Origin of the sequence: Dendrosporobacter quercicolus (assembly GCF_900104455.1) — a bacterium.
Classification (GTDB): domain Bacteria; phylum Bacillota; class Negativicutes; order DSM-1736; family Dendrosporobacteraceae; genus Dendrosporobacter; species Dendrosporobacter quercicolus.
On sequence record NZ_FNHB01000005.1, the window covers coordinates 57,672 to 173,014 of the forward strand.

112 protein-coding genes, 2 pseudogenes, 1 riboswitch and 1 other annotated feature (1 of these 116 only partly in view) are annotated in these 115,343 nt (G+C 50.1%); of the genes and pseudogenes, 61 read left to right on the top strand and 53 right to left on the bottom strand.

Features of this window, described 5'->3' with window-relative positions:
- Positions 1-698: 698 nt before the first annotated feature.
- The 6 genes from BLR06_RS10830 to BLR06_RS10855 all read right to left on the bottom strand — a co-directional run bounded on the left by BLR06_RS10830 (position 699) and on the right by BLR06_RS10855 (position 6,732).
- Positions 699-2,420: an ABC transporter ATP-binding protein/permease gene (locus BLR06_RS10830; RefSeq protein ID WP_092072793.1), complete on the bottom strand. Its 1,722-nt coding sequence runs from the start codon at positions 2,418-2,420 to the stop codon at positions 699-701.
- A gap of 28 nt (positions 2,421-2,448) precedes the next feature.
- Entirely contained in the window at positions 2,449-2,850 is a 402-nt protein-coding gene (locus tag BLR06_RS10835; RefSeq protein WP_092072796.1) for an ExbD/TolR family protein, read from the bottom strand.
- Complete coding sequence (locus BLR06_RS10840; RefSeq protein ID WP_092072799.1) at positions 2,825-3,451, bottom strand: MotA/TolQ/ExbB proton channel family protein; 627 nt, start codon at positions 3,449-3,451, stop codon at positions 2,825-2,827. Before BLR06_RS10840 ends, BLR06_RS10835 begins: the two co-directional genes overlap by 26 nt.
- A 33-nt stretch (positions 3,452-3,484) precedes the next feature.
- Positions 3,485-4,183 (bottom strand): energy transducer TonB, encoded by a 699-nt coding sequence (locus tag BLR06_RS10845; protein WP_173812893.1) that lies wholly within the window; start codon positions 4,181-4,183, stop codon positions 3,485-3,487.
- Positions 4,184-4,287: 104 nt separating this feature from the next.
- The gene (locus BLR06_RS10850) at positions 4,288-6,492 is read right to left on the bottom strand and encodes a TonB-dependent siderophore receptor (RefSeq protein WP_092072805.1); all 2,205 of its coding nucleotides are present in this window, start codon (positions 6,490-6,492) and stop codon (positions 4,288-4,290) included.
- A gap of 33 nt (positions 6,493-6,525) precedes the next feature.
- Positions 6,526-6,732, bottom strand: a complete 207-nt coding sequence (locus BLR06_RS10855) for a heavy-metal-associated domain-containing protein (RefSeq protein WP_092072808.1) — start codon at positions 6,730-6,732, stop codon at positions 6,526-6,528.
- A gap of 326 nt (positions 6,733-7,058) precedes the next feature.
- On the opposite strand from BLR06_RS10855, the gene BLR06_RS10860 reads away from it, so the two are divergent.
- Positions 7,059-7,412, top strand: coding sequence for a winged helix-turn-helix transcriptional regulator (locus BLR06_RS10860; RefSeq protein WP_245698119.1), 354 nt, complete (start codon positions 7,059-7,061; stop codon positions 7,410-7,412).
- 205 nt (positions 7,413-7,617) lie between these two features.
- Here BLR06_RS10860 and murI read toward each other — a convergent pair whose 3' ends face one another.
- Positions 7,618-8,391 (bottom strand): glutamate racemase, encoded by a 774-nt coding sequence (murI, locus tag BLR06_RS10865; RefSeq protein WP_092072810.1) that lies wholly within the window; start codon positions 8,389-8,391, stop codon positions 7,618-7,620.
- A gap of 169 nt (positions 8,392-8,560) precedes the next feature.
- Between murI and BLR06_RS10870 the strand changes: the two genes are divergently transcribed.
- Both BLR06_RS10870 and BLR06_RS10875 read left to right on the top strand, forming a co-directional pair.
- On the top strand, positions 8,561-8,842 hold the full coding sequence (locus tag BLR06_RS10870) for an iron-containing alcohol dehydrogenase (protein WP_217636885.1): 282 nt from the start codon (positions 8,561-8,563) through the stop codon (positions 8,840-8,842).
- A 194-nt stretch (positions 8,843-9,036) separates the two neighbouring features.
- On the top strand, positions 9,037-9,570 hold the full coding sequence (locus tag BLR06_RS10875; protein ID WP_092072816.1) for an ECF transporter S component: 534 nt from the start codon (positions 9,037-9,039) through the stop codon (positions 9,568-9,570).
- Positions 9,571-9,665: 95 nt separating this feature from the next.
- Here the strand turns inward: BLR06_RS10875 and BLR06_RS10880 are convergent, their stop codons facing one another.
- The 4 genes from BLR06_RS10880 to BLR06_RS10895 form a co-directional block, all read right to left on the bottom strand.
- Positions 9,666-10,682: a DUF3231 family protein gene (locus BLR06_RS10880; RefSeq protein ID WP_092072819.1), complete on the bottom strand. Its 1,017-nt coding sequence runs from the start codon at positions 10,680-10,682 to the stop codon at positions 9,666-9,668.
- Between the two features lie 242 nt (positions 10,683-10,924).
- Entirely contained in the window at positions 10,925-12,331 is a 1,407-nt protein-coding gene (locus tag BLR06_RS10885) for a vWA domain-containing protein (protein ID WP_092072822.1), read from the bottom strand.
- 5 nt (positions 12,332-12,336) lie between these two features.
- Positions 12,337-13,464 (bottom strand): ATP-binding protein, encoded by a 1,128-nt coding sequence (locus BLR06_RS10890; RefSeq protein ID WP_092072825.1) that lies wholly within the window; start codon positions 13,462-13,464, stop codon positions 12,337-12,339.
- Between the two features lie 12 nt (positions 13,465-13,476).
- A complete protein-coding gene (locus tag BLR06_RS10895) occupies positions 13,477-14,286 on the bottom strand; it encodes a hypothetical protein (RefSeq protein ID WP_092072828.1) in 810 nt (269 codons plus the stop codon).
- A gap of 273 nt (positions 14,287-14,559) precedes the next feature.
- Between BLR06_RS10895 and BLR06_RS10900 the strand changes: the two genes are divergently transcribed.
- The 10 genes from BLR06_RS10900 to BLR06_RS10955 all read left to right on the top strand — a co-directional run bounded on the left by BLR06_RS10900 (position 14,560) and on the right by BLR06_RS10955 (position 26,216).
- A complete protein-coding gene (locus tag BLR06_RS10900) occupies positions 14,560-14,817 on the top strand; it encodes a 4Fe-4S double cluster binding domain-containing protein (protein WP_092072831.1) in 258 nt (85 codons plus the stop codon).
- 76 nt (positions 14,818-14,893) lie between these two features.
- Positions 14,894-16,147: a trans-sulfuration enzyme family protein gene (locus tag BLR06_RS10905; RefSeq protein ID WP_218039580.1), complete on the top strand. Its 1,254-nt coding sequence runs from the start codon at positions 14,894-14,896 to the stop codon at positions 16,145-16,147.
- A 299-nt stretch (positions 16,148-16,446) separates the two neighbouring features.
- Positions 16,447-17,640, top strand: coding sequence for a methyl-accepting chemotaxis protein (locus BLR06_RS10910; protein ID WP_092072837.1), 1,194 nt, complete (start codon positions 16,447-16,449; stop codon positions 17,638-17,640).
- 154 nt (positions 17,641-17,794) lie between these two features.
- Positions 17,795-18,006: a binding site (T-box leader), on the top strand.
- Positions 18,007-18,113: 107 nt separating this feature from the next.
- On the top strand, positions 18,114-19,106 hold the full coding sequence (locus BLR06_RS10915; protein WP_092072840.1) for an ABC transporter substrate-binding protein: 993 nt from the start codon (positions 18,114-18,116) through the stop codon (positions 19,104-19,106).
- Positions 19,107-19,291: 185 nt separating this feature from the next.
- Positions 19,292-20,170, top strand: a complete 879-nt coding sequence (locus BLR06_RS10920; protein WP_092072843.1) for an ABC transporter permease — start codon at positions 19,292-19,294, stop codon at positions 20,168-20,170.
- A complete protein-coding gene (locus BLR06_RS10925) occupies positions 20,171-20,962 on the top strand; it encodes an ABC transporter ATP-binding protein (protein WP_092072846.1) in 792 nt (263 codons plus the stop codon).
- A 148-nt stretch (positions 20,963-21,110) separates the two neighbouring features.
- Positions 21,111-22,784 carry a subtype B tannase gene (locus tag BLR06_RS10930; RefSeq protein WP_092072849.1) on the top strand — a complete coding sequence of 558 codons (1,674 nt, stop codon included), beginning with the start codon at positions 21,111-21,113 and terminating at the stop codon, positions 22,782-22,784.
- A gap of 495 nt (positions 22,785-23,279) precedes the next feature.
- Positions 23,280-23,843, top strand: a complete 564-nt coding sequence (gene ahpC, locus BLR06_RS10940; protein WP_092072855.1) for an alkyl hydroperoxide reductase subunit C — start codon at positions 23,280-23,282, stop codon at positions 23,841-23,843.
- A gap of 12 nt (positions 23,844-23,855) precedes the next feature.
- Positions 23,856-25,385 carry an alkyl hydroperoxide reductase subunit F gene (ahpF, locus tag BLR06_RS10945; RefSeq protein ID WP_092072858.1) on the top strand — a complete coding sequence of 510 codons (1,530 nt, stop codon included), beginning with the start codon at positions 23,856-23,858 and terminating at the stop codon, positions 25,383-25,385.
- A gap of 270 nt (positions 25,386-25,655) precedes the next feature.
- On the top strand, positions 25,656-26,216 hold the full coding sequence (locus BLR06_RS10955) for a hypothetical protein (RefSeq protein WP_092072864.1): 561 nt from the start codon (positions 25,656-25,658) through the stop codon (positions 26,214-26,216).
- Here BLR06_RS10955 and BLR06_RS10960 read toward each other — a convergent pair.
- The 9 genes from BLR06_RS10960 to BLR06_RS11000 all read right to left on the bottom strand — a co-directional run bounded on the left by BLR06_RS10960 (position 26,209) and on the right by BLR06_RS11000 (position 36,580).
- A complete protein-coding gene (locus BLR06_RS10960; RefSeq protein ID WP_217636886.1) occupies positions 26,209-26,583 on the bottom strand; it encodes a YbaN family protein in 375 nt (124 codons plus the stop codon). The genes BLR06_RS10955 and BLR06_RS10960 overlap by 8 nt on opposite strands.
- 330 nt (positions 26,584-26,913) lie before the next feature.
- Positions 26,914-28,143 carry a nitrogenase component 1 gene (locus BLR06_RS10965; RefSeq protein ID WP_092072870.1) on the bottom strand — a complete coding sequence of 410 codons (1,230 nt, stop codon included), beginning with the start codon at positions 28,141-28,143 and terminating at the stop codon, positions 26,914-26,916.
- Positions 28,124-29,461 (bottom strand): nitrogenase component 1, encoded by a 1,338-nt coding sequence (locus BLR06_RS10970; protein ID WP_340148022.1) that lies wholly within the window; start codon positions 29,459-29,461, stop codon positions 28,124-28,126. Before BLR06_RS10970 ends, BLR06_RS10965 begins: the two co-directional genes overlap by 20 nt.
- A complete protein-coding gene (locus BLR06_RS10975; RefSeq protein WP_092072876.1) occupies positions 29,401-30,174 on the bottom strand; it encodes a nucleotide-binding protein in 774 nt (257 codons plus the stop codon). The genes BLR06_RS10970 and BLR06_RS10975 overlap by 61 nt, the downstream gene beginning before the upstream one ends.
- Before the next feature lie 18 nt (positions 30,175-30,192).
- Positions 30,193-30,930, bottom strand: coding sequence for an ABC transporter ATP-binding protein (locus BLR06_RS10980; protein WP_479690925.1), 738 nt, complete (start codon positions 30,928-30,930; stop codon positions 30,193-30,195).
- 71 nt (positions 30,931-31,001) lie between these two features.
- Entirely contained in the window at positions 31,002-32,042 is a 1,041-nt protein-coding gene (locus BLR06_RS10985) for a FecCD family ABC transporter permease (RefSeq protein WP_245698121.1), read from the bottom strand.
- On the bottom strand, positions 32,039-33,151 hold the full coding sequence (locus BLR06_RS10990; protein WP_245698122.1) for a FecCD family ABC transporter permease: 1,113 nt from the start codon (positions 33,149-33,151) through the stop codon (positions 32,039-32,041). The genes BLR06_RS10985 and BLR06_RS10990 overlap by 4 nt, the downstream gene beginning before the upstream one ends.
- Positions 33,152-33,170: 19 nt before the next feature.
- Complete coding sequence (locus tag BLR06_RS10995; protein ID WP_092072882.1) at positions 33,171-34,145, bottom strand: ABC transporter substrate-binding protein; 975 nt, start codon at positions 34,143-34,145, stop codon at positions 33,171-33,173.
- Positions 34,146-34,315: 170 nt separating this feature from the next.
- A complete protein-coding gene (locus BLR06_RS11000) occupies positions 34,316-36,580 on the bottom strand; it encodes a TonB-dependent receptor (protein WP_092072885.1) in 2,265 nt (754 codons plus the stop codon).
- A 535-nt stretch (positions 36,581-37,115) separates the two neighbouring features.
- Here BLR06_RS11000 and BLR06_RS11005 point away from each other — a divergent pair.
- Positions 37,116-37,952, top strand: a complete 837-nt coding sequence (locus BLR06_RS11005) for a helix-turn-helix domain-containing protein (protein ID WP_092072888.1) — start codon at positions 37,116-37,118, stop codon at positions 37,950-37,952.
- Positions 37,953-38,153: 201 nt separating this feature from the next.
- Here the strand turns inward: BLR06_RS11005 and BLR06_RS11010 are convergent, their stop codons facing one another.
- Positions 38,154-38,738 carry a helix-turn-helix domain-containing protein gene (locus BLR06_RS11010; protein WP_092072891.1) on the bottom strand — a complete coding sequence of 195 codons (585 nt, stop codon included), beginning with the start codon at positions 38,736-38,738 and terminating at the stop codon, positions 38,154-38,156.
- A gap of 139 nt (positions 38,739-38,877) precedes the next feature.
- On the opposite strand from BLR06_RS11010, the gene BLR06_RS11015 reads away from it, so the two are divergent.
- From BLR06_RS11015 to BLR06_RS11055, 9 genes are all read left to right on the top strand, one after another.
- Positions 38,878-39,489: a GyrI-like domain-containing protein gene (locus tag BLR06_RS11015; RefSeq protein ID WP_092072894.1), complete on the top strand. Its 612-nt coding sequence runs from the start codon at positions 38,878-38,880 to the stop codon at positions 39,487-39,489.
- A gap of 174 nt (positions 39,490-39,663) precedes the next feature.
- On the top strand, positions 39,664-40,497 hold the full coding sequence (locus tag BLR06_RS11020; protein ID WP_092072897.1) for a helix-turn-helix domain-containing protein: 834 nt from the start codon (positions 39,664-39,666) through the stop codon (positions 40,495-40,497).
- A 133-nt stretch (positions 40,498-40,630) separates the two neighbouring features.
- On the top strand, positions 40,631-41,473 hold the full coding sequence (locus tag BLR06_RS11025) for an arginase family protein (protein WP_245698123.1): 843 nt from the start codon (positions 40,631-40,633) through the stop codon (positions 41,471-41,473).
- 340 nt (positions 41,474-41,813) lie between these two features.
- Positions 41,814-43,052 carry a capsular polysaccharide export protein, LipB/KpsS family gene (locus BLR06_RS11030; RefSeq protein ID WP_092072903.1) on the top strand — a complete coding sequence of 413 codons (1,239 nt, stop codon included), beginning with the start codon at positions 41,814-41,816 and terminating at the stop codon, positions 43,050-43,052.
- A 176-nt stretch (positions 43,053-43,228) separates the two neighbouring features.
- Complete coding sequence (locus BLR06_RS11035; RefSeq protein ID WP_304413701.1) at positions 43,229-43,573, top strand: zinc ribbon domain-containing protein YjdM; 345 nt, start codon at positions 43,229-43,231, stop codon at positions 43,571-43,573.
- Between the two features lie 297 nt (positions 43,574-43,870).
- Positions 43,871-45,304 (top strand): nicotinate phosphoribosyltransferase, encoded by a 1,434-nt coding sequence (locus BLR06_RS11040; RefSeq protein WP_173812909.1) that lies wholly within the window; start codon positions 43,871-43,873, stop codon positions 45,302-45,304.
- 22 nt (positions 45,305-45,326) lie between these two features.
- Positions 45,327-45,695 (top strand): arsenate reductase family protein, encoded by a 369-nt coding sequence (locus BLR06_RS11045; RefSeq protein WP_092072913.1) that lies wholly within the window; start codon positions 45,327-45,329, stop codon positions 45,693-45,695.
- Positions 45,696-45,874: 179 nt separating this feature from the next.
- Complete coding sequence (locus tag BLR06_RS11050; protein WP_245698130.1) at positions 45,875-46,069, top strand: hypothetical protein; 195 nt, start codon at positions 45,875-45,877, stop codon at positions 46,067-46,069.
- Positions 46,070-46,080: 11 nt separating this feature from the next.
- Positions 46,081-46,338 carry a spore coat protein gene (locus BLR06_RS11055; protein ID WP_092072919.1) on the top strand — a complete coding sequence of 86 codons (258 nt, stop codon included), beginning with the start codon at positions 46,081-46,083 and terminating at the stop codon, positions 46,336-46,338.
- A gap of 77 nt (positions 46,339-46,415) precedes the next feature.
- Here the strand turns inward: BLR06_RS11055 and BLR06_RS20370 are convergent, their stop codons facing one another.
- The gene (locus BLR06_RS20370; protein ID WP_092072922.1) at positions 46,416-47,039 is read right to left on the bottom strand and encodes a M23 family metallopeptidase; all 624 of its coding nucleotides are present in this window, start codon (positions 47,037-47,039) and stop codon (positions 46,416-46,418) included.
- 190 nt (positions 47,040-47,229) lie between these two features.
- On the opposite strand from BLR06_RS20370, the gene BLR06_RS11065 reads away from it, so the two are divergent.
- From BLR06_RS11065 to dapA, 4 genes are all read left to right on the top strand, one after another.
- Positions 47,230-48,351 (top strand): efflux RND transporter periplasmic adaptor subunit, encoded by a 1,122-nt coding sequence (locus BLR06_RS11065; RefSeq protein ID WP_245698124.1) that lies wholly within the window; start codon positions 47,230-47,232, stop codon positions 48,349-48,351.
- A gap of 102 nt (positions 48,352-48,453) precedes the next feature.
- A complete protein-coding gene (locus BLR06_RS11070; RefSeq protein WP_173812891.1) occupies positions 48,454-49,275 on the top strand; it encodes a ZIP family metal transporter in 822 nt (273 codons plus the stop codon).
- A gap of 67 nt (positions 49,276-49,342) precedes the next feature.
- A complete protein-coding gene (locus BLR06_RS11075; RefSeq protein WP_092072925.1) occupies positions 49,343-49,819 on the top strand; it encodes a YbaK/EbsC family protein in 477 nt (158 codons plus the stop codon).
- Positions 49,820-50,133: 314 nt separating this feature from the next.
- A complete protein-coding gene (gene dapA / locus BLR06_RS11080) occupies positions 50,134-51,012 on the top strand; it encodes a 4-hydroxy-tetrahydrodipicolinate synthase (protein ID WP_092072928.1) in 879 nt (292 codons plus the stop codon).
- Between the two features lie 20 nt (positions 51,013-51,032).
- Here the strand turns inward: dapA and BLR06_RS11085 are convergent, their stop codons facing one another.
- Entirely contained in the window at positions 51,033-51,896 is an 864-nt protein-coding gene (locus tag BLR06_RS11085) for a LysR family transcriptional regulator (RefSeq protein ID WP_092072931.1), read from the bottom strand.
- Positions 51,897-52,085: 189 nt separating this feature from the next.
- Between BLR06_RS11085 and BLR06_RS11090 the strand changes: the two genes are divergently transcribed.
- The 7 genes from BLR06_RS11090 (at position 52,086) to nirJ2 (ending at position 57,613) form a co-directional block, all read left to right on the top strand.
- Positions 52,086-52,538 carry an acyl-CoA thioesterase gene (locus BLR06_RS11090; RefSeq protein ID WP_092072934.1) on the top strand — a complete coding sequence of 151 codons (453 nt, stop codon included), beginning with the start codon at positions 52,086-52,088 and terminating at the stop codon, positions 52,536-52,538.
- Positions 52,539-52,935: 397 nt separating this feature from the next.
- Positions 52,936-53,466 carry a GNAT family N-acetyltransferase gene (locus BLR06_RS11095; protein WP_092072938.1) on the top strand — a complete coding sequence of 177 codons (531 nt, stop codon included), beginning with the start codon at positions 52,936-52,938 and terminating at the stop codon, positions 53,464-53,466.
- A gap of 114 nt (positions 53,467-53,580) precedes the next feature.
- Complete coding sequence (locus tag BLR06_RS11100) at positions 53,581-53,865, top strand: hypothetical protein (RefSeq protein ID WP_092072941.1); 285 nt, start codon at positions 53,581-53,583, stop codon at positions 53,863-53,865.
- Positions 53,866-53,903: 38 nt separating this feature from the next.
- Positions 53,904-54,362 carry a 2-thiouracil desulfurase family protein gene (locus BLR06_RS11105; RefSeq protein WP_092072944.1) on the top strand — a complete coding sequence of 153 codons (459 nt, stop codon included), beginning with the start codon at positions 53,904-53,906 and terminating at the stop codon, positions 54,360-54,362.
- A gap of 209 nt (positions 54,363-54,571) precedes the next feature.
- A complete protein-coding gene (locus tag BLR06_RS11110; RefSeq protein ID WP_092072947.1) occupies positions 54,572-55,180 on the top strand; it encodes a TetR/AcrR family transcriptional regulator in 609 nt (202 codons plus the stop codon).
- Positions 55,181-55,410: 230 nt separating this feature from the next.
- Positions 55,411-56,592, top strand: a complete 1,182-nt coding sequence (gene nirJ1 / locus BLR06_RS11115; protein ID WP_092072950.1) for a putative heme d1 biosynthesis radical SAM protein NirJ1 — start codon at positions 55,411-55,413, stop codon at positions 56,590-56,592.
- 25 nt (positions 56,593-56,617) lie between these two features.
- A complete protein-coding gene (gene nirJ2 / locus BLR06_RS11120; RefSeq protein WP_092072953.1) occupies positions 56,618-57,613 on the top strand; it encodes a putative heme d1 biosynthesis radical SAM protein NirJ2 in 996 nt (331 codons plus the stop codon).
- Positions 57,614-57,679: 66 nt separating this feature from the next.
- Here nirJ2 and BLR06_RS11125 read toward each other — a convergent pair whose 3' ends face one another.
- From BLR06_RS11125 to BLR06_RS11135, 3 genes are all read right to left on the bottom strand, one after another.
- A complete protein-coding gene (locus BLR06_RS11125) occupies positions 57,680-59,248 on the bottom strand; it encodes an FMN-binding glutamate synthase family protein (RefSeq protein WP_245698125.1) in 1,569 nt (522 codons plus the stop codon).
- 255 nt (positions 59,249-59,503) lie between these two features.
- Positions 59,504-61,189, bottom strand: a complete 1,686-nt coding sequence (locus tag BLR06_RS11130) for a methyl-accepting chemotaxis protein (RefSeq protein ID WP_092072959.1) — start codon at positions 61,187-61,189, stop codon at positions 59,504-59,506.
- 310 nt (positions 61,190-61,499) lie between these two features.
- Positions 61,500-61,727 (bottom strand): helix-turn-helix domain-containing protein, encoded by a 228-nt coding sequence (locus tag BLR06_RS11135; RefSeq protein ID WP_092072962.1) that lies wholly within the window; start codon positions 61,725-61,727, stop codon positions 61,500-61,502.
- Positions 61,728-61,876: 149 nt separating this feature from the next.
- Between BLR06_RS11135 and BLR06_RS11140 the strand changes: the two genes are divergently transcribed.
- Positions 61,877-62,179 (top strand): helix-turn-helix domain-containing protein, encoded by a 303-nt coding sequence (locus BLR06_RS11140; protein ID WP_092072965.1) that lies wholly within the window; start codon positions 61,877-61,879, stop codon positions 62,177-62,179.
- 242 nt (positions 62,180-62,421) lie between these two features.
- Complete coding sequence (locus BLR06_RS11145) at positions 62,422-63,504, top strand: HD-GYP domain-containing protein (RefSeq protein WP_092072968.1); 1,083 nt, start codon at positions 62,422-62,424, stop codon at positions 63,502-63,504.
- Here the strand turns inward: BLR06_RS11145 and BLR06_RS11150 are convergent.
- Positions 63,488-64,648, bottom strand: coding sequence for a metallophosphoesterase (locus BLR06_RS11150; protein WP_092072970.1), 1,161 nt, complete (start codon positions 64,646-64,648; stop codon positions 63,488-63,490). The genes BLR06_RS11145 and BLR06_RS11150 overlap by 17 nt on opposite strands.
- A gap of 120 nt (positions 64,649-64,768) precedes the next feature.
- Complete coding sequence (locus tag BLR06_RS11155; RefSeq protein WP_092072973.1) at positions 64,769-65,566, bottom strand: hypothetical protein; 798 nt, start codon at positions 65,564-65,566, stop codon at positions 64,769-64,771.
- Positions 65,567-65,861: 295 nt separating this feature from the next.
- A riboswitch (glycine riboswitch) is annotated at positions 65,862-65,964 on the top strand.
- A gap of 159 nt (positions 65,965-66,123) precedes the next feature.
- Here BLR06_RS11155 and BLR06_RS11160 point away from each other — a divergent pair.
- The gene (locus tag BLR06_RS11160; protein ID WP_092072976.1) at positions 66,124-67,290 is read left to right on the top strand and encodes an ABC transporter substrate-binding protein; all 1,167 of its coding nucleotides are present in this window, start codon (positions 66,124-66,126) and stop codon (positions 67,288-67,290) included.
- 125 nt (positions 67,291-67,415) lie between these two features.
- On the opposite strand, the pseudogene BLR06_RS11165 reads toward BLR06_RS11160, so the two are convergent.
- Positions 67,416-68,095: pseudogene (locus BLR06_RS11165) on the bottom strand (DUF2461 domain-containing protein).
- Positions 68,096-68,097: 2 nt separating this feature from the next.
- Positions 68,098-68,559, bottom strand: coding sequence for a pyridoxamine 5'-phosphate oxidase family protein (locus BLR06_RS11170; protein WP_092072979.1), 462 nt, complete (start codon positions 68,557-68,559; stop codon positions 68,098-68,100).
- 103 nt (positions 68,560-68,662) lie between these two features.
- Here BLR06_RS11170 and BLR06_RS20375 point away from each other — a divergent pair.
- Positions 68,663-69,562, top strand: a pseudogene (locus BLR06_RS20375) (helix-turn-helix transcriptional regulator); the annotation flags it as partial.
- Positions 69,563-69,620: 58 nt separating this feature from the next.
- Here the strand turns inward: BLR06_RS20375 and BLR06_RS20025 are convergent.
- The 13 genes from BLR06_RS20025 to BLR06_RS11240 form a co-directional block, all read right to left on the bottom strand.
- Complete coding sequence (locus BLR06_RS20025; protein ID WP_092072985.1) at positions 69,621-70,172, bottom strand: GDYXXLXY domain-containing protein; 552 nt, start codon at positions 70,170-70,172, stop codon at positions 69,621-69,623.
- On the bottom strand, positions 70,169-71,464 hold the full coding sequence (locus BLR06_RS11185; protein WP_173812885.1) for a DUF2157 domain-containing protein: 1,296 nt from the start codon (positions 71,462-71,464) through the stop codon (positions 70,169-70,171). Before BLR06_RS11185 ends, BLR06_RS20025 begins: the two co-directional genes overlap by 4 nt.
- Before the next feature lie 156 nt (positions 71,465-71,620).
- Positions 71,621-72,298, bottom strand: a complete 678-nt coding sequence (locus BLR06_RS11190; RefSeq protein WP_092072991.1) for an energy-coupling factor transporter transmembrane component T family protein — start codon at positions 72,296-72,298, stop codon at positions 71,621-71,623.
- A gap of 2 nt (positions 72,299-72,300) precedes the next feature.
- Positions 72,301-73,113 carry an energy-coupling factor ABC transporter ATP-binding protein gene (locus tag BLR06_RS11195; RefSeq protein WP_092072994.1) on the bottom strand — a complete coding sequence of 271 codons (813 nt, stop codon included), beginning with the start codon at positions 73,111-73,113 and terminating at the stop codon, positions 72,301-72,303.
- Positions 73,106-73,969: an energy-coupling factor ABC transporter ATP-binding protein gene (locus tag BLR06_RS11200; protein ID WP_092072997.1), complete on the bottom strand. Its 864-nt coding sequence runs from the start codon at positions 73,967-73,969 to the stop codon at positions 73,106-73,108. The genes BLR06_RS11195 and BLR06_RS11200 overlap by 8 nt, the downstream gene beginning before the upstream one ends.
- Positions 73,941-74,537 (bottom strand): tryptophan transporter, encoded by a 597-nt coding sequence (locus tag BLR06_RS11205; RefSeq protein WP_092073000.1) that lies wholly within the window; start codon positions 74,535-74,537, stop codon positions 73,941-73,943. Before BLR06_RS11205 ends, BLR06_RS11200 begins: the two co-directional genes overlap by 29 nt.
- A 415-nt stretch (positions 74,538-74,952) precedes the next feature.
- Positions 74,953-75,639 (bottom strand): LrgB family protein, encoded by a 687-nt coding sequence (locus BLR06_RS11210; RefSeq protein ID WP_092073003.1) that lies wholly within the window; start codon positions 75,637-75,639, stop codon positions 74,953-74,955.
- The gene (locus tag BLR06_RS11215) at positions 75,627-75,986 is read right to left on the bottom strand and encodes a CidA/LrgA family protein (protein ID WP_092073006.1); all 360 of its coding nucleotides are present in this window, start codon (positions 75,984-75,986) and stop codon (positions 75,627-75,629) included. Before BLR06_RS11215 ends, BLR06_RS11210 begins: the two co-directional genes overlap by 13 nt.
- Positions 75,987-76,087: 101 nt before the next feature.
- The gene (locus BLR06_RS11220) at positions 76,088-76,891 is read right to left on the bottom strand and encodes an energy-coupling factor ABC transporter ATP-binding protein (protein WP_092073009.1); all 804 of its coding nucleotides are present in this window, start codon (positions 76,889-76,891) and stop codon (positions 76,088-76,090) included.
- A complete protein-coding gene (gene cbiQ / locus BLR06_RS11225; RefSeq protein ID WP_092073012.1) occupies positions 76,888-77,700 on the bottom strand; it encodes a cobalt ECF transporter T component CbiQ in 813 nt (270 codons plus the stop codon). Before cbiQ ends, BLR06_RS11220 begins: the two co-directional genes overlap by 4 nt.
- Positions 77,701-77,799: 99 nt before the next feature.
- The gene (locus BLR06_RS11230) at positions 77,800-78,831 is read right to left on the bottom strand and encodes an energy-coupling factor ABC transporter permease (RefSeq protein WP_092073015.1); all 1,032 of its coding nucleotides are present in this window, start codon (positions 78,829-78,831) and stop codon (positions 77,800-77,802) included.
- Between the two features lie 357 nt (positions 78,832-79,188).
- Positions 79,189-79,671, bottom strand: coding sequence for a CarD family transcriptional regulator (locus BLR06_RS11235; protein ID WP_092073017.1), 483 nt, complete (start codon positions 79,669-79,671; stop codon positions 79,189-79,191).
- A gap of 454 nt (positions 79,672-80,125) precedes the next feature.
- The gene (locus tag BLR06_RS11240) at positions 80,126-81,277 is read right to left on the bottom strand and encodes a mechanosensitive ion channel family protein (protein ID WP_092073020.1); all 1,152 of its coding nucleotides are present in this window, start codon (positions 81,275-81,277) and stop codon (positions 80,126-80,128) included.
- A 232-nt stretch (positions 81,278-81,509) separates the two neighbouring features.
- Between BLR06_RS11240 and BLR06_RS11245 the strand changes: the two genes are divergently transcribed.
- Entirely contained in the window at positions 81,510-82,877 is a 1,368-nt protein-coding gene (locus BLR06_RS11245; RefSeq protein ID WP_218039574.1) for an N-acyl-D-amino-acid deacylase family protein, read from the top strand.
- Between the two features lie 267 nt (positions 82,878-83,144).
- Here the strand turns inward: BLR06_RS11245 and BLR06_RS11250 are convergent, their stop codons facing one another.
- A complete protein-coding gene (locus tag BLR06_RS11250; RefSeq protein WP_092073023.1) occupies positions 83,145-83,591 on the bottom strand; it encodes an energy transducer TonB in 447 nt (148 codons plus the stop codon).
- 693 nt (positions 83,592-84,284) lie between these two features.
- On the opposite strand from BLR06_RS11250, the gene BLR06_RS11255 reads away from it, so the two are divergent.
- The 4 genes from BLR06_RS11255 to BLR06_RS11270 all read left to right on the top strand — a co-directional run bounded on the left by BLR06_RS11255 (position 84,285) and on the right by BLR06_RS11270 (position 86,552).
- Positions 84,285-84,470 carry a hypothetical protein gene (locus BLR06_RS11255; RefSeq protein ID WP_092073026.1) on the top strand — a complete coding sequence of 62 codons (186 nt, stop codon included), beginning with the start codon at positions 84,285-84,287 and terminating at the stop codon, positions 84,468-84,470.
- A 319-nt stretch (positions 84,471-84,789) separates the two neighbouring features.
- On the top strand, positions 84,790-85,437 hold the full coding sequence (locus tag BLR06_RS11260) for a MotA/TolQ/ExbB proton channel family protein (protein WP_092073029.1): 648 nt from the start codon (positions 84,790-84,792) through the stop codon (positions 85,435-85,437).
- A complete protein-coding gene (locus BLR06_RS11265) occupies positions 85,424-85,831 on the top strand; it encodes an ExbD/TolR family protein (protein WP_092073032.1) in 408 nt (135 codons plus the stop codon). Before BLR06_RS11260 ends, BLR06_RS11265 begins: the two co-directional genes overlap by 14 nt.
- A gap of 4 nt (positions 85,832-85,835) precedes the next feature.
- Entirely contained in the window at positions 85,836-86,552 is a 717-nt protein-coding gene (locus tag BLR06_RS11270; RefSeq protein WP_092073035.1) for an energy transducer TonB, read from the top strand.
- A 216-nt stretch (positions 86,553-86,768) separates the two neighbouring features.
- Here BLR06_RS11270 and BLR06_RS11275 read toward each other — a convergent pair whose 3' ends face one another.
- The 4 genes from BLR06_RS11275 to BLR06_RS11290 are packed head-to-tail and all read right to left on the bottom strand — an operon-like array spanning position 86,769 to position 90,149.
- The gene (locus tag BLR06_RS11275; protein WP_092073038.1) at positions 86,769-86,981 is read right to left on the bottom strand and encodes a 50S ribosomal protein L9; all 213 of its coding nucleotides are present in this window, start codon (positions 86,979-86,981) and stop codon (positions 86,769-86,771) included.
- A 35-nt stretch (positions 86,982-87,016) separates the two neighbouring features.
- Positions 87,017-89,131, bottom strand: a complete 2,115-nt coding sequence (locus BLR06_RS11280) for a heavy metal translocating P-type ATPase (protein WP_092073041.1) — start codon at positions 89,129-89,131, stop codon at positions 87,017-87,019.
- Entirely contained in the window at positions 89,131-89,655 is a 525-nt protein-coding gene (locus BLR06_RS11285; protein WP_092073044.1) for an HMA2 domain-containing protein, read from the bottom strand. Before BLR06_RS11285 ends, BLR06_RS11280 begins: the two co-directional genes overlap by 1 nt.
- A 5-nt stretch (positions 89,656-89,660) precedes the next feature.
- Positions 89,661-90,149 (bottom strand): HMA2 domain-containing protein, encoded by a 489-nt coding sequence (locus tag BLR06_RS11290; RefSeq protein WP_092073047.1) that lies wholly within the window; start codon positions 90,147-90,149, stop codon positions 89,661-89,663.
- A gap of 260 nt (positions 90,150-90,409) precedes the next feature.
- Between BLR06_RS11290 and BLR06_RS11295 the strand changes: the two genes are divergently transcribed.
- From BLR06_RS11295 to BLR06_RS11380, 18 genes are all read left to right on the top strand, one after another.
- Positions 90,410-91,102, top strand: coding sequence for a response regulator transcription factor (locus tag BLR06_RS11295; protein ID WP_092073050.1), 693 nt, complete (start codon positions 90,410-90,412; stop codon positions 91,100-91,102).
- The gene (locus BLR06_RS11300; protein WP_092073053.1) at positions 91,083-92,372 is read left to right on the top strand and encodes a sensor histidine kinase; all 1,290 of its coding nucleotides are present in this window, start codon (positions 91,083-91,085) and stop codon (positions 92,370-92,372) included. The genes BLR06_RS11295 and BLR06_RS11300 overlap by 20 nt, the downstream gene beginning before the upstream one ends.
- A 283-nt stretch (positions 92,373-92,655) precedes the next feature.
- Positions 92,656-93,981 carry a hemolysin family protein gene (locus BLR06_RS11305; protein ID WP_092073056.1) on the top strand — a complete coding sequence of 442 codons (1,326 nt, stop codon included), beginning with the start codon at positions 92,656-92,658 and terminating at the stop codon, positions 93,979-93,981.
- Between the two features lie 173 nt (positions 93,982-94,154).
- Complete coding sequence (locus tag BLR06_RS11310; RefSeq protein WP_092073059.1) at positions 94,155-95,354, top strand: trans-sulfuration enzyme family protein; 1,200 nt, start codon at positions 94,155-94,157, stop codon at positions 95,352-95,354.
- 283 nt (positions 95,355-95,637) lie between these two features.
- Positions 95,638-96,417, top strand: coding sequence for an ABC transporter permease (locus BLR06_RS11315; RefSeq protein WP_092073062.1), 780 nt, complete (start codon positions 95,638-95,640; stop codon positions 96,415-96,417).
- Between the two features lie 10 nt (positions 96,418-96,427).
- Positions 96,428-97,219 (top strand): ABC transporter ATP-binding protein, encoded by a 792-nt coding sequence (locus tag BLR06_RS11320; protein WP_092073065.1) that lies wholly within the window; start codon positions 96,428-96,430, stop codon positions 97,217-97,219.
- Between the two features lie 70 nt (positions 97,220-97,289).
- Positions 97,290-98,282: an ABC transporter substrate-binding protein gene (locus BLR06_RS11325; protein ID WP_092073068.1), complete on the top strand. Its 993-nt coding sequence runs from the start codon at positions 97,290-97,292 to the stop codon at positions 98,280-98,282.
- A gap of 70 nt (positions 98,283-98,352) precedes the next feature.
- Complete coding sequence (locus BLR06_RS11330) at positions 98,353-100,161, top strand: AMP-binding protein (RefSeq protein WP_092073070.1); 1,809 nt, start codon at positions 98,353-98,355, stop codon at positions 100,159-100,161.
- Positions 100,158-101,330 (top strand): 2-oxoglutarate ferredoxin oxidoreductase subunit alpha, encoded by a 1,173-nt coding sequence (locus BLR06_RS11335; protein WP_092073073.1) that lies wholly within the window; start codon positions 100,158-100,160, stop codon positions 101,328-101,330. Before BLR06_RS11330 ends, BLR06_RS11335 begins: the two co-directional genes overlap by 4 nt.
- Position 101,331: 1 nt before the next feature.
- On the top strand, positions 101,332-102,171 hold the full coding sequence (locus BLR06_RS11340; protein ID WP_092073076.1) for a thiamine pyrophosphate-dependent enzyme: 840 nt from the start codon (positions 101,332-101,334) through the stop codon (positions 102,169-102,171).
- A complete protein-coding gene (locus tag BLR06_RS11345) occupies positions 102,168-102,734 on the top strand; it encodes a 2-oxoacid:acceptor oxidoreductase family protein (RefSeq protein WP_092073080.1) in 567 nt (188 codons plus the stop codon). The genes BLR06_RS11340 and BLR06_RS11345 overlap by 4 nt, the downstream gene beginning before the upstream one ends.
- Before the next feature lie 33 nt (positions 102,735-102,767).
- A complete protein-coding gene (gene hpsG, locus BLR06_RS11350) occupies positions 102,768-105,245 on the top strand; it encodes a (2S)-3-sulfopropanediol dehydratase (RefSeq protein WP_092073083.1) in 2,478 nt (825 codons plus the stop codon).
- A gap of 45 nt (positions 105,246-105,290) precedes the next feature.
- Positions 105,291-106,202 (top strand): (2S)-3-sulfopropanediol dehydratase activating enzyme, encoded by a 912-nt coding sequence (gene hpsH, locus BLR06_RS20030; protein WP_092073086.1) that lies wholly within the window; start codon positions 105,291-105,293, stop codon positions 106,200-106,202.
- A gap of 218 nt (positions 106,203-106,420) precedes the next feature.
- Positions 106,421-106,975 carry a gamma-glutamylcyclotransferase family protein gene (locus BLR06_RS11360; RefSeq protein WP_092073089.1) on the top strand — a complete coding sequence of 185 codons (555 nt, stop codon included), beginning with the start codon at positions 106,421-106,423 and terminating at the stop codon, positions 106,973-106,975.
- A gap of 225 nt (positions 106,976-107,200) precedes the next feature.
- On the top strand, positions 107,201-107,866 hold the full coding sequence (locus BLR06_RS11365) for an amino acid ABC transporter permease (protein WP_092073092.1): 666 nt from the start codon (positions 107,201-107,203) through the stop codon (positions 107,864-107,866).
- On the top strand, positions 107,847-108,524 hold the full coding sequence (locus tag BLR06_RS11370) for an amino acid ABC transporter permease (protein ID WP_092073096.1): 678 nt from the start codon (positions 107,847-107,849) through the stop codon (positions 108,522-108,524). The genes BLR06_RS11365 and BLR06_RS11370 overlap by 20 nt, the downstream gene beginning before the upstream one ends.
- Before the next feature lie 36 nt (positions 108,525-108,560).
- Entirely contained in the window at positions 108,561-109,286 is a 726-nt protein-coding gene (locus BLR06_RS11375) for an amino acid ABC transporter ATP-binding protein (RefSeq protein ID WP_173812883.1), read from the top strand.
- A 22-nt stretch (positions 109,287-109,308) separates the two neighbouring features.
- The gene (locus tag BLR06_RS11380; protein WP_092073098.1) at positions 109,309-110,175 is read left to right on the top strand and encodes a cysteine ABC transporter substrate-binding protein; all 867 of its coding nucleotides are present in this window, start codon (positions 109,309-109,311) and stop codon (positions 110,173-110,175) included.
- A 75-nt stretch (positions 110,176-110,250) separates the two neighbouring features.
- Here the strand turns inward: BLR06_RS11380 and BLR06_RS11385 are convergent, their stop codons facing one another.
- The 5 genes from BLR06_RS11385 to BLR06_RS11405 form a co-directional block, all read right to left on the bottom strand.
- On the bottom strand, positions 110,251-111,369 hold the full coding sequence (locus BLR06_RS11385; protein ID WP_092073101.1) for an amidohydrolase: 1,119 nt from the start codon (positions 111,367-111,369) through the stop codon (positions 110,251-110,253).
- Between the two features lie 22 nt (positions 111,370-111,391).
- On the bottom strand, positions 111,392-112,336 hold the full coding sequence (locus BLR06_RS11390; protein ID WP_245698126.1) for a S66 peptidase family protein: 945 nt from the start codon (positions 112,334-112,336) through the stop codon (positions 111,392-111,394).
- Positions 112,337-112,424: 88 nt separating this feature from the next.
- A complete protein-coding gene (locus BLR06_RS11395) occupies positions 112,425-114,014 on the bottom strand; it encodes a peptide ABC transporter substrate-binding protein (RefSeq protein ID WP_092073107.1) in 1,590 nt (529 codons plus the stop codon).
- A 1-nt stretch (position 114,015) separates the two neighbouring features.
- Positions 114,016-114,816, bottom strand: coding sequence for a serine hydrolase (locus tag BLR06_RS11400; RefSeq protein WP_092073110.1), 801 nt, complete (start codon positions 114,814-114,816; stop codon positions 114,016-114,018).
- Positions 114,817-114,862: 46 nt separating this feature from the next.
- Positions 114,863-115,343, bottom strand: the end of a protein-coding gene (locus BLR06_RS11405) for an ABC transporter ATP-binding protein (protein ID WP_092073113.1). The gene runs 488 nt beyond the window's last position; 481 of the gene's 969 nt are visible here — the last part of the coding sequence; its start codon lies beyond the right edge, outside the window; its stop codon occupies positions 114,863-114,865.

Genomic DNA, 115,343 nt, shown 5'->3' on the forward strand with positions numbered 1-115,343 from the left:
CGCTGATAGTGAGTCGTTATAAAAAAGAGTAGCGGTAGAAGTGGACGAATATTTTATTCCGTTGCAGCGCTATATACTTCAGAATCCGGTGAAAGCGAGGCTAGTGAATAAACCTGGAAGAATACTCATTTAGTAGTTATAGGATATCTATTTGGCGGAACTTTAAACTGATACTGAATTTGCGCTAGAGCTAACCGGCGTAATGAATGGATTCGTCTACTTCGATAGAGACTTTGACAGATTTGAACTTTTAGGAAAAAGTATAGATGACAGAGAGATTCATCGCAGAATTATGCAATATACGAATGGGAGCGAACCGCACGAGAGCGGTTCATGGAAAAGCCAAGCGCGATACCATGCTAAGAAAATAAAAGAGGCGGGATTAGTGATTCGCCAGATTGAAAGAGTGACTGGCATCTTTCGGGCATTGTGGCAAAATGTTGACAAAAAAGGAACGTCCCTAAATGTCCCCTAAATGTCCCTCTCTAAATGTCCCTCTAAATGTCCCTAAACGTCTAACGGTGCAGAATAATAGTGTCAGTAATAAAACAAGAGTAAGCGAGACCAAGAATAGGTTAAGCCGGCGCTTGGTCTATTCTTGGCATACTTTTCACAGCAGAAGCCTAACCGAAAGAGTTTTGGAAATACAAAAGCGGACAAAGCAGCAAAAACCCATAATCTATATACTCCCCGAAGCATCAGGCCGAAAGCTTCCAACTGCCGGCTTCCGTAATATTGAGGATTCTGTCGTGATATTCCAGCAGTGTGCTGCGATGGCCGACACTAATAATTGTCGAGCCGGACAGTTGCTCATGCAATAAACGGTGCATCGCCATTTCGGTCTGTTCATCCAATGCGGATGTAGCCTCATCAAGAAACAGCCATTGCGGGCGATGTAAGATTGCCCTGCCAAATGCGATCCGCTGCTGTTCGCCCAGTGAAAGAATCTGTGACCAATTTCCGTTTTCATCCAGACGATCCATGAATTCCCCCAGTTTGCACATTGCCATAATTTCCCGGAGCTTTTGCTCTGTAAAAAAACCGGACGCTGCTGGATAAGCAAGTATTTCACGAATAGTGCCTAACGGCAGATAAGGCTTTTGCGGCAAAAACAGCATGCTTTCCCCTTCAGGTATACGAATTTGGCCTTGACCAAAGGGCCAGATCCCGGCAAGCGTTTTCATCAATGTGCTTTTGCCGCTTCCCGATGCACCGGTAATCAGCAAGCTGTCCCCGGCCCGCACTTCTAGCTCCAGGTTTTTTAACAGCACTTCGCCCGTGGGCAGCTCAACACTTAGGCCAGCAATACCCAGCAGCCCGCCGGGTGTGTGACTGATTGTAATAGAATTGCGAATTGCCGTTTCGTGCATACTGCCGATATTCTCGGCAAAACTGCTCAGTCGTTGTGTCACTGCCTGCAGCTCAGCCAGTGACGCTTCGTTCATCGAATAAAATTTGTCGATAAAAAACGATAAGGATTGCTCTACCTGGGTAAAAGCCGTAGCCGTCTGAAACAAGCCTCCCAATTGCATTTTTCCCTCAAAGATGCGCGGTACGGATATGAGATAAGGCAGTAAAAAAGAAAGCCGCCAGTGTAATAAAGTCACATAAGAAAGTTTTCGCTGACCAGACATGAGATCACGAAAATTTTCAATAATGAACTGAAAGCGTTTTGTAAAACTGGCCCGCTCCCTGTGCTCACCGTTGTAAAAGGCTATACCTTCGCCATTTTCGCGCAACCGGATTAAGCTAAAGCGAAAATCGGCCTCATAGCGCTGCTGAACAAAATTTAGCCTGATCAGCGAATTGCCAACCACCGCTGTTAGCCAGGAGCCGGCTACGGCATAGAGAATTGCCACCCAGACCATATAGCCATGAATACTGATCTCATATGGACCGACGGTCAAATCAACGACTCCGGACAAATTCCATAGAACAACGATAAATGAAGCTAAGGTAAGGGTGGACCTGAATAAGCCAAACGACAATTCCAGCAGATAAGAAACAAATAAACGCACATCTTCACTGATTCGCTGATCGGGATTATCTGTACCATAATCCAAAATTTGCATCAGGTAATAAGTCCGTTTGCTCAGCCATTCCTGGAGATAATAATTCGTCAGCCAAGTTCGCCACCTGACCTCCAGCATTTGCTGCAAATAGAGCTTATTGACATCGACAACAAGAAAAATCAGCGTAAATACCGGCCAATAGAGAAAAAGATGAAAAAACCTGGCGCTATTCATTTCCTGGATCGTGCTATAAAACTGATTTTGCCACATATTGTATTGTACCATTACATATACGTTCAGCATCTGCAGCGCAATAACAGTTACCGCCAGAAGACGGGCGTACCATTTTCCCTCCGACTTCCAGAAGCCGCGGGAAATCTTCCAGGCCAGCCGAAAAAAATTCAACATAAGTGATCCACCTTTGCCATGCTTTTCTTTAAGAGGGATTGACGGCAACAGCTATTTTGGTTATGCCGCTTTGACGGATAGCAGCCATTAACTCAATGACACGTCCATGCTCGACGCTGCGGTCTGCATTCACAATGACCGATACCGGCTGGTCTTTGCTTTGCTGCGCAAGGCGAAGGGCGGCAGCGGCCGGTGAAGCGATCGGCTCTTTCTCATAAAAAAGCTTGTTATCCTTAGTCAGTGTAAGGGTAAATACCTGCGGGCTGTCGGTTTTAATCCCGCTGGCCTGCGGAAGATTGACCGGCAGACCGCTTTGATCGGTCATCGACAGCGTGGCAATCATAAAAAAAACCAACAGGAAAAACATGGTGTCAATCATTGGAATAATCTCAATCCGGGCTTTTTTAGGAGGATTTCTTGCTATTTTCATGTTTTTCACTCCTGACTTGCACTATGCCCAGCGTTACTTCCAACTGAGTTGCATAGTACTCAATAACCGCAGTCTCCGCCTCGACCTTGGACAAAAAATAGTTATAGGGAATTAAACTAACGATGGCAACACCAATGCCTGTTGCAGTGGCAATTAAAGCCTCAGCCACCCCGCCGGTAACCGCATGGGGCTGTCCCATGCCGCCTATTGCCATCACCTGGAATGAACTGATCATACCGATAATCGTCCCCAGTAATCCCAGCAGGGGAGAAAGGGTAATAATCGTGTCAAGGACAGGAAAGCCCCGTTTCATTTTGGCGATCTCAACAATTGCCGCCGCCTCCATCGCAGCAACTGCTTGCAGACGGTGCTCGATTCCTGCCGCCAAAACTTTTAACAGCGGGATTTTTCCTCCTCGGACCAGGAGCTTTGCATCATCCGTGTTCCCCTTGCCAATTAGTTTAATCACTTCTTCAGCCTGATTGGCCGCTTTAATTTTTCTAAAATAAAAAAATCTCTCAACTATGACCGCACCGGCCACAATCGAGCAAAGTCCCAGCGGCGCCATTACCCAGCCGCCTTTGATCAGTATCTCTAACATTACGCTTCATCCTCCTGTATGATTGCCACCGGCTTATTTGCCGTCGGCAAGCCTGAATTTTACTTTTACATCATAAAAACTTTCCACAGCAGCAGCCCCGCTGCGCGCCGGGGAAAATCGCCATTGTCCTACCGCCTGGGCAGCAGCCGCGTCGAGGGAAGCATAGCCGCTGCTGTGCTGGACTGAAATGCTTAAGGCGGAACCGTCCGTGCCGACCAGTACCCGCACAATCACTACGCCCTCCCAGCCGGCCTTCCAGGCATCGCGCGGGTATGCAGGGCGCGAACCGGAAACTAGTCCGGCCTGGGTCCGGATAGCCGGCTTATTGCCCTCGCCATCAGCCGCAACGGCTGTGCTTCCCCCGCCGCCATCAGGCCGATCAGGCAGGGCCGCGGCAGCGTTAGCGACAACAGCGGACGCGCTTGACGTCTCGCTGAGCTGCTCCTGCCGCTGACGGTCCTGTACCAGCTTGGATTGCTGTTTCTTTTCAGCCGGTTCCGCCAGCATTTGCTGTTCCTGCTGCCGTGAGACTTCCTGCACCGCAGCGGCGGAACTTAATTGATTCAAAGTATCACCGGTATCTGCCACAGTCGCCGGCGCAAAGTCAATCGCAATAGGAGCGGCGACCGAAGCTGGAGTAAACTGTTTTAGCACGATTGTAAAGCAGGCCAATAATGCTATATGCAAAACGAAAGAGATCCCGGTTGCCTTCATATACGGATGCTTTTCCATGTATTTACCGCTCCATCCCATAGATTTTCCGATTTATAAAGCGCCCGCTGCGAATGCGGCATCACAGGGAGCGGAGTATCGCCCCTGCAGCCGCCGGGTTAAGATCAAAGTTCCCGTTCCGCTCTTAAAGTAAAGCTGCGGGGAATTCCTGCATACACCGATACGCCGGTTTGCGCCGCATAGTACTTTTTATTGGCCAAGTTGTAGACATTCAATGAATATTTCCAGGCATTGGCCTTATAATACACAACCGCGTCCATAACGTTATACCCGGGAACCCAGGTTGTGTTAAGCGTGTCAAAAGGTCGTTTGCTCACATGGGTTATCCCGCCGCCGAAACCGAAGCCTTGCCAGGCACCACCCTGAATTTCGTAAGTCGACCATAATCTAAATGTCTGTTTAGGTACTGCTACAGTTTGTTTGCCAACCCATGCAGGATACTGGGGGTTTTTGACCACAGTTGAATCATTATTTGAATAGGCCGCCAGCAGATTCCACCCTGGCTTAATCTGGTAACTAAGATCCAGTTCGTAGCCCCGGCTTGCCTGTTCCCCAATTAACCGGTAATCAGTATCGGCGGTAGTTCCCAGATTGGTAATAATGTTTGTTTGATGAATGTTGTAACGCGATAATGTCAGGCTGGCTTTGTCACTAATGTTAAATTTGACGCCACCCTCAAGCTGGCGGCCCCTTTTGGGTTTAAATGTTTGAATTCCGACAGGTTGTCCGCCAACCCGGATGTTTTGCGACGAATTATAATTAAAAGATGTACCATAGCCAATAAACCAGGTAAGCCCAGGCGATGACTCATAAGTCGAACCGACCCGGTAGGTTGTGTCAGATACGCTCCCTCCGGTATCATCGACAGTCTGAGCGTAGGAGGCATGGCTGAGCCCTCCCGAAACCCTTAGTTTATCCGAAACAGCCACTGTATCGGCTAAATAAGTACTATGCCGGTACTTGGACGTCGATCTCCAAGGGCTTACCTCCGCAGCAGGCTTGGGATCAAATACCGGCTTGAGATAATCCACAGGGGTGAGCGTTTCGCCTGCCGATATGGGCCAGGTCTGTTTATACCTGGACCATTCATAACCCAGAGTCACATGATGAGCCAGTCCGCCCGCCGTAAATTTGGCATTAGCGGTTGTATCCCAGGCATAGGTGTCGGTATTATAGATATCCCAGCTATAATAAGATAATATTTTCCCTGTTGTATAATCCCCGTCAACCCAGCGTTCATCACCGATATACCTCCGGTCATTGTGGGTTCCGCTGTAACGAACAGCCGAAGTGACTGTCCAGATATCGTTAATCTGATGGTCCACTCTGGCGCTGAGCGCGCGGCCAATAAAATAATGCCGTTGACCGGGGTCATAATAATTGGCGTCATAAGGAACAAGCCTGTATGGTGCAACAATTGTGCCAATGGCCGGTAATCCGCCGACATAGCCGCCGGCAAGATTATAATGATTATACATTGCCTGAAATGTGTAGGTAGTATCATTGCGCGGTTGTCCCTGTACAATCAAGCTGCCGTTAAAATGATTATTATGAACATTTTTTTGAAATTGCGCCAGGTGATCTGTAGACACAATGGTTCTAGACAGCCATTTACCATCTTGCGTTAGGGGAACCGATGCGTCGAAACTGACACTTCTGCTGCCCCAGGAACCATACTCCAGCCCGATGGAATAAGCTTCTTCCGTCAGCGGTTTTTTTGTGATATAGTTGATAATCCCCCCGGGCTGCATCTGGCCAAAAAACAGCGAACTAGGCCCTTTAAGCACTTCAATGCGATCTAGATTTCCGGTCCATCCCGCCACACCTGAGGGATCATATAAACCATCAAAAAAATAATTATTTGCTGCAAAACCGCGAATATAAAAAGACGGATTTAAATTGGCATTGGGATTCCATACACCAGTGTCGGTATTAACCCCGGCAACATTGGCCAGTACTTTGGCCACCGTATCGGCATGTTGCTCTTCAATGACTTTCTGACCGATTGCAGTGACCGTCTGCGGAATATCTTTCGTCTCCGCCTCTGTTTTACTGCCGGTGGAACTGCGGGTAACCACGTAATTGGTTACCCCTTCCGCAGTGGGAGTCTGTCCGATGACGAGTTCCTGTTTTCTTCTTTCTTGAACTTCTATTTCCGTCATCGGAATTTGATCAGACGGTTCTAGCTGCTGTTCCTCCTGCGCCGTCTTGGCCGCGGAATCCTCGGCCAAGGTTATCCCCTGCGTCCCCAACGACAAGGCAATGGTCAACGTACCATAAAGCAACAGTTTCGCTTGTTTGCGGCTCACTCTTTCTAACCCCCTTCAATAAACAGTAAGGCTCTAGTCAATTACGGTAAAGCCGAGATCTTCTATTGCCTCGACCAATACGTCCGTCTTCGCCGAACCAATAATGGTTGCCTGTCTCGCTTCCAGCTCAACAGTGACATGCGTTACTCCGGGAATTGCAGCAAGTCTTTTTTCTACTTTTCCCCTGCAGCCATTGCAGGACATGCCTTCAATTTTTAATACACTTTTTTGCTCACTCATCAAACCACCTCCCTTCACTACCGTTGGAAAACCCGGCTAGCACCGAGCCTAGGCAAGGGCGACAGCCGTTCGTTGCACTTATGCAACAGAAAGTACTTATACTTTCTGTAAAAAAAAACTAAAGACTAACTCTATCGTATGTCGATAAACTTAGCCTTTAGTTCTTGCTAATCAGCTGATTCTTCACGCATGAAGCATTTCTGTATGAAATTGGTATATCCGGATATTTAAGCGTTAATAGAATAATATAGTATAATCTGTTATTCCACAAGTACGAATAATTATATGATATACTAATATGAAAAGTACTAAGGAGGATTTCTCGTATGCCCAAAACATCGATCAGGGGCATGTGTCCGGTGACGGTCAATCAAATGCTGTTGGCTCAGAAATTAATTGCAGGCAAATGGAAATTTGTCATTCTATTGTTTTTAAGTGATGGCACGAAAAGATTTAACGAGCTTAATAAATTGTTGCCCGATATCTCCCAGGGCATACTCACCCAACAGTTAAGAGAACTCGAACGTGATGGAATCGTACATAGAGAAATATATAAGGAAATACCGCCAAAAGTAGAATATTCATTAACTGATATCGGGAGAAATTTCATACCGGTTTTAGGTCATGTATTAAAATGGATACAATTTTATAATGAACGCCAACATCAGTTGAGGGAGTAACCGGAATTTAACGGTCCCGGCAGCGTGGCATATTTCTATTCCGCACCGTGTGACCCGGAGTGCCATAAACACTGGTAACAGCGAAAAAAACACCTTCCGGATTTTTACGGTAATCTGGAAGGTGTTTTTGTATGGCAAACAAATATACTATTAAAGATTTAGCATAATCCAGCAGGGACATTTATTACGACAGTATACCAGTGGTTTATATGCTATGCAAATAAGTTTGTAATAGTTTTTTATAATCAACGTCATTTGGCGGGAGTTTGCCGTTTGTAATTACAAATTTAATTTTATCATCAACACTGGGAGATATTCCTTTCTGTTTTACGATATCGGCCAAATAATTTATGGTTCCGACACTTCCGTCGAAAAAAACAGTTTCCCTGGTAAACGATTGTTGCAAAATCGGGGTAAATAATGGAAAATGCGTACAACCAAGCACAACGGCGCCGTAATCAGATGGCTTTAAAGCTGCGAATTCCTTTTGCAAATACTGATTTACACTTAAAGTGCCAAATTCAAACTGCTCGGCAAATTTTACCAGGCCGCCTAACGCCAGCGTATCAACCATTTCTGCCGCATCAAGCCTGTGCACCAATTGGTTGAATTTTTTCTCCCGTAAAGTAAGGCTGGTTGCCAATACCAATACCTTTTTGCCTCTTTCTTTACAATAAGCAACTGCCGGTTTTACAGCAGGTTCCATGCCAATGATCGGGAAACTATAATTCTTTCGCAATTTCATGTCAGCGACACTTGTTGCTGTATTACAAGCAATTACCACAGCATCTACTTTAATCCCGGCCAAATAATCCATAGCATTTTGAACATATTGCCTTACTTCAATTTTTGTCTTTTCCCCATAAGGCATATGCTCAATATCAGCATAGTAAATGTAGTCAGCAAATGGCAGTATTTTTAAGGCATGACCAAGAACCGTTAAGCCGCCAATACCAGAGTCAAAAAAGCCGATCTTCATCCTAATCCCTTCCCAGTTCTAAGTATTGTATTTATATTATCATGAATCACTCCGTCCAACCATAGAACTCCGATTAAAAAGTCCTGCCTATATCATACCATAAACTAACAGCCGTTGGAATTTTGTAGGGGACGGCTGTGAATATATTGGATTGAGGGTTTGGCGTGATTTGGTACAAGCATTGCCGGGGCTTCCGGCGTTTGACATTTGTCTAGTAAAGCAAGTAGGCCGGTGCTTTGTTGTCCCAACAAGCGCCATTTGCAGAGAGTACAAAGAATATGACAGCGCGCTGCCCTATGAGGTGTTCGGAGGCGAATGCTCATGTACCGAGATTAACCGTCTTATCAAGGCTTATGAGGCAACAGGCAGTGATAGGATCATCGGCATCGGCGGCGGCAAAATTTACGACACCGCCAAGGCGGTTGCCTATTATGCCAGTACTGAACAATAAAATTTGATAAGGGTAGGAAAAATTCCTGAGCCAGTACTTGGGGATTTTTATCTGTTCCTATCTAAAATATAAATTCTGTATATTTTAATAGTGTCAAAATTAATTTATAATACAGACATGTTTTGCAAACAGTCTGAGTTTAGCGGCGATGCTAAGCTTAGATTCAATAAGGCGGGAAAGGGGGGGAAGCCGGTATGGAACAACGGTTTTTAAGTCAAACCAAACAACTGGCTTATGCAGCATTGGGCATTGCTCTAGTGTTTATTTGTACGGTTTTTGTCAATGTTCGTCTGCCGATTGCCGCCCATGGCGGTTTAATTCATTTGGGGAATGTGCCTTTATTTATGATTGCCATTCTTTACGGGCGTCGCTTAGGCGCTTTGGCGGGAGGAATTGGCATGGCTCTTTTTGATGTGGTGGGCGGCTGGTTTTTGTGGGCCCCCTTTACACTGGTTGTTGCCGGTCTCATGGGGTATACGGTCGGCGCTATAGGCGAAAAGCACCAGACTATCAACGCATATGTTCTGGCTTTGATAGCGGCTTGTATCATTAAGGTAGTTGGTTATTATTGCGCTGAGGGGATTATTTATGGAAATTGGCTGGCACCGATGACATCGGTACCCGGCAACCTCGTTCAGATCGGCGTGGCATCAGTCATTGTGCTGCCTGTCGTGCTAAAGCTGAGAAGGCATAGAGCCGTTTTTACCTGGGCGGGAAGCCGCAAATGAGGGATCCAAACAGTAAACCAGCAACCTTTGCGGAATGCTGGTTTACTGTTTGCTCTAGCTGCAGCTGTCGGAAGACATTGTACGTTTCCTTTGGTCTACGGGCTTTTGCCGCTCAAAGCCAGTTCCTTATGGCTCAGCACTTGCGGGGGCGCTTCCAGCCATCCGTTCTTAATTGCAATATTTATCCCATCTTCTCCATATTGAATAACTTCCGCTGCCATACGCATGTAATCAGTAGCGACATCGGCCCTGCTGCTCTGCCCTACGGCAGCCCCAATGTCAGCTAGGTTAAACTGGTTTATCAGGATGATATGATTCATCATAAGTTTATCTGAAAAAGGTGGTATGGTAGAGCTGGTGAGCATAGAGTCCGGGCTTGAGGGTATCGGAATAGCCTCATCCCTCAGCCTGGAGCTTAGCCCCTTGGTCTGTTTTATTCCGATTTCCGCTCCCCGGAGGAAGTACTTCTTTAATTCCGGATCACGGGCGACTTGGCCAAACCCAGTAATTAATGCTGTACCTAAGAGATTCTCTTGGATAGAAAGAAAAATATGCATGAGACTGACGACATGGATTGGGCGCTGCTTACCAATGATGTGGCCGATATAACTAGACTTTTCCACAAAATGGGGCGTTTGCGGTATGCTGACAATAGGTGATCGGATTAGTATTCCTTTGGTTAGTGCAACCTGTGTTGCGTCTTCGAGTATTTTTGCAGAAGAAGCGACCGCTTCTTGAAACAGGTTCCTTACGTCCGGGCGAGCGGCTAGAAAAAGAAAAGGCGCCGTCATTTGCAAGGCATATTTAGCTCTTGATAAAACATGATAGAGCGCAAAAGTATCCGAGTACAGCCGGGGGGCTTCTATGGTTACGTCTTTGTCGCTGAAGCCAACTGGAATGGGCACATTATCACTACGAAAAATGGCGGCTATGTCGCGGGACCGTTTCTCCGAGACGGTTAGCGCTTGCTGCAGGATCGTCCGTATTTGCTGGTCTTCAGCTTTTGCAATCAGATATTTTTTAACACACACGATCAAGGTATCGCTCATATACATATTCCATAGATTGCCAATTTCGGCAGAAGTCAGTGGATATTTATTTGCGGTCGGCATTGTATAATGACCTCCTAAGATTTCCGAATAGTTATATCATGCCCACAGCAAGATAAAAAAACTCTGACGCAGTTTCATTAGCTGAATGAGCCGCTCATTTCATTGACAGACTGTGTTGTGGTGACGACAGGCCAATATCATTTTAAAAGGAACCTTACACAAAAGGTTCCTTTGCTGCAAAAAAGATAAAATTTTACTATCGATAATCCCTTGAAAGGCAACTGATACCGGTTTGGTGAATTCTAAAGATGAATTTTTTCTTGATTATTCATGGAATATCCACCTTTTTCAACATTACTCGTATCTAATGTATTGTCTTTAACTGCAATTTTAGTAAGCTTTTTAACTACCCCATAAGGTTTTTTTAATGAAAGCTTATCTCCCTTTCCGGTAATAACCCATAAAGTTTTATAGCCCCTGGGTGTTGAGCGAAGTTGATCTTCACCTTTGCCATCCGTAAAAAACACTAATAAATTTATCTTCTTAGTGTTCGCATATTCAAAAACCGGAGTAAACCTGGTGCCGCCTCTGATATTGCTTCTAGCTTTAATATCCTTTACAGATTTGACTTTATACACCCGTCTGATTGCACTATCACATTCGATGATCGTAATTTCGTGATTGTAATTTTTCACGATACTGAGTACTTCTTGTATAGCCTGGTTAAATTCTTCATCACTAATGCTGCCGCTGATGTCAAGGGCAACAGCAATTTTTGCTTTGTGACTCCTCAGTTGGCCCCGTAAATCCAACCGATCAGGCTGTCTCCGGTTTCTTCTGGTTATCGTTTTCTTTGGATTGCTTTCAACAGCGCCCAGCAACCTTCTAAGATACAAATTCCAAGGCAGCTCAGCCCTGCTGTTGTTAAGTGATGACAGCATGTTTTCCAAATAGTTTGGCATAGTGCCTTTTTGCGAAGCATCAATAAACTTGCCGGTGAATTCTTTGAGCGTTTGTTCATCCAGCTCACTGGAATCTGCCCAAATGTCATGGGTTTTTTCAGGATTATACGCAATTGCTATTTTTTCATCTTTTTGGCTGTCATCCTCTGTTTCATCTTCAGCTATTTCGAGTAAGTCCAGGGCAGCTTGAAGCTTTTCCACATAATATTCAAAAGGCTCGAAGGGCAGGAGCTTTAAAGAATATTTTAGATTTACCCATTCCAGGGTAGCCGCATATGGCGGCAGATGCTCCAGATGGGTGTTTACTACGATATCCATGGCGATATTTGTTGCCAAGGTGCTATAACTATCCTTTACTTGTTTGGCCCTGAGTAAATGCATAGATACTATATGGAGAATTTCATGCTTTATCGTACTTTCCATTTGTTTGATATTCAGAGTCAAAAAAATTACGGGATTAAAATAGATAACATATTTCGCCCCTTTAAAATTCACAGCAGTAGGGCTGCTTATATCAAGTCGTATTTCTCTTGCCATTTGAAACAAAAAATACCCATAGAAATTATCTTTGTCTTCCAAAAGGCTTAGATTTACTTTGTCTACAAGGCTGAAAAAATCCTTTTTAAAATCCTCCGGAATAGCTGGCTGAATATTATCCGCGTCATGTTTTGCTGTTATAAAATGGTGAATGATTTCCGATGCTTTTTCGTAAAGCCTTTCTGCCTGGCTATCAAAGTAAGTTTTCATCCATATCACCTGACTGAACGATAAGATTCAAAATAGGCTTCTACAAAAGCCTCATTTTCTATGGCATATTTGTATACTTCAGTATAACTCATTTTGATATCCTTCATGATTCCAATCATTAAATCCACAGGATAGATTTTCAAAAACTCAATCAGTCTGTCAATTGTATAATTTGTGTCATGGCCACCGTTTTTAAAAGTTGCTTCCAAGTGTATTAGAATATTTTTGGCAGCCAGATATAGCCTTGTATGACTTTCGTTTTTAATTTTCTCTTTGACAGATTCATGCAGGGAATTTCCGGAAAACACATCTTCATAAGAGATTAATGCGTTATAATCGGCTTCAACAAAGTTAACAAACTCTTCTGCAATGAGTTTCCCGACATTTCCTCTTATGACATTTAAAAATACAGACCTGGATAGGGAATCTTTTTTCTGCTTATAAAGTTTATAAATACCGGAAATTCTTTCATAGCTTCTCGGAGTCGCTCTTATATCATCTTCGTTGATTTTATGCAAATATTCCGGGAAGGCGGCAATAAACTCGATCACCTTTTGCTCAATGTCTGCAGCTATTGCCCAATCTAACCACTGCCGATAATCAGGCTCCATGTGTAGCCACACAAACCGGTTTTCCTGCGCTACATCCATATCTACCACTTGATAATCAAAGTCCGCACCATATTTACCGGAAGGATTCATCGCTGCTACAATTTTTACACTTTCAGGCAATTGATAGCCATTAATTTCTCTATTTAATATCAAATTCATCAGTTCCTGCTGCACGGTATGTTCACAACGATTTATTTCGTCTACCAATAAAAGAACGGTTTTCCCTTTTGCTATTTCCTCATCAATCTCCCTTAGCTTATGATGAACGGCATAGACGGTGGTTTTCTTTTCAGCCTTAGCTTCTTGCTGATTTGGTCTTGTATAAGATTCTATCGTTGGCAGGCCGCCTATTTCACCTTCTTTCAGGAGATTGCCATCAATAACGACCAAACGCCAATTGTTTTCATGCGCGATTTGCTTGGCTAAAGCTGTTTTTCCAATTCCGGTTTCCCCAACGATTAAAGGTACTTCCCCGGTAGCCAGTACTAAATCAACACTTTTTAATGTATCAATAAAATTCATAATATCTCCCGCCTATTTTATCTTTAGCTTTTCATCTACAGCTATTTTTTTGGCCTTTTTACTGCCATATTGATAAATAAACATGATCTTGTCCATTGGTATCAGGTCACTGTTTTTATCTATAGTACTACAATTTAGATAATCCCTCACATATTTTTCTTCAACAGCTTCATTTGATAATGCTTCCTTTAACACTTGTGCTAATTCATCTTTGGTGATTTCTATTTCTTTCGTAATATATTGAATCGCTAAAATATTTGCTTTCAAAAATCTCAACATTTTATTTTTATCTAAATCATTGATAAACCTGATAGCCCGCTCATTATTCTTGATCGCGATAAGCTCGGCCTGATGTGTCGGTGAATTGATATATCTTAAGGCATCATAACTTATTTTTACAGCCTCTTCCTGAACATTTTCACTAGGTTCTTTGATAAACCTTATTGCATCGTAATTTTTCCTTACAGCTAATAATTGCAATTCCTCACTGGGCTGATTTACATATTTAATCGCCCATCCAGCTTGATTTATAGCTAATTTAACTAATGTATCAGTTGGATTTTTAATATACTGTAAGTTATTCCAGCCAGCATTTACAGCTTGTATCATCATAGCTTCCGTAGGATTTTTGATAAATTGAATCGCCCGCGCATTATTGTCTACAGCTGCTGCCTGCATTTCTCTGGTTGGCTGCTCTATATATTGCAGCGCCAGTCCGTTTTTTTTAACAGCCAATAGCTTCATCTCAGCGGTAGGATTATCGATATAAGCCAAAGCATAAGGATTATTTTTTAACATTTCAATCAGCTTTGATTTTTCCATAATGTTACTTTCCTTTTGTCATTGTTTTTAGGTTGCTTATAAATACAAAATAATTATACCATTGTATAAAGGATCAATAAATGATATCGAAATATTAGTTATTGACAGGCAAAATCAAAAAGTCTGGCTTTTAATAAAGTGATTCGGATAATGAAAATTTAACCTATTTGGTATTCTGCACAGCCTGACGTCCCTAAGCTGCAGCAAAAGAAGTTTCCAGCTGAGACGGATTTTCATAGCTTCCTTTCAAGGATTTATTGCGATGATTGTATAATGATTATAGAGTATATTTTTATTCCGAGGCAGCTATGGTTATATTGTCGCAACTGTGTTGACACCTGCCCGTCTCAAGCCATTCATGGCAAGGCCTGCTCTGAAATCCTGCCGTGGGAGGAGCTTGTTGATGTACGCAAGCGTGATCAATGGAAAATCAAGAACTTTCCTGAATTTCACGGCCAGGTCTGCGGTATCTGTGTGGCGGTCTGCCCGCATGGGCAGCGGGCGAGAAGGCTTGGGTTTTCGCACACCTGAGTCTTAACTGTTCATGAATCTATAAGATGAAATTGGGAGGAGAATTCCTGTGGAAGATAACATACCGGAAGCTTCAATGAAATGCGAAACACGACGGGCGTTTCTCGCGCTCTGTTCACCTAAAACACGACTTTTACATGATCCTGTTTTCAATCCCGATATGGTTTGCGGACATCCAAATCCGGCTGGCCTTGGCGATGCAGGCCGCTTTTCGCAAATGGGCTCCTGGGGGCAGAGTTCAGTCTTGTTTCCTTTGCTTGAGACCTATCGTACAGCAGACAAATGCGGCAAAGCGCCGTATGGCGGGGCGGAATATGGCATTCCGCAGACACCTGAAGCCGACGCTGTGTGCAGAAAAATTACGGCATTGCATCAAGGGTACGGCGCTGTCATCTGCCCATCGGGATTATCCGCGATTGCAACAACTTTAGACGCGTTTTCACCGAAAGCGGTTCTTATTCCTGATAATGTATATGGGCCAATGCTCCGGTTTCTGAACCGGCGGCGCATAAAGCAAATCCGTTATCCGGCAGGCGCTTCGGCGGATGAATTCCGCTCGGTTCTGTTAAAAGCGCGCAGCCTGTATACTCAATGCGCAGACTTGCTTGTCTATATCGAGGCTCCCGGCAGCGGTACATTCGAAATCCCCGACCTCGATGGAATAATAGCTATAGCGCAAAATGCCAGGTTGCGTACGGTTATGGACAACACCTGGGCAAGTCATGTCCGTTTTCAACCACTTGAACATGGCATTGATATTGTTGTACAGGCGACGACAAAATACGAAGGCGGATATGGCGATACGCCGTCGGGCGTGGTTATTGCCAGGCGCCCGCAAGATCTGCAGAGCATCGCCGATGAATTGCGCGCAACCGGTAACGGCGCGGTTGCACCAACGACTTGCTTACGACTTTATCATAGAATTGATTCGACCGAAGAGCGTCTCAATCAACATGCCGATACCGCCCAACGGTTGATCGGCTGGTTTTTGAAACAGCCTTTCGTCACTGACATACTTTCGCCGACGTTGGAAACCTCCCCTTATCACGAACGTTTCCAGCGTTATTTCGGCAAAGCAAATGGCCTTTTCAGCGCCGTTTTTCGTCCGGACCTGCCGGCAAAGCGTGTCGAAACTTTTGTCGATGCACTGAATCTGTTCTGGGTTGCTGAAAGCTGGGGCGGGCACCTGTCGCTTGTATTGCCGGTACATGCCAACCGCGAAGTTACACCCCTGCCGGATGGCTATATTTTGCGCTTCCACGCCGGACTCGAAGACTGCCAGGACCTTTTGCGTGATCTTAACCAAGCGGCAGCGTGTTTATTAAAGTAATTAAGCCGGCCGGTGGGCGTCGGAGGACCAGATAGCATATCCTTCCGTCCTTGATCCTCTAGTCCAAATTCTAGAAACAGTACGACAGTAGGCGTGGCTTGCTCTTAATAAACAGCCGGTTTGCAGCGGGGGACAGCCTTCTGGCTGAATCTTCATTGGCCGCCGGTTAAAATAATGTAAAAATATTGACACTACCGAAGGTTTTTGCCTGTTGACATAGTATTATAGTAATAGCTATTCCATGAGATCACGCATTCTACATACACCTATCATACTCGCAAAAGCAGGAGGTTTTTACAATGTTTTTTAAGAGGAGAAATCAACCGGAGCCGGCAGCGGGGGATTTAGCTGCATTGCTGTCGGAGGCTAAAAGTGCGCTGGCCGCCGTAAAGCAGGGGAACGGCCAATATCGTATTCAGGCCGGCGGTATTACGGATGAAGGCCGGCAACTGGCAATGGCGATTAACGCTATATTAGAGTTTCGCCTAGCGGATGGCGCGGCTGCAGCGGTGCATGACGCCCCGCCGGCCGGCTCAGCAGCTGATGCCGCAACGGAGTACCAAAAACTAAAAGATGAACTTCAGAATATTACAACGCGGCTGGAACTGGTCAATAGAGCTTCCAAGGTCGGTTTATGGGACCTGACGGTGATCGATGGCAACGCGTCTCATCCGGATAATTCGTACTGGTGGTCTGACGAATTCCGTCATTTGCTGGGGTACAGCAGTATTGCTGATTTCCCCAATGTTCTTGAGAGTTGGAGCGATAAGCTGCATTCTGACGATAAAGAGCGAATTCTTAGGGATTTGTCCGATCATATGAACAATTTATCCGGCAAAAGTCCTTATCCGATGGAATACAGGCTGAAGCACAAAGATGGCCAATACCGCTGGTTCCGGGCGGACGGGGCCACGATCCGCAATGAACAGGGCGTGCCGCTTAGAGTGGCTGGTTCCATGTATGACATAACCTCAGAAAAAATGAAGCAGCAGCGAGAGCAGGACTTAACCGTTCAAGCGGAGCAGTTTTCGCAGGCGATTGGACAGCTGGCCGCTGTTGTCACCAATATTACCAGCGCAGCCCAGGAACTGACGGCCGTTCAGCAGAAAACGATGGAGATTACTGAAAGAGCAGACAAAAGTGCTGCCACGGTGCAGGATATTACCGCACTGATTAGAAAACTGGCTGGTCAAACCAACCTCCTGGGCCTGAACGCCGCCATCGAAGCGGCGCGGGCGGGGCAGGAAGGACGGGGCTTTCAGGTAGTGGCTGAGGAAATCCGCAAGCTGGCTGGAGCAAGTACCGATGCCGTGGAAAAGATTGACAGCAATTTACGCGAAGTACAGCTGTCCACCAGCGCGATTTCCCAGCAGATTCACAATATGGATGATCATATACAAGCGCAGGCGGCCATAACGGAGGAAGTAAACGCCACCGTAGAAGAAATTAACGCCATGTTCCAGAATATATTAGGAATAGTTAAAAATGCCTAGTGTCTTGGCAAAGGTGTGAATTAGGATTAGACAGTGTGGATTTTTTCGTCCTGCGAGGCGGAGGAGTCGGCGCATATCGCCTGTTTGAAGTATTTTCCCAGGGTTATTGACAAAGCATTGGGCAATTAGTACAATAACAGCAATAACTGAATATTAAAAAGTAGAGACGGAAAAAAGTAAATGTATATTTGCTATGCAGAGAGCTGGTGGCCGGTGCAAACCAGTTAGCAGTATGGATTGAAGTTCGTTCCTGAACTGCGAGGCTGAACGATAGTAGGCTGAGCCGGGGTGGCATTCGTTACGGTGCTGTGAGTTGATCTGATTCAGGATTATTAGGGTGGTACCGCGGAGCTTTCCGTCCCTTGCGGTAGCGCTCTTTTTTATCTTGACGGATAACTAGGGTGGTACCGCGATGCACGTCCGTCGTCCCTTGGAGGGGGCGATTTTTTGTTAAAAAAGGATGGGTGAGGGGTATGGTGAAAAAATTGCTTCGAAAAAAAATGATTGCCTTAGGGTTAGGGGCCGTGCTGGCAGTTGGCGCCATTGCCGGCTGCGGCGGTGAAACAAAGGAAGCCGGCGGGGCGGTTTACCGGGTCGGCGTACTGCAGATGGTGCAGCATGGCGCTTTGGACGCCGCTAACAATGGCTTTGTGGACGGACTGGCTTCCCGGGGTTATAAGAATGGTGAAAACATTACAATTGATCAGCAGAACGCCCAGGGCGATCAGTCCAACTTAAAAACCATCAGCCAGCGGTTTGTGAACAACAAAGTGGATTTAATTTACGCCATTGCCACGCCGGCGGCGCAGGCGGTTGCGAACGAAACCAAAACGATTCCTGTCGTGGGTTCGGCGATTACGGATTACGAGGCGGCAAAGCTGGTCCAGTCCAATGCCAAGCCTGGCGGGAATGTGACCGGGACGACGGATTACCTGCCGCCGAAGCAGCAGATTGACCTGGCGCTTAAGCTGATCCCGCAGGCCAAAACGGTGGGGGCGTTATATAATTCCAGTGAAGCAAACTCAGAGATACAAGTCAGGGAAATGAAAGAATACGCCGCTGAAAAGGGTTTAACGGTGATTGAAGCTGCCGTTACGAACGTAAACGATATTCAACAGGCAGTACAGAGTTTAGTCGGCAAAGCGGACTTCATCTATTGCCCAACCGATAACACGATAGCGTCCGCTATTGCTAATATTGCCAGGATCGCGAGGGCGGCAAAGCTGCCGGTTCTTGCCGGTGATGAAACTATGGTTAAAACCGGCGGAGCGGCGGGGGTTTCGATAAACTACTATAAGCTCGGTTTCCAGTCCGGTGAAATGGCGGCCGACATTTTGTCCGGTAAAGCAAAACCGGCCGATATGCCAATCGCTTCACAGGAAGAGGCGAAAGTCATTATTAACAAAGAGACCGCTCAGGAGATTGGCTTAACCATACCGGAAGAACTGCTGAAAGCGGCTGAATAGAAACAACGCCGAGGAAAGGGGCGGCAGCCCCTTCTGCTATAGGCTGAATATTGGGATGTCATGTTTTTAACAACCGCACTGAAAACCGGCGCTCGTTTTACACCAGCAATACCGCAAACGTCTTTGCTCCGTATTCAGGCAGCGTTCACCGGAGCCGGCCTGCAACACATGGGAGGAACAAATACATGAATGATTTAATCATTTCTACCATAGCCCAAGGACTGCTCTGGTCTGTCCTGGCTATAGGCGTCTACTTAACTTTTCGCACTTTGCATATTGCTGATTTAAGCGTGGAGGGCACTTATCCGCTGGGCGCGGCCGTTGCGGCGGTACTGCTGGAGGGACAGTACAGCCCTGCGACTGCTGTTCTTACAGCGGGCATCGCCGGTATGCTGGCAGGCGCTGCCACCGGTTTATTGCATACAAAACTGAAAATACCGGCATTATTAGCCGGTATTTTAACCATGATTGCCTTGTATTCCGTAAATTTGCGAGTGATGGGCAAAGCGAATATATCGTTATTAAATACCGATACAGTTTATACCGCCTTAGCATTACATATGACGCCTAATATGACGATTTTTGTGGTGGGCCTTATTGTTGCCGTGGTATGCCCAACTATTCTCTACTTGTTTTTTGGCACGGAAATCGGCCTGGCTTTGCGGGCTACCGGCAATAATCCGCAAATGATACGGGCAATGGGAGTTAATACTGATAATATGATTCTGCTGGGACTGGTGATCAGCAACGGCGTGGTAGCCATAGCGGGAGCTTTTATCGCCCAGAGCAACGGCTTTGCCGATGTCGGCATGGGGGTTGGCACTATCGTCATTGGCCTTGCTTCCGTTATCATCGGTGAAGTGTTATTTGGTTCAAGGAGTGTTAAAAATTCTCTGATTTCGGTTGTGCTTGGCTCCATTGTTTATCGCATTGTCATCGCGGTTGTATTGTATCTGGGGATGCCGCCAAACGATTTGAAGCTGTTTACCGCTCTTTTGGTCGCCATTGCTTTAGCCCTGCCTCTGGTTAAAACAAAATGGGACAGCAGGAAGGCGGGGATTTAAATGTTAAAAATTGATGGTATCAGTAAAACCTTTTACGCCGGTACTGTGAATGAGAAGCTGGCGTTGAAAAACGTAAGCCTGGCAATGAAAACTGGCGATTTTATTACTGTCATCGGCGGCAACGGGGCAGGCAAGAGCACTCTCCTGAACTCCATTGCCGGCGTGTTTAAAGTAGATTGCGGGAAAATTTATATTGATGATATTGATGTAACCAGTATGTCCGAGCATAAACGGGCTGCTTACATCGGCCGAGTTTTTCAGGACCCCATGCTGGGAACGGCGGCGGATATGATGGTGGAAGAAAACCTGGCGATTGCTGCAAGGCGGGGGAAAAAACTGAGTTTACGCTGGAGTTTTAGCGAGGCTGACTTCGGCGAATTCAAAGCAAAACTGACCAAATTAGCTCTTGGCTTAGAGGACCGGCTGAAAAATCGGATAGGCACCTTATCGGGCGGGCAGCGGCAGGCGATTACCTTGTTGATGGCAACCTTGCGGAAACCCAAGCTGCTGTTATTGGACGAGCACACCGCAGCGCTGGATCCCAAAACAGCAGAAAAAGTATTGGAACTGACGCAGAATATTGTGGCCGAAAATGGGTTAACGACACTGATGATTACACATAATATGCGGGACGCATTACGTTTTGGCAACAGATTGCTTATGCTGGATGACGGCAAAATTATATTAGACATTCATGGAGCGGAAAAAGCAAAAATGACAGTCCACGACTTGCTGGACGCTTTCGAACATTCGGGCGGTGGCGACATCAGTGACCGCATGTTGCTGAGTTGAAGCGAGGCAGGAAGAAAATTTGGCGGATTTTCCAATAAAAATCCAATTTCCAATTGCTATAATGGAATTGAAAAATGGCCAAGCTTAAAGAGCAAAAATAAAGCATGGGTGACAAGCCCGACGTTCAACCAAAGGAGACCATTAACGAATGAAAGCTCCAAAATGCCTTGCCATTGGTTTGGTATTACTAAGCATGCTGCTAGTTACCCTGCCCATTGTTTCAGGGGCGACTGGAGGGGATAGCCTGGATTTCACTCCAAATAAGTACGCTGATAAGACCTTAACTGTGAATGGTCAAACCATCAATTATCGTGCCTTCGAAAATATCGTCTATGTAAAAAATCCCGTGGATGCCAAATATCAGGTTATGAACATTTATGTTCCGCAAGAGTACTACGAGGGTAAGTCTATTGACAATTATACCGCCGAGACGGCTCCCGTCTTCTTGCCGAACATGGTCGGCGGCTATATGCCCGGATTACCCGGAGTTCCTGGACCGGACCGGGAAACTGGCAGTCCCAATGCAGTATTTTTAGCCTTGTCCAAGGGGTATGTAGTAGCAGCGCCCGGCGTGCGTGGGCGGACTACACAGGACGAAAACGGTCAATACACCGGCAAGGCGCCCGCAGCCATTGTGGATCTGAAGGCCGCTGTCCGCTATTTGCGTCATAACGATGAGATAATGCCCGGCGACGCCGAGAAAATTATCTCAAACGGCACCAGCGCGGGTGGCGCGCTTTCTTCGCTGTTAGGCGCCACCGGCAATCATAAAGATTATGAGCCATATTTAAAGGCGATTGGCGCTGCCGATGAGCGTGACGATATTTTTGCCGTCTCGGCCTATTGCCCCATTACCAATCTGGAAAATGCGGATATGGCCTATGAGTGGCAGTTTAATGGTATTAACCAGTACTCCAAAATGGTTGCAGGGATAAGGCCGCCGCGCGAACTGTCTGCGCCTCCTGAAAACCAAGGGGCAATGTCGCTGGAGCGGCCTAATTCTCCCCAGATGAAAGGAACAATGTCGGCCGGTCAGATTAGATACTCGGGTGAACTGAAAGCGATGTTTCCGGCGTATATTAACGGTCTGGGCCTAAAGCAGTCCGATGGTACTGCGCTAACGCTAGACGAGCAAGGCAACGGTTCCTTTAAAGAGTACGTAAAATCCTTCGTGATTGCTTCGGCGCAAAAAGCCTTGAAAAGCGGTAAGGATTTGTCTGCCTTGAATTGGCTAACCATAATCGACGGAACCGTCACAGACATTGACTTTGACAAATACATGGCATACGCCACCAGAGCTAAGCAAACTCCAGCCTTCGACGGTTGGGATTTAAGCAACCCGGAAAACGACGAGTTTGGCACTGTGGCCGTTACAGCCCAGCACTTTACCCAGTTTGGCAAGGAACATAGTACGGTGGGCGGTTCTCTCGCCGACGCAGGGGTAGTGAAGATGATGAACCCTATGAACTACATCGGCAGCGAGGGAATCGCCACCGCTAAACACTGGCGAATCCGCCACGGTAACGTGGACAGAGACACTTCTCTTGCCATCCCTGTCATCCTGGCCACAAAGCTGATAAACAATGGCGTTGAAGTTGACTTCGCGATGCCGTGGGAGCAGCCGCACGGCGGTGATTACGACCTGGATGAGCTTTTCGACTGGATCGGCAGGGTTTGCGATACATCGGCAGCAAAAACTCCTACAGCCACCGTCCCGGCAAACTCATCTGATCCAGCGAATGGTAAAGTAATATTATTTGTCTTGTTGGGACTTGGCATAGTGGCTGTTCTTTTCCGAAGCAAGTTAAGAACGAGAAAGTGAAAAAACTTTATAGGAAGAAAGCATCCTTGCCGGTTTTTCCTGGAGGGCACGGCAGGCGCAAGGAGGTCGTCAGGGGCAATGATCGTACGGTCATTGCCCTTTTTTTATTTGCCTCGCTACGCAGCTGCGCAAAAAGGCAGGGGATAATATTATCTTTTAAAACCAATAATCTATTTACATATTTTTCTATAAAATATATAATTTAGAAAAACGGCCAAAGCAAGGCGAATGGTAAATTGTAATTGAGTAATGAATCAAGCGCGGTGGGTACTGGCCTGAGCCGCGCCCGGCAGTTGCTCAACAGTAGCCCACCCCCTTTCTATTTTAATTTTTGCGTTTGTGATTTTTATTTATAAAATTTGCATATAACTATTGACGTTTGGTGAATTATATAAGATAATATAAATCAAGAGATAATAATTATTGTTTGGTTAGTATTATCAACTGAATGATAATTAAAAAACAGTAAAAATTAATATTTGGAGGTAATGTATTATGTCATTAATTGGAACTGAAGTAAAACCGTTTAAAGCCCAAGCCTATCACAATGGAAAGTTCATCGAACTGACAGAACAGGACTTTAAAGGAAAATGGAGCATAGTGTGCTTCTATCCGGCGGATTTCACGTTTGTATGCCCGACAGAGCTTGAGGATTTGCAAAATCAATACGCTTCTTTAAAAGAACTGGGTGTGGAAGTATATTCTGTGTCCACAGACACGCATTTTACCCATAAAGCCTGGCATGATAGTTCGGAAACCATTAAAAAAATTACCTATATCATGATTGGCGATCCTTCCCATACGCTGTCGAGGAATTTTGAAGTGCTGATTGAAGATAAAGGCCTTGCTGATCGCGGGACCTTCATCATCGACCCGGATGGCGTTGTACAGGCGGTTGAAATCAATGCCGGCGGTATCGGCCGTGATGCAAGCACACTGCTTAATAAAATTAAAGCCGCCCAGTATATCAGGAAAAATCCTAACGAGGTTTGCCCGGCTAAGTGGCAGGAAGGTTCTGACACGCTTAAACCAAGCCTGGATCTTGTAGGAAAGATTTAAGAGGTGGGTTCAATGTTACTGGATCGGGATATAAAAGAACAGTTATCTCAATATCTGCAGTTGATGGAAGGCGATGTGCTGATTAAAGTTAGCGCAGGCAGCGATAAGGTATCTGGTGACATGCTTGCTCTGGTGGATGAACTGGCTTCGATGTCTTCCAGGATTGCAATTGAGAAAGCTGAACTGCCGCGGACGCCTAGTTTCAGTATCCGTCGCGCTGGTGAGGATCAGGGAATCACCTTCGCCGGCATTCCTTTGGGACATGAGTTTAACTCCCTGGTGCTGGCCTTGTTGCAGGTCAGCGGCAGAGCGCCGAAAGCTGAACAAAAAATAATCGATCAGATTAAAGCGCTTAAGGGTAAGTATCATTTTGAAACCTATATCAGCTTAAGCTGCCATATTTGCCCGGAGATAGTCCAGGCGCTAAATCTCATGAGTGTCCTTAATCCGGATGTTACCCATGTCATGGTCGATGGCGCTGTTTTTCAGGAGGAAGTGCAGGCGAAAGATGTCATGGCGGTGCCGGTGGTTTATCTGAATGGTGAATTTTTTAGCAGCGGCCGTATGAGTATCGAGGAAATCCTCGCCAAACTCGGCGATGGTTCCGATGTATCCGAATTCGAAGAAAAAGAGCCGTTTGACATTCTTGTCGTGGGAGGCGGTCCGGCTGGAGCCAGCGCGGCGATTTATGCGGCCAGGAAAGGGATTCGCACCGGGATTGTCGCCGAACGGTTTGGCGGCCAGGTTAAGGATACTCTTGGCATAGAGAACTTTATCACTGTGAGATACACAGAAGGGCCTAAGCTGGCGGCAAGCCTTGAGGAGCATGTTAAAGAATACCCGGTTGATGTGATGAAGCTGCAGCGCGGCAGACGCTTGGAGAAGAAAGAACTAATCGAAGTTGAACTGGAGAATGGCGCTGTTTTAAAGAGCAAAGCGGTGATTCTTTCCACAGGAGCCCGCTGGCGTAATATTGGCGTACCCGGGGAAGCCGAATTCAAAAATAAAGGCGTGGCCTACTGCCCTCACTGCGACGGGCCGATATTCAAAGGAAAACGGGTGGCTGTGATTGGCGGAGGCAACTCCGGCATTGAAGCGGCAATTGATCTGGCCGGTATTGTGGAGCATGTCACTGTACTGGAATTTATGCCGGAGCTGAAAGCGGATGTTGTTTTGCAAAAACGTCTTTTCAGCTTGCCGAATGTGACGGTTTTGAACAATGTCCAAACAAAAGAAATTACCGGTACAGGTAAGGTCGACGGCCTCTCGTATATTGACCGCAGCACAGAAGCTGTACACCATCTGGAGCTTGAGGGCGTATTCATCCTGATCGGACTTGTTCCGAATACCGAATGGCTGGAGGGGGCGGTGGAACGCAACCGCTTCGGTGAAATTGTTGTAGACAACCGCGGTGCAACCAATATACCAGGGGTGTTTGCCGCAGGAGACTGCACAAATAGTCCCTATAAGCAGATTATTATTGCGATGGGATCCGGTGCGAATGCGGCGCTGGGCGCGTTCGAGTATTTAATACGGAATTGATTGTAAGGACGCAAGGGCTAAGAGCCTTTGCGTCTTTTTCCAAATTTAAATAAGCTGATAGCAAGGCCGGCAGCAGTAGACACCTGTATTTTAAATATTTTAATAATTAAAGCTTCAGCTTCGTGTAATATGGGGAGCTGATTTTTTCTGTCTAAATAAAAATGGAAATTATTAATTAAATTTACAAAATTATACAATAATCTAACAAAATATTTACATATTTTTCTAATAAATATATAATTTAACAAAAATGAAAGGAGAAATAAATAGTTGAAAATAGATGACTATATGCCAAGTTACCAGTTTTCTGAGTTTCATCAATTACATATAGCAGTATCGCCGGAAATCGTGTATCAGATAACGTGCCGGCTGGATTTGCGCCAGTCGTCGTTCATTAAATTATTGTTCTGGCTGCGTGGCTTCTATAGCAGGGCACGACCGGCCGGCAGTTCAGACGGACTGGAGCTGACTTTAAAAGATTTAACGGAAAAGGCTGGTTTCATATTGGTGGATCAAGTTCCTAACCAGGAAATCGTTCTTGGCAGAGTAGGACAATTTTGGAAGCCAAGTGGAGGCATTATTACCATTCCTGCGGATCAGGTTAAAGATTTTCATCAGAATGGCTTTGCCAAAGCAATCTGCAATTTTTATATTCAACCGGGAGAGGAGGGCAACACGGTTTTGTCTACTGAGACCCGGATTCAAACCTATGGCAAGCTGGCTGAGCTATTGTTCAGGCTGTATTGGCTGATGATCAGGCCATTTAGTGGGTTGATCCGGATAGCAATGCTTAAAGAAATCAGCAGGCAGTCAGCGGCTGAAGTTATTTAAACTCCTTCAAGGTGAGAATATGGAACGACACACCGCTGCCTACAGCGAACAGCAAAAGACGGATATAGATGTTTGGCAGTAAATACAGGGAAATAGCGATTGTTCCCCATAGAAAAACCAGAGCCAGCCGTTTGGCCTTCGCTTCGACAGCCCGGTGGGTAAGATAATTATAAATATATTTGCCGAATACTTTATGCTGAATTAACCAGTTATACAGGCGGGTTGAGCTTTGCATAAAGCAATAGGCGGCAAGTAAGAGAAAGGGCGTTGTTGGCAGCAGCGGCAGAAAAATACCGGTCATGCCCAAGGCCAGCGAAAGGCAGCCAACAACCATGAAAATAGTTTTTTTAATGCTTCCAGTCTCCAAAATAACGACCTCACGTAAATTGAATTTTGATGACAGACACCTATCGGCTTCAAGGAAACATTGCCAATCGGTCAGGCGTCCTCCTTTGTCCATTATCTTATAGGATAACCGCAGGTTTGTCCATAAAGTTCTTTATCCCAGGCCATTTGACCGGCTATTGCAGACTGGTACCTTATCAGCTGTTGCATTTGTTGAGCATAAAAAAGATGGTTTTACACCGCGTTAATTGGGTAAAACCATCTTTCTGCTTTATATTGCTGTCAAGCGCTTGTTCCGAAGCTGCAAGGCGCTGCCTGGAAGAGGGGTTAATTCGGTAATTTTGCCCTGTGGTCAATCCTCAATGGCTTCGTTGATCCACAGGTTCGTCAGATGGACAGCGCCGCGGAAACCCATAAAGGGCGGCTCGTAGGGATGCAGGCGCCATTTTGTGTCAGGATTGGAAATTTGCAAATCCGTATTGCGGCCGGCCCATTCCAGCGCCTCGCCGCTGGCCATGAGATAGCCTTTTTTATGATCCTGTACCGCTCGCGTCCATTCGTCTTCGGAAAAATAGGGAATACCCTCACCAGCCATAGCGGGGCAGTCGCACCAGCAGGTTCCTTTAGCAAGGGAAAGCTCGCCGCAGCCAAAAGAAAGAATGCCCTTAACCACATCCGCGTGTCCGCCCAAAGACAGGGCGGCTTCGCCCGGATGCGCTCTGACGATGTGCTGGAGGGAGGGAATGACGGACGCCAGCTGCTGCCGGGAGAGTTTCTGTTGGGCTTTAAGGAACGAGGCGTCGGCAGTCAAGCCGGATAACTCGGCAACTTCCTCAAGCCAGCGCCTGGTGCCGTCAATGCCGTATGGCCGCCCCGAAAGATAAGGGGTTCCGAAGCGCTGCTCTAAGTGTCTGGCAACTGGTTCGCCCTCGCGCCGGATGACAAGATTGATATGAGCGCCGCCCATATGCTCGATTTCCGCAATGGAGGTATCCGAGGTCATCACACACAGCGGCTGTATGCCGAACGTGCCTGTCATTATACGGACCAGCTCGAGCGCGTCGGCCTGAAAGCGGAACAGGTCGGCGCAGGAGCCGATGATATTAAAGGTTGGCTGCGGCGTCCGTTTGACCTCCGCCGGCAGCGTTTGGCCAAGCAGCAGCAGCGCTTCCTGCACACCGCGGTGCTGAGTGACATTAAAACCGCCGTACCCGAACGGCAGCAGGCGAACGCCGGGATATTCGGGCTGCAATTCCGCACAGAGAGCGGGAAGATCTGTCCCGATCACCTCGGGAATCGAAGAGGGCAGGAAAAAAATTACGCGCGGCTGATCGCGTTGGACCACAGTGTCAATGGTATGGCTAAGCCGCTCTGTGCCGCCAAGGGCGATATCCGTTTCGTCTATATGCGTCGAATAGAGCTTGCAGGCATCGTGCACACCAGCCCGCTTGAGCGTTACGCCGCTGTACAGCATGTGCCCCATGCAGCCGAACTCCACAAGGGCGGCGTCCCGGATGGTGGCGAGCGTCCAAAGAATACCCATACGTCCCGAAGGCAGCGGCTTAAATCGGTGCAGACCCATGTGCAGTTCCTCCTTGCCCTGATGTATTGATTTGGTTCCATACGCTTAAGATTCTTTTCAACAGCTGACTGGTCCGCCCATAACCAATTTGTCCGTAAAAATCAAATAGATCCGGTACGCAGGGCATGGTTTTGGCAGGTTCTGGCAAATAACCAAAGCATAAATCCGGCGCCAGCTTTTTCAGAACCGGTAAATCCGCCTGGACATTGACCATCCGGCAAATCCAGGGATTATGGCCCCTGGCGCTAAGCTCCCCGGCATAGGTCTTGTCCTCCGGGTAATATTCCTCTAAATGCAACAGCAGCGGCTCCATGCCAAGCCCGGCAAGATAGACGGCCAGCGGCAGCGGGAGGTCAATTCTGGGACAGAACGCATACCGGAGTCCTTTGAGTCTTTCCACGGCCTGCTTCTGCCAGGCAAGGGCTTCCTGCCGCTCCTGTTCAAATTCCCCGCCCCAGGAAAAGCTGAAGCGTTCCGCGAGGGCGGTGTAAGCCTTGTCGATGCTTTCTACATCATATAGCGGGTGCAGGGCCGTATAGGGTACGCCGAATTCCCGCTCCATTTTGGCTGCGAGCGGCTGCATGAAGGGAGAAACCACCAAATTCAGGGCGGCGTCCGGCGCGCTTTGGAAATCCTCCAGGGCAGCGTCCGGCGCCAGATAGCGCAGAGTAAGGCCGCGCCGCGTGAGCGCAGGCAGCAGGGACGGCAGGGGAATATGTTCTTCCTCCGGGGCGCGGCCCAGTATGTTCACCCGGTTGGACACGGTTTTCTGCCCGTCCATCAGTGCGGCCAGCGCCTCCATTGTTTTCCATGATCCGGGCGGATAACTGATGTTTTTAAATTGGCCCAGCATTACGAAGGTGACGCGCGCGGACAACTCCGGCTGCACTTCCGTGACAATTGCCTGGATGTCCTCCCCAATCAGCTCCGGTATGCAGGTAATGATCATCAGAATAGCCTTTGCCCCGGCCTTGTCCATCTTTTTGAGGGCATCGATCAGTCCGGCCCGGCAGCCGAACACCACCTCCTGCGCGTCCAGCACATACAGCCAGTGCAGCTCGCCATGCCGGCCTTCCGGTTTGGGGTTGAACAGCCGCGAGTGGGTGGTGCACTCCGGCATCCCAACCAGCAGGGAAGACAGATGCCTGATTTTTTCCACATTCACCGACGCGATGCGCATCGGACAATGGTTGCCGGGGGAAACCGCGGGCGTCAGGAACTTTATGCCGTTGTTGGATTTTACCGCCGACAGCCGTTTTAAGTGTTTGAGCTCGTTGATGAAGCTTCGCCTCCTTCCAGCAGCAGTCTGGCCAGCGATTTGTAATGGGCCGCCATAGCGCAGTCCGGGAAAGCCTCCACCACCGTTTTTCCCTGGGCCTCGGCTTGCTGCACAAAAGGATCGCGGGGCAGGCGGTAAATGACCGGCGTTTCAATCTCCGCCGCCGCCTTGTCCACCAGCTCATGCTCGCCCTCAATGTTCTTGGCGTTGAGGATCAGACCGCGCAGCGAGGCGTAGCCGCGCTTGCCGAAGCTTTTGACCGCGTGGGCGATATTCGCCGCGGCATAGAGCGCCATCATCTCACCGGAGGTGACAATGCAGATATCGTCGGCATAGCCGCCCCGGATAGGCATGGCGAAGCCGCCGCAGACCACGTCGCCCAGCACATCGTAAAGCACCACGTCCGGCTTGTAAATTTCGTAGGCGTCCAGCTCCGCCAGTTTTTCGAAGGCCGTGATGATGCCGCGCCCGGCACAGCCCACGCCGGGAACCGGGCCGCCCGATTCCACACACAGCACGCCGGTGCTGCTTTTTACAACGAGGTCGTCCAGCTCCGCGTCGCCTTTTTTTCGCAGGGTGTCCAGCACTGTGGGAATGTTTTTTCCGCCGGTCAGAGTACGGCTGGAATCGGCCTTGGGATCACAGCCGATTTGCAGCACAGTCAGCCCCAGAGCTGCCATGGCCGCCGATACGTTGGAAACGGTGGTCGATTTACCGATACCGCCCTTGCCGTAAATTGCAATTTTTTTCATTTGGCGCCTTCTTTCATGTCATTCTGCTTTAATGAGGTCATAGGAAATGCAGGTGGGCCTGCCTGTACGGGGATCGGTAATGATCGAGGCATCGATGCGGAACGTCTCCCGCAGCACTCCGGCGGTCATTACTTCCCTGGGCGAACCGTGGCGGATAATGGTCCCGCGGCGGATGGCCACCATGTAGTCGGCGAAGCGGGCGGCCAGGTTTAAGTCGTGGAGCACCATTACAATGGTGCAGCCCTGCTCCCGGTTCAATTGGTAGAGCAGTTCCAGCAGCTCTAACTGATAGGACAAATCAAGATAGGTAGTCGGCTCGTCCAGCAGAATCAAATCGGTTTGCTGGGCAAGCGCCATGGCGATCCAGACCCGCTGGCGCTGCCCGCCGGAAAGATTGTCCACCGCTGTGATTTCCAGCTCCGTGAGTTTGGTGGCTGCCAGCGCCCAGTCGATGATGTTTTTGTCTTCTGGTTTTAATTTGCCCAAACCCCGTTGATAAGGAAAGCGGCCGTAGGCCACCAGCTCGCCTACCGTCAAACCGGCCGGGGCCAGGGGAGATTGCGGCAGAATTGCCATTTTTTTGGCTATTTCCCTGGTCGATAACTGGCGGATATCGTTTCCATTCAGGTATACCACGCCGTTTTTCGGTTTCAGGATGCGCCCCAGGGTCTTTAACAGCGTGGACTTGCCGCAGCCGTTTGGACCGATGATGGCCGTAATTTCCCCCCGGGGGATTTGCGTATTCAAATTGTCCACTACCAGGTTATTCTCGTAGGCGACGGACAAATTTTCTGTTGCAATGCTGTTCAGCTTGGATCATCCTTTCGTCAGCGGCTTTTCATTAAAAGATAGAGGAAATACGGCGCGCCGATAATCGCTACCATGATGCCGGCGGGAATTTCCGACGGCTGCAGAATAACCCGGGCCACGGTATCTGCCGCCGAAACCAATACCGCCCCTGTCAGTGCACAGGCGGGCAGCAAAATCCGATGGCCCGGTCCCACCAAACGCCGTGCCAGATGGGGCGCAATCAGCCCCACAAAGCTGATGCCGCCGCTGACAGCCACGCAGGAGGCGGCCAGTGCGACCGCAGCGGCCAGCAACCTGCGGCGTTCCCGCTCCACTGAAGCGCCCAGGCTGTGGGCCAGCTCGTCCCCCAGATTCAGTACATCCAGCACCCGGGACTTGAACAGCACATAGGGAATCAGGAGCAGCAGCCAAGGCAGCAGGGCCAGCACGAATTTCCAGTTGCTGGCCCAGATGCTGCCTGCCTGCCAGGTCGCAACAAAGTCAAACTGGGTATCAGCCAGCTTGACCACCAGCACGGTGGTCAGGGAGGATATGCCGGCCTGCACTGCCACTCCGGTTAGAATCAGCCGTAGGGGCGCGATGCCTTCTTCTTTCTTGAAAGCCAGCCCATAGATGATCACCGCCGTTACGCCCGCGCCAAACAGCGCCAGAAACGGCAGCGTGAATACCGAGAGAAAGGACTGCGTTCCGAAGAACAGCACATACAGAATGACCATCAGTCCCGCGCCTGCGTTTATGCCGAGCAGGCCGGGGTCGGCCAGCGCATTTTTGGCGACGCCCTGGATGATACAGCCGGACAGCGCCAGTCCGGCTCCGACCAGGATGGAAATCATAATGCGGGGCAGCCGGAAATCAAACAAAATTAGGTTTTCCCTGGCCGTACCGCCGCCCAAGAGGGTGCGCAGCGTATCCGGCGGCGATAGTTTCGTGTAGCCGGTGTTCATGCTGATGATAAAGGAAAGCATGAGCAGCGCCAGGCAGGCGGTGACAATGGCTGACCGGCGCAAAGCAATTTTTCTTTTATAGGTCTCGATTGTCTGCCGTTGATTTGTCATCATAGCCCCATCCTTTGCTTGCGGGCCAGATATAAAAAGAAAGGAACGCCGACAAGTCCGATCAGTGCGCCAATGGGGGCTTCAAAGGGCGGATTGAGCGTCCGCGCGCCTAAATCAGCCAGCACCAGGAGCAGTGCGCCCAACACCGCCGAGGACGGGATAACCCAGCGGTAATCCACACCGACAAAATATCGCGCCAGGTGAGGAATGATCAGGCCCACAAAGCCCACAGCGCCCACAACGGAGACCGCAGCGCCCGCCAGTATCAGCACGATCAGGAAGCACAGCACATTGGCCACTGCCGTATTCAGCCCCAAGCCCTTGGCGACATCCTGGCCAAGACTCATCAGGGATATGGAGCGGGCCAGGGCGATGGCGCCCAGGAGAGCGCCCAGTATCCACGGGGTCATAATTCTGATTTGCTCCCAGTTGGAACCGGCCACGCCGCCGGCTGTCCAGAACATCATATTCTGCGCGACGCCGAAGTACAGGGCAATGCCCTGGCTAAGCGCCGCCAGCAGCGCACTGACCGCGGCGCCCGCTAATACCAGGCGCATGGGGGTAGCGCCGCCGCGGCGCAGGGAAGCGATGCCGCCGACCAGCGCCGCGCCCACCGCCGCCCCCAAGAAGGAGAAAAAAATAATCTGCATATAGCCCAGGCGCGGAAAAAAGGCAAAGCAGACGGACAAGGCAAAACCCGCGCCGGCGTTCAGGCCCAGCAGACCCGAGTCCGCCAGGGGATTCCGGGTCGCGCCCTGCATGACGGCTCCCGCTACGGCCAGGGCAGCGCCAACCAGGGCGCTGGCAATCACGCGGGGCAGGCGCAGGTCAACAACAATTAAATGCTGGGTGTTCTTTGCGTCAAAGCGAAACAGGGCGTCCCATATTGAAGAGAGCGGAATTTCCGCCGCGCCCCTGGTAATGGAAACGGCCATGAGCAGGGCCAGCAGCCCCGGCCCTGCTCCCATAATGAACCATGCTGTCCAGGCGTGGCCTTTTATTTGAACCGGCTGGGCCGGTTTGTTTGTCTGATGCATTCCGGTGGTTGTCTCCCTTCCGTTCATCGCGGCCTGTACCTGACTTTCCTCAATGGTAAAGCGTATTGGCGGCAAAAACGGGCCCAGCCCGTTTTCATGATTGCTCTGAGAATACCCGCAACAGTTCCCCGGCCGTAACCCGCAGGGCAAGAGGCCCAAATGTATTGAGAGAATCGTCAAAAAAGAGAACCTGACCACTGTTTACTGCAGTTAATGACTGCCATACGGAGGAAGATTCCTGCGCTTTGACAAATGTTTGCGCAGCTTGGGTGGAATCCTGAAAAATAATATAATCCGGATTCATCTCGGCGACTGCCTCCAGAGATAAGGTTTGATAATCATCCGGATAGCCCGGGGGTTTGGCAATTCCGAAAGTTTCGTAATACTCCTGAGTGCCGCGTGAGATAAATGATTTTCCGTCGGTGCGGAACAGGGCAATGGTTTTGTCGTTATGCTTACGCAATTTATCCTTAGCAGAAGCAATGATTATCTCAGTTTCTTTAATGAAATCCCGGGCAAGGGCTTCTTTCCCGACAATTTCGGCGCAGGCTAAGGTCTGATCCTGCCAGGCCGCGTTAAAATCGATTTGAATAACAGGTGCAATCTGTATGAGCTGGTCGTATATTTGAGCTAAATGACCTTGTCCTTTAAAGGTAACAATGACATCCGGGTTTGCCGCCAAAACGGCCTCTAAATTCAAATCGCGGGCACTGCCTAAGTCTATAATGTCGGCTGTTCCCGCATAGGGTTTAAGCGTTTGCCATTCCGTCAGCGCCGTCATTGCATTTCCTTTTGAAGCGCCCATCGACGCAACGGGCGGCGTTTCCAGCGCAAAGAAGTATTCCAAATACAAGGAGTGAAGAATAGCTATTCTTTGCGGCTGCTTTTGTAAAACAACTTTATTTCCCGCCGCGTCCGTAAGCGTTCTCGGCCAGGCGGCCTGCTGCGCGTTAGCAGCGCTTGTTGTTCCCGGCGCGTTTGGCTTATGATCGGCAGGAGCTTTGGCGCAGCCGGCCAAGAGAGCTGTCAACAGTGCGAGGGAGAGGAACAGCCCCAACAGTCTTTTCATGCGGTTACCTCCTATAACGTTGTGTTTGCGATGTTCATCCGGCAAGCGTTGCTAGCGAAAACAGCATTATAGGCTGGAAATGGGTCCAGCCTATAATGCGGGGGACTAAATTCCTGAAATTTCCCGCAGCCAGCCCGGAAAGATGACGAGCTGGTCCTGCCTGCTGCTGTTTAAAACTGCATGGTCGCCGACAGCTTAACGGTGCGGGGGCCGCCTAACGTGGCGAAGCCTTCCATACTGAAAGCACCCGCCCAGTATTTTTTGTCCAAGAGGTTTTCCACACTGAGCCGGTAGGTGACCGGGGTGTTATTGATCTCGGTTTTATAGCGCGCGCCGAGGTCATAGCGTACCCAGCTTGGAAGTTTGATGGTATTGGCATTGTTGATATACTGGGAATCGGTGTACACCGCCCGCAGCGACAGTGTCAGATCCTTGTTCCAGGGGGTGTCCCACTCGACGCCGGCGTTCATCGTCCATTTGGGTACGCCAAAGGGGGTATTGCCTTTTGTTGCAGCTGAGGCTGCTTTAGTTATTTCACCCCGCAGATAGGTAATACCTCCCAGAATGCGTACATTTTCGGCAATTTGGCCAAAAGTGCTCCATTCCACGCCGCGGCTTTCCTGTTCGCCGTCATAGGTCTGGGTTTTTTCATCCAGACTGTTTGTAACAACCATTGTATTGGGCTTGTTAATTTGAAACAACGCCAGTGTATTGGCAAAATTGCCTCTGTCCCATTTGACGCCGATTTCTGTTTGTTTGCTGGTATACGGCGCCATTAACTGACCGGCGTTCGTATAGCCTGAGGTGCTTAAGACCTGGTCGCCGGGGGAAAGTGCTTTAATGTAGTTGCCGTAAAGCGCAACCGAGTCGCCCCAGGGTTTGGCGACAAAGCCGACCACCGGCAGCGTTTTATCGTCGTCATGCTTTGCGGTCCGAGCGCCGGTGGCGGCGATGAAATTTTCCGTTTTCACGCTTTGCCGGCGCAGGCCTAAGGTGAGCTGCACTTTTTCCTCATTGAAGGAAAGGGTGTCGGCCAGAAGAAAACTGGACAGCTTGCTGGTCGTCGTCTTCCCGCCTTTGCCTGTCCAGGAGACACTGTCAAATAAATCGGCGAAGGAATAAGAGTCATCATAAATACTGATGGGGAAACCACTCATATAAGGAGTAGGGACATAACGATTGAAGGTGCTGGAATACTCATTATCGAGAAAGCTGGAGCTTAAGACCAACTGATGTTTAACCGAACCGGTCTGGTAAGCGCCGCGCAGCCCCAGCTCGGCTGAAGTGGCGTCGTTCCAGAAGTTTTGTTTGAACAGATTGCGGGGATAGGCCGTTCCGTCAGCCTGGACAAGTAAAATATGATTGCCGTTGATGAAGCCGGTGGCCCTGGAGGCGGCTTGGCCGAAGCCGAAGTAGGTGGTTAGGTTGTCCTGCAGGTCATATTCGCCTTTAAACAGAATCCCGTTGTTCCGGGCCGCGCCCGAGGTGCCTTTAAACAGATTGGTCGAACCGTGCGGCGCTTTAATATGATTGCTTTGCAGCTGATACATGGAGATGAGGCCGTTTTCATAATAGTCCTGGGAGCCGTAAGCATCCAGCGACAGCCGCCAGCGGTCGCTGCGGTAGTCCACACCCAGGGCGCCCAGCAGCCGTTCCTTCGACTGCCCGTCGGTTTCGGTGTCGCCATCTGCATACAGGCCGTTAAAGCGTACGCCCCATTCTTTGTTTTTGCCGAAGCGCCGGCCAATGTCGAGATGTCCTCCCAAGTGAGACGAAGAGGTATAACTGGCGGTAAAGTTCGTGAGGTCTTCCTCGTCGGCGCGTTTGGGCGCCAGGTTGATCGCGCCGCCCACCGAGGCATTCACGCCGCCGTAGAGCAGGGAACCGGGCCCCTTGAGCACGTCCACCCGTTCGAGAAATTCAACGGGAACACGGTAGTATGGCGCCAACCCTGACATGCCGTTGAAATAAAGATGTTCCATAGCGACGTCCAGGCCGCGGATTTTGTAATATTCGGCGGCCTGCCCGGTGGGGGTGGTAAAGCGGACGGAGGGATCGTTGATGAGTACGTCGTACAGGGTATTGGCCTGCTGGTCTTCGATGATCCGGGCGGTGTAGCTGGCGACGTTAAAGGGTGTGTCCATAAAATCCCTGTTGCCGAGGACGCCGAGATTAGCGCCGCGGGCCACCTGCCCGCCGGCGTAGGCCGGTGACAGTGTTTGGCGGCTGGCGGTTACCTCAACCCCTTCCAGGGTAAATACACGCTGTCGGTCAGTTAACGCAGCGGAAGCGTCCGCTTGGGCAGCGGTCTGGCCCGTTGCGGCTGTTTCCGCCATATCTTCGGCAGAGACAAGGGCCGGCATGTGCCAGAACAGGCTGCTGCCGACCAGGGCGTAAAGCAGGCGCTTTCTGGCCGGGGACAATTTTTTCTTCATTCTGTCAACTCCTTTACTGGTGAAAAACACTGTCTGCATAGCTGCCACAGGGCCGTCAGGTTTTTTGAACCGCCAGCTCCTATGCCAATGAGTATCACTATCAAAAAAATTAGTACTTATAGAATACCAAGTAAAAAAGTTGGCGTAAATGGAGAAAGTTCTAAGTGAAAAGTTAAAGTAAATGGGGTAAAATCCAAATAAACAGCTGTGTAAATAAGATCTTGCCCGGCAAAATACGTTAAATAAATGGAGGAAGTTCCAAAACAGTCCGGATTTGACCAAGGGATGGGCGGAGTGGGATGGTTTCCGAAAGGTTCAAAGGCCCGGAACCGCTTTCGCAGGGTTGACAGCCGGTGTTAAAATTACTATAGTTATAATGAATGATAACTAATATCATTCATTACCTGTTAAGAAACTGATATTTAAAGCATTATTTAAACGGCTATCAACACCAATCTTAAGCGCATCATGCCGGGAGGCTCTCAGCAAGCCTGGCCTTATTGCGCAGCGCCAAGGTGAGCGGGGAGGGCTGAAAATGCATGTGGATATTAACCAACTGGCGGGAAACTTTTCCCGAATCAAATTTGAAATCGTTGATGTGGTCAAAGTGAAAGTGCCGCCGGGCAAAAAATGTTTAGGCGTTTTCACTCCACCGGTCTCGGGGTTGATTTTTCCTCTCGCGGGGCAGGCGAGAATGTTTTTTGACGGTGTGCCTTATGAGATGGAGCCGGGAAAGATTTTCCACGGCGCGCCAAATAGCGCTCTGGATAAGGAGGTTGTGGGAAACAGCGGATGGAATTATATGGTAATTCATTACCGGGTTGACGACAGCGCCAAAGCTGAGTTTCCCCAGGCCTTTTCCCACTACCGGATTGATTCGGGTTACAGCCCGCGCATCAATGATCTGCTGCAGCGGCTGTACAACGTCTGCATAACACCGGGCAACCTGCCGGCGCTGCAGGCCCAATCGCTGTTTTTCAGCATTTTGGATGAAAGCCTGACCTGCGCCGGCAGCCGCAGCCGTCAAAGCGAGCGGACCAGGGAACTGGTGGAGCAGGCTGTAGAATACATGAAGAGTCATTACATGGAACCGCTTACGGTGGGCAAACTGGCCGGGCAGTATGGCTTAACCAGGAAACAGTTCGCCTATCTGTTTCAAAAACATACCGGCATGGCGCCGCTGGAATATCTGATTGAGCACCGGGTGCGGCGCGCCCGTGAACTGTTATGCACCACAGCCTGTTCCATTGCGGAGGTTTCGGCTGGCGTAGGGTACACCGATCCTTATTATTTCAGCAAGCTGTTTAAGCAGCGTACAGGCTTCTGTCCCACCAAACTGCGCGGCTATTTCGGTTTGCGCAGTGCACTGTGAAACAGGGAACTCCTGCCAAATGAGAAAAATTTGGCAGGAGTTTTTGATATGAAAGGGTAATTGTTTTAGCATAGAAGAGATGGTGAGCTGGAGGCTTCATCTGGCTATAACGGCCACGCCCGGGGCTGGGCGGGTTAGTTAAGCTGTGGGCTGAAGCTGCCTGCGGAGCTATGGCAATTATCCGGGCCGGTTTTACGGCACTCAAAGCAATTGATAAAACAAACCATGCGTTGAACAATGAAAATATAATTTGCCATGCCCTAGCTTATGAAAGCGGAATTGCATATTCCATTCGGGATATTGTTTTACAATATAAGCTCGATCTCCCGTGACATAAGCAACGAAGGATAGATAATGCTCTTTTTTCATTTCATGGGATGAGGAAACAAACAGTTCATCTTCTACCGGCTCTATGTTCAGTAAATGCTCGCCGCTTGCTTTTGCCGCCGCTAATGCCTCCAATCGCTTTGAGCAGCATGAGAGATTGGCATCTCCGGTTGCTGTCAGGAGATTATTGCAATGAGGGCAGACATAGAATTTAAGTTTTTTCATATTTCCCCCAATCGTCTCATTTAACTTGATTTCGCCTGCGAGGATTTCTTCAATATTGACGCCAAATATTTCCGATAGTTCAGGAAGCAATGACACATCAGGGCAGCCCAGGCCACGCTCCCATTTGCTTATGGCTTTGTCGCTGATGTTCATCAAATCGGCGACTTGCTTTTGCGTCATATGTTTTTCTTGGCGCAAATGACAGATGAGTTTGCCAATTTTTTCGCAATCCACTCGCATCACCTCCGGATTTTAGTTTAAAGTATAGTTTGAAGCAAATCAATAAACGAACCGTAGAGTCCATTGTGAAACGAAACAGGGAAACGGCATTAAGCAGGAAAGTCATGTCAAATCTTGGAAAGGGCGGAGATTTATGGGTAGCAGGATTGATTACAAAAGAGAACTGAAAGCGTTATACACGGCATCGGCCAAAGCGTGTTCGATAACGGCTGTTCCAGCCATGAATTTTCTGATGCTTGACGGAAAGGGAAATCCGAATGGCTCAATTGAATTTCAAAACGCGGTGGAAGCGCTGTTTAGTGTTGCCTACGCGCTAAAATTTATGATGAAAAAATCTGCTGATATTGACTATGGGGTTATGCCTTTGGAAGGGCTTTGGTGGTGTGACGATATGGCGGCTTTCACCACGGCAAGCAAGGAAAGCTGGCAGTGGACGCTAATGATCATGCAGCCGCCTTGCATAACCGCTGAAATTTTTTCCGGGGCGGTTGAAGAAGTGAGCCGGAAAAAAGCTTTGGCTGCTGCGGAGCAATTGGTCTTTGGCGCATATGAAGAAGGCAAAACCGTTCAGATCCTGCATATCGGCCCCTTTTCCGAGGAAGGGCCGACCGTTGCGAAGCTGCATCAATTTATTTCGGAGCATCAATATCAAATGAACGGCAAGCACCATGAAATTTACCTCAGTGATACCAGGCGAGGCCAGCCGGAAAACTGGAAAACAATCATAAGGCAGCCCGTCCGCTGACTTTCATTGGTAACGGGACAGGCCCTGACGATGAAAGTACAGCGGAACTGACTGAAAATCAACCGCCGGTTGACTCACTGCAAAGTATTGCAACTATGGTTCGCTGGACTTAAAGAACCGGTTATTCTACAATGAGAGTGTCAGTACTGAACATTTCAAAAAGGAAGAGAAAGCATGTCTGATCATTATGAAGTCGGCCGGCGGATTGCCTTGCTGCGTAAAGAAAAATGTTATACGCAGGAAAAAATCAGCGCCCTGCTCAATGTCACGCCGCAGGCTGTTTCCAAGTGGGAACAAGGCAATGCTCTGCCGGATACCCTGTTGCTGCCTTTATTGGCGAAGCTGCTTGACACATCTATTGATTATTTGCTGACAGGAGACAGCTTTGCGGGCAAGACAGGCCCGTATGACGGAGAATATCAAAAAGAAGGCTATTATTGGGGCATGGAGCCTTCGCAGCTGGCCTTGCAAATTCTTGAACACCTGCAGAATGAGGCGGCTGGCAGGCGCTTGTTAGACCTTGGCAGCGGCGAGGGGCGGGATGCGGTTTTTTTCGCCAAACACGGGTTTCAGGTGGATGCGCTGGAAGTTTCAGCTCCCGGTGCGGAAAAAATCAGGCGGTATAGTCAGTTATCCAATTATACAGTCAACGTTATTCAGGCGGATATGATCGGCTATCAACTCTCCGGGGCTTATGATGTTATCTACTCTCATGGATCGCTTCAATTTTTACCATTGACGCAACGACAAAAGCATTTTGACCAATACAAACAACGGACAAGGGGCGGCGGACTGAACGCCCATCTCATTTTTGTTGAAAAGCCGTTCGTTACGCCGGCGCCGGATTGGGAGAGAAACGAATTTTTTTATCAGTCCGGCGAGCTGTCCAGGTATTATCATGACTGGGAAATTTTGCAGTGCGGGGAGAAAATCATTGACTGCAATTCGGCGGGAATAGCTCATCGCCATGCGGTCAATTGCATCATTGCCAGGAAGGCGGACGTTTAAAAAATTATATCCATAGCAGCGAAAACATAGAGAAACTCCTGCCGCATCCCGTTGGCTGAGGCAGGAGTTTCTCTGTTCCTTCTAAAATAATTGTAATAATTTCTGTATTTTCATGACGAAAGGAAGCAGGTTGATGAAAAAGCACTTGAATATTTTCTTTCCCCAATGGCAAGGCGGGGGACAGGGTAAATCAACATACGAGGGCGCTGTTGCAATAAAAAAACAATATCTGGGCCGAAAAGCATTTCGTGATATTGAAGTAAGCCTGGACGATTGCAGTATCGAAAATAATATTTTTGGCTATAAGCCGATTGTCAGGCAGCTGGAGCGCTGCAGGAATTTGGTCATGCAGGAACAGCCGGCAACTATTTTTACGATTGGCGGGGGCTGTGATATTGATATTGTCCCGGTATCTTATTTGAACAGCAGACTAAAGGGTGATATCACTGTTCTCTGGCTGGATGCACATGGAGATCTTAATACCCCGGAATCCTCAAAAACGAAAGCTTTTCATGGAATGCCATTGAGAGCGCTTCTGGGAGAGGGGGATGCACGAGTTTTAAGTCAGGCATTTTCTGTGCTGCTGCCTTCACAAGTTATCCTATTGGGCGATAGAGATCTTGAAGAGGCGGAATTGCATTATATTGAAGAACATCATATTAAGCGCTTAAAAGTATCTGACATTGAGTCCGATATCAATCGTGTAGTAGAAGCAATCAAATCAAAAGGCTCGGCCAATATTTATCTTCATATTGACTTGGATGTTCTCGATCCCCGGGAGTTTCCTTTTGTACAGGTGCCTGTCCCGGATGGCTTAAAAGCGGCAACCCTCGCCCGCCTCTTAACCGTGTTGCGGCAGCAATTTCATGTCTTGGGGTTATCGCTTGTTGAATACCAGCCTGCTGACAAACAGCAAAGCGAAATATTGAAAAATATTGTCGACATGGGCAGCGCTCTTTCCGCGGTGACCAAGTAGTTTGATTAGCTTCGGTCCGGAGTAAAGCGGAAAACCGGCAATCCAGGCAGGGACCGATGCGTTTTTACAAATAACTGCAGTGAGGTTTTTGCGCCAGCCTGAAAAAAACAATTGCCGGCAGGGACGGTATGCATAAATACACGGTGAAGAGTTATCCTAAGAAAGTAGTTTAGTCCAACAATGTTTGCAACTAACCTTTGCTCATCTGTTCAAGAAGATTCTGTTATTAAGCTTTGACGCCTGCGTTCACAGCCGCCTTCAAGTTGGAATTTTTGAAGTGTATTGCGAGGATAAATACGATGAATAGGCAGTTCTATTAAACAATGCAGGAGATGACGGCTTGAAAACGCAAGATAAACCATCGATCCTGTTTGTATCTCTGAATCGCCATCAAAGGCAGTATTTCCGCCAGTTAGGCTCAGCTCTAAGCCCTTTGTACGATATTCACTATAGCCACTATAGCTTGTCAGATTTTCTTGGTGCGCTGATAAAGCCGGAGCTGCCGGAGTCTGTCGCTTTTACTAAGGAAGAATTAGCGGAAATCATCCGTTTTTTACTGTTAAAGGGAAAGTCCCGCAGATTTACCGGCTTTCGCGGCTGGATGCATTCGCAAACAGTTCTGGAAAGCAGGGCCTATTTTGCGACCCTGCATTTTTATCAATATATGCGCCGCGTTTCCACAGACCTTGTAGCTGTGTGGAATGGCATCAATCTTCCTTTGGCGGCCGCTGCAAGAGTGGCGGGAAAACTCGGTAAGAAAACGGTGTTTTTTGAAAATGGCTATCTCCAAAATACAACTACGCTGGATCCCCTGGGCGTCAATTATCGTAATAGCTTAGTAAACAAACCGCGCTCTTTTTATGATGCCGTAGTTCCGCAGGAACAGCTTCTTGCCGCGTTATATAGTGCGGCGGTGACAGTTCGGGAAATAAGGAGCAAATGGTACCAAAGCTTGACAAGAAAGCAAACCAGCAGCCAGGCGGAGGATGTTATCCTGCCGGATAAATTTATTTTTCTGCCGTTTCAGGTGCACGATGATACGCAGGTGCTGTTGTATTCCCCGCAGCTCAAGTCAATGGATCAATTCGTGGATTGTGCAGTGAACGCTGTAAAACGGTATAATCTAAGGCATGGCGAAAATCTTTGGATTGTTGCCAAAGAGCATCCTTCCGATTTTGGCCGGGTAGATTATTCTTCGTTGAAGGCGAAGTACCAACAGGATAATATTTTGTTTCTGCGCTATTATCCGACGCCTGAGTTAATTGTCCGGGCATCCGGGGTTATTACCTTAAATTCTACCGTAGGTATTGAGGCTTTAGTCCGTCATAAGCCTGTTATCACGCTGGGGAGCTCATTCTATAACGTGGCCGGGCTGGTCTGCCATGTTGCACAGGCAGACCAGCTAGCCGAATATATTCCGTTTATCAATGCAGCGCCTGATCATCTGTTAATTGACAAGTTCTTGTATTATTTACGCTACTCTTATTTGGCGGAAGGCTCATGGCGTCAGCCGGATGAGCAGCATTTTGCCAGCATTGAAGGAAAGATTTCGGAAATTTTGCAGCAACCCTTTGTTTAACTTCCGCCAGGTCGGACTGGGCAGGAGTTTTCTTGGGAATCACCGCATTATGTGACGGACAAGAAGCCGGAAACCTAAACAGGTACCCGTCTCCTTATTTGGTTGCGTTGCGGCTGGTTGTCAAGGGGGTGCAAACTATGATATTATAGTACAACTAATGATGAATGGAGATATCAATGATGCCTGAACTGCCCAATTGCCCAAAATGTAATTCGGAATACACATATGAGGATAGAAGTCTGTTTGTCTGCCCGGAATGCGCTCATGAGTGGACTGTGGAGTCAGCGCCCGAAGCCGGTGAAGGAAAAAAGCTATTCAAAGACGCCAATGGAAATATCTTAAACGACGGCGACTCGGTCACCGTAATCAAAGACCTAAAAGTAAAAGGGAGTTCGGCTGTTGTTAAAATAGGTACAAAGGTAAAAAATATACGGTTGATTGAGGGAGATCATGATATTGACTGCCAGATTGACGGTTTTGGCGCTATGAAGCTGAAATCTGCATTTGTTAAAAAAATATAGCAGCAACAGATCAACACAGTACAAGGGACAAAAAACGCCTGAGTCCCCGGAGGTCAGAGGTGAAAGCGAACAGCTGCCGGTTTTGGCGGCTGTTTTTTTATGCAAGCCGGATTTTCTAAGGTGCTCCCAAAAGATATGCTTGACAAAATGATTAGATATTAATAGGATGATATTAACAAAATGATAATATCAGAAAAATTAGTTTTGGATTTATTTACGTTTAACTCTCAATGAACTGTCAATTGATGAAAATGGGGTAGCTGATAATCGCTCGAGGGGGCAACAAATGTGAAAAGAATGAACTTAACGATGCTGACGGATTTTTATGAGATCACTATGGCAAATGGGTATTTCCAGAATGGTTTGAAAGACAAAATTGCTTATTTTGACATGTTTTTCCGGAAGGTTCCGGATGACGGCGGTTTTGCCATTATGGCCGGACTGGAGCAGGTAATCCAGTATTTAAAAAACCTGCACTTCGATGATGCGGATATCGAATATTTGAGGGGCAAAGGTCTGTTTAATGAAGAATTTTTACAATATATTAAAGAGTTCAAGTTTAGCTGTGACGTTTGGTCAGTGCTTGAAGGAACTCCGGTTTTTCCCAATGAGCCGATCGTAACGGTCAGAGGGCCGGTGATTGAAGCGCAGCTGGTTGAAACGATGATCTTATTGACCATAAATCACCAGAGCTTAATTGCGACTAAGGCCAACCGGATTGTACGCGCTGCCCAGGGGCGCGGCGTTCTTGAGTTTGGCTCAAGACGGGCGCATGGGTATGACGGCGCTATTTTCGGAGCGCGCGCCGCGTATATTGGCGGCTGTGCCGGATCGGCCTGCACCATTGCCGAACAGGATTTTAATATTCCGGCCGCGGGCACAATGGCCCACAGCTGGGTTCAGATGTTTCCCAAGGAAATCGACGCTTTTCGTGCGTATGCCCGGATTTATCCGGATAACTGTCTGGTGCTGGTGGATACCTATAATGTGCTGAAATCCGGTGTGCCAAACGCAATCAAGGTGTTTAATGAAGAAGTGGTATCCAGGGGCTTTCGTCCCAAGGGTATACGCATAGACAGCGGAGATATCACCTATTTGTCGCAAAAGAGCCGCAAGATGCTGGATGACGCGGGATTTCCCGATTGCAAAATAGTCGCTTCCAATTCGCTGGATGAATACATCATCCGGGACATTCTTGTCCAGGGGGCGGAGGTAGACTTGTTCGGCGTGGGGGAACGCTTGATCACCTCCAAATCCGAGCCTGTTTTCGGCGGGGTTTATAAGCTTGTTGCCGTCGAAGAAGAGGGGGAAATTGTCCCTAAAATTAAGATTAGCGAAAATGTGGAAAAAATAACCAATCCGGGCTATAAGCAAGTATGGCGGTTGTTTGAGCGGACAAGCGGTAAAGCGATTGCCGATGTTCTTACTTTGCCGGATGAAAGCATTGACGATACCAGGCCTTATCTAATCTTTGACTCGGAACACACCTGGAAGCGATTGACGGTTACTGATTTTCGGGCAAAACGGCTGATGACCCAGATTTTTGATCATGGTGTCTGCGTGTATGAAAGCCCGGATTTACAGGCCATTAAGGATTACTGCCGGGAGCAGGTCGATACCTTGTGGGACGAGGTGTTAAGATTTGAAAATCCTCACAATTATTATGTGGATTTGTCCAAAGATTTATGGGATGTCCGGGAAAAGCTGCTGATTGAGTTTTCAGGTAAATAAAGTTGCGGGAGGAGCTGGGCGGATGAGGCAAAGGGTTCTTTTTGTATGTTACCCCAAATGCACGACATGTCAAAAAGCGCAGAAGTGGCTTGACCGCAATGGTATTGCCTATGAACTGCGGAATATTAAAGACCAGAATCCCACAGAAATCGAACTGAAGGACTGGCTGGTAAAAAGCAATGAACCGGTTCGTAAATTTTTTAACACCAGCGGCCTGTTATACAGATCCCTGGGGCTTAAGGATAAACTGCCAACCATGTCTGAGGCGGAGCAGCTGTCGTTGCTGGCAACGGACGGAATGCTGGTAAAACGGCCTCTATTGGTTGCCGGCAACACGGTTTTGGCCGGATTTAAAGAGGCGGAATGGGAAGGGCTCATCAGACAAACCTGAATCGCGGGCGGCGGGGAGAACGGTGAACCAAATCATTTTGCCCCGCGATATTGAAAAAACGGCGGCCGTCTTACAGACGGCGCCATTGGGTAGTGATGCATTCCGGAACAGGATGAATTTAACTTGGATATTTCAGGGCTTTTTGTTAAATAATAAGAATGTAATTTCATATGAAAGGAGTGTTTTACTTGGCGCAGTTAAGTCAACTGGAGCTTCAGCATTTGCGTCACATGATTGGAGGCCATGAGACCATGGCGAATAAGCTTGAAGCATATGCGCAGCAATGCAGCGATACTCAGATTAAGCAGATGTTTCAACAAGATGCCGCGGAAGCCAAAAGCTCCAAACAAAAACTTATGACATTTCTACAATAGGAGGTAAACACATGAACGATAAAGACATGCTGAATGACTATTTAGCATCGATCAAAGGCAGCTTATCCACCTATGCCAGTGTTATTGCCGAGACAAATAACACCCAGTTGCGTTCAACCTTTCAGCAAATGAGAAATCAGGATGAACAGCGCCAATATCAGCTTGCTCAGACCGCCATGCAAAAGGGCTATTACAAACCGGCTGCTCCTGCTGCGCAAAGCGATGTGCAGCAATTGAAGACCGAATTGATGAGCGCCTCTACCAACTAATACGGTAATTAAGCAAGCGGTGTCGTTAAATGCTTTGCATTTAACGACACCGCTTGCTTTCTGTAATTCCTGCCCGGTCATTGCAGGAGCATATATTTAATGGGATCAATAGCAACGCCATTTTCCCTGACCTCATAATGGACATGCGGGCCGGTGCTTTTTCCGGTACTGCCGGCATAGGCAATCAGCTGTCCTTTTTTGATACTTTGCCCGGCGGTTACCGTTACCTGGGAATTATGTCCATAAATCGTCTCCAGGCCATTGCCGTGATCAATATGTACAATATTGCCATAGCCTCCGGCCCAGCCGCTCTTTACAACCTGGCCATCCGCTGTCGCGACAACGGGTATACCCAGGCCGCTGGCAATGTCGATGCCCTGATGCAATTCACTGCCGTCTTCCAAAGGTGAATTGCGCCAGCCGAATCCGGAGGTTACCGGTCCGCTCGCCGGCCAGATGGACGGCGTATTAGCCAATGGATCAGTACCTCTGGCTGTTTTCTCAATTTCTTGCACCAGGCCGCTTTCATTAAGCGGAATAGCTGTCAATTCGGTTGTTGTTTGACCGCTGGCGTTGAGGGTCTGATGAAAATTGGCGATAATCCCGACAGACAATAAGATAAACAGGCCCAGGAACCAAATCGGTTTTTTACCGGCGCTGCTGACTGGCTGGTTATGCTGCGTTTGGTGCGGAATATGCATTGTTGGAGTTCCTCCTTAACGGAAAGGCTTACGAATCGAATCCAGCGGACAGCAGAATGTTGCTGTTCCTTTACATTATAACGGAAAACCTGCCGGATTTTCAATCATGGTACCTTTTGCCAACACTTGACGCATAAAGTAAAAAATGAGAACATAATAACATTAAGCTTTGATTAAGGAGAGGAGCCATGTGGGGAACTTTATTCAACAATATCGCCGCATAACAATTGCCCTCGCCGTATTTTTCATCCTGGCGGCTTTGATATTTAGCTTGTTTTCATGGCCCTGGTTCCGGAACATGCCGGTAAAAGCTCCTGTTCCTGTTGCCGCAGTACCGGTCAATACTGTAAATAAACCGGTCAGGCTTGTCCGTGAAGGCTTTGCCGGCAACGCGGCGGCCGTTCCTGTCAATGCCGACTATACCGGCCGGGTCAGTGAACTATATATCACCGAAGGCCAGCCGGTCAAAGCCGGCCAGCCGCTGCTCAAGCTTGAGGCGCTTGACGGGCAATCTTCCGGTACGGTGACAACCAATCCACCGGCCGAAGCGGGGCAGCACTTGCAGGACAATTATGACAATGCGTTAAAAAAATTTACCAGTTATCAAAAATTATATGAGCAAGGCGCTGTTGCCCGGCGGGATCTGGAAAATGCTGCGGCTGCCCTGCAGGAGGCCCGGAGAAGCCTGGACAGCAGCCGGAATGGCCCGTCTGCCAGTGCGGCCGCAGCGATGTTAAGCGGTTCGGTTGCGGTAAAGGCCTCCATTGACGGCATTGTAACAGGTTTGTCCGCTGCTCTTGGCAAAACGGTTCAGGCTGGTCAGCAGCTCATGGCCCTGGGCAGTGGACAGGAAATAAATGTTGTTCTCCGGCTTGAGCAAAACGACCTTTATCTGATTCATTTAGGCGCTGCTGTAACAATAGAAGCGCCGGGGAAAACGGTTCCTGGACAGGTTTATAGTATCTATCCGGCCGTTGAGGAGCAGCAAATATCATCTTTTCTGGCTCATGTTAAACTTGCAGATCAACCGGAACCCCTGCTGGAGCCTGGAATGGCCGTTACTGCCCGTATTGATACGGGAAAGTCGGCGGCAGTTCTTGCCGTTCCTTCAGGTTCTGTATTTCAGGATGAGCAAGGTCAGTCCTTTATTTACGCGGCAGTTAATGGTACGGCGGTCCGTCAGGCGGTAAGCCTCGGAGAAAGCCTGGGTGATTTTACCGAAGTTACCTCCAGTCTACCGCCTGACATGCTCGTCATAACTGGCAATCCGGCTGAAATAAAACACGGCGATGCCATTACGGTGAGCCCATAACAGCTGGTGCGGCCCTTGCTGACAGTCTGCTTTAGGGGCTTTTCCAAACCACACAAGTTACCTATAATAGTATTAACAGATATACAAAGGGGGTATGAGGAAATGATGGAATGGCTGGCTTCTTTTTCACCTGTTACGCAGGCGCTGTTTGCCACTCTGTTCACCTGGGGCGTTACCGCTTTAGGCGCCGGCTTGGTTTTTTTCTTTAAAACAATTAACAAAGCCGTGCTGAACGGTATGCTTGGCTTTGCCGCCGGAGTTATGATAGCGGCGAGCTTCTGGTCGCTGTTAAACCCGGCGATTGAAATGGCTGAGAATTTGGGCCAGACCGCCTGGCTGACGGCAGCGGTTGGTTTTTTAGGGGGCGGCGCTTTTTTGTGGCTTGTTGATAAAACTTTACCGCATTTACATATGGGGCTGGAAAAGGAGCAAGCCGAAGGAATTAAGACCAACTGGCAAAGAAGCATACTGCTGGTACTTGCCATTACGCTTCATAATATACCGGAAGGCTTAGCGGTAGGGGTGGCGTTTGGAGCGGTTGCCTATGACTTGCCGTCAGCTTCGCTGGCGGGAGCGGTCGCCCTGGCCATTGGTATTGGCCTGCAAAACTTTCCGGAAGGAGCTGCTGTTTCTATTCCGCTCAGAAGAGAGGGGCTGAGCCGAACCAAGTCCTTTCTCTATGGTCAGGCCTCCGGCGCTGTTGAGCCTGTCGCCGGGGTCATCGGCGCTCTTGCTGTCGTTTCAATGCAAGTGGTACTGCCCTATGCGCTTGCTTTTGCCGCCGGCGCCATGATTTATGTGGTGGTTGAGGAATTAATTCCCGAAGCCCAGCAGAACGAAGGCGGCGGTTCGACTGATGTAGCGACAATCGGCTGCATGATTGGCTTTACGGTGATGATGATTCTGGATGTTGCGCTGGGGTAACGGGAGCGAACGAACGGTCTGGGCGCTATAGCTTTTAGGAAATCGGTTAATAAAGGAGATTCGGGCAATGGCAATTGCAGCAGTGAGAAATTATTTTAAAACTTATGGCCGAGAACAGGAAATACTGGAGTTTGCGCAATCAAGCGCGACCGTGGAGCTTGCTGCGCTGGCGTTGCAGGTTATTCCGGCGCGCATTGCCAAGACGCTTTCCTTTAAACACGAGACCAGTTGCATTTTGGTTGTTACGGCCGGTGACGCGAAGGTGGACAATCGCAAGTATAAGGAAGAGTTCGGCATTAAGGCCAAAATGCTGTCGCCGGACGAGGTGCTGGCTTTAATCGGGCATGCTATAGGCGGTGTTTGCCCGTTTGGGATAGAAAACACGGCGGTCCGGGTCTATGCCGACATTTCGTTAAAGCGGTTTGAAACGGTGTTTCCGGCTTGTGGCAGCAGCAATTCAGCCATCGAACTTAATTGCAGCGAACTGTTTCAATATGCCCGGGCCGTTAAGTGGGTAGATGTTTGCAAAGGCTGGCGGGACTGAGGCTGCCGCCAGAGCAGTACTGGTTTAATTTTTACTTTAGCAGGAATTGGTCTGTAATAGAGAGAAAATACCCATAACCCGCCCAAACGGCCGGGATGGGTATTTTTGGCGTGTGCCGCCAGGATGCATGAAGGTAGTACTCTGTAACCCTTAAAACACCGATTGGGCGAGGACTTTTGCCGGGGCGGGGCGGCGACGCCGCGCCTGAGCGAAAAGATTGCGCAAGAATGCGGAATTTTAACGGTTAGAGCGTATTCGTGTAACCAGAAGCAGTGGCTTCAGATAAAAATATGAGGAAAAAGGTGGTTAATTAAGTGAAAAAACCATTGTTTACCGGCTCTGCCGTTGCTATTGTAACTCCCTTTACCGACAGCGGCGTTGATTATCAGACATTGGCGGATTTAATTGAGTTTCAGATTCAGGGCGGAACAGACGCCATTGTGGTCTGCGGGACTACCGGCGAGGCTTCCACGATGCCGGATGATGAGCATATTGCCGTCATCAGGTTTGCCGTTGAAAAAATCAATAAACGCGTACCGGCGATTGCCGGGACAGGCAGCAATGACACCCGCCATGCGATTGAATTATCGCAAGCGGCGGAAGCTGTTGGCGCCGACGGAATATTGTCGGTAACCCCTTATTACAATAAAGCTACGCAAAAAGGACTGTATGAGCATTTTAAAGTGATTGCCGATAGCATTAAGATCCCGGTGATTTTGTATAATGTCCCCAGCAGAACCAATTTAAATCTCAACCCGGAAACAATCGGGGCATTGGCGAAGATCAATAATATTGTTGCGGTGAAAGAATGCAACCTGGCGCAGGTTGGCGATGTGGTAAATTTATGTGATGAAACTTTCGCCATTTACTCCGGTGATGATAATACTATTCTGCCGGTGCTGTCCCTGGGCGGCAAAGGTGTTATTTCGACGATGGCCAACATTATTCCGCAGGATACTCATGCGATGGTCATGAAGTTCTTTCAGGGTGATATTCAGGGAGCCGTCAGGCTGCAACTGCAAACCCTCAATTTGATCAAAGCATTGTTTAGCGAAGTAAATCCGATTCCAATTAAAGCAGCGGTAAATTTGCTGGGGTATAAGGCCGGCATCTGTCGTATGCCGCTGACGGAGTTAAGTGACGAGCATCTTGCGCTTTTGCGCAGTGAAATGAAGGCTTACGGCTTACTATAAACCCTATAAACCACCGTCAGTTACTTAAACAGTTCAATAAAGCGCGCTGCAACGGGCGAAAGCGAACGCTTTTTATGCCAGATGACAGCGCGCGTGGTTGTAAGCAGGGGACTGCTGATTTCGCGGACTTTCAGCGAGTCTCCGGCCAGCAGGCTGACGGAGGATTTGGGAACGATTGCCACGCCGATGCCCAGGTTTGCCCAAATCAACAATGGGGTAATGTCATCACTGGTACAAAGGATGAACGGCTCGAAGCCCATTTGGTGACAATATTCCAAAATGATTGTTTCGTGGCGGCGGTGGATCAATAAATTTTCGTTACGCAAATCATCCAGGCGTAAATTTGGTTCGGCGGCCGGTTCGAAAATTCCCGGTGCGGCTACAGCTACCATTGACTCCTCAGGCAAGGTGATAAAGTCGTAAATTTCGGAATCGAAAGGAAAGCGTACAATACCCAATTCAATCAGCCCGGCATTTAGCAATTCCAGAATTTTGCGGGTTTCTCCCTGTTTCAGGTCAAAGGAAACCCGGGGATACAATTGATGAAACTGTTGAATATGTTCAGGAATAATCGAGCGGCCGGATGAAGTAATTGCGCCGATCATTAGTTTGCCTTTTACTCCTTCCGATACTTCCTGGATGTCATTCATTGTCGTCTTGGCCAGTTCAAGGATTTGTTCTGCTCTGGTTTGGAGCAAGTAACCTGCTTCCGTCAGGCTGATTTGTTTTTTATTCCGTTCCAGCAGCTTTACCCCCAGCTCTTGTTCGAGCAAAATTAACTGTTGGCTGAGCGGCGGCTGCGTGATATTCAGACGTTTTGCGGCTTTGGTAATTTGGCCTTCCTCGGCAACCGCCAGAAAATAGCGCAACTGTCGAAATTCCATCAATTACATACCTCCAGACACATACGAAAAACAAATATTAAATATACGAAATAAATATTTTTCATATGCTGCTTTCTTTGCTATAATTGTACTTGAGGACATCAATTTTTGTCAAAGCATAATAAATTATTAGTTTTGTATATTGTATTCAAAATACAACGTATAAAGCTAGAGTCGAGGCGAACGTATATGAACAAAAAAATCATTATTCATCATCTGGTCAAGGGATCAGACTTAAATCATCATGAAACCTTATACGCCGGGCGGGGGGCGGAATGGCTGGTAGAATCAGGCTTTATCGCCGCATCAAGCCTGACCCGTCCCGAGGACACCGTTTGTCTGAACATCCATGGAATGATTTTCACCCGGCCGGTGAAAAAAGGCAGCTTACTAAAATTTGAAAGTCAGGTTGTTTATACCGGTAAAACCAGTTTAGTGGCTTATGTCCGGGTGACTTTCAGCCAGACCGGTGAATTTGTAGTGGAAGGTTTTTTAACGTTCATTCATGCTGATAATGGCAAAGCGACTCCTCATGGTATTGTTATTAAACCGGAAACACCCGAAGAAATTGCCTTATATGAAGAAGGTAAAAGGTTAAAAGAAAACGCTCATAACTTTACCAAAGGCCTTGGCGCCAAATAAGCAGTCTGGCCCAGCCCCAAACGGGGGTTGTCGCAAACGTTTTTAGAGAGCGCCAGGCCGCTTTCTGGGCCGTCGTTATGCATAACGCTCTCCCTCGTCTAGGTAATACTTGAGGATTAACAAAAACACAGGGAGACAGGTTCCTAGTTTGCTTTTGCAACTAGGGACCTGTCTCCCTGTTTGAATACGGCTTTCAGCCATTGCCGGGTTGCCGTTTCGCATTGCTGGCAAGCCGCTTACTGCAAAGCCCTGTTTGTGTTCATAAAGCTCTGCCGTTTAGGGAGGATGTCCCTGCGGCAGCGCCAACAGCTATATTTAAATAAGTTCAAGGTATTAGCCGGAAAAGTCTGGGAAATCATAATGAAGCGAATGGAATAATGCCGGGAGGTGTAATCGGATGACCGTTATCAGCACGCGACGGCTGCTGCTTAGGCAAGCGGCTGTTGAGGATGCCCCGGTGCTATATACGTACTGGTCGGACGGGGAAGTCACCAGATATATGAATATCGCCCCGATGGAGCGGCTAAGCCAGGCGGTGGAAATGATTAAGCTGCTGAACTCTCTTGCCGTCCATGGACAGGCTTTCCGCTGGAGTATATTAGACCGTGAAACAGGTGCGGTGGCAGGTTCCTGTGGCTTCAATCAGCTTGACCGGGAAAATCTGCGGGCCGAGATTGGTTATGAACTGGGCCGGCAATACTGGGGCCGCGGCTTCATGCTGGAAGCGCTGCAGGCGGTGCTGGATCATGGATACCGGCAAATGCAGCTTAACCGCATTCAGGCGCTGGTCGAGCCGCCGAATGCCGCATCGCGAGGCTTATTGAGCAAGCTTGGCTTCCGGGAAGAGGGCCTGCTTCGGCAATATGAACGCGCCAAAGGACGTTTCATAGATGTAATTATGTATGCAAGGCTGAAAGCGGAGCTTTAAATGCTAAAAAAATATGTTGTAAAATGACGATGATGATGTAAGCCGGCGGCAGCTCGTGTATAATGAAAGATAAATGGACAATTTTTGGCGTACATTTGATTAGGAGGCGATGCTATGAGTGAGAATCAGGATTTACAACAAAACCAGCCAGCCCGGTTGAGGCTTGTTATAGGCAATACCGACCGTACGGCAGAAGAAGTAATCCGCCAGATTCGCCGGCATACGGATGCGTTTTCCGGTCTTAAGATTGAAAAAGCGGCGGCGGCAGTCCCGCGGACCGGCCAGATTATTGTTGACGTTCAATCGCCTGCGGCGGATATCGACCTGGACAAACTCCGCCGTACGCTTAATGAGGCCGGCTCTTGCATGTTTCAGGTAGAGTCAATAGCGAAGATCTAATTGGACGAAGGCGGAATTAAGCGGCAGGGGTGGAATAAATGATTGTGGTAAGCGCCTGTTTAGCCGGCATAAAGTGTCGATACAACGGACAATCTTATCCTGTTTCCGCGGTAACCGGCCTGCTGGCAACAGGGCATTCGATTCCTCTTTGTCCCGAAGTGCTGGGCGGCTTGCCAATACCGAGAATGTGCGTGGAACAGGTAAATGGCAGGCTGTTAACAGCGGCAGGGGAGGATGTGACAGGCCCGTATATGGCCGGGGCGGAAGCTGCCTTAGCGATAGCGCGGCTGGCGGGCTGTACTGCGGCTGTATTAAAATCGAAATCACCGACCTGTGGCTGCGGTCAAATTTATGACGGCACGTTTACAGGAAGATTAAGGAGCGGCGACGGTATCTTTTGTACAATGCTGAAAAACGAGGGAATCCGTGTTTATACGGAAAGCGACCTTATTGCCGTTTCAGCGCTGGCAAAAGAGCGGACTGGCTGGGGAGAGTAAGCCAATCCAATTGCCATTTGAACCAGGCTGGCAATTGGCGGTGGTCTTTCGATCACAGGGCGGTTGCCAGTCCTATTTTTACGTTGTATTATTGAGGATATTAAGTATAATGAAAAGTAAAGGGCTTAGGCTCCAGTACCGTGCGTCACCCGCATCCTAATCTCAAAATTTAAGCGACGCACAGGACTGGGATCACGGAGGGACTTGGTGTGGGTAGTTTAATCAATCGCCGCGAGCGGAAAAAAATTAATTCCAAAAAGGCAATTGTTGATGCTGCAGTTAAGTTGTTTTTGCAAAAAGGTTACGGAGAAACCTCAATTGCGGAGATTATGAATGAGGCTGATTTGGGCATTGGCACTTTCTATAATTATTTTCAGTCCAAAGAGGATATTCTGATGCATTTTTTGGCTAAGCTTATTTCTGAAACGAATAAATTCTACCTGAATTTGTCCAAAGAACCAAAAGCAGCTTCCGTAGTTCTGGCTGAGATGTTTTTATTTACCGGCCGGATTTTGGCTGAAAATCGGTTTGTGCTGCCTTTGTTTTTAAGCGCCGCCCATAAAACAGCCGCGCATAAAAATTCTCCACCGTCAGCCGAGGGACTGACTTTTAAAGCCATTTTTGACAATATCATTAAGCAGGGTCAGGAAAAGGGCGAATTTCGTCAGGATATTCCGGCCGAAGTCATCACTGAAATGTTTCATTCGGTATTTCAGGCAGCTTCATTTAGCAGTTTGCCATTTCCTTTTCGGGAAAACATTGAATATAAACTAAAGCTGATTTTGGACGGTCTGACTGTCAAGGCCGATAACGGCTGATTTCACTGGAACCGGGCGGCACTGGATTTGTGTAACAGACGAATGCTGCTGTTTCACGGATGACAGTGTTTTTTTATGCTGTGGAAGTAGTATTCCATTATTGACCTGGCTGGTGATTGCGTGATAAAATACGCTTAATGATGAATGTGATTCACTTATGAATAATATTCCGTTATTGCTAATCCGGGAGACCAATCTGGACAAGACCGTATGTAGATGGAGATGAAAAAATGATTAGTGTTACTAAGCTGCTGTTTTCGACTCAATATTTTGGCGACAGCCTGCGTTATAACCAGGCTTCACGGGGCGTGCGCCATGGCGTTGCAAGCGGCGCCGGACCGGTTGTGGTGTGGAACTCAACCAAGACCTGTAATTTGCGATGTCGTCACTGTTATATGGATTCGGACGCCCGGAAGTATGATGACGAATTAACTACGGGCGAAGCCCGGCGTTTTATTGATGATTTAGCTGATTTTCGGGTGCCGGTATTGTTATTTTCCGGTGGAGAGCCGCTCCTGAGGCCTGATTTTTTTGAGCTGGCGGCATATGCCGCTGAGCGGGGCATCCGGCCAACGCTGTCCACCAACGGAACTTTAATTACGCCGGAAGTGGCCAGACGGATTAAAGCCATTGGCATTGGTTATGTTGGTATTTCTCTGGATGGCTTAAGAGAAGTAAACGATCAATTCCGTGGCCGGGACGGCGCTTTTCAGGCGGCGATGGAAGGCATACAAAACTGTGTGGCGGCCGGTCAGCGGGTAGGCCTGAGGTTTACGATCAACCGTCACAACTTACAGGAACTTAATCACATTTTTGATTTTATTGAAGCTGAAAATATTGACAGGGTTTGTTTTTACCATTTGGTTTATTCCGGCCGGGGCAATAGCATGACAGGTGAAGATTTAACCGCTGCCGAGTCCCGTCAGGCGATGGACATCATTATTCACCGGACCCGTGATTTTGAAGAACGGGGCCTGGCTAAGGAAATCCTAACAGTTGATAATCATTGCGACGGTGTTTACATATATTTAAAAGCGCTGCAGGAAAACAATACTGCGCTGGCCGAGCAGGTCAAATCGCTGATTTCCCTTAATGGCGGCAATCGATCCGGTATTGCTTTTGCTGAAGTTGACCCGAACGGCTTTGTCCATCCCGACCAGTTTACACAGCATCATACCTTTGGCAATGTCCGGGAGCGCAAATTCGGTGATATTTGGACAGATCCGGCCCACCCTATTTTAGCAGGGCTGAAAGACCGGAAGTCTTTGCTTAAAGGCCGCTGCGCCGTTTGTAAGTATCTCAATAACTGCAATGGCAATTTTCGTACGAGGGCTGAGACTGTTACCGGAGACTTTTGGGAATCCGATCCGGCCTGCTATCTGACTGATGAGGAAATTGGCCTGGTTAAATAGAAATGGAGCGCGAGGAGAATGACAAATGATTATTTCCTGGAATACAACGAATGCCTGTAATATGTATTGCGATCACTGCTACCGGGATGCCGGCTGCCGGGCGGAGGAGGAACTGAATACCGCTGAGGCCAAGACCTTGCTGGAACAAATTGCTAAAGCCGGCTTTAAAATTATGATTTTTAGCGGCGGTGAACCGTTAACCCGTCCGGATATCGTAGAATTGGTCCAGTATGCCGCAAAGCTGGGTTTACGGCCTGTTTTCGGCACCAACGGCACGTTGATTACCGTTGAGCTGGCGCGGGATCTGAAGGCTGCCGGGGCAATGGGCATGGGAATATCGCTTGATTCTCTGAATGTGCAAAAACATAATGAATTTCGCCGGTTTCCCGGGGCCTGGGAAGGAGCGGTGCGGGGAATGCGCAATTGCCGGCAGGCCGGCCTGCCTTTTCAGATTCATACGACGATTATGGACTGGAATGTGCAGGAAATTGAAAATATTACTGATTTTGCCGTGGCTGAGGGGGCGGTCGCCCATCATTTTTTCTTCTTAGTGCCTACAGGCAGGGCTGTTTCGATTGAAACAGAGTCATTGCGGGCCCAGGCCTATGAAGAGACGCTGACCAGAATTCTAAAAAAACAGCAGCAAGTCGATATTGAACTAAAACCTACCTGTGCGCCGCAGTTTATGCGTATTGCCAGGCAAATGGGAATGAAGCTTAGGTTTGGCCGGGGCTGTCTGGCCGGTACGGCCTATTGTATCATCAGTCCGAGGGGCCAGGTTCAGCCTTGCGCTTATTTGAATATACCGCTGGGCGATGTCAGAGATACGCCATTTGATGAGATCTGGCGCAACAATGAAGTGCTGCAAAAGCTGCGGACGCTGGAGTATCAGGGCGGCTGCGGGGCCTGTGAGTATAAGCGGCTGTGCGGCGGCTGCCGGGCCAGAGCGGCCTATTATCATGAGGATGATTATATGGCTGAAGAACCTTGGTGCTTGTATCATGGCCGCCAGGGAGCTTAAGCGTTTATACTGTCCTGCGGTCAGACGACCAGGGCTAAACCAAAGGAGGCTGTAAGCATTGGATGCTTACAGCCTCCTGACCGTTAACGCCTTCTTTTCTTCAGCCAGCAGCCGGTACTGATTTCTCAGCAGGTGAACCCGGGGTAAGTCCTGGTTGTAACACAGTTCAGCCAATATCGATTCCATAAAGCCCGCCAGACGATGAGCCAGACTGAGCAGGCCCCGCAATTGATTCAGCGATTGCCGGAGGCTTTCGGCGCCAGGCAGAGCGGCGGGAGCTGATACCGGTTTTACGCCGGTAATTTCGGCAGTCCGGCAATCCAAAGCAACAAGGTCGTCCGGACTCAGTTCCCGCAACGATGACTTGCCCAGTGCGCGCATGGCTTCCTCCATTTCCAGCGTCATTGCGGTCAATACATTAGCGACGCAGGCCGCAGCCTGATCAATATCAAGTTCTGTTTTGGCGGGGGAATGATAATAGACTAAGGTGGTCGGCGGCTTCCAGGGAATAACTTTTTGCACTTGGTTGTGGCCTAAGGCCATCAGGGGAACGGTTGCCAGATAAATAGCGTCAGCGCCCAGGGCCAGCGCTTTAAGGCATTGACCCGGCGTAAAAAAACCGCCTGAAATCACTAGGCTGACGGAAGTACCTTGTAAAAAACGTTTCGCGCGCATTAATGCATGGATGCCGGGTATGCCAAAGTCATCTTGCTTGATGGGCGCAGTTGCGTGCGTTCCAGCCTCGGCGCCGTCGATAACAATGACATCAAAGCCCAAATCGACCGCGGCGGTCAATTCTTCTTCCAGGTGGTCTGTTGCCATCAGTTTCAGGGCAAGGGGAATTCCATTAGCGCGTTGGCGCAGCTTTTTTATAAACTCCGGCCAGTCGGCGGAAGTTTTGACTTCCGGCGGCGCAGGCAGTGAGATAGCCGGTTGGCCGGGCGCAAGGCCGCCCAGTATCCGGGCGCGGCCTTCCAGCTCCTGCGCCTCAATGCGGCTGGTTCCGATATCGGCTCCCTGGCCCATTTGAATCTCCAGCATATCGGCCAACCCGATTTGCTCATCGGTTCGCGCTCCCCAGGACCAACGGCATATTTGCAAAATAAACTTATCGGTTTCCAGCGGCTCCTCCGGCAAAAAAGGCCCTTCTCCGGAATTGGTGGCGGTTTTTAAGGCCTTAGCGGCCTTGGCTAAAGCCAGCTTAGCTTCCTCGCTCAGCGCCAGCCCGTACGCCATTGCGCTGATCATCAGCGGTATTTGGATCGTTAAAGGCTTTTGGGCCTTGGGGCCAAGGGTAACTGAGAGATCAATTCCGGCGCTTTCGGGCAATGGCAATTTGGTCATTTGCCGGGGTGAAAACATCAGCTGATCGTAACCGGCAAAATGTTTAACCGGGCCGATCGGTCTTGTCAGAACCTTGCCGTTTTCCGCCCTTAAACTGAGTTCAAGCAGATTGAGCAGCGAAAAACGCTTTAACGACGGCAATAGCTCGGCTACGTTTTGACTGTATTGCTCGGTCAGCAGTTTTGACATAACAAGGTTGGTAACCACCTGCGCAATATAGCGGATAAGCGGCTTGGCCGCCAGAGTTACTCCCACCAGCAGGAGCAAGATTAACCAGGGGATTTTTGCCATAACCATTATCCTCAAGTAAAAGTTTGATTGAGTATAGTATAAGCATTCCGCTGATTTTAAACCGTCCGGGTTAAGCGCTAAAAAATGGAATGGTATAAAGGCTTGCCGTCCGGCTCAGGAGCCGGGATTGTCATGATTGGTGATTAGCCGGAGCGTATCGCAAGGCGATTGTCAGCCATAACCAAAACAGGGGTGTCTTTCACTGCTTTTGCAGATAGAGACACCCCTACTGTCGCTCCTACTGTTCCGGCAGCTTTACAATTTAAATTGCCGGACGGCTATTTGCATATCTTCGGCCAGTTTGGCCAGAGACTGGCTGGCCGAAGCCACTTCCTGCATAGAGGCTGACTGTTCTTCGGTGGCCGCGGAAACCGACTGGGCTTCACCGCTGGCATTTTTACTGAGATCATCGATTTTCTTCACCGAATTTACCATTTGCTGGCTGCCCTGCGCCATTTGGTCAATTGCGGCTGATATTTCCTTAACCTGATCGGATACCTGGTCAACCAGTTCGTTGATTTGGCGGAAGGATACCCCGGCCATGTTGACAACTTCGGTTCCCAGTTTGACTTCATGCGAGCCTTCGTTCATTGCAGTCACGGCTTGGGCGGTATCCTGCTGAATTTCACTGATCAGGGCGGCAATTTGTTTGGCCGCTTCTTCCGACTGTTCCGCTAATTTCCGGACTTCCTCGGCTACGACGGCAAAACCCCGGCCCTGCTCGCCGGCGCGGGCAGCCTCAATGGCTGCATTGAGAGCCAGCAGGTTGGTTTGTCCGGCGATTCCGGCAATGGTGTCAACAATCGTGCCAATCTCCTGGGACTGCGCACTTAGCTTGTCTACTGTTCCGGCAACAGCCTGCACCGATTTTTCGATCTCGGCCATTTGACTGACCGCTTTTGCTACGGCCTCGCCGCCGGTTGCGGCCTGCCTGGCGGCTTCGGCGGACTTCGCCGTCACCTGATTGGTGCTGGAGGCTATTTGCTGCAGGCCGGCGGTTGTCTGTTCGACAACCGCCGAGGTTTCGTTGGCGGCAGTCAGTTGTTCTTCAGCGCCTCTGGCCACATCGGTAATTGAGGCTGCAATCTGATTAGCAGCCTGCGCGGACTGGTCGGCGCTGGCTGTCAGTTCTTCGGAGGAGGCGGCAACCTGTTCAGCGTTGGCGGACACCTGCCGGACCAGATTGCGCAGATTGGTTACAGCAGTGGCGAAGGATGAGGCCAGTTGTCCGACTTCATCTTTGCTTTGCGGCTGGATTTCGATGGTTAAATCACCTAAAGCCAGCTTCTCCGCTGCCTGGGCCATCTGTTTTACGGGGGAGGCTATGTTGCGGGCCGAAAAAAAGCCGATGGCAATACCCAATAATGCCGACACTAATGCCGCTATGACCGAGGCGTTCTGAGCCGTTCTGGCTGAATTGAGAATGTTGTCGATCGACTTGTCTATTGCTGCATTCCGAAACTCTTTCGCTTCGTTGACTTTTTTCTGCAATGCATTGGCGGCCGGCGTCACCTCATTCAGCATGTTCCGGGTAGCTTCCTCGGTGTTGCCGGACTGCAGCAGCGGCAGTATTTTGTTTTCCACCAGGGCGGAGTACTGCTCGTTGGCCGTCTTGAGCTCGCCTGCCAGCTGTCTGGCGGCTTCTGTACCTGATTTTTCGATAAGTTCATTTTCAGCCTGGATGTTAAGCTCTTTCAGTTTGTGATATTCTTTCAGCATCGATTCGTCGCGGCTGATCCAATATCCTCTCATGCTGGCCACCTGTCCTGTTGCCCTGAGGGCAATATCATTGCTCAGAGCCAGACGCGGCAGGTCGGTGGTTTTGAATGTTTCGGCGGTCTCGGCAATGGCGTCTATTTCACGGCTCATATAGATAAAGCCAATTGAAGCCACCAGCACTACTGCGATAAAGCTGGACACCATTTTCCCTGTGAGTTTCATTTAACCCATCTCCTTGTATATATTAGCTGAACGGCGGCTGAGGGCCTTGACAAAGTAAAATATTAGGTTAAACAACACATTTTCCCGCACGGCTTCGTTGCCGGCGCCTGCAGTGCAAAAAATCTATGTTGTTTGAAACATCTAACCTTGCGAAGGCACTGAGAAGCGGGATTATGCGAAAAACATGCCTTGATGGCATGTTTTTCGTGCAATTTCACCACTTTATGTCATTCAGCTTGACAGCGTATTTGCTTGTTTAGCTTCTAATAAAAGCTCAATCTGTGAATCATAATAATGTCTGACAGGATATTCAGGTTGCCGGGGAAGGACCGCCGGAAGACGAATCTTCCAGTAAATCGTTTACCGTGACCTCTAAGGCTGTGGCTATCCGCTTGACTGTTTCGATACCAGGGTTGCCAAGCGTTCCTTTTTCAATGCGCGATATGGAGGACTGGGGAACTCTGGCGGCACGTTCCAATGCTTGCTGCGTCATCTTTTTTCGTTCCCGTAAACGCAAAATATTATGTCCAAGGTCCAATGATCTCACATCCTATGCGTTTAATCATAATTATTTTATGCTTTTATACATTAAATGTCAATGCATCTTTGCATAATATTTAATTAAAAAAATCTAGTGTATAATGCAAATAAGCATAATAATTTGCAATTATTTAGGCAGGTGATACTTTGGATATTAGTCAAATTATCAGAAGCAACCGGGAAAAGCAAAATATGAGTATCAATTTATTAGCCAAAAAAGCCGGCATATCGCAAAGCTCTCTGAGCCGGATTGAAGCCGGGATTAATTCGCCGACCTTTGAAGTGCTAGAGCGTATTGTTACAGCGCTGGGCTTATCCTTAAGCAATTTTTTCTCCAGTGTTCAGCCCGAGCTGGAGCCGGATCTAAAGCGGCTTCTCGACACGATCAAAGCCTTAACGACAGCGCAGCGTCAAGCTTTACAAGTATTTTTGGAATGTATGAAAAATTAGAACGGGTAACGGCCAGACAGCTCTTACGATCATTTGGTCCAAGGGAAGTGACCGTAAGAGCTGTCTGGCAATCCCGGGGGCTGGTACCTGATCAGGTACTAGGACTTATGACTGGGGACAGGGATGCTTAATAGGACTATGGTTAGATTGTAAAACAGGCCTTTAAATTGTATAATGATGGTCAAATACACCGAAGAAATATCCGCTGGAGAGTGGGGAGCCGGTTGCGACAGGGGGCATGAATGATGGCAACAAAAATGATAGCGGTAACAGATCTGGAACCAGGCCTGGTGCTTGCCGATGCGGTTATTTCAGTCAGCGGCAAGGTTCTGCTGGGAAAAAATGTAGTATTGACGCAGCGTCACATTTCCCTGTTAACAACCTGGGATGTAAAGCAGGTGTTTATTGATGACAGGGAGGAAGCGCCGGCCGCCGGCGAGGCCGAACCTGAGCCAGGCGCCGAACCGGCAGAGGATACAGCCCCGGACGGAGGGCAAAAGACCGGCGCTTGCGAGTATGTAAAGTTTGTTCAGGAATTTGATTCTCTGGTTACCCATGTTGCGCAAACGTTTGAGATTATTCAAAAGCAAAAGCTTATTCCCTTGTCGTCGCTAAAAGATGCAGCCGGTCAAATACATTCCTCTATCCAAAATAACAGTCTGGCAGGTCTTAATCATTTGTTGATCAGCGACTACAAATTGGCGGATTTCGTTTCACGGCATTCGGTGATGGTGGCCTATCTGGCCGGAAACATTGCCCGCAAATTGAAGTGGAGTGAACAGGATATTCGAGGGGTGGCGCTGGCTGGACTGCTGCATGACGTCGGCAGTCTGGCGGGAGGCAAAAAAAATGACCCCCGTACACATCTGGCTGAGGCAGCCGCTCTGTTAAAGAAATTAAACGGCATACCCGGTGAAGTTATCCTCGGCGTGGTGCAGCACCGGGAATGCATTGACGGCAGCGGGTTTCCCACTGCCGTCAAAGGTTTTAAAATACATCCCTACGCCAAAATCATTGCCATTGCCGACACCTTTCATGTGCAGGCCTACAGCGGGGAGTACGCCAATCCGTTTCCGGTACTGGATACGCTGGCTTACAAAATGCTGGGCAAACTGGATACCGCAATTTGCCGTACGTTCGTCGGTCAGGTAAAAGACAGCTTGCTGAATAACCGGGTTTTGCTGCTGGACGGCCGGGAAGCTGAAGTAATCTTCTTTCATCCCAATGGTTCCTACCTGCCGATTGTCAGAACGGCTGACGGGCAGATCATTGACCTCGCGCAACGAGGCGGTGCCGGGATCAGCCGGATTATGGCGCCTCTTTAGGGTTAAAATGAATGATAAGATTCACAATTTCAGGCTGATTGCCGATCCGGATGGGCGGTCCCCAGGTACCGTAACCGCAGGAAACAATTACTTGCAGCCTATTTTTGCGCAAATAGCCCCAGTCCACTTCATAGACAGCCTGGGTGATCAAATGATTGGGAAACATTTGTCCCCGGTGGGTATGTCCTGATAACTGCAGGTCGACGTTGGCGGCTTCAGCTTCCGCCAGATCCGCCGGCTGGTGATCCAGCAGGATGACCGGAAGAGCGGTATCCACCTCCTGCATAATGGCGGCTAACGGAGCTCTGGTCAGACCGGCGAAACGATGCCGGGAATAGTCATCGCGTCCCGCCAGATAAAAACTATCATCAATTTTAACTGCGGCATCACGCAGCACTTTTATTCCGCCACGTTGTAATTCAATGATGGCGGCTTCTGATTTGCCGCCAATATATTCATGATTGCCCAGCACAGCGTATGTTCCCAACGGCGGGTTAAGCCGGGTAAAAGCATCGGCCATCCGCTTGTCGGCAAACAGGTCGACATCTTCATCAATGATATCGCCGGGCAGTAATACCAGCTCAGGCTGCAGGGCATTGATGCGCTTGATCAAATCATGCAGCCGCGCCGTGGTCACGATTTTCCCCAGGTGGATGTCCGATACCATTACCACGTGCAGTGAAGACCGGGGCGAGGGCTTATGGATGGTGACTTCGTAATTCCGGATAACCGGGTGGTTGGCATTATAGATCCCATAAATTAATAAACTGGTTGCCGCGGCCAGCACCAGCGGCATGCCGACGGCGGTGCGCCAATGACTGGCGCCGGCGAATCCGGCGAATCCGGCTGCCCATGAACAAAGATCAAGCAGTATGGTCAGCAAAAACAGATAATAGATCATCCCGAACCAGTAGGAACCAATGATGGTTAATTTGTTAATCAGCCCAAGCGGCAGCAGCGATTCCCCAAACCGTCCTAAGGGATAGGCAAGGGTCAGAAATAAGCACAGCAATACATACCAGCTTAAGTTCAAGGCCGGATAATACAGGTGCAGAGTCTGCCAGCCCCGCCAGGCTGCATAGAGATTGGCCAAGCTGTATATTGCCAGAAATATTGTGAAAAAGGTTACCCATTTAGCAGGCATAAATGCACCCCTTATCAAGTGAGACTTACTGGTAACGGCAGTGTGTTCCCAAAATGCTGGCCGGTCGGCTGCGCTATAAAGACAGAGCAGTGAACCGGCGCTTGCAGTGAAGCATTGACGTTAATCAGTTTTTGCCTGTTTTGGCGGTATTATGCAAACTTCAGCAAAATCAATGGTCGAGCCGGCCGGGAAAATTTGCTGTGAACCATCTTTGGCCGGCAGGGTTGCCTTATCCTTAATGGCGCCGGTAAGTACCTCGCCGTCTTCATTAAAACTAAGCTGCCGGCCTTTACTAAATTTGATATAGCCGGCTGAATGCTCCTCGCCGGTCAGCAGCCGCCAGTTAACCGGCCGCAGGTAAGTGTCTTCCTCCAGTACTCCGGTTTTTACGGCGCCGGAGGGATAAAATTCGAGCAGGGTATTGCTTTTGAAGGTTACAAAACCGTATTTATTGTCGCCCAGGCGGATAGTGGCCTTATCCGCCAGTGTCCCTGAAAGGACATCGCCCTGTTCGCTGAAAGTTACGGCGGCGCCTCCTTTATACAGCAAATGACCGTAGCCGGGAATGGTTACGTTATATTCACGACTGATAAACGGATGGTAGTAGCGATGCAGGAATGGGCCAATGTCGGTGCGGACAGTGGTGTAGTAATAATCGTTAATTACCCTGTTCCAGCCACGGGGCTGTAAAAAAGTATTTTTATCCAGCGTTCCTGAAATAACTTCCCCCGTCTGATTCAACACAGCCACAGAGTCTTTTTTGAACTTGATAAATTTGCCCACACTCCAGCCTTGCGGATGCAAGTCGGTATCCTTTTGCAGCAGAATACTTTCCCCGGCGGCGGCCGAAGCTTGCCCGGCAAGTAAGGTCAGGCAAATAATGATGCCCGGTAAGATACGGGTAAAAAAGCGAAGCATAAACACACTCTCCTTTGCGTAAAATTCATTCTCCTTAAACTATTCTTACCTGTATTCCATTTTCCTCCTGCCGATACAGTACCGGCCCAATTTACAGGCAGTGCGGTGCAGGGAACAAAGCAGCGTAAGGAAGGGGCGGGGTGCTGGAGGTTAATTTTGTCAGGATTACTTGACAATTCGCAGAATTGCCGTTAAGATATAAACGTACTAAAAATTTAATACAGTGTCCATATGAAGTTTGCGGAAATGCGATAAAGCGCTTGGTTTTGAGCAGTTTTTGGTTATAACCGTAAACGGATGGAACTCTGGAGAGCCCCTGTCAGCAGGGCGCCGAAGGTGCAAAGCGGTTATGGATAATAACCGTTGAAACTCTCAGGCAAAAGGACAGAGCATTGCGGTTGCGTCACAGATCCAATTTGTTGATGGACCTCTTTGTTGTTCTTCTGAGTCAAATCGTATGATTTGACTTTTTGCTTTGTATTGCTGACAGTTCGTGCAATTTTTTTACAGCGGTGCAAAAAGAGAAGTCAACTTTGAACATGGGGGGAGAGCTTTACATGAGAAAAAACTATTTTACATTGGTGACAGCATTGCTGCTGGCCGTACTAATCGCGGCAATGCTGGCAGGCTGCGGCAGCGCAGGCTCAAATGACATTAAGATCGGCCTGCTGAACGAACTTACCGGCGGCAATGCAACTTTGGGAACATCCTCCGCCAATGGGGCCAAACTGGCAATTAAAGAGGCCAATGCCCGGGGCGGCGTTCTGGGCAGGCAATTGCAGGCGGTGATTGCCGACAACAAAAGTGAGCCGTCCGAATCGGCAAACGCCATGACCAAGCTGGCAACTCAGGATCAGGCGGTGGCTGTAACCGGCGTTTTCGCCAGCTCCAATGCCATTGCCGCCTCAAGTGTGGCTGAAGCCGTTAAAGTGCCCTTTTTGGCGGTTGGGGCAACAAATCCCAAGGTAACTGTGGATGAAACAAGCGGAGCGGTCAAACAATATACTTTCCGGGTTTGCTTTATTGATCCGTTTCAAGGGACGGTTGGCGCAAATTTCGTGCTGAATACCCTGCAATTAACCAAAGCCGCCATACTGGTGGACAACAGCAGTGATTACAGCAAGGGACTGGCGGCTTTCTTTAAAGAAGCCTTTGCCAAAGGCGGCGGCAGAATTCTGGCTGAAGAGGCCTATCTGCAAAAAGATCAGGATTTTAAAACGGTTTTAACTAAGGTAAAGGCACTGGAGCCTGAAATCATTTATGTACCGGGTTATTATGAAGAAGTGGGCAAAATTGTCAGACAGGCCCGGGAACTGGGGATTACTGCGCCAATTGTGGGCGGCGACGGCTGGGATTCGCCCAAGCTGCTGGAGGTCGCAACGGCGCCGGCGCTGAACAATACGTATTTTACCAACCACTACTCGGTAGAAGATACCAGCCCGGCTTCGCAGGCTTTTGTCGACGCTTATAAAAAAGAATACGGGCAAACGCCGGACGCGCTGGCGGTACTGGGGTATGACGCCGCCAATGTACTGATTGACGCCATCAAGCGGGCCAATAGCGTTGAACCGGAAAAAATCCGGGATGCGCTGGCTGACACCAAGGATTACCCGGCCATTACCGGCCTGACCACGCTCAATGCCAGTCACGATGCGGTAAAAAGCGCAGTTATCATTGAAATGAAAGATGGCCGGCAAATGTTTAAGGCTTCCGTTAAGCCTTAAAACCCGGCTGAAAAACAATCAGGCTGTTTCGACCTGCCCAAGGTCGAAACAGCCTGATTGTTTTTGGGGGCTAAGTCGGTAGCCAGCTAACGGGTATTTTTGACTTGGTTTGTATAAAATTTATTCTACCGTTTCGGTATCTGATAACATTCTAAAGCCTTATTTAAATAATCCTTAAAAGGTTTAAGCGCACGGTATTTTTCAATTACAATGTCATAGAAACGTTCAGCAGTCAACACCGTCTTATCGGCTATGAAGCTTTGAGCATACCAACTTTTATGCTTCAAATACTCGGCCTGGGGGTGGTCTATATCATTACCCTTTGGAACGCGTTTTAGCTTTTCCCCCAGGACTGTAAAATATTTGGTAAATGCATTTCCTGTCACGATTTTTTCGAATTCATTGCCGTGGTCTGCAATGTAGTCCCGTACTCGGTTGGCGGCTTCTTGCCAACCGGAGCCATAAAGTCCGCCAGCGACAAAAGACTGTTCACCCGGTCGGATACAAAGATAATAGCCTAAAGGAATAAACGGTTTTCCCCAAGGGGATAGGTGTGCTCTGAAAGCGGGATTGTAAGGCTTTTTATCACTGCTGAATCTAATATCGCGGTTCAGTCTGAAAATCAATTCTTGGGGGGATGAGCTAAGAACATATTTTCCCAAACACCGATTCGTTGAGTTAATTCCAGCACAATATGTTCAAATACAGCGGTTGCCGCTTTCTTTGCTTCTTTGTGTTGATGATACCATTCCCGGTTGTTGTTTGCCAAATCAGCTAAATAAGTCAGCAGTTGTATTGTTTCCACAGCTAAACCTGCATTTCATGCTGAATTGGAATCGCCGTGTTTTTTGCAAAGTCAATCACATATCCCGCGCCTGTTTCCAACAGAATAAAGCTGGCGGAAACAGGGTTTACCCGTATCAGCCGCATAACTGGCTCCGCCGCATAACGGGCGAATTGTTGCGGGAGCTGCTTTTCCACAAAAGCGGCGATCAGCTTATTTGACGCGCTGCAAGGATGCTCAAGCAGTGTGGCGCAGCCTGTAATCTGGATAGCGTCGATACTCAAAGCAACCTGCGCATTTTGACTGATTTGTGTATATTTATTTGAGTCAGCTTCCGTGATGAAATAAAAACATCCGCCGTAAGTATAAATATTTACAGTCCGGGCGGCTACACCATCGCCGTTTCTAGTGGCAAGCACCATAATTTTATCTTGCCCGATTTGCTCCCGCAGTGTTTCCGTTGCTGTTCTTACTGTTTCATTCATTTGGCATCACTCCTGTTTTTTTTTCAGTATAACGCCTAATCATTGACACCTATATGTCAATGATTTATGCTGTACATAAAAAAACAAGGTTAGAAGTGATTATGTGAAAATAGACAGGCTAATAGCAATCATCATGATTTTGCTGGAGCGTGAGAAAGTCAGCGCAAAAGATTTAGCCCAAATGTTTGAAGTTTCAACACGCACGATTTATCGGGATTTAGAATCCATAAATCAGGCGGGAATTCCAATTTTAGCGACAGCCGGACCGGGCGGCGGCGCGGAAATTCTGAAAACATATAAAGTGGAAAAGCGGCTATTTTCCACAGCGGACATCACAACTTTGCTGTTGGGGCTGGGAAGTATCCAAAGCAATATTCCGGGTGATGCAATTGTCAATACCCTTGCCAAGGTAAAGGGCATGATTCCGCCGGACAAACAAAAAGAGTTTCAGTTTCGCGCCAACCAAATTAAAATTGACATAGCTCCGTGGTTACAGGCCGGAGGATTGTCCGATACGATTGAAACAATACAAACAGCGTTGGAGCACCAGTTTTGCTTGCGGTTTGATTATCGGGATATTAGAAATCAAAAAAGCAACCGGAAAATAGAGCCTTACCGCCTGTTGCTGAAAGGTGAAGATTGGTACATTCAGGGCTATTGCCTGATACGCAACGATTTTAGAACATTCAAGCTATTGAGAATGCAAAATATCGGTATCCTGGAACAACCCTTTGAAATCCGCGATTTTCCTGCTGAAAGCCTGGATACGGTTGTCTTTAACGACAAAAGATTGGTCGCGGCTAAATTGCGCATCCATGAGGAAATCCGGGATATGATTATAGCCCGCTTCGGGGAAGCGTGTCTAATACCGGACGGAGCAAAATATTATATTGCTGACATCCATTTGCCGATAGATGATTTAGCCTGCCGTTATTTATTGGCTTTCGGCAATAAATGCGTATGCCTTGAACCCGAAGCCATGAGGGAAGAAATGCGTAAACTTGCTGAAGAAATTTACTGCTTTTATCATTCAAGCACGGTAGGGAAATGCAAGCTATGTGTTAAGGCCGGGAATTTTGCAGATAATCGGCAAGCGGCTGATGCTCGATGTACAGCTCTTCGACGACGCCGTAGCCGTTCTTTAGGCGGACGGCGGCCACGCCTGTTTGTACGGCGCGCTTCCGGTAAGCGGTTTCAGCGGCCGGTGCGCTGTCTTCAGGCAGATAATAACGTTTAAACGGCAGGTCAACATGGACGTCGCCGCCCTGGGTATAGCGAACAGTTACTTTGACATACGGCGCTGCGGACGGACGAACGGCGCTTACGCCGGTAATGACCGCCCGGCCGCTCTGATCTGCGGCAACGATCGCATAGGCGGTCTGGCCATAATTCAGTGCGGCCGGATCAAGCAGGGGGCCGGCGGGGTCTTTAAAACTCAGGTCAATATAGCGTCCGCGAAAAGCATCATGAGGATCGACCGGAGCGGTGGCCCAATAAAAACGCTGGCCGGTTTGGAGGATGTTTTCCCAGTGCCAGGCCATAGCTAACAGGGCAGCCAGTTGAATGACCGCGAGGCCAATAAGCAAAATGAAGCGCAGTTTGAACCTTTTCATACTGTCTCCTCACTTTTTTTCCGGCGTACGATCAGCAGATTTGTTACCAGGAAGGCAATGCCCAGTATGACGAAAACCAACCCTCTGACGACAAAGCTGAAATCAATATCAAAAAAACGGGCGGCAATAAGCAGCGCCAGAAGCAGCAGGCCGGTATTGACCCGGGTCAGGCTGGAACGGCGTATCCCGGCAGTAATCATACTAATGCTGAGGGCCAGCAGATAGCAGTTGAGTAAAACGGTGGCGGCAATTCCGCCGGGCTGGTAAAACTGCAGCAGGTAAGCGCCGCCGATGATCAGCGGGGCGACGGAATATTGCAGTTTACGCCAGCCGGCCTGACGGATCAGCCTGATACTGCCGCCCGCCGCCAGTATTGACAGCACTAGAATCAGGGACCCCTCCGCCAGGCTGACGCCGGAAATATCCCAGTGCAGGTAGCGCCAGCTGCTGTTGAAGGTCAGCAGATAGATTAACGCTAAGCTGCCGGTCAAGCCGATTGCCTGAAACGGCATTCGCCAGCGTTCACGGCTGGAATTAAACCAGAAAAGGCCCAGCAGAAAATTAACGGTAAATAACAGACTGTAGATAAGAAACGCCGATTCGCTGAAGTAACTTCCCCAAGCCGTCATAAAGCAGAAGTAAAAAACAAGGTTGGCCATCCACAATAAGCTGATGGTGGTATTGGCATAACGGGCGGTTTGGACCAGCCGCCGGCAATAGGGAATGGCCAGAAGCAGGAACAGCCAGACCAGCTGGTGCTCCGGGGAATACCGGCCGGCGGATGACCAGGCGGCAACTCCCAGCAGATATAAGCCGGCCACAACATCAGATTCCAGGAGATAGATCAGCGGCAGGGACAGGAGCAGCCAGTTGCGCAAAAACATTGCCGTGTCCTCAGTCAGGTGGTACGTCTGGCCGACAAGCGCCATTGCCGTGCCAAGCATCAACGCCTGCAGCGTAGCAGTGCATTCCCGCCATACGCGGCTGTCCGGCTTGTAATGCAGCGCCAGCCCGGCGAGAAGCTGAGCGGCGGCCAGTAAGCCCGCCGCAATTGCCAAACGGACGCCTTTGGTCAGTTGGGGCCAATTGTGGGCTAGAATTAACATGACGCCCAACCCGACCAAAATGACGCCAATGACGCCGAAAATCAGCAGCGCCCGTCTGGCGCCTGACGTTTCCTCCAGCGGTCCGTAATGTTTTTTCAGGCTTTCGGCGCTGGACGGTGTTAGTACGCCTTTGGCGACAAGTTCAGGCAGTTCTTGATACAGCCATTTCACAGCCTTTTTGTTCATAGGCTTAAGTCTCCTTGTATGGTTAGGTGCTAAAGGGATGTCCTGAAATGCTGCGGCATTTTTAGACATCCCTTATTCTTTGCTACGATTATACCTTTTCATTTGCCTAAGCGCAACCGGGATTTGCGCTTGTTTTACCGCACTCGAGTGCAAGGGTTAAGAAAATTGTCTGGCGATTAGGCTGACCGTTAGACTGACCATGCATAACAGTGCGGCGTAGTCCGGCGGGGAAAGCCGTACCCGGCTTTTAAAGCTGCAGCTTTTACGGTTGGCGAACCCGCGCAGTTCCAGGCTTAAGGCCATAGTTTCCGAACGGCTGACAGCTTTCAGGACCAGCGGTTTGACAATGGCTGCGTAAGCAAGCAGTCTTTTGACCGGATTGCCGTGCGGCGAATAACCCCGGCAGGCCTGGGCTTCCTGGATGGCTTTGCTTTCACTGAGGAAATCGGGAATAAACCGGAGGGCGGCGGTCAGCATAAACGCGTACTCGTGGGGAACGCGGCATTGCGCAACCAGCGCTACCGACAAATCCTGCATTCTGGTGGTGGCGAGAAGAATAAAAAAGACCAGGGTCATTGCGACCATTTTGAGGGCTGTAACCACTGCCAGATGAGTATCGCCGCTTAAACCGTACTGTATAGCCGCCAGTATGGCGGCAAACAGGATTAAGCCGGCAACGCCTCGATAAACAGTTTTACCGACTTTTGCACATAGCAGCAGGAGAAACTGGCCGATGATAAGCAGGGCCAAAGCCGGAACCGATTGCAGTAAAATTGACCAAAGGGTGACAAAAACAGTAAATAGGAGCTTCGTTAAAGGCGCGAATTTTGGCATGCTCAATTCCTCCCCAGGCGCGGGCCGAGTTGATCAATAAGCTGACTGACGGTAAAGGCCGGCGCGATGCCGAAACCGGACAAAGCCTGGGATATGGTTAGCGCCGCCGGCTGAGACAGCCCCCATTGCTGCAGCCGGTCATCGGCAAACAGTTCGGCGGTGACGCCGTCAAAAACCTTGCTGCCCTGGGCCATGACAATGACTCTCTGGGCGTAAGCGGCGAGGATATCCATATCATGGGTGATCAGGACAATGGTTTTGCCCTGGCTATGCAGCCGGCTCAGTAATTCCAGCAGCCGGCGGCGCTCCCGGGCATCCTGCCCGCTGGTCGGTTCATCAAGAATAACCATCCCGGGCTGCATTGACAAGGCGGAAGCAATGGCAAGACGCTGTTTCTGGCCTCGGGAAAGTGTGGAGGGATGAGTCGCGGCCAAACCGGTCAGGCCGGTAACCTGCAGCGCTTCACCGACATAAGCCTCAATCTGCTGCGGCGTATAGCCTAACTGTTCAGGGCCATAACCCACTTCAGCCCTGACGGTATCCCGGAATATCTGCCGGTCCGGATGTTGAAACACATAGCCGATATGGCGGGCCATGTCGGCGGGAGTACATTGTTGCGTGTTCTTTCCCTGAAACAGAATTTCTCCGCTTACCGGTTTTTTTAAAGCCATCAGCAACCGGGTAAGCGTAGTTTTGCCGCTGCCGTTGCGTCCGGCTACAGCCAGAAACTCACCGGGGCGGATGACCAGAGATACGTTGCGGATCGCTCTGGTCTGGGCTTTATAGCCAAAATCAACGGCGTGTAATTCAAACATTGGCGGCCCCTCTCTTACTCAGGCAGGCTGACAGTTCCGCAATGGCCGACTGTTCAGTCCGCCAGGCTGACAGTTGAAGGCCTGTCTGCGCTTCCAGGGCTAATTTTAAACGCCAAAGCGGCGGCAAAGCTTCCGGGGTGAGCTCATTGGTCCACATGTAGGTCAAAACTGCGTCCGGGGAGCCGGCTTGTATCAGCCTGCCGTCATTCAGCAGAATGAATTGATCAGCGTAAGGCAGTACCTGGGCGATATCATGCTCGACGACGATGATGGTCAGACCCTTCTGACGCTTAAGTTCATCCAGTAATTTATACAGCGCCCGCGTTCCTTCCGGATCAAGGGCCGAAGCGGGTTCATCCAGCACCAGAATAGACGGATCAGCAGCCAGCACACTGGCAATCGCCAGGCGTTGTTTTTGCCCGCCCGACAATGAGGCGACTTCAGCCTGTTCGTAACCGGCAAGACCGACGGTAGCCAGTGTTTGACTGATGCAAGCAAGGACTTTTTCCTCTTCCAGGCCCAGATTTTCTAAACTAAAAGCAATTTCTTCCTCTACCGTCATTGTCACAAGCTGTACTTCATAGTCCTGTAAAACACTGCCGACAGTTTGCGCCAGTTCGGGCATTGTACTGTCCGCCGCTGAAACGGCATTGACCGATACCGAGCCGGCCAGACTGCCGCCGAAATAATGAGGGACGGCTCCGGCCAGCGCCAGGCAGAGTGTGGTTTTACCAGCCCCGCTGGGACCGAGAATTACGGCAAAGGAGCCTTGATCAACTGTGATGTTTATGTTGTCAAGTACTTTATGAGGATGATGATAAGCATAACTAAAGTTTTCTATTTTGATCGCCGGCATGATTGATTTCCTTTCCGTCAAACAGCTTTTTTGCTGGGAAGTATAAGAGCTGTGTAATGATCCCATTGATCGCGGCTGTCATCAAGACAACCGGCAGCATGGCATACAGGTACACCGGCAGGGGCAGCGACAACACTATTTTCAGGGTAGTGATAAAGGTCAGGCCACTGGCGATGGTAGTGATAAATCCGATTACGCCCGGCTTCAGGCTAAGTTTTCCGATGGAGAAGTCAGATAATAAGACAACCAGCAGACTGCAGACAATGGCGCCGACCGGTTCGCTTAATAAGTTTCCGTACGGAAAAGCTGATTTGGAAGTGGGAATGTTGATTGCGGCCGCTACCAGGCCAATGCCGAAGGCCTGGCCGGTGGACGGTCTGGTCAGATTAATGGCGATACAGTACATGGCAATCGTCCAGTTGGGGGTTATGCCGCCAATGCTGGGGCTGACCAAATGCAAAATTGCACCAATCGCCAGTAGTAACGTGGTAATGGTAACCCAGCGATAGGAACCGCCTTTGGTTTTTTCATAAATTTTCATTTCCGAAGTTGGCTTTTCGGGATTCATCGCATTCGTCCTCCTTATTGCTTGAGTAAAAACAAAAAAACCCCGTCCTATAAAGTATAGGGACGAGGTTTTAGCCCGCGGTACCACCCTGGTTAGCCATGATCGATCACAGCCCGGCTTTCAAGATACGGGAAATTTTCCGATATCCGCCTCCATTGTAACGGTGGAGAAACTCCGACAGCGCCTACCCCGCCGCCGGCGGCTCAGACTGTATCTATTAGGTCCATTCGACATGCTGAGCAGTGCCAATCTTCCACCGTCATTGGCTCGCTGAACTCTCCGGCAATGTGTACTATTCCTAGTCATTGATGATTTAACTATTATTTAAACGAAGTATAGCAGGCCAGGGCGGTTTTTGTCAATGCCTAATTCGCCGTTTGCCGCGCGTTTGCAAAAATTGCCTTTGTCCCGGCCGCTACAAGAAAAAAGGAATGAGAAAAGGAGCGGCAATTGCGGTGAAAATACCGGTCAGCGCCATTGCCACGCCAGCCATCGAGCCTTGTTGTTCTCCTTCGGTGAGCGCCATCGCCACACCCTGGCCGTGGGATACCGTACCCATCGCCAGTCCGCGAATTGCGGGATTGCTGATCTTAAGACCGGTAAGCAGGGTCAAGCCGAAGATGGAGCCGAAGGTTCCGGTAGCTACCACGAAAGCGGCCGCTAAGGAGGGATCGCCGCCAGTCATTCCCGCCACTTCAACCGCAAAGGGTATTGTGGCTGATTTAGGCGCAATTGAGGCAATCACCGTTGCGTTTAAGCCGCCCAGTTTAACAATCAGCATGGCAGTGGTAATCGACAGCAGTGAACCGGAAACTACTCCGGCGACGATTGGCCCGGCATATTTCTTCAGCAATAACCGGTTTTTATATACCGGCACGGCCAGCGCTACGGTAGCCGGTCCCAGCAGATAGGTCATGATTTCCATTCCCGGTACATAATCGGCATGAGGTATGCCCGCGGCCAGCAAAACGCTAATGACCAGCGCCGTGCTGACAAGCACCACATTGGCCAGCGGATGGTGAAAGCGGACAAAGACCTGGCGGCCAATGAAATAGGCGGCTATAGTGATCATGATCGTGAAAGCGGTCGTTAACTGGTGCATCGGCTTTTCCTCCCTGCCATTTTTTGGCCGAGGCGGCCAATGACAAAAAACGGCACTGCCGCTCCGGCAATAATGGCTGCCGCCAGAATAAAGCCGTTGCTCCGGAATAAGCCGCCCCAGTTCATTAGCCCGACAGCAATCGGAATAAAGAAAAAGAGCATATGTTTTAACAAAAAGTCGGTGGCCAGCTGAATGTGCTGTAGTTTAATGATGCCGGCGGATAATAGAACAAAGAGCAGCAGCATGCCGGCGACGGTGCCTGGTACCGGCAGGCGCAGCCAAAGGACAATTTGGCTGCCAGTCCAGTAAACCAGGCATAGTAATAAGAGCTGTCCGAAAAATTGCATTAATTTTTTAATGGCCGTTCCCTCCTTATGGATAAGTCAGCTATTCGCCAAATGACCTCCGGTCAAAAAACTGTAGTCAGCGGCGCAAAAATATGTCAGGCTTAGAGCCTGGGCGCATCGTCCGGTAAAGCAGCGCGGCGCCGGTCAGAGAAAAATCGGGTTTTGCACACCGGACAGAGGCGCAGGGCCAGCGGTTGTTCCAGACCGGCTTGCTGTAGCAGGGCATTATCGGAGAACACCGCGCCGGTTGGCCCGGCGGCAAGAACCGTTCCTTTGCCGATGACAACAGTCCGTTCACACACCTCCAGTGCCAGCTCAAGGTCATGGGTGGCAATTATTTTCGTATGACGAAAGGTTTTCAGCAGGTTGATCAACTGACGGCGGGCCAGCGGGTCCAGCGCTGCCGTCGGTTCGTCCAGCACTAAAATGGCTGGCTCCATGGAGAGAACTGCGGCAACGGCTACTGCCCGCTTCTGCCCGCCGGACAGGCGGTAGGCCGGCCGGTCTTTTAAGCTTAGCGCGCCTACGGCTGAAAGCGCCGCCGTAACCCGCGCCGCAGTTTCGGCCGGAGATAGTCCCAGGTTAAGCGGCCCAAAAGCAACATCCTCATAGACGGTTGGCATAAAGAGCTGGTCATCAGGATTTTGAAACACCATGCCGACCAGCCGGCGAATGTGCGGTAAGTTTTCCGGGGTTACTGTGTATTCGCCGATCGCAACCGCGCCGCTTTGCGGCGACAGCAGTCCGTTCAGGTGGGATAACAGGGTGGTTTTCCCGGAGCCATTGGCGCCGACAATGGCAACCGATTCGCCCTGCTCAATATGCAAAGAGAGCTGATTTAAGGCCGTTGTGCCGTCCGGATAAGTATAATGTACGGCGGATAAGTCAATTGCACCATGGCTCATTTGAATACCTCCAGCAGTAAGCGGCCTAAAGCCTGCGGAATATTGGCAAACCGGCAGAGGATGAAAAAGGAGCTCCAGCCCGCCAGATACAGGGTATCCCGGCGCTGCCAGACTCCGGTGTGCAGCAGGCGGATTTCGCCATCAAAGCCCCGGCACAGCATGGCCTGATAAATTCGCTTGGCCCGTTCCAGCGTCCTAAGCAGCAGTTGCCCCGGCAGTGACCCCCAGGCCTGATAGTGAATGCCTTTACGAGCGGGCGCGCGCAGCTGATAGGCCAGGGTAAGCCGATAGACTTCTTCAATCAGCACCTGCAGGTAGCGGTACATAAAAAGCAGCTGGACAACGAGCGGCTTGGGCGCACCCAGCCGCAGCAAAGCCAGTCCAATGGAATTGAGGCCTGTTGTCGCCACCAGGATCAAAGCTGCAGATACAGTCAGAGCCAGCTTTAGCACAATGGACAAAAACGAAATCCAGCCGCCGGAGATGATAACCGGGCCCAGGGCGGCGAGCGCAGTCTGGTCTAACAGCGGGTTAAATAAACCGATACCGACGATGAAGGGGGCAGCGGCCAGCAGTCGCTTCAGGATGCTGCTGTAAGGTAAATTTCCTAAGCTTATTAATATGATCGGATAAAAAAAGAAGGGCGTCAGACCGCTTAGTTCATATTTGGAAAAAGAGGTTACCGCCAGGACAAAAACAATTGTCGTCAATACTTTGGCGCTTCCGGTCAGGCGGTGAATAAAGGTCTGCTGGGCGGCCAGTTCATCAAGCTGGCGTAAGTCCAGCAAATGGGCTGCTAGCTTTAGCATAATAAGCCTCTTTTCATTGAGCGCTGGGCAGGGCGGCTGAAAACCACACAGAAAACAACTTGCAAGGCGGGCAATGCAGCCTGTATTTTCCGCTGACGCTCAGTGTTTTGCCGCAAGACGGAGGACTTTGCCTATCGTCAGGGCCAAAATAAGGGTGATCAGCGAACCGGTAATGCCTGCAACTGATTTTCCGGCATCGACGGACGGCCAGGCTGTCTGCTCGGGTTGAACTGCGGCCGGCTCGGCCACGACGTCCCCAGGCTTGAAATTATAGTCTGGCAGAAAGGCGATGGTTTGCTGTACTTCAGCCAGATAGCCATGTACAGCATTCGTTGCCGTTAATTCTTCCAGGCCGCTGGTTGCGGTAATTGACCATTCCAAACCGTCGGGGTTGACGGAAGCAAACCAGGATAGCGCGCCGGCGGCAACTACCGTTAAGATCAGTAACACCAGCAAAACTTTTCGGGCGGGAGCGGTCGCAAGGGGGCGGTCATTTCCCGCAAGAATATCCGGAGACTGCCGGTAGACAAAGCCCACTACCGCTGCGATTACTAGTCCCTCAATTAACCCAATCGCCAGATGAATGGGCTGCATAAGTAAAGCGAAGGCCGAAAAGGGCAATTCAGTTATGCCTGAAACGAGCGTCTGCAGCACTACGCTGAATGCACCCAGCTGCAGGCTGATTACCGCTGCCGCAACTGAGCCCCGGGTCAGGCGGCCCGGCGAGGGGCTGGAGCCGGCCAGCGGCTGGTAAATGAAGGGGTAAGCAATATAACAGGGGATAAAGCCCATGTTGAAAATGTTGCACCCCAGCGCCAGTAAACCTCCATCGGCAAAAAGCAGCGCCTGCACAGCCAGGATGGAGGCTATGGTCAGAAAGGCGGCATGGGGGCCAAGTAAGATCGCCAGCAACAGCCCACCCCCGATGTGACCGCTGGAGCCTGTTCCAGGTATGGTAAAATTAATCATCTGGGCCGCGAATACAAATGCGCCCAAAACACCCATCAGGGGAATCTTTTGTTCGTCAGGTTCCTGTTTTACCCTGTTGGCCGCATAAACGGTCAAGCCTGCTGTTACCGCCCACATGGCTCCTCCGGCAACCGGTGAAATGAGAGCATCCGCCATATGCATAATGATTGACCACTCCTTAAGTCTTGGGCGAACGGCGCCCGGATTTAAAGTAAAAATAAGACCACGCAAGCAAAGCCCCTAACGTACGGGAACAAAGCTTCGGAGTCGGGGCGGCCTGCATGGCCGCATGACGAACCGGTATGCATTTTATGTATGGTGATAGTGCTTCGCTGTACTTGCACATTATCCTGCTTGACCTTGAGAAATAAAGAAGTTCAGCCAAAGATAACTGAACTTAAACATAAAAAAGGTGAACAAGCTGAGCGCTGTTCACCTTGCAGGCAGGGCAGCCAATTGTTAGCGAACCGGGAATTTAATAATAGTTTTAATTTAGACGACACTAGTACCTGATCAGTACTAGTGCATGTTGATTACCTGATCCAGGAGGTCAGATGCCTGTTCTAACGGAATATCCTTGACAAGGACAACCTCGCTGAGCAGAATCTGCCGGGCGTTATCCAGCATATTTTTATCGGTTATCCCAAGCTTTTTGCGGTTGGCAATTCTGACTAAATCCCGGATAACCTCGGCTCCTTCGTAAATGTCGCCACTTTTTAGTTTGACTATATCCCGGCGGTAACGTTGATTATCGCGGCAGGATGTATCCGTCTCGCCATTATGGAACGTTGTTAGCACGTTGTCCAGCAGATCGGGCTCGACAATCGGACGTATTCCCAGTGTTTCAATTTTATCGACAGGGATCGATACTTGCATGTTTCGATGAAGGATGTTCATGATGTAATATAGGTTGGTTTCACCCAGGATATCCCGCTCTTCAATTGCTGTAATTACACAGCCGCCCTGCATCGGATAAAAAATTTTATCGCCTATTTGAAACATGTAGTCGCCCCTTTCAATGTAATATAGACTAATTATACACTATTTTCGTCAAAAAATCAAATAACCAAATATTCTAGCATACGAAAATTATACTGTCAACAATATTCCATAAACCGGCGCACTTAGCCTGGCGCAAGCGTCAGTTTTCAGCTGAATTTTGCCGTTGCAATTTGTTACAATCCGGTTTATCAATTGTTTAGAGAGCAGGTGATTAATCATTGCTTGGCAGGAACCGCTTTATTATTTACGGGCGGCGGTACGAGTTTCGCAGCAGGCCGGAGACCATGGCAACAGGCCATTTGGGGCAATTCTGGTAAATGCTGACGGCGAAGTTGTGCTGGAGCTGTTTATTTTACAAAGGATAATTTTACATGAAACCTGGCCTGGTGGCTGCAATGGCAGCCGGGGCCAGATGGGGACTCTGGAAAATGGAAGAAGCTTAACGCCGCCGGCGTTAAGCTTCTTCCGTTTTTTCCGGCTGCGCTGTTTTTTCGCCGCCGGACCGGATGACTTCCAGAGGTGAGGAAAAATAATTGCGGGTTCGCGGTATGGCAATTTCTACGCCTTCTTCCTCCAGGATCTGCATAATCAGAAAATTGACTTCCTGCTTAATGTTTAAGTATTCCTCCCAGACAATGGTTGTGGTAAAAAAATAGAGGAATATGGTAAGGGAGTTATCGCCAAAGGTGTCGAATTTAACAAATATCATCTTATTATCAATGGCCGGATGATCGACCAGCATCGTCTGAATTCGGCTGACGCATTGCTGCAAGGCTTGGCTGGGGGTATCATAGCTGACATTCAGGTTAAAGGTAATCCGGCGCAGCTTGCGTTTGGTAAAATTGACAATCGGGGCGTTGATCAGACTGGCATTCGGCACGGTTACCAGGGCCTGCTCAAAAGTGCGAATTTTGGTGCTGCGAAAGTTGATGTCTTCAATGGTGCCTTCGACGTCGGGGGTTTTAATCCAGTCGCCAATCCCAAAAGGCTTATCGGTAATAATGACAATCCCGGAAAAAATATTGGCCAGCATATCTTTGGCCGCCAGGGCAAACGCCAGCCCGCCCAAGCCCAGCCCGGCGATAAAACCGTTGACATCATAGCCCCAGTTGCTGGCGACAACCACAAAGGCCAGGGCAACAATTAAAAACCGGATGACCTTGGAGAAGAAGGGAATCAGGATTTTATCAACGCTGGCGCCAAGCAGGCGTTCCAGTTCGGCGGTATCGTCGCCGTAGATTTTAATCAGGCCGTGAAGACCCTGGGTCAGGAAAACCACAATGAATGAACTGAGTATGCGGTTGAGCAACGGTTCATAACCGAGCGGCAGGTAATTCTTGGCGGCAAAATACAAGCCCAGCATGGCCATGATATTCATGGCCGGGCGACGGCAGGCTGTTGACAAATAACTCTGCGTATCCACCCGCTCGTTGCTGGTCATTTTTGCCAGAAGATATACGGTGTAATCGGCAAACCGCTTGCGCAGCAGCCAGAATGCGGCCAAAATCACGATGGATAAGACTAAGCGGTGCAAATGGCCGTAGCTTAGCAGATAGTCAAGCTGTTGCCGGAAATTGGCTAATAAAGGCTCCCAGGTGTAATCCATAGCGTTCCTCCTTGGAGAAGTATCTATCATTATTTTAATAGCTCGCTCCGGGAGATGCAACCGGCCGGCCGGTTTTCCGGCAGCTATCATTAAAATTTGCAAAAAAATCAGCAGCTTTGCAGGTTTTCATTTTTTCATGGTTGAATACATATTGACATCATCGCCTGGCATTCAGGGGTGGTGCAGTAATGACGCGCGGTACTAGAAAAAGATATAGATGGAGAATGCAGACATGTTTGATATCGTGATCAAGGATGGAATACTGATTGACCCGGAAGCACTGACCAGGCGTACCGGCAGTGTCGGGATTCAGGCAGGCAAAATTGCGGCGGTAACGCAGAGCGAAATTTGCGGCAAGCAGGAAATTAATGCGGCCGGCCGTATTGTTGCGCCGGGATTCATCGACATTCACGGTCACGTTGACCTTGACGCCTATTGCGGTGAACTGTCCCTGCGCCAGGGGATAACGACCACCATTGGCGGCAACTGCGGCTTTAGCCCGCTGGATGTCGAGGCGTTTTTCAGCGCTCATGAAAAAAATGGCTTTATCATTAATCAGGCTGAAATGATCGGCCATTCGATCAGTTTACGGGAAACTGTTGGCGCAGTTGATCCTCTTAAGCCTGCTACCCCTCAGCAATTGAGCCGGATGGAAGCTATGGTGGAAAAGGCGTTTGAAGCCGGGGCCTGCGGATTGTCCCTGGGACTGGCCTATGCGCCGGGCAGTTCAAATGAAGAAGTGTATCATTTGAGCAGGCTGGCGGCCCGTTATGGCCGGATTGTAGCCGTAGATACCAGAATGCGTACCGGAATTGATATGTATTCGCTGGTAGAGGCGGTTGACATTGCCCGGCAAACCGGAGCCCGGATTCAAATATCGCATTTGGTTTATCAATATGGCACCGGGGTGGTTGACGAGGCTTTGGCTGTCATTAACCGGGCCAGAGCGGACGGGTTGGATATCCGGTTTGACAGCGGCATGTACACCCAGTGGGCCACCCATATCGGGGCGGTACTGTTTGATGAGGATTCAATGGCTGTCAATGGCTGGCGGCTGGAGGACATCCTGGTGATTACCGGAAAATACAACGGCCGGCGTCTAACCATGGACATCTACCGCGAGCTTAGAACGACGGCCCCGCATACGGCGGTGGTCGTGTTTACCGGCGTGGAAGAAGAAATCTATCTGGCGCTCAGCCATCCCTACGGAATGCCTTCCACTGACACCGGGCCTTATGCGCCGGGCGAGGGTCACCCGCAAATTGCCGGCAGTTTCCCCCGCTATTTCCGGCAAATGGTTGGCGAACGGTACGAACTGACCATTATGGAGGCTGTGCGTAAAGCTACGCTTTTGCCGGCGGAGACGCTGGGTTTTCCTGCCAAGGGCCGGCTCCGGGCCGGCATGGATGCCGATTTAGTCGTCTTTGATATGAAGACCATTATGGACAAGGCCGAATTTGGCCTGCCCAATGCCAAACCGGAAGGAATCGACTATGTATTGGTTAACGGCAGACTGGCCCTGGACAAAGGGCGGCTGGTTGAAAGCACCGCCGGCCAGGCTGTCAGATGCCATAAGCCGGTTTATGACTATCAGATATAATAAACGGCAAGAGGCATATGGTATAATAGGCCTCTTGCCTGGTAAAAAAGGGGGACGTTGTATCCGCGTTAGCCGCGGAGGGGCTGCTGGTAGATGACCGCTAAACCCAATGGTGGCCGGTGAAATCAAATCCGGCAGTGCAGGTATCTTCAAAACCGGAATACATCAGGATATCATTCTATCCTGATGTATTCTATTCAGGTACACATAAAAACGTGACACCCAAAAGGTTGTTAAGAGGACGGGGGCGTCGTTTCCGGGAATCCGTCAGGGCGATGTCTGAACGGAAGCGTTTTCCTGGTCAGGCTGGCGGGCGGGCGGTTCTACCGGTACATATTTTTCTACTTTAACATTGAGCGGGAGGACAATTGAACTGGAAATTGCCTGGCGGTCTTCCGTATAGGCGGGGGTAAATACCGATTTTTGCAGAGAATCAATAACGGCCTGATCAAAAGCCGGATCGCCCGAACTTGTGATGACTTCTACATTGCTGTCCATGGTTCCCGTGTCCAATATTGTCGCCTTGATTTTCACCAGTACGGTCTGCTCCGAATATTTGCCGGTTAGCTCGGGGGTAAGGGCAATTGGCGCTAAGGACAGAATCCGGGGCGGAGTGGCGGGCGTCTGGTCTTTAGCCAGCGCCGGGACAGACAGGCCCATCAGGATGAGTAACATAACCACAGTGATCCGTTGCATTTTAGGGAAATATTTCATACAAAACCACACCTTCTCTTTTTTTCTATACGTTTCGGCATCAGAAATAAAATTCCCTGCTTTGATAATCAATCTTATTTAAATTCGGCATTGACCAAAATACGGCAGCAGGGTAGGGGTGTTTACAGCTGAGCAGGACGGAAAAGGGAGTGAAGCTTGCGCATAATAATCCCAAATAATATAATTACACTTTTTTTATCACAACTTTACCTTAGGCAGTGATGTTTGTGGTGATAAAGATTCTCAGTCTGTGCCCTGCCTAAGGTAAAACGAAAGGATGAAAAATTGGTTATCATAATCATTGCTAAGCGCCAAATATCTTGCTATAATATCTAAATAAGCGGTAGTAAGTTGGCCCACAATTGGGTAATCCGTTTGAGGATTGCCAACGGCGTTATTTTGCGGCACTATTGCAATATTCAAATGATAATGATTGATATTCGCAACACCTTCTTTAATTTACTCAGCAATCATTTACTTACATAGCTAATTTTACATTTACGGAAGGAGCAGCAGAGTCTATGGATAAACGCCGGCGCTGCGCTCAGGTAAAACGGACTTTAGTTTGCCGTCCGGCATGACAATGAATTCTGCTGCCATATGAAGGGCTGGAATCCAATGCTGCAATCATGCGCCGCATAACGGGCGGGCTGGTTGCTTTGCCCCCTCAACCGGCCACGTCGGCGAAAAGGGGTGAGCGCAAGTGCGTATTCATTCAACTGCCGCCAAACTGACATTGATACTGCTATGCTGGAGTACGGCCAGTATCAGTCATGCTTCCCCCCGGTCACGCTGACCCTGCCGCTCAGCATCAACATGGCAATAACCAACAGCCATGCCGTAAGAATGGCCGAGCTGGATGCGGCAAAGGCTGCTTAACCATAAAGAAGAACCGTTTACTGGCCTACAGTCAGTATGACGCACGAGCACCTAAACCTGAGTATGGCAACTAAGTCATTGCTCGTCTGCCGCTGTTTGACAATGGCCGCGCCAAAAGCCTGATAAAGCCGGTTTTTGCTTACCAGGAGAGTCAGCCGGCATCGGCGGCGTTCTGGCCGCTCACGGCGCTCTGATTACTGCCAAGGCCAATGATAGCAGCGCTCGTTACACTGCCGCTGTTCTACTGAGCGGCAAGACTGAACCATCCCCAATGATCAGGCGTGCATCGCCAAATCTCTAAACAAAAGGAGCTACCCCCATGGACTTTATTATGAACACTATTGATTTGTTTCACAAAGGCGGCCCGGTAATGTATTTGCTGTTGGCCTGCTCATTATTCGTTGTAACCATATCGGTTGAGCGATTCCTGTATTACCGCAGCCTGAACACTGACGCAAAGGTCTTTCATAACAAGCTGCAGACGCTTTTGGAGAAACATAATGTTAATGAAGCGGCGCAGTTCTGCCAGCAGTCTTCATCCGCAGTCGCAGAGGTGGCGTCAGCCGGGCTGCAGGCAAATCTGCGCGGCGCTCAGGCCGACGTTGCAGTGGAAGGCGCTGCAGCTTTAACTTGCTCCCGCCTGCGCGAGTATCTGGATGATCTTAGTACAATTGTTACCTTATCGCCGCTGTTAGGCTTGCTGGGTACGGTTATCGGCATGATTGGGTCATTTAGCGTGTTAAACGTTCAGTCCGGTCAGCCGATGGCGATAACCGGCGGGGTTGGAGAAGCGCTGATCGCGACGGCTACCGGACTGAGTGTGGCGACGCTGGCACTGGTGGCGCACAGCTATTTCTCGCGCCAGGTAAATAAATTAGTTACCGATGTCGAGCAAATAGCGGCAATGGTGATCGGCTATTTGCCGGCAAAGAAAACAAACCGGAGAGATGCTCATGAAATTGCGTAGTTTACGGGTGGAAAACCAGCCTCAACTGATGATTATCCCGATGATTGACATCATTTTCTTCCTGCTGGTATTTTTTATGATGAGCACCCTTTATATGGTCGAGCAGCATACCATTCCGGTTAACCTGCCGCAGGCTGCGGCATCCCAGCAGGATAAACCGCAGAGCATCAATGTAACGGTGCTGGAAAACGGCAACGTTATGTTCAATATGGAAGAAATGCCGGTAAATCTGCTGGCCAAACGGGTGAATTTAGAATTGGGCAAACAATCGGATACCGTATTTATCCTTAGAGGGGACAAACAGGTTCCCTATGGACAGGTAATCGCGGTATTGGATGAGTTGAAACTTTCAGGCGCCCAGCGGGTGGCGGTGGCAGTCGAGAAGGTGAGGTAAAACGATGAGCTATACAAATCAGTGGCGCAAAGCCATGTCAGTATCGGTTTTCCTGCATTTTCTGGTGTTTGCGGCCGCTGGCTTCCTTAGTATCGGGCTGACTGCGCCGGCGCTGCCGGCGGAAGAAGTAATCATGGAGATGGATCTGGTCAGTGATCCTTTGGCTGACCGGGCCGGGCCGACACCGGAACCTGCGCCGCCACAGGCGCCTGAGCCTGCGCCGATAGAGCCTGCGCCCACCGAGCCGCAGCCGCCAGCCAGCCAGCCGGTTCCTGAGCCGGTGGTCGCTTCAGATGAAATTGCCCCGACTCAGGCAGCTCCCGTGGCAGCTCCCGCGCCTAAGCCTGCGCCCTCGCCCGCGCCGCGCGGCGGCGGCGGCCGAAAGTCAGCACCGGCTGCTGCTGCATCGGGCGGCGGCGGTGGCGGATCGCAAAGCGGGATCGCAGCGCCAGGCGTTTTATCCAAAGTTGAACCATCTTATCCGCCGGCAGCGCGCAAAGCCGGTCACGAAGGGGTCGCCGTTTTGCGGGTAAAGGTGTTGAGCAATGGCCGGCCGGATGAGGTGTCGGTGACCAGTTCGAGCGGTTCCCCGCTATTGGATGATGCGGCGGTGTCTGCGGTGAGAAAATGGCGGTTTATACCGGCCAAGGACCGCAGAAGCGGAAAGACAGTGCCGGCTTTTATAAGGCTGCCGGTTTCGTTTAAACTGAGGTCAAGCTGAGATAAAGCCGGGCGCCGATACTTATAATTTACGATATTCCGTAACCGCCATCCGGGATCAAACCGGGTGGCGGTTTTTGGCGCGGCCGGCCAAGGCAATGCCGCTGTGGTGCAGCAGAGAAACCGCGCTGCGGACGGAATCCGGCGGAAAAAAGGAGCACCTTCTTTATCTGCATAAAGAAGGTGCTCCTTTAATGAAAACAAGTAAATATCAGGCTTAGTTTTGAACCTGTCTTTCCGCAATCAAGTCTTCCAGGCGTTCTTTTTGACGTACGAGTTCATCCAAAGGCGGTTCACCTACTCCGGCGGCAATGGCAGGGGCCTGCGGGGCCATTGCCCGAGCGGATTGCTCAGACATAAGTTTGTAACCGAACGCTCCGGCAATTGTACCTACTACTAGTCCAATCCAAAAATCACTTCTTGTAAACATGTAGTTCACCTCCTTTCGAGATCGGGGATGGGTATTTACCAGGGCTTCTTCGTTACCATCAGCAGCCGGGCGCTGTTTAATACAACGCCAACCGTAGCCGCGTTATGAATGAGCGCCGAAACCATTGGATTGGTCCGGCCGACGGCGCCAAGCAGCATGGCTGCCGTATTCACCGCGATGGTAGTGGCAAAGTTCTGCCGGACAATCTTCATCGTATGTTTGCCCAGAGTTACAACTTCGGACAGTACCAGCGGATCTTCAGAATTAATGGTAATAGCCGCTGATTCGACCGCAATATCCGTGCGGCGGCCGCCCATGGCAACGCCAACATCGGCGAAGGCCAGAGCCGGAGCGTCGTTAACGCCGTCGCCAATCATCAGGACCTGTGAGCGGCGTTGCATTTTGGTAATCAAGGCCGCTTTATCTTCCGGCATTACTTCGGCATGATAGGCGTCGATATCCAGGGCGGAAGCGACATGCTTGGCGACCTGTTCGGTATCGCCTGTAATCATGACAATTTCATCAATGCCCTGCCGCCGCAATTGATTGATGGTTTTTTTCCAGGTCGGGCGGATAGGGTCGCTGACGATGAGCATTCCTAACAATTTTTGATCGCGGGCAGTATAAATGAGATTATAGCCATGCTCAGAACCGGGTTCGGCGCCGAAACCAGCGCTTTGAACCTGGTTTTCCTGCATAAAGCGCCAACTGCCGACCAGGACGGAACCGCCGCGAATCTCATCGAAATCAGGCACCTGGGCCCGGATGCCCCGGGCAACGATGGTTTCGGTGTCGGTATGCGGCGGGATTGTCCATCCCTGGTGTTCAACATGCTCTAAAATGGCTGCCGCCAGCGGATGGGAAGAATGATATTCCGCGGAAGCCGCCAGCAGCAGCAACTCCCGCTCCTGAATTCCGGGCGCGGTTTTTATTGACACAACCTGTGGTTTTCCAATGGTAATGGTGCCGGTTTTATCAAGTGCGACGGTATCTACTCCGGCCAGCAGTTCGATATAATTGCCGCCTTTAACCAGTACCCCGCGGCTGGCGGCGCGGCCAATAGCCGCCGAGATGGCGGTGGCTGTGGAAAGCTTAAGACCGCAGGAAAAATCAATGAACAGCATATTTAAGACACGCTGCCAGTCTTTTGTCGCTCCGTAAACCAAACCGGCGGCAATAAAAGAAATCGGCACAAGCATATTTGACATGCGTTCGGCGAAGTTTTGCACCGGCGCACGTCTGGTTTGAGCTTCTTCCACCATATGCACAATCCGGGCTACGGCAGTATCGTCACCGAGTTTTTCAACCAGGACTTCCAGGAAGCCGTTTTGGAGCACAGTGCCGGCATAGACATTGTCGCCAGGCGTTTTCTCTACCGGGATATATTCACCGGTAATGGAAGACTGGTCAACCGCAGCCGCTCCTGACAGCACTTTGCCGTCGACGCAGATTTTTTCGCCCAAATGGACGCCGATCCGGTCGCCTAATTGCAGGCTGGTTACGGCAACCCGCATTTCATGGCCGTTTTCTTCAATTTTCCAGACATATTGCTCGTCCAGCCGGAGCAAATTGGAAATATGCTTGCGGGCGCGTTCGGCGGTGAAGGTAGTAAGCGTTTCGGCAAAGTTGGAAAGGGTCAGCAGGGTTAAGCTTGACTCTGGTTTACCGCTTAATACGGAGGCTACCACTGCCGTGGCTGTCAATGTATCGGCATTCGGCTGACGATCAACAAGCAGGCTGCGAATTCCGCTGGCGATGTAATGCCGGGCAGATAACAGCACAAAGGCGCTGCGGGCCAGATACAGGGTATTGAACATACCGGGAGCGGCCATGCGCAATAATTGCAGGCCGACGAAACCAACGCCGGTCAAAATTGTTTCCCGGCGGTGCTCAGCAAGTGATAAATGCAGTTCTTCAGCAGGCTGCTTGCTTAACGGCGACAAAGGCCTTGCTGTGCAGGCCGCTTGCTGGAGGATGGTATTTACTTTATTGAGCGGTAGAAAACCGTCATAATAAACAACAACTTTTCCGTTGACGCCGGCCGATGCGCTGACGACGGTCGGAATGAGCCGGATACGTGCTTCGATGATTGTTTTTTGGCGGTCTGATAGGGAGGGGCTGAGGGGAAATGCTATATACCGGTATGACATTAGTCTCGTCCTCTCAGCAAAGCGTAAGCCCACCATATCATTTGCGAGCCGGAAGGCCGCTGCCCGGTTGTCCACATTTTTAATCCGCCCCAAACCGTAAAGCCTACTGCCAGCAGTGTACGAAGATCAAGAATGCGGTTGGTCTTTTTAAATATATTGCGGTTCAGCCGGTGAAAAGTCCGCCGGATGTCAGCGCCCAGCCGGCCGTATTGATCATGCGGTTCAGGGATTCTATGCAGCTGCTCCAGAAAATTGACTAACAGGTCGATATAATCGTCAGTGCAAGTGTACTCGATCAGTATGCTGCCGGATAACGGAGAAAACTGTACTTTTATTAATCCGGGTATTGCCGGCAGCTGCTGTTCCCAGCGGCGGGCCAGCCTGGGATTATTGCAGAGCTCCTCGTGGTGGTAGCGGCGTCTGCCGGGCAGGGAATGCACCAGGCGAAAGCCCTGGCTGCCAAGCAGGCCGTTAAGCTGGTGACCGGCCGACAGGCCTAAAGCCAGACCGGATAAATATGACATTTACATCACCGTCCGTATTGTTTTGCGGCAAGCTGTTCCAATTCTTGCAGCAAAGGATTATTGGCTATTTTTTCCGGTGCATATTCAATGAGCACCGAACCGGTCAGAGTATTTACCGAAAAATTGGTTACCTCCGGAGCGGCTTCCAATTGCCGGCGGATTTCAGCCGCTATGCCGGCGTTATTGACCAAATGCCGGGAATATAGGCGAACACGTCCCCGGATATAGTGTAATACCTGGACTTGCTGCAATAAATAGGTTTTTTTGGCGGAATTGGTCATTTTTTTATACTGGGACAATAAATCCATTGGCTGTCGCTCCTTTTGAAGGTGGCAGGATACCTGCCGCCGGTGCTGCCAGGTATGAATAACCGTCAATAAGCCGAAGCAGATGCCAAGCCATACATGATACCGTTTACTAAAAGGCAGGGATAATAAACTGCTAAAGAAAGTAAGCGCCAATCCCAGATCAATCCGGCCATGGTGAAATGACATTTATTCGCCTCCTTCCGGCGCTGTTTGACAAGGAATTCCCTGATCAAACAATATTTTAGAAAATTGTACCATTCAGGCAATCATACTGTCAATAAAATTAGGGCTGATAAGGTATCAGGCAGTATTTATGCCCGGCAGGTTCCAAGAATTTTGCGGTTAAGGAAAATGTGGTATGATAAGGGTAAGAACTGCTGTGGGCTAAGCGCAGGAGAAGCCGGGTAACTTCCGGACCGGGAGGCTGCACAGCGAAAGGAGCAGCCATGCGGATATTATTAGCTGAAGATGACCTGCGGCTGGGTAAGCTGGTTAAACATATGCTGGAGAAAGAAAAAATGGCTGTTGACTGGGTTGTACAGGGCGACACGGCTTTTGAATATGCTATGTATACAGCCTATGACGTGATTGTCCTGGACTGGATGATGCCGGTTGAAACCGGCATTAGGGTCTGTGAACGGCTGAGAGAAGAGGGGTATCAAAGAAGCATCCTGATGCTGACCGCCCGGGATGAATTATGCGACCGGGTACGCGGCTTAAATTCAGGCGCGGATGATTATGTAGTCAAGCCATTTGAATTTGTCGAACTGCTGGCGCGCATCAGAGCCCTGGGGCGCCGGGGCGGTTTGCAGCTTAAAGCAGATACCATACGGGTTGGCGATCTGCTCCTGAGCCGTTCCACGCATCTGGTGAAACGCGGTGACCGGGAAATTCAATTAACCGGCCGGGAATTTCAACTGCTGGATTTGCTGATTCAGAATAATGGACACGTTTTGGCCAAGGAGATTCTGCTGGACCGGGTCTGGGGGCTGGAGAGCGAGGTTACGCCGAATAATCTGGAAGCCTATGTTCGCTTATTGCGGAAAAAAATTGATTTTCCCGGCGAACCGGAACTTATTCACAATGTGCGGGGAATTGGCTATAAACTGGAGGTAACGGATGTTCAGAAAGATCCGTAAACGGCTTACTTTAATGTATACCGGAATTATGGCGTTAATTCTGCTAACCTTTGTTGTGGTTGGTTTTGTCGGTTTTACGGGCGCCATTGTCTATGCGCTGCAGCAAAGCGTGCTGCAGGTTGCCAAGGAGGAAGCCGATGAGCAGCTTGCAGTTTACAAACTTGAGGGGTCTTTGATTCATGATGATGAGAATGAAAAAACCAGCAGCACTATTTTTTACTATGTTCAGGCTGTAAACGGGCCGCTGGAAGCAGGAACCAGAACAGTGCCGGCTTTGCAGGACATTGTCCGGGCGCTGATTGAAAGCGGTGAGGTGCAGGCAGGTGTGGCCAGTTTACACCATGCCAGGCTGTCGGACGGCACAACCGCTTTTTTTATCATTACCGCGCACCCTGTATATGATAATTTGCAATTGATTGGCACCGTGTATTTGGGCAATGACATTACCTGGTATTATTATACCTGGCAGAAACTGGGCCTTATCCTGCTGGGCGGATCGTTGATTATTTTGGCAATTGCCTTTACCGCCGGCTATTTTTTGGCCGGACGGGCAATGATACCCATTAACCAGTCGTTCGCCAGGCAACGGGAATTTGTGGCGGACGCTTCTCATGAGTTGAGGACGCCGATCAGCGTACTGCTGGCTTCGGTGGATGTTGTCCAGACCGACGAGGATAACCGGTTTTCTGCGTTTTCCAGCCAGGTTTTGACTGATATGAAAGATGAAATCAGGAAAATGTCCCGGATTGTCGCCGATTTGCTGACCCTGGCCAGGATAGACGCCAATGTTGTCGAGTTGCTGCGGGAGACATTTGACAGCAGAATTGTCGCCGGACATGTTATCCGCTCTTTACAGTCACTGGCCAACGCCAAGGATATCAGACTACAGCTGGACTGCGATCAGGCGGGTGAAATTCAGGCGGACCGTTCCCGCATTAGTCAACTGTTGCTTATTCTGATTGATAATGCAATAAAATATACGCCAAATCACGGCACGGTAAACGTTAAGCTGGAAATCGTTTACGACCATAATTCCAAGCTCAAAATTACGGTCCGGGATAATGGGATCGGTATTGACCAGGAACATAAAGCAATGATTTTTGAACGCTTTTACCGGGTGGATAAAATTCGTTCACGGGAGTTTGGCGGCACCGGACTGGGCTTGTCCATTGCGCGCTGGATCGTTGAAGCCCACCAAGGAACAATAACGGTTCAGAGTGAGTTAGGCAAAGGCTGCGTATTTACGGTAATGATCCCTGTCGATGGCTGAATTTTGCCGGGGATATTGCCGTTGCAAACGCTGGGTCATGAAATGACAGCGGCAGGCCGGTAATTTGATTGGCCGTCGTCAGCCAGGGGCTGTGCGCCCCGATATTGCAGGTTGTGATTTTATGAATATACGAATATAATGTATATCAATACGATAAACGGAAATTATCCTACAGCATTTAGCCAGATGTTGTTTGGAATTTTGTCCGGCTGTCGATAATAACTATGAATTGAATATACTAGGAGGTGAACCCTATTCGCTCTACCAAGCGGATAGGAATTTATTGGACCCTGCGTCTATTATTTTGAATTTAGTTTTAATCATCGTGCTGGTGTTGTTAAATGGCTTTTTTGTAGCGGCTGAATTCGCCATGGTCAAAGTCCGCAGTACCCGGCTCGAAACGCTGCTGCACGAAGGAAATACCAGGGCCACCTATGCCAAAAAACTTGTTGAGCACCTGGATGCGTACTTGTCGGCCTGCCAGCTGGGAATTACGCTGGCCTCATTGGGACTTGGCTGGATTGGCGAACCGGCGATTGCCGATATCATTGCACCAATTATGGTTGATTTGGGGTTTTCCGCCCAAATGGTGCATGCCGTTTCCTTTGCTATTGCTTTCTCGATCATCACTGCTTTGCATATCATTCTGGGTGAGCTTGCTCCCAAGTCATTGGCAATCCAAAAGACCGACAGTGTTGTATTATGGACGTCAGTTCCCCTGATTGCGTTTTACAAGCTGATGTATCCGGCTATCTGGGTGCTAAATGCCATTGCCAATTGGATATTGCGGAGTGTGGGCATCCATGCGGCAAGCGAGCATGAGGCGGCTCATACGGAAGAAGAAATCAGAATCTTAATGGAGGAAAGTCACAAGCAAGGCTTTATTAATAAAACAGAGCTGACGTTTGTTGATAATATATTTGAATTTGCCGAAAGAAATGTTCGCGAAGTAATGATTCCCCGGACTGATATGATCTGCTTATCGGCGGAGGACTCCTTTGCCAAAAACCTGGATAAGGCGATTGAAGAGCAATTGACGAGGTACCCGGTCTGTGCGCCGGATAAAGATAACATCATTGGCTTTGTGCATATCAAGGATATCCTGAAGCAAGTGGCCCAGGAAAAAAATCCCGACCTTAAGCAGGTAGTCAGGGAAATTATGGCGATACCGGAATCTATGCCGATCAGCGAACTGCTCAGACGGCTGCAGAAAGACAAGTCCCAGGTCGCGATTGTGGTTGATGAATATGGCGGAACTGCCGGCCTTGTTACCATTGAGGATATTCTGGAAGAGATTGTCGGGGAAATTCAGGATGAGTTTGATGAAGAACGGCCGTTGGTGGAAGCGAGGGGGGAAAACGTTTATTCCGTCGACGGGCGGCTGTTAATCGGCACGGTAAGTGAAATTATCGGCGTTACCCTGGACTCGGATGATTTTGACACCATTGGCGGCTGGGTGTATTCCATGGTGGAAATAGAGCCTCATGTCGGTCAAAAGGTTGTGTATCAGGATTATGAGTTTATGATTGAGGAAGTTGATCATGTCCGCATTAACCGGGTATTAATCAGAAAAATCGTTCCGGAAGACGAGGCAGCGCCGGAAGAATAAGCGCCTGGACGGTATGGGGCAAAATGTTTGCAAAAAACGCGAGGACAGCTTTCTTGTTTTAAAACAAGGGAGCTGTCCTCGCCATGCATCCTGGAATTTAAGAGTGCAAAGCACTGGTCAATTAAGGTATAATGATAGACAAGTAAACGTAGCGGAATAGGGGGAATTGGATAATGTCCGACAAGGCCAACAGGGGATTTCAAACCAAATGCGTGCATAGCGGCAATGGAATTGATCAAGAAACCGGCGCAATCCGGCGGCCGTTGATTATGGCGAATAGCTACCGGCTGCCTGAAGACGCGTCAACGATGAATTGGAGTGATCCCAATCAACTGGTTTATACTAGAAATACCTCGGCCAATCAAATTTATCTGCAGGAAAAATTGGCGGCGCTGGAGGGCGGTGAAGCCTGCGTGGTGCTGGCTACCGGTGTTGCCGCACTGGCTGGGGTGTTTTTTACCTTTTTGGAACAAAAGTCTCATGTGATCTGCTCTAATGTGTCCTATATCGCCGTCTACCGGCTGCTGCAGGAGTATTTGCCCGCTAAGTACGCCATAGAAACCAGCCTGGTTGATACGGCCAACCTGTCTGAAGTCAAGCAGGCTATACGTCCCAATACCAAGCTTATCCATATTGAAACACCCGGCAATCCCACGACCAGAGTCAGTGATATCGCCGCAATCGCCGGGCTGGCTAAAGCCGCCGGAGCGCTCCTGTCGGTAGACAGTACGTTTGCCTCGCCTTTTTTACAGCGGCCACTGGAGCATGGGGCCGATCTGGTCATTCACAGTCTGACCAAATACATCAACGGGCATGGCGACGCCATGGGCGGGGCGGTCATCGGCCGTACGGCCCTGATTGACGCCATCAAGCGCCAGGCCATGGTCAACCTGGGCGGAGCCATAAGCCCGTTTAACGCCTGGCTGATCATGCGGGGTGTCGTAACCTTGCCGCTGAGAATGAAACAGCACAGCCAAGCCGCGCTGCTGGTCGCCCGGTTTCTGGAAGCGCACCCGGCGGTGGCGTTTGTGGCTTATCCGGGCCTGCCCAGCCATCCGCAGCACGAGACTGCCAGAAAGCAGATGTCGATGTTTTCCGGCGTTATCGCGTTTGGGCTGAAAGCGGATGTTGACACCCATAACAAGTTTGTTAATTCGCTGGCGCTGATTGTTCCGGCGGTATCGATTGGCCATGATGAGAGTCTCATTGTCTACACCGGCCCTAATGACGAGCGTAATCATTTCTACCCGTCCGAATTCAGCAAGGGGCATTTGCGCTTTAGTGTCGGGCTGGAAGATCCGCAAGACATTATTGACGATCTCAGCCAGGCTTTGGAAACATGCGGCCTGCAGCAAAAAAATGTCGAAGTTTGAGTCAAAGCGCTTGACAGGTATTTGAATGTGATGATATTATTTAAAAAATAATTAACGATTAAATTACCTGACCGAAAGTACGCTGATCAGATAACTGAAGGCTGAAATCACCAGATGTTCTGGTGATTTCAGCCTTTTTTTGTTAGGCGGCGCATCTATAAAATTTATTCGACTGGTCAGTAAACCAACTGAAGGTCGAATCGTCTTGTTTTTTTAACAAGACGATTCGACTTTTTTATTTTTGGGGATGACGATTGGCAACTGTAAAGTGGAGGGGAATTTAATGGAAAAAATGACTTATTGGCTTAAGGAGAATGCGCTTGCCCTGGTCGTGCCGGTTATCGTATTGCTGATTTGGGAGCTGGCCGGAAAACTGGGGTGGGTTCGGGCCACTCTTTTGCCAAGACCATCGGAAATTGCCCTGGTACTGGCGGAGCTTGTTCTTAGCGGAGAGCTGTTTGCTCATTTGGGAATCAGTATTCTCAGAGTTGCGCAGGGGTTTGCCATCGGTGCGGTTCTGGGCGTACTGACTGGGGTCCAGATTGCGCTGGTAAAAAAATTCCGGATCGCGCTCAGCCTGATTTTCGGAGTGTTACGTCCCATACCGGTCATTGCCTGGATCCCGGTATTGATTCTATGGCTGGGAATTGATGAAGGCTCGAAGATTACCGTCATTGCCATTGGCAGCTTTTGGACAGTGCTGGTAAGTGTATTTCAGGGAATTCGCAGTGTTGACAAAAAATATCTGGAGGTTGCAACCATTCTGGAAAAAGACCAAACGACGTTATTAACCAAGGTTGTCCTGCCGGCAGCCTTACCGGCTATTTTTACCGGGGTCCGGGTTGGGATTGATGTCGCCTGGCGCAGCGTTGTGGCGGCCGAACTCATTGCCGCCGCGTCCGGAATCGGATATATGATTATGTACGCCCGGGAATTGTCTCAGATTGATGTCGTTTTGGCCGGTGTTCTGTCGATTGGCTTGACCGGCGTATTGATTGATCAGCTATTGCTGCTGCTGGAGAAAAGGTTGTTAAAATGGAACGTGAATCTTCATGAGTCATAAGGAGGGAAAAATGAGCAGGAGTGCGGCTAAACCACAAACACTAAGCATTAAAGGACTAAGTAAAACGTTTAAAATAGACAACCGCCTGGTGGAAGTTCTTCAGGACATTGATTTAGAAGTGCAGCCGGGGGAGTTTGTCAGTATTATCGGTCCAAGCGGCTGTGGGAAAAGTACTTTGTTAAGAATGGTCGCCGGTCTGGAGCAGGAATATTCAGGTGAAATTTATCTCGGGGACGAACTGATTAAGGGACCGCGCGTCAATCGGGGAATGGTTTTTCAGGAAGCGCGGCTGTATCCCTGGCTGACAATAGCAAACAATGTGGCGTTTGGCCTGGGGGCTCAACACAGCGCCAGCGAGAAAAAACGAATTGTAAATGAGCATTTACAGCTGGTGGGATTAAATCATTTCGCCAAAGCATACCCTCATCAACTGTCGGGCGGCATGCAGCAACGGGTCAGTATAGCCAGAGCATTGGTGAACCGGCCGCAAGTCCTGCTGCTTGATGAGCCGTTTGGCGCTCTGGACGCCATTACCAGAATTATGATGCAGCAAGAAATTATCCGGATATGGGAAGCCGAAAGAACAACAATTCTTCTGGTTACGCATGACATTGATGAAGCCATTTTTCTTGGCGACCGTGTTGTCGTGATGTCGAAACGTCCGGGAGCGCTAAAAACGGTTATCCCGATTGATTTGCCCCGCCCGCGTGACCGCAATAGCTATCAGTTTGTTCAAGTCCGCAAACATATTTACACTAATTTTTTCGCCGAGGTTGATGTCCCCTTTGCTTATAGTATTTGAAATTTTTTGAGGAGGGTGGATCAGCGGGGATTCAGGAACGAAAATTTGATTAAAACAGGAGATTGATGTTATGAAAAAAATCAAAATAGCACTGATTATGGCCGTCATGCTGTTCGGCGTTCTTTTGACCGGCGGATGTTCCAGCAAGGCCGACGAAACCGGGGCCAAGGCGGCGCAGCCGCAGGAAATTCACATTGCGTACCAAAATTCCAGCACAATTATTTTGTTGGCCAAGGCCAAGGGATTATATGAAGAGGAGTTTGCCAAAGACGGCATTGAAGTGAAATATGATCTGTATCTGGCCGGACCGCCGATGATTGAGGCGTTTGCCGGCGGCCGGGCTGATTTTGCCAATACCGGTGATATGCCGCCGGTGTCGGCCCGCTCCGGCGGCGTGGATATTAAAATTATCAGCCGCGCCGGATACACGCCTGCCGGAAATGCCCTGTTGGTGCGGCCGGATTCCGCGTATCAATCCATTACTGAGCTGAAAGGCAAAAAAATCGCAGTTCCGATTGGCTCAAGCGCTCATCATTATTTAATTCTTCTGTTGCAGAAAAATGATCTTTCCGCTGCTGATGTAAGTATTGTTAATTTACCGGCAACCGATCATCAGGCCGCGCTGGAAACCGGGAATGTAGCTGCAGTAGCCACCTGGGAGCCGTGGGCGTCGGTATTGGAAAATGCGAAATCAGGCAAAATTTTGGCCGATTCATCCAGCGGCGTTAAACGCTACGTCGGGGTGTTCCTGGCCCGCAATGAGTTTGCCCGGCAATATCCGGAAGTGACAGCCCGCTTTTTAAGGGTAAATGAAAAAGCGGCTGAATTTATCAGAAATTATCCGGAAGAGGCCTTGGAACTGATTTCCAAAGAAAGCAAGCTGCCGGTTTCGGCAATTGCCAGGACTGTGAAAACAACCGACTGGGACTCCAGCATTATCGCTGAAGATATTGCCGGTTTCCAGCAGGTTAAGGATTTTCTAAAAGAGACAAAAGTATTGAAAAAAGATTTTGAGATCAATGAATTGTTTGATGACCGTTATCTGAAAAAAATCAAACAATAGTGTCAGGGCATGGCCGGACCGCAGGGGATCGGCACCGGTCATGCCGGGCTATTGGGCAAGGAGAGGCCAAATGCGGTTTAAGTCATTGAATGAACTGCTGGAATACCGGGCCGTCCAGGGCCGGGAGAAAACTTTTATCTTATCGCCGGAGACCGGGGCTGCTCTTACTTACGGCAATTTTTATACTGCCGTCAGGGAGCTGGCCTACCGCATTCAGCTAAATATCCGGCCAGGGCAGCGTATTGCTTTAATTGCGGAAAACGGTTTGCACTGGGGTATCGTATTCTGCGGCATATTGCTGGCCGGCGGGGTGGCCGTGCCGCTTAATCCAAAGTTTAAACCGGCTGAAACCGAGGAATTGCTGCGGCAAGCACAGGCCAAGCTGATTTTTACGGATGCCAGGGGAGGAGAAGCCTTGCCGCCGCCATTTGCCGCAAACAGCCGGACAGTATCCGTCGCCGGGGAAGCTATGAGTATTATTGACAGCGAATCTTTCGCGGAAAATGCGACTCAAGCGTCCCGATCGCAATGGGCAGATGAAGCGCTGGTGTTGTTTACCTCCGGATCGACCGGAGCGCCTAAAGGCGTAGTTTTAACCCATGGCAATCTGTTGGCTGAAGCCAAATTTATCACAGGCGGCCACCAACTGACTGCTGCTGATGTCGTGTTATGTATTCTGCCGTTCTTTCATATTAACGGTTTGGTCATTACGCTGCTCAGCTCTCTTTATTCGGGCGGAACGGCGGTCATTCCGCGCAAATTCAGCGCCAGTCATTTCTGGCAATGGGTAAGCGCCAATAAAGTTACCTGGTTTAGTGCGGTTCCCGCAATTTTATCCATTTTGCTGTCCAGTGAGGCCGACCCGGCGATTGACCTTTCCCGCCTGCGGTTTGCCAGATCGGCATCTTCTTCGCTGCCGGTGGCAATTCTGACGGAATTTGAGCGACGGTACGGCGTTCCGGTAATCGAGGCCTACGGGTTATCGGAAGCCGGAAGCCAGATCGCCACCAATCCACTGCCGCCCCGCAGGCGAAAGGCCGGTTCGGTGGGTTTGCCTGTGGGCAATGAAATTCAGGTGATCGACCAATCCGGGGAGCCGGCTCCTGTTCAGGCAACTGGTGAGGTAGTCGTTAAAGGGGCGAATATTACTAAGGGCTATTTAAACAACCGGCAGGCCAACCGGGAAAGTTTTAAAAACGGCTGGTTCCACACCGGTGACCTGGGCTTTTTTGACGCCGATGGCTATTTGTTTTTGACCGGGCGGAAAAAAGAGCTGATCAACCGGGGCGGGGAGAAGATTTCGCCGCGGGAAGTGGACGAAGTCATATACCGGCTGAGTGAAATTGAAACGGCGGTAACCGTTGGGGTGGCGGATGCCGTTTTGGGCGAGGAAGTGGTTGCTTTTGTTCAGCTGCGTCCGGGAAAACAGCTGACGGCGGAAGGCATTGCCGCTCATTGCCGGTCTTGGCTGGCCGATTTTAAGATACCCAAGAAGATTTTTTTTATCGATGATTTCCCCAAAGGGCCTAACGGCAAAATCCAGCGTCGTAAGCTTGTTGAACTTTACGGCCTGCTCATTGCCGGCCGTCCTGGCACGAGTGACATTGAAAAGGAGCTGTCTGGCTATATGGCCCATGCGCCAAAAACTGATCGAAAATATAACGTCCGGGTTTATGAGGAAGGCTGTAAGGAATGCGGCTACTGTATTGAGGTTTGCCCCCGTCAGGTCTTTACTGTGGCCCGGTATTTTAATGACAAAGGCTACCGGCCGGTACGGGCGGAATTTGCGGACAGATGTATTGGCTGCCGGCGGTGCTTTTTCCTTTGTCCCGATTTTTCTATTGATGTAACGGACCGGAAAGAGGAGGAGGAGCTGTGAAAAGGGTTTTTGATACAGGCAATGCAGCAATTACTGAAGCTGCGATCATTGCCGGCTGTACACTGTTTGCCGGTTATCCGATTACGCCGGCGACCGAAATTGCGGAAAATATGTCGCGGCGTCTGCCGCAGATCGGCGGCTTTTACGTTCAGGCCGAAGATGAACTGGCGGCGCTTCATATTTGTATCGGCGGAGCGCTCGGCGGCTTGAAAGCCATGACCTCAACTTCAGGTCCCGGCTATGTTTTGTATGCTGATCCTTATGGCTGGGCTTTAGGCAGCGAGATACCGGTGGTCGTCGTTAACGCCCAGCGGGTAGGCCCGGTAAGCGGTATTACCGGTGCGCCGGGGCAGGGGGAATTCTATCTGAGCCGCTATCCAACCCATGGCGGCAATTTTGAGAGTATTGTTTTGGCGCCAAGCAGTGTGCAGGAGGCTTTCCAGCTTACGGTTGAGGCTTTTTACCTTGCCGAAAGATTTCGTATGCCCATCACTGTTTTGGCTGATCAAATTGTGACAGACGGCTGGGAGACATTACTGATACCGGAAACCGCGGCGGAAATGAAAGAAATGGGGCTGCGGCTTGCCGACCGGCGGATCAATTACGGGCCGGAATTTTACCCGGCAACTGATGCGATTGATATACCTCCGGTCGTGCTGGGGCATAACACCGGCGCCGCCTGCTCTGACTGGACGCCGACGGCGGAAGGTTTTGATACGGAAGAGGTGCAATGGCAGCATAAGCATGCCTACCGCCTGATCTACAAGGTGCGGAATAACCGAACGCTCATTCACCAATATGAGCAGGTCGGTTTTGAAGATGATCCTGAGGTGATTTTCGTGTCTTACGGCAGTCCGTCCCGGGTGGTGAAGAGTGCGGTCCGGGCGGCGCGGGAGCAAGGGCTTAGGGTGGGCGCCATCAGGCTGATCTCAATCTGGCCTTTTCCGGATGAAGTCTTCGACAGAACGGCTAAGTATCTTTCGGTGGAATTAAATTATGATGGTCAGCTGGTAAGAGAAGTTCAACGCGCTGTCCCTAAGGACAGCGAAGTGCATTTCCTCGGCCGCTGCGGCGAGCTGCCTCAAGTGGCGGAGCTGGTCGAGGCCGCCCGTGCCTTAATTGCCGGGCGGGCGCTGACGGCCGTCAAATGGACGCGGGAGGCCTGGTAGGATGGACTATTTAGCTGAAAAATTTCTTAAAGCCAGGAAAACACCAAGCACAGCCTGCAGCGGCTGCGGCTTAGGGCAGGTGCATAAGAAGATATTGCTGGCAATTGACCAGCTGGGACTGGGCAGTGCTGATATCGTATGGGGCACAGGGATTGGCTGCGCCGGCAGACAGACATTTAATACCTGGAAAGGCGATAATTTCGCCGGTACGCATGGGCGGGTCTATGCGCTCGCCACCGGCTTGCGGCTGGCCCTTAAGCCGGAGCAGAAGATTGTTTTAACCGCCGGGGATGGCGATGCCTTTGGCATTGGCTTGCTTCATTTGCTGCATTGTGTACGCCGGAATGTTGATATGACGGTTATTGTCGCCGACAATTTCGGTTATCAGTCAACCGGCGGCCAGTACGGTTATACCACGCCGGCCGGCTCGGTTACCGACAGCAGTCCTTATGGGATGCAGGACCCCAATTGGGTTCAGGACGGGCGCGATATTCTCGAAATTCTCAAAGCCGCGGGAGCCGGTTTTCTGGCCCGCCATACCAGCATAGAGGGTCAAAATGCCGTGGAAAGCATCAAGCAGGCCATTGATTTTAAGGGATTCTCCCTGGTGCATATCGTGTATCCCTGTATTACCAATTTTTTCGGCAAGGCGATGGGCTCACGCCAACCGGCGATTGCGTACCGCTGGCTGAAAGAGCGGACCAATCCGGGGGCGGATCAGCCGGTTGGAGGTATGACGTTCCGGACGGGCGTGTATTACCGGACAACAGCAGAGCGCCGGGAGTTCTCCGAGTACATGCGTGAATTTACCCGGCAAGTGCAAACAGGAGGGCCAACATGAAGCGTACCGAAATTCTGATTAGCGGCTTCGGCGGTCAGGGGGTTGTCCGGCTGGGCCAAATTTTCAGTACGGCGGCAGTTTACCAGGGATTGTATACCACCATGCTGGTCAGTCACGGCACGGAAACCAGAGGTGGTTATGTGCGCAGCCAGATCGTCATTGCCGGTCAGCCGGTCGACAGTCCGGTAGTAGAATGTCCCGATTATTTTTGCGCTATGTCCCGGTCGGCTTACCAGAAGTTCGGCAGTCTGGCAAAGACGGGCGTCATTATTTTTGATCCCGGCTATGTTGAACCTGACTTAAGCAGCGAAGCCAGGCATGTCCCACTGTCAGCCAGAGATATTGCCGTTGAGGAGCTGGGCCGCGATATTTTTGCCAATATCGTCTTTCTGGGTGTGCTGGGCCGGTTTTTAAAGGCGGCAATCAGTAAGGACTGTTTTTATCAGGCGCTGGCCGAACGGGTACCCAGGTTTCAGGAGGAGAATAAAAAGGCGTTTGCATTAGGCTACGCCAACCTTGAAGGGCGGCAGGCGGCGGAGTTTTTTCCATCCGGCCTGCGCTGAGGAAGAAAAACTCAACCAAGCGAGGTGCATGAAATGAGTACTGTTGCATTGACGCCGCAGGAACAGCGCATCCGGCAGGAAATCCAGGGCCGGCCCCAATCGCATAAGCGGTCCAGAACCAGCAATATTTTCAACGGGTTTAATCATACCAGGCCCAGAATTGATGTGGAAAGGGCCCGTTTTTTTACCGAGTCCTTCCGGCAGACCGAAGGCGAATTGCTTATTTTACGGTGGGCGAAAGCCCTGCGGCATATTGCCGAACATATTACAGTGCATATTGACCCGCATCAGCTGCTGGCCGGGCGGGCGGGGGCGCCGGGCCGGTACGGCATTGTCTATCCCGAGCTGGATGGCGATTTTCTGGATGCCGCAATTCAGCACTTGCCGGAACGGGCGGCATCGCCGTTCACCATCTCCGCTGCAGACGCCGAGCTGATCCGGCGGGAAATTTCTCCCTACTGGCGGGGCAAAACTTTTCATGAAGCGCTTGCCAAGGCTTTGCCGGGGGAAACGGCAAAATTAACGTACCAGCCTGACGATATTTTACAGTCAAGGTTTATTGTCAATGAAACAGCCTCTTTCCGGTCTTCGATCCAATGGGTTCATGACTATGAGAAAGTACTGAAAAAAGGGTTTAAGGGGATAAAGGACGACGCTTTACGGCGATTGGCGGCATTAGACCCGTTTAGTCCGGTCGACAATGTGGAGAAAGCGCCATATCTTCAGGCGATTATCCTTATTTGCGAGGCGGTTGTCCTCTGGGCGGGCAGGCATGCCGTTTTGGCCCTGGAATTAGCCGGTCGGGAACCAGACCCGCAGCGCAAACGTGAATTGCAAAAAATTGCTGAAATTTGTCAATGGGTTCCGGAGAATCCGGCGCGCAATTTTCATGAAGCCATGCAGGCGCAATGGTTTACGCAAATGTTTTCCCGCCTTGAGCAAAAAACGGGCACCATCATTTCCAACGGGAGAATGGATCAGTATCTCTATCCCTACTATCAGCAGGACATCGCCGCAGGGCGGCTGGACAATGAAGCTGCTCTGCAGCTGCTTGAATGCATGTGGCTGGGCATGGCCCAGTTTATTGATTTATATATTTCGCCGGCCGGCGGGGCGTTTAATGAAGGCTATGCCCACTGGGAAGCGGTTACAATTGGCGGGCAAACGGCTGACGGCCGTGACGCCGTCAATCCGCTTACTTATCTTTTCCTGCAATCCAAGCGGGAGTTCCCCCTGCATTATCCCGATCTGGCGGCCCGCATTCACAGCAGGTCGCCGGCGCGGTATCTGTATGAGGTGGCCGAAACAATCAAGGAGGGAACCGGCTTTCCGAAGCTGATTAATGACGAGGAAGTAGTGCCTTTGCTGCTGGCTAAGGGCGCAGTGTTCAGTGAAGCTTTTGATTACGCCGTTTCCGGCTGTGCGGAATGCCGCATGCCCAATCGCGATACCTATACCAGCCCCTGCGCCTATATCAATTTCCCGGCGGCGCTTGAAATGACTATTTATAACGGCAGAATGCAGTTTTACGGCGGCGAGGTCATTGGCCTGGAAACCGGAGATCCCCGGACGTTCAAGACCTGGGAGCAATTTTGGCAGGCATATGTAACGCAGCATCTGAATTTTTTAAAGCACGCCTTTATTCAGCAGCGGATCATAATTGATTTACGGGCCAGGCATTTTGCCTGGCCGCTCGGATCGGCGCTGCATGACCTTTGCATGCGGGAATGCCGGGACATTCATTCACCGGTCATTGCCGGGGGCATTGATCTGGGCTATTTTGAATTCATGGGCTATGCCACTGTGGTGGATTCGCTGGCCGCCGTTAAAAAGCTGGTATATCAAGACCGAATGATCACAATGGACGAATTGATTGAAGCGCTGGAAGGCAATTTTAACGGCCGGGATATCATTCGCCACCGGCTCGCCAATGCTCCTAAATACGGCAATAATGACCAATATGCCGACAGCATTGCCAAAAAACTGGATCGGTTGTGTCTGGAATTTACCCAAAAGTATGCCAAGGAATTGGGCGTACACCTGGATCTGCGTTACGTTCCGTTTACTTCTCATGTTCCTTTCGGCAAGGTGGTAAGCGCAACGCCTAATGGACGGAAGGCCTATACACCGCTTTCCGACGGTTCTTCCGCTTCCCAGGGAGACGACAGCAACGGGCCAACTGCCGTACTATTGTCAAATTATGCCTCCAAGAACCTGAATTATCGCGAACGGGCGGCCCGACTGCTAAATATAAAATTAAGTCCGTCCTGCGTGGCCGGTGAGGAGGGAACAGATAAGCTTGTCGCTTTCATCCGGACCTGGTGCGACCTGCGCTTGTGGCATTTGCAGTTTAACGTAATTAATCGTGAAACTCTGGTGGCGGCGCGAAATAATCCGGAGCAATACCGTAACCTTATTGTCCGGATTGCCGGTTATAGCGCTTATTTTACTGATTTATCGGCAGATTTGCAGGATGATCTGATCGCGCGGATGGAGCATAGCGTTGTTTAGTGCTACCGGCGCCCGCCCGGTCAGCTGCAGTTTAGGAGAAATAGGATGAAAACAGACAATGCGGACAGCAAGGGCTGTATATTTAACATTCAGCGCTACTCGCTGCATGACGGACCGGGGATTCGCACCGTGGTGTTCCTGAAGGGATGTCCGCTGCGCTGCCGGTGGTGCAGCAATCCGGAGTCGCAGCAGACTGAACCGGAACTGGCTTATCACCGCAGCAAATGCATTGGGGCCGGGCAGTGCAATTTGTGTAAGCATGCCTGCAGGTATGGAGCCATACGGCCAGCGGCGTTTGGTAAGGTGAACGTCAGCCGGACCAAATGCCGGCAATGTTTTGCCTGCGCCGGTGTTTGTCCGGCGGCGGCTTTGTCTGCATTTGGCCGGAAACTGCAGGTCAGCGAATTGATGAATCTGGTAGAAGCAGACAGCGCCTTTTACCTCCGTTCCGGCGGCGGGCTTACCCTTAGCGGCGGTGAACCGCTGCTGCAGGCGGATTTTGTTTTGGCAATGATCCGGGAAGCCGGCTGCAGGAGAATTCCGGTTACCATAGAAACCTGCGGGTTTTATGACTGGGCTACGCTGCAGAAAGCCGCGGCGCAGCTAAAAAGCATCATTTATGATATTAAGTGTCTTAATTCCGAGCGGCATTTAGCCCATACCGGCGTTGATAACAAGCTGATTCTGGCGAACTTTATCCGGCTGCGCGACACATTTCCCCGGTTAGAGATTTTGGCGCGAACGCCGGTTATCCCCGGATTTAATGATTCAGTGGAGGAAATCCGGGCCATTCGTGATTTTGTTCAGGCCGCCAATGTCCGCTATGAATTGTTGCCTTATCACCGGCTGGGGCGGCAAAAATATGAGCTGCTGGGGCGTACGTATTGCATGGGAGACAAGGCGCTGGATGAGGAACGGTTTAAACATCTGCAAACCCTGCTGGCTGAGCGGGACTGAAAGCGTAAGTGCAATCGACAAACTGTTCTTGCATCGCCGGGCCTGCTAAGATATAATGAATATGAGAGAAGAGCAATGAAGCTCCGCAGCCTAGCCGGCTGGCGGAGCTTTTTACGTTTTTGATCTTTGGGTTTTAGTGCTAAAGCAGGACCGGCTGGAGGCTGCAAAATCCCACTCAGCCGGCTGAGTGGGAAAATGGCGAAGGGAGTGATGATATCATGACTGCTGTTAAATCCTGGCTTTATTTTGCTTACGGCTTTAATATCAATTTAACCCGGATGCGCCAAAAGTGTCCTAAGGCAAAGGTGGCGGGGATCGGGCGGGTAGACGGCTACCGGCTGGCGTTCTACGAGCATTCGGTAGTATGGGACAGCGCTATGGAAACTATCGTTCCCGATCCGGAGTCAGCGGTATGGGGCGTGGTGTATGAGCTGAATGAATTTGAGTGGGAAGACCTGGATGGTTATGAAGATGCCAGGATGGACGGCACCGGCGCTTATTTTCACTATCCGGTGGAAGTGGCTGTTGACGGGCAGGCAGTTCGCAAAGCCAATGTATATCTAAAGGCCCGCTGGGGAGAGGACGGCCTGCCCAGCGACGAATATCTGGCGGTGATCATCAATGGCGCCAGGGAACAGGGCTTGCCGGAAGATTATATCCGGCGGCTGGAACAACAAGCGTCCAGACCGGCGGCCTATCCTGTGCCTAAGCGTCCGGGCGGCGGCGGTAAATATCTGTTTAGCGGCGACTGCAGCGGCTGTGATGCCGGATAACCGTTTTGAGCCCCTTACTGCCGGCCGGCAGTAAGGGGCTTTTGGCTGACTATTTAAAAATTATCCTCTTGACACGGATTATTGCTTGAGGTATCCTTATAATAAATACATATTACGCCGATCAGATAACTGAAGGCCAGGATTTCTTCACTGAAATTTAAGGTCTTTTTATTTTTTCAAGCTGTTGCTTGCGCGTTGGTTAATGTGATGCAAGGTGGTTTGTTAATGGAAATTAATTGGGAATTTATTGCGCGAAGTCTGCCTTTGTACCAAAAGGCGGCTTGGCTGACGCTGAAGCTGGCGGTTTTGGGGATTTCAGCATCGATACTTATCGGGCTGGCATGCAGCGTGATTTTGTACTATAAGACCAGGGTGCTGGAGCAGCTGGTCCGCGCCTATGTCGAGGTTTCCCGCAATACGCCGCTGCTGATTCAATTGTTCTTTTTATATTATGGCCTTACCAAACTGGGAATTAAGCTGAGTGAGAATACCTGTGCAATCATCGGCCTGGCATTTTTAGGCGGCAGTTATATGGCCGAAGCCTTTCGGGCCGGAATTGAATCGGTAAGTAAAGCGCAGCTTGAATCAGGGCTTAGTATTGGCTTGTCCCGCCTGCAACTGGTGCGTTATGTTATTCTGCCGCAGGCATTTTCCGTGACATTACCGTCCCTGGGAGCCAATTGCATCTTTTTGCTAAAGGAAACCTCCATTGTGGGGGCAATCGCCATACCCGAACTGATGCACACGACCCAGGACTTAATCGGCATGTATTACCAGACCTTTGAGGCCTTGTTTATGCTGGTGGTTGCTTATCTTATCCTGCTGCTGCCGTTATCTTTCGGCCTGACCTGGCTGGAAAGGAAGGTGCGCTATGCTGAATTCGGGAATTAACGTTCTGACTGAGGGAATTAACCTGCAGCGCCTGCTGGGGGGCTTGCTGGTTACCGCCCGCATTGCCTGTATTTCCATTGTTCTTGGTTCGGCGCTGGGCATTCTGATGGGGCTGCTCAGGACGTCAAGGTCGCGGCTCGTACGTTTTATTTGCCGGTTATATCTGGAAACGTTTCGTATCATTCCAATTCTGGTGTGGTTGTTTATTGTTTATTTTGGTTTAACCCGCCTGCTGGATATCCACCTGGAAGGCGAAATTGTGGCATTGGTGGTTTTCAGCCTGTGGGGCGCAGCCGAAATGGGCGATATTGTACGCGGAGCGCTGGAATCGCTGCCCAGGCACCAGGTGGAGTCAGGCCGGGCGCTGGGTCTTAGCTTCTGGGGGCTGTACAGGTATGTATTGATTCCGCAGGCGGTAAGGCGTATGCTGCCTGGCGCCATCAATTTATCCACCAGAATGGTGAAAACCACCTCGCTGGTGGTGATGATCGGGGTAATTGATGTGATCAAGGTCGGGCAGCAGATTATTGAACGTTCGATCATCAAAGAGCCTACCGCTTCTTTTTGGATTTACGGCTTTATCTTTATCTTGTATTTTATCATCTGTTATCCTTTGTCAAAGTTGGCGCAGCAGCTTGAAACGAAATGGTCGAGTTAGGAAGTGAGCAGGATTAGCATAGCAGAAAAGCAGGTATTGCTTGATATACAGGGCCTGCAGAAAAACTATGGCCCGGTGCCGGTGTTACAGGATATTAATCTGAGCATTCATAAAGGCGAGGTTGTCGTCATTCTGGGCCCGTCAGGCTGCGGTAAAAGCACCCTGTTAAGATGTTTGAACGGGCTTGAGGACATTCAGGGCGGAGACATTATATTTGCCGGGCAAAGTCTTACCGGCCCGGCGGTCAACTGGCAGAAGATCCGCCAGCAAATCGGCATGGTATTTCAAAACTATGATTTATTTCCTCATATGTCGGTCATTGACAATATTTTGCTGGGGCCGACAAAGGTACAGAATAAACCAAGACAGCAGGCTTTGGCGCAGGCCGAGCAACTCCTGGAGCGGGTAGGCCTGCTGGACCGCAAGGATGCCTTTCCCCGTCAGTTGTCGGGCGGGCAGAAGCAGCGCATTGCTATTGTGCGGGCTTTGTGTATGAATCCGGAGATTATGCTGTTTGATGAAGTAACGGCCGCGCTTGACCCTGAGATGGTACGAGAGGTGCTTGATGTTATTCTGGGTCTGGCCAAGCAAGGAATGACGATGGTTATTGTAACCCATGAAATGGGCTTTGCGCAGGCAGTGGCGGACCGGGTCATATTTATCGATGCGGGAAAAATTTGTGAAACAGCCAAACCGGACGAATTTTTTGCCAATCCGCAAACTGAGCGCGCCAGACAATTTTTAAATAAATTTCAATATTAAAAAAGAAAAGAGGGAATGGGTAATGAGTATGAAAAAGATGATGGCCCTGGTATTCAGCACTTTATTTTTAGTAGGGGTTCTAGCAGGCTGCGGTTCGAGCGCCAAAACTGACGACAAAGCCGCACAAGCCGGAAAAAGCAGTATTGAGGAAATCAAACAGCGCGGCACTATCCGCATTGGCGTATTCAGCGACAAGCCGCCGTTTGGCTTTGTTGACGCGAATGGCAAGAATCAAGGCTTTGACGTTTATATTGCCAAGCGGTTTGCCAAGGACTTATTGGGCGATGAGTCCAAAGTGGAATTTGTCCTGGTCGAAGCGGCCAGCCGGGTGGAATTTCTCCAGGCCAACAAAGTGGATATCATTTTGGCCAACTTTACGGTTACTGATGAAAGAAAGCAAATCGTTGATTTTGCCAATCCTTATATGAAAGTGGCTTTGGGGGTAGTATCGCCGAGCGGTCAGCCGGTTAAGTCAGTGGAAGAGCTAAAAGGCAAAAAACTGATTGTCAATAAAGGCACCACTGCGGAAACTTACTTTACCAAAAACCATCCCGACATTGAATTGCTTAAATACGACCAGAATACGGAAGCGTTCGAAGCTTTGAAAGACAAACGCGGCGCGGCTTTAGCCCATGACAATACCCTGCTGTTTGCCTGGGCCAAGGAAAATGCCGGCTACAGCGTAGGCATACCGTCACTGGGCAGTCTTGATACCATTGCCCCGGCAGTCAAGAAGGGCAATACCGAGCTGTTGAACTGGATTAATACCGAACTGGAAACGCTGGGCAAAGAAAACTTTATTCACAAAGCCTATCAGGAAACCTTAAAGCCCGCTTACAGCGATGATATCAATCCGGAGGACATTGTTGTCGAGGGCGGCAAGCTATAAAGCTCCTGCAAAGCAAGGCAAGGGTGATCAATACGTCTGTACCAGACGTATTGATCACCCTTTTGCTTGGCCGTACTAGAGCAGGTCAATCGCAGTCATTGCCATTGCTTTGGCGCCAACCAGCAGGCGTTGCTGCGCGAAGACGGAGCCGGCGGCTAAGGCGAATTCCGGCGTATGGGCGGTAAGGCCGGGACCGATGGACAGGTCGGGGTGAATGGTGGGGGCGGCGTGACTGACATTGCCGACGTCGGTGGAGCCGTCGGCCTCGTCCGGCTCGAGCAGGGCGACAGGCTCGCCTAAGGATTCCATATTGGCTTTGAACAAATTCATCAGCTTAACGTCATTGATCAGTTCCTTGAACAAAGGCTCATAGTGAACGGTGGTTACGGTGGTTCCGGTAGCCAGAGCGATTCCGTCCGCCAGCCTATTCACCGCCGGCAGCACGGTGTGTTCCAAATAGTCGGCCGACAGCGCCCGGATGGTAAATTTACCCTCGGCTACGGCGGGAACAATATTGGGGGCGACGCCGGTTCTGGTGAAAATGCCGGCCAGGATGGTTTGCTGAGTGAAGGTGTGACGCAGTTGCTGGAGGCCCTGATAAAACATCACCAGTGCATCCAGGGCATTCACTCCTTTATCGGTTTTACCGGCCACGTGGGCAGCCCGGCCGGTAAACGTCACTTGCAGCGGGTGCGTGGCGTAAGCTGTGCCGCCGAGCTGGTTGCGGTCGGCCGGATGAACAATAAGCGCGGCGGCCAGACCGTCAAAAACCCCGTCCGCCGCCATGGCAACCTTGGCCCCGCTGGTTTCCTCCGCCGGGCAGCCGATCAGGCAGGAGACAGCCTGATCGCCGGCGACGCCGGCAAAAGCCGCCGCTGCGCCAAAGCTCATGGCGGCAATCAAGTTATGGCCGCAGGCATGTCCTAATCCGGGCAGAGCGTCATATTCGGCTAAGAAGGCCACGTGGGGCCCTTGACTGCCTTTACTGGCAATAAAGGCGGTGGGATAGCCGCTGATGTTTCGCCGGACCTGGAAACCCAGCCGTTCGGCGGCTGTGGTCAGCAGCCGGGCAGCCTGAACTTCCTGGCCGCCCAACTCAGGATTTTGATGCAAAAACAGGCTGATATTGGCCAGCTCCGGGGCCATTGCGTCAATTTCCCGGCAGGCCTTGGTTTTTAAAGCTTGTTTATCCATGGACATTCTCCTTGTTGTCAGGTCAGGCAATGGTCACTGTTTCCTTAACTGCCAGGCCGCGCCGGTCCAGTATTGCTTTGGCGCCCAGCGGCAGGGTAACCTTTTCGTCCGTATGACCGAAGTATAAATGATAAAGAACCGGAATGTTCAAGCCGCCCAAGCGTTCCTGCAGCACCTGATCAACGGTAAAATCAGGTTCATCTTCGTCCCCGTCGCAATCCGCGCATACGGCGAACACCAGCCCTGCTGCGGTTTGCAGCTTGCCTGCCAGCAACAGCTGGGTCAGCATACGGTCGATACGGTACGGCGCTTCGCCGACTTCTTCCATACAGATAATTTTACGGCGGGTATCAATTTCATACGGGGTGCCCAGCGTGGCGGAAAGCAGGCTTAGGTTGCCGCCGGTCAGACGGCCTTCAGCCCGGCCGGGGGTAATAAAAGCCGGTGGCGGAGCTGCCGGGGGATTAGTGATCCGGCCGATCGGCCGGTTGCCGGCGACAGCCCGAAAGAAGGCGGAGCCGGTATGCTCCGATAAGCCCCGGCTCATATCTGACGCCGCCATGGGGCCGTGGAAGGTAATCAGGCCGGTACGCTGTCCAATGCTTAGGTGCAACGCGGTAATATCACTGTAGCCGACAAACACTTTGGGATTGGCCCGAATGAGGTCATAATCCAAAAGCTCAAGCAGCCGCATTGTGCCATAGCCGCCGCGCAGGCAAATAATGCCGTCAATCTCGGGGGAGGCAAACATGCGGTGGATGTCGGCCGCCCGGAGTTCGTCGGAGCCGGCCAGAAATCCCAGCGTCTGATGGACAGATGCGCCGGTCTTAATCCGGTAACCCTGAGACTTCAGCCAGTTTATTCCCGCCTGCGCCGCTGCGGCGTTTCCCGGGCTGGCCGGCGCAATGATCCCGAGCGTATCACCGGGATAAAGCCGCCGTGGTTTTATCCTGGGCGGAAAATTCATATTAAGCCCTCCTTCACTATCACCGGTATAATACAGGGATATGCAGAGCCTCCCCGTCATATCCCTGTATTTGGGGCTTGGGTACCAGCTATTTTTCAATATAGGCGGTCTTAAAGTCGGCCAGGCCAAGTACGGACCAGAAATAGCCCTTGACATAAGGCTGGGCCAGGAAAGGCTGGGTAGTATAGTAAATGGGGATGATCACCGCATCGTCGAACAGGAGTTTTTCCGCCTGATGCATGGCCGGCATGCGGACTTGCTGGTCAATAGCGGACTGGGCCTGGGCAATTAGGCGGTTGTAAGCGGGATTATGATAGTTGGCGTCATTGTTTTTATCGCTAAACACAGCCAGGAAAGTCATGGGATCGGCGTAATCACCGGTCCAGGAGGCGCGGGCAAGCTGAAACCGGCCGCCCGACCGCGATTCGAGGAATACCTTGGATTCCTGATTGGTTACCGCTACGGCAATGCCCAGATTTTGCTTCCACATTTCCTGAACGGCTTCGGCTATCGATTTGTGAAGCTCGCCGGTATTGTAGAGGATGGTTACCGGAGGCAGTCCCTGGCCGCCGGGATAGCCGGCCTCAGCCAGCAGCCGCCTGGCCAGCGCGGCATCCTCGGCGGCGTAGTCGCCGCCTTCTTCCCGGAAATCCCTGCCGCTTGCCGGGTTGACCAGACCGGGAGCCACCCAGGCGTACGCAGGCTGTTTGCCGCCTTTAACCACATTTTTTACCAGCGGTTCACGGCTTAAGGCCAGGGCAAAGGCCTGCCGGACCTTTAGATTGTCAAAGGGGGCCTGCTGGGTGTTGAATACATAGTAATATATGCCCAGATAGGGTGAAATTTTGAGCAGGCCGGTTTGGCTGAGGCGGTCATGTTCAGCGACCGGCGGTTCCACCATCATATCGACCTGCCGGTTTTCCATGAGCGCCAGCCTTGTTGTTTGCGAGTCGCTGATCGGCCAGTTCATTGCGGTTAATTTTACAGCGGCGGCATCCCAGTAGTGTTCGTTTTTGCTAAACTCTATTTTACTGCTGTGCAGCCAGCCGGCAATTTTAAAGGGACCGTTGCCGATTAAGGTTGTGCTGTCGGCGGCCCAGGTGTCAGGATTGGCGGCAACGATTGCCTGATGGACGGGATAAAAGACGTGGAAGGCGGTCAGGCTTAGAAAATAGGCGGTAGGCTGCTCAAGCCTAACCTCCAGGGTATGGGCGTCAATTGCCCGGACGCCGACTTGGTCAGCCGGTACTTTTTGTTCATTATAAGCTCTGGCGTTTTTGACCGGAAACAGCATGTAGGCGTTCTCAGAAGCAAATTCCGGGCTCAAGGCCCGTTTCCAGGCAAATTCAAATTCCTGGGCCGTCACCTGGCTGCCATTGGACCATTTGGCATTTGGCCGCAGGTGAAACACATAGGTTAACCCGTCGGCCGAAATATCCCAGCTTTCGGCTACCCCGGGCGCCGGCTGGTCCTGAGCGTCAAGGCGGGTCAAGCCTTCAAAAATCTGCAGCTCCACCAGTGATTCGGGTATGGCAGTAGACTTGGCCGGGTCCAGGGTAGCCGGTTCGGCTTCCAGCGCATAGCGAAATACCTGACCATTTTCGGCGCTTTTTCCGCAGCCGGCGGTCAGCGTCATGGCGGCGATAAACAGTAACACAAGCAATGTGCGGCAAGACATCTTACTCCCCCTTTGGCAATTTTGTCAGACTGAAATAGTCGTAAATGACTTTTCCGATTTGGGCGATCCATTGCAGGCCCTGATAATTGGCGGCAAGGTTGCCGGCCAGAACGGTTACAACACAGGGACCAGCGGGGAAAAACAGTATCCCGCCGTCGTGTTCCACGCCCGGCAATGTACCGGTTTTATGGGCCAGCTTAAATTCTTCAGGCAAATAAAAGGGCAATTTATCGCGGACCTGCTGTCGGGACAGGAGGTCCAGCATGAGGTCGCAATACACCGGCGGCAGACAGGCTTTGGCGCGTATAAGCTCGAACAGGGCGGCCATATCGGCGGCTGAAGTTGTGTTTTCCTCACCGGCCTGCGCGGCGGCAAAGTCCATCATCCGGCGTTTTAAGCTGGTTGAATTCAGTCCCAGATTGGTTATGGCAGCATTAATCGCCGGCATGCCGGCCAGATCAATCAGCAGGTTGGTGGCGGTATTATCGCTGATGATGATCATCAGTGTAACCAGTTCCCGGACGGTCATGGTCAGATCAGGCCTGAGCTCGGTTAAGACACCGGCTCCGCCGACCCGGACCTGACTGGTGACAGCCAGTGAATCATCCAGTGAAATAATGCCGGCGGCAGTCTGGCGCATAATTTCGACCATAATGGGAACTTTGATCATGCTGGCGGCGGGAAAGGCCTGCACCGGATTGATCTCCAGCTTTTGGCCGGTTGCGGGCCGGTGAATGACAATGCCCCAGCTGGCAGAGGATTGATCGATGATCGTTTCAATATGTTGACGCAATAGATCCATGGACAAGCTCCTTTCAGGGCGTTGGGCTGAACTGCTGCAGCGGGGCTTAGCTATGCAGGTGACAGGCTGTGTAATGAGCGGGGCCTGTTTCTTGCAGCACAGGTTCGGCGGCGGCGCAAATTTTTATGGCCTGGGAGCAACGGGGCCGGAACCGGCAGCCGACCGGCAAATTTACAGGATTAGGCGGATCACCGGACAGCCGGACAGGCTGCCGGCGGCTTTGCGCAGCCGGGTCAGGAATAGGGATGGCGGATAAGAGCGCCTGTGTATAAGGGTGCTGGGGCCGGCTGTATAGTTCGGCGCTGCCGGCTATCTCGACAATTCTGCCCAGATACATGACGGCGATCCGGGTACTGATATGCTTAACCATTGCCAGGTCGTGCGCGATAAATAAGTAAGTTAAGCCCAGTTCGGCCTGCAGGCGTTCCAGCAGATTAACAATTTGGGCCTGAATAGAAACGTCGAGAGCGGAAATCGGTTCATCGCAAATGATCAATTGCGGATTGACGGCCAAGGCTCGGGCAATC

Excerpts from the sequence above, each read along its gene's own strand:
- BLR06_RS11055 (WP_092072919.1), top strand. The coding sequence starts at position 46,081 with ATGAACGATAAAGACATGCTGAATGACTATTTAGCATCGATCAAAGGC.
- BLR06_RS20370 (WP_092072922.1), bottom strand. The coding sequence starts at position 47,039 with ATGCATATTCCGCACCAAACGCAGCATAACCAGCCAGTCAGCAGCGCC.
- BLR06_RS11395 (WP_092073107.1), bottom strand. The coding sequence starts at position 114,014 with ATGTCTTGCCGCACATTGCTTGTGTTACTGTTTATCGCCGCCATGACG.
- ahpF (WP_092072858.1), top strand. The coding sequence starts at position 23,856 with ATGTTACTGGATCGGGATATAAAAGAACAGTTATCTCAATATCTGCAG.
- BLR06_RS11300 (WP_092073053.1), top strand. The coding sequence starts at position 91,083 with ATGTTCAGAAAGATCCGTAAACGGCTTACTTTAATGTATACCGGAATT.
- BLR06_RS11240 (WP_092073020.1), bottom strand. The coding sequence starts at position 81,277 with ATGGATTACACCTGGGAGCCTTTATTAGCCAATTTCCGGCAACAGCTT.
- BLR06_RS11360 (WP_092073089.1), top strand. The coding sequence starts at position 106,421 with ATGACTGCTGTTAAATCCTGGCTTTATTTTGCTTACGGCTTTAATATC.
- BLR06_RS11070 (WP_173812891.1), top strand. The coding sequence starts at position 48,454 with ATGATGGAATGGCTGGCTTCTTTTTCACCTGTTACGCAGGCGCTGTTT.
- BLR06_RS11220 (WP_092073009.1), bottom strand. The coding sequence starts at position 76,891 with ATGAGCCATGGTGCAATTGACTTATCCGCCGTACATTATACTTATCCG.
- BLR06_RS10975 (WP_092072876.1), bottom strand. The coding sequence starts at position 30,174 with ATGAAAAAAATTGCAATTTACGGCAAGGGCGGTATCGGTAAATCGACC.
- BLR06_RS11040 (WP_173812909.1), top strand. The coding sequence starts at position 43,871 with ATGAACTTAACGATGCTGACGGATTTTTATGAGATCACTATGGCAAAT.
- BLR06_RS11095 (WP_092072938.1), top strand. The coding sequence starts at position 52,936 with ATGACCGTTATCAGCACGCGACGGCTGCTGCTTAGGCAAGCGGCTGTT.
- BLR06_RS11025 (WP_245698123.1), top strand. The coding sequence starts at position 40,631 with ATGAAAAAGCACTTGAATATTTTCTTTCCCCAATGGCAAGGCGGGGGA.
- BLR06_RS11245 (WP_218039574.1), top strand. The coding sequence starts at position 81,510 with ATGTTTGATATCGTGATCAAGGATGGAATACTGATTGACCCGGAAGCA.
- BLR06_RS11365 (WP_092073092.1), top strand. The coding sequence starts at position 107,201 with ATGGAAATTAATTGGGAATTTATTGCGCGAAGTCTGCCTTTGTACCAA.
- BLR06_RS11280 (WP_092073041.1), bottom strand. The coding sequence starts at position 89,131 with ATGTCATACCGGTATATAGCATTTCCCCTCAGCCCCTCCCTATCAGAC.
- BLR06_RS10910 (WP_092072837.1), top strand. The coding sequence starts at position 16,447 with ATGTTTTTTAAGAGGAGAAATCAACCGGAGCCGGCAGCGGGGGATTTA.
- BLR06_RS11090 (WP_092072934.1), top strand. The coding sequence starts at position 52,086 with ATGAACAAAAAAATCATTATTCATCATCTGGTCAAGGGATCAGACTTA.
- BLR06_RS10965 (WP_092072870.1), bottom strand. The coding sequence starts at position 28,143 with ATGGGTCTGCACCGATTTAAGCCGCTGCCTTCGGGACGTATGGGTATT.
- BLR06_RS11005 (WP_092072888.1), top strand. The coding sequence starts at position 37,116 with ATGCATGTGGATATTAACCAACTGGCGGGAAACTTTTCCCGAATCAAA.
- BLR06_RS11100 (WP_092072941.1), top strand. The coding sequence starts at position 53,581 with ATGAGTGAGAATCAGGATTTACAACAAAACCAGCCAGCCCGGTTGAGG.
- BLR06_RS11195 (WP_092072994.1), bottom strand. The coding sequence starts at position 73,113 with ATGTTTGAATTACACGCCGTTGATTTTGGCTATAAAGCCCAGACCAGA.
- BLR06_RS11035 (WP_304413701.1), top strand. The coding sequence starts at position 43,229 with ATGATGCCTGAACTGCCCAATTGCCCAAAATGTAATTCGGAATACACA.
- BLR06_RS10920 (WP_092072843.1), top strand. The coding sequence starts at position 19,292 with ATGAATGATTTAATCATTTCTACCATAGCCCAAGGACTGCTCTGGTCT.
- BLR06_RS10890 (WP_092072825.1), bottom strand. The coding sequence starts at position 13,464 with ATGAATTTTATTGATACATTAAAAAGTGTTGATTTAGTACTGGCTACC.
- BLR06_RS20025 (WP_092072985.1), bottom strand. The coding sequence starts at position 70,172 with ATGAAAAGGTTCAAACTGCGCTTCATTTTGCTTATTGGCCTCGCGGTC.
- BLR06_RS11340 (WP_092073076.1), top strand. The coding sequence starts at position 101,332 with ATGGACTATTTAGCTGAAAAATTTCTTAAAGCCAGGAAAACACCAAGC.
- BLR06_RS11000 (WP_092072885.1), bottom strand. The coding sequence starts at position 36,580 with ATGAAGAAAAAATTGTCCCCGGCCAGAAAGCGCCTGCTTTACGCCCTG.
- BLR06_RS10995 (WP_092072882.1), bottom strand. The coding sequence starts at position 34,145 with ATGAAAAGACTGTTGGGGCTGTTCCTCTCCCTCGCACTGTTGACAGCT.
- BLR06_RS11290 (WP_092073047.1), bottom strand. The coding sequence starts at position 90,149 with ATGTCATTTCACCATGGCCGGATTGATCTGGGATTGGCGCTTACTTTC.
- nirJ2 (WP_092072953.1), top strand. The coding sequence starts at position 56,618 with ATGATTATTTCCTGGAATACAACGAATGCCTGTAATATGTATTGCGAT.
- BLR06_RS11205 (WP_092073000.1), bottom strand. The coding sequence starts at position 74,537 with ATGAATCCCGAAAAGCCAACTTCGGAAATGAAAATTTATGAAAAAACC.
- BLR06_RS11185 (WP_173812885.1), bottom strand. The coding sequence starts at position 71,464 with ATGAACAAAAAGGCTGTGAAATGGCTGTATCAAGAACTGCCTGAACTT.
- BLR06_RS11045 (WP_092072913.1), top strand. The coding sequence starts at position 45,327 with ATGAGGCAAAGGGTTCTTTTTGTATGTTACCCCAAATGCACGACATGT.
- BLR06_RS11085 (WP_092072931.1), bottom strand. The coding sequence starts at position 51,896 with ATGGAATTTCGACAGTTGCGCTATTTTCTGGCGGTTGCCGAGGAAGGC.
- BLR06_RS11200 (WP_092072997.1), bottom strand. The coding sequence starts at position 73,969 with ATGCCGGCGATCAAAATAGAAAACTTTAGTTATGCTTATCATCATCCT.
- BLR06_RS11330 (WP_092073070.1), top strand. The coding sequence starts at position 98,353 with ATGCGGTTTAAGTCATTGAATGAACTGCTGGAATACCGGGCCGTCCAG.
- BLR06_RS11190 (WP_092072991.1), bottom strand. The coding sequence starts at position 72,298 with ATGCCAAAATTCGCGCCTTTAACGAAGCTCCTATTTACTGTTTTTGTC.
- BLR06_RS11345 (WP_092073080.1), top strand. The coding sequence starts at position 102,168 with ATGAAGCGTACCGAAATTCTGATTAGCGGCTTCGGCGGTCAGGGGGTT.
- BLR06_RS10860 (WP_245698119.1), top strand. The coding sequence starts at position 7,059 with ATGCCCAAAACATCGATCAGGGGCATGTGTCCGGTGACGGTCAATCAA.
- BLR06_RS11275 (WP_092073038.1), bottom strand. The coding sequence starts at position 86,981 with ATGTTTACAAGAAGTGATTTTTGGATTGGACTAGTAGTAGGTACAATT.
- BLR06_RS10905 (WP_218039580.1), top strand. The coding sequence starts at position 14,894 with ATGAAATGCGAAACACGACGGGCGTTTCTCGCGCTCTGTTCACCTAAA.
- BLR06_RS11160 (WP_092072976.1), top strand. The coding sequence starts at position 66,124 with ATGAGAAAAAACTATTTTACATTGGTGACAGCATTGCTGCTGGCCGTA.
- BLR06_RS11270 (WP_092073035.1), top strand. The coding sequence starts at position 85,836 with ATGAGCTATACAAATCAGTGGCGCAAAGCCATGTCAGTATCGGTTTTC.
- BLR06_RS11320 (WP_092073065.1), top strand. The coding sequence starts at position 96,428 with ATGAGCAGGAGTGCGGCTAAACCACAAACACTAAGCATTAAAGGACTA.
- BLR06_RS11400 (WP_092073110.1), bottom strand. The coding sequence starts at position 114,816 with ATGGATCTATTGCGTCAACATATTGAAACGATCATCGATCAATCCTCT.
- BLR06_RS11325 (WP_092073068.1), top strand. The coding sequence starts at position 97,290 with ATGAAAAAAATCAAAATAGCACTGATTATGGCCGTCATGCTGTTCGGC.
- BLR06_RS11385 (WP_092073101.1), bottom strand. The coding sequence starts at position 111,369 with ATGGATAAACAAGCTTTAAAAACCAAGGCCTGCCGGGAAATTGACGCA.
- BLR06_RS11250 (WP_092073023.1), bottom strand. The coding sequence starts at position 83,591 with ATGAAATATTTCCCTAAAATGCAACGGATCACTGTGGTTATGTTACTC.
- BLR06_RS11170 (WP_092072979.1), bottom strand. The coding sequence starts at position 68,559 with ATGAATGAAACAGTAAGAACAGCAACGGAAACACTGCGGGAGCAAATC.
- BLR06_RS11215 (WP_092073006.1), bottom strand. The coding sequence starts at position 75,986 with ATGCAATTTTTCGGACAGCTCTTATTACTATGCCTGGTTTACTGGACT.
- BLR06_RS11105 (WP_092072944.1), top strand. The coding sequence starts at position 53,904 with ATGATTGTGGTAAGCGCCTGTTTAGCCGGCATAAAGTGTCGATACAAC.
- BLR06_RS10985 (WP_245698121.1), bottom strand. The coding sequence starts at position 32,042 with ATGATGACAAATCAACGGCAGACAATCGAGACCTATAAAAGAAAAATT.
- BLR06_RS11155 (WP_092072973.1), bottom strand. The coding sequence starts at position 65,566 with ATGCTTCGCTTTTTTACCCGTATCTTACCGGGCATCATTATTTGCCTG.
- murI (WP_092072810.1), bottom strand. The coding sequence starts at position 8,391 with ATGAAGATCGGCTTTTTTGACTCTGGTATTGGCGGCTTAACGGTTCTT.
- BLR06_RS11075 (WP_092072925.1), top strand. The coding sequence starts at position 49,343 with ATGGCAATTGCAGCAGTGAGAAATTATTTTAAAACTTATGGCCGAGAA.
- ahpC (WP_092072855.1), top strand. The coding sequence starts at position 23,280 with ATGTCATTAATTGGAACTGAAGTAAAACCGTTTAAAGCCCAAGCCTAT.
- BLR06_RS10875 (WP_092072816.1), top strand. The coding sequence starts at position 9,037 with ATGGAACAACGGTTTTTAAGTCAAACCAAACAACTGGCTTATGCAGCA.
- BLR06_RS11125 (WP_245698125.1), bottom strand. The coding sequence starts at position 59,248 with ATGGCAAAAATCCCCTGGTTAATCTTGCTCCTGCTGGTGGGAGTAACT.
- BLR06_RS10830 (WP_092072793.1), bottom strand. The coding sequence starts at position 2,420 with ATGTTGAATTTTTTTCGGCTGGCCTGGAAGATTTCCCGCGGCTTCTGG.
- hpsH (WP_092073086.1), top strand. The coding sequence starts at position 105,291 with ATGAAAACAGACAATGCGGACAGCAAGGGCTGTATATTTAACATTCAG.
- BLR06_RS11130 (WP_092072959.1), bottom strand. The coding sequence starts at position 61,189 with ATGAAACTCACAGGGAAAATGGTGTCCAGCTTTATCGCAGTAGTGCTG.
- BLR06_RS10840 (WP_092072799.1), bottom strand. The coding sequence starts at position 3,451 with ATGTTAGAGATACTGATCAAAGGCGGCTGGGTAATGGCGCCGCTGGGA.
- BLR06_RS11315 (WP_092073062.1), top strand. The coding sequence starts at position 95,638 with ATGGAAAAAATGACTTATTGGCTTAAGGAGAATGCGCTTGCCCTGGTC.
- BLR06_RS11310 (WP_092073059.1), top strand. The coding sequence starts at position 94,155 with ATGTCCGACAAGGCCAACAGGGGATTTCAAACCAAATGCGTGCATAGC.
- cbiQ (WP_092073012.1), bottom strand. The coding sequence starts at position 77,700 with ATGCTAAAGCTAGCAGCCCATTTGCTGGACTTACGCCAGCTTGATGAA.
- BLR06_RS10835 (WP_092072796.1), bottom strand. The coding sequence starts at position 2,850 with ATGAAAATAGCAAGAAATCCTCCTAAAAAAGCCCGGATTGAGATTATT.
- BLR06_RS10915 (WP_092072840.1), top strand. The coding sequence starts at position 18,114 with ATGGTGAAAAAATTGCTTCGAAAAAAAATGATTGCCTTAGGGTTAGGG.
- BLR06_RS11150 (WP_092072970.1), bottom strand. The coding sequence starts at position 64,648 with ATGCCTGCTAAATGGGTAACCTTTTTCACAATATTTCTGGCAATATAC.
- BLR06_RS11020 (WP_092072897.1), top strand. The coding sequence starts at position 39,664 with ATGTCTGATCATTATGAAGTCGGCCGGCGGATTGCCTTGCTGCGTAAA.
- BLR06_RS11145 (WP_092072968.1), top strand. The coding sequence starts at position 62,422 with ATGATGGCAACAAAAATGATAGCGGTAACAGATCTGGAACCAGGCCTG.
- nirJ1 (WP_092072950.1), top strand. The coding sequence starts at position 55,411 with ATGATTAGTGTTACTAAGCTGCTGTTTTCGACTCAATATTTTGGCGAC.
- BLR06_RS11015 (WP_092072894.1), top strand. The coding sequence starts at position 38,878 with ATGGGTAGCAGGATTGATTACAAAAGAGAACTGAAAGCGTTATACACG.
- BLR06_RS10845 (WP_173812893.1), bottom strand. The coding sequence starts at position 4,183 with ATGGAAAAGCATCCGTATATGAAGGCAACCGGGATCTCTTTCGTTTTG.
- BLR06_RS10885 (WP_092072822.1), bottom strand. The coding sequence starts at position 12,331 with ATGAAAACTTACTTTGATAGCCAGGCAGAAAGGCTTTACGAAAAAGCA.
- BLR06_RS10925 (WP_092072846.1), top strand. The coding sequence starts at position 20,171 with ATGTTAAAAATTGATGGTATCAGTAAAACCTTTTACGCCGGTACTGTG.
- BLR06_RS11285 (WP_092073044.1), bottom strand. The coding sequence starts at position 89,655 with ATGTCATATTTATCCGGTCTGGCTTTAGGCCTGTCGGCCGGTCACCAG.
- BLR06_RS11370 (WP_092073096.1), top strand. The coding sequence starts at position 107,847 with ATGCTGAATTCGGGAATTAACGTTCTGACTGAGGGAATTAACCTGCAG.
- BLR06_RS10900 (WP_092072831.1), top strand. The coding sequence starts at position 14,560 with ATGATTATAGAGTATATTTTTATTCCGAGGCAGCTATGGTTATATTGT.
- BLR06_RS10930 (WP_092072849.1), top strand. The coding sequence starts at position 21,111 with ATGAAAGCTCCAAAATGCCTTGCCATTGGTTTGGTATTACTAAGCATG.
- BLR06_RS10855 (WP_092072808.1), bottom strand. The coding sequence starts at position 6,732 with ATGAGTGAGCAAAAAAGTGTATTAAAAATTGAAGGCATGTCCTGCAAT.
- BLR06_RS10880 (WP_092072819.1), bottom strand. The coding sequence starts at position 10,682 with ATGCCGACCGCAAATAAATATCCACTGACTTCTGCCGAAATTGGCAAT.
- BLR06_RS11260 (WP_092073029.1), top strand. The coding sequence starts at position 84,790 with ATGGACTTTATTATGAACACTATTGATTTGTTTCACAAAGGCGGCCCG.
- BLR06_RS11235 (WP_092073017.1), bottom strand. The coding sequence starts at position 79,671 with ATGTTTCAAATAGGCGATAAAATTTTTTATCCGATGCAGGGCGGCTGT.
- BLR06_RS11265 (WP_092073032.1), top strand. The coding sequence starts at position 85,424 with ATGAAATTGCGTAGTTTACGGGTGGAAAACCAGCCTCAACTGATGATT.
- BLR06_RS10895 (WP_092072828.1), bottom strand. The coding sequence starts at position 14,286 with ATGGAAAAATCAAAGCTGATTGAAATGTTAAAAAATAATCCTTATGCT.
- BLR06_RS11380 (WP_092073098.1), top strand. The coding sequence starts at position 109,309 with ATGAGTATGAAAAAGATGATGGCCCTGGTATTCAGCACTTTATTTTTA.
- hpsG (WP_092073083.1), top strand. The coding sequence starts at position 102,768 with ATGAGTACTGTTGCATTGACGCCGCAGGAACAGCGCATCCGGCAGGAA.
- BLR06_RS11230 (WP_092073015.1), bottom strand. The coding sequence starts at position 78,831 with ATGCATATGGCGGATGCTCTCATTTCACCGGTTGCCGGAGGAGCCATG.
- BLR06_RS11295 (WP_092073050.1), top strand. The coding sequence starts at position 90,410 with ATGCGGATATTATTAGCTGAAGATGACCTGCGGCTGGGTAAGCTGGTT.
- BLR06_RS11210 (WP_092073003.1), bottom strand. The coding sequence starts at position 75,639 with ATGCACCAGTTAACGACCGCTTTCACGATCATGATCACTATAGCCGCC.
- BLR06_RS11390 (WP_245698126.1), bottom strand. The coding sequence starts at position 112,336 with ATGAATTTTCCGCCCAGGATAAAACCACGGCGGCTTTATCCCGGTGAT.